Source organism: Rubinisphaera italica, from assembly GCF_007859715.1.
GTDB classification, from domain to species: Bacteria; Planctomycetota; Planctomycetia; order Planctomycetales; family Planctomycetaceae; genus Rubinisphaera; species Rubinisphaera italica.
This window is the reverse complement of the sequence record NZ_SJPG01000001.1, coordinates 980,414-1,095,756: the sequence shown is the minus strand read 5'-3', so window position 1 is coordinate 1,095,756 and position 115,343 is coordinate 980,414. Positions and strand designations below refer to the sequence as shown.

The following is a 115,343-nucleotide window of genomic DNA, read 5'->3' as shown; positions in this document are numbered from 1 at the left end:
TTTGCCCAGACGCAACTTCTCCAGGATTTTCATGCTGGAAAATTCATTCAACCAGACTGGAGTGGTGCGACTTGGCCACCGAGTTGCATCCATCGTCGATGGTGGGAGATGGTTTTCGGATATAGCGAGGAATTTTCTCCCGGGTTCTACTCGGATATCGATTTCTCGATGAAACTCTGGAACAGCGGCTGCCGACGCTTTCATGGAGTATCCAAGAGCCTGGTTTATCACTTTGGCGAGCAGAGTACGAAGCGTATCCGAGGGCTTAAAAATAAGAATGTGAAGCAGGCTCGAATCCGCTTTCTACAAAAGTGGGGTATCCTGCCTTCGACAGCTGTTCGTCATTACCTAAAATCTGGTCAACCTTTTCAGGAATGCCTGCCCGAACCAGAGTTGACAATCGATCACGCCCGCGCGCGACTGATCTCCTTCTATTATAGCAGTCATAAAATTTCACAGGATCTTCTGAAATATCTCGGTGTGAATGTCAATCAGGAATCCAATCAGTATCAGAATGAGACTGAATCTACTGCTAAAGCTTAACTCAATGAATATCGATGATAGAGGTCGACGGAATAAGACTCGCTCACTGAAGCAAAACATTTCCCCTCATTGAATATCATCAGGCGGCACTGATTTTGCAGCTTTTCCCATTCTCTGCAGAAATTCCAGGGAGCACGAGCTGTAATGTTTTCAGAATGGCATTAGACGAATAATCTCGTTCCACTGCCTTGAGGGCTTCCTGCTGAATCGCATACCACAAATCATCTTCCTGCTGTAATCTGAGGCAACAGTTTGCAAACTCCGCAGGGGTATCAGCCACCAGCAATTCTCGTTCGTGACTCCACCCCAGTTGTTTCGTCAGCACACTGGTAGCGATGACCGGCACACCGTGAGCGGCTGCCTCGATAATCTTCAGGGGAATTCCAGCGGCAAACTGTGTCGGAGCAACAAAAGCACGAGCAGAATGATAGACCTCACTCAAATCTTCCACCCGCCCCAAAACCTCACATCGATGAGAGCGACAGTATTCCTGGGTTTGATCGAGCATCATTCCCGCAATTGTCATCTGAGGAAATTGTCCGGACTGATTTTCAATCGCAGGGAGAATTTCTTCACAAAGCCAAACCAGAGATTTCGCATTCGGACTCCTCATATCGTGCACAGCACCAACAAACAACAGCCCTTTTCGATCTGCCACATCCGGGATAATTTTGACCGTAGAATGAGCATGACTCAGGACATGCACTTCTTTTCCCTGATCGCGAAATAACTTCGCCTCACCGGCACTGACGGCCAGGACCACATCGGCTTTTCCGACGATGTGCAGTTCCTCTCGCAACATTTTCCGCTTTTGTTCTTTTGAAACATCCACACCGGAAAGTCGCAGTCTCTCAATCTCCCGAATGGTGAAAATCGCTTCCGCGTCGTAAATAATTTTTGTCCCTGAGAGAATATCCGGCTTCTCTGCCAGAATTGCATTCAGTTTTTCCATGTTATGGGGCCGACTGATAATCAGCGACCCGTAATGTTGCTGCCGTTCATTTAGAAAATCGACCAGAGAAGGACAAGAGCCCCCCTGCACAATTTCAACATTGCGGGGTAAATCCCGATAAGCAGAATTCCAATCTTCCTGATTATTGGTCATCACAAACAATGTCACTTCGTAGCCAAGTTCGACCAGAGAATGCACCATCAGGTTGGAACGGGGAAACCCGGAACCTAGCTCTGAGTGTGGAATCTGATCCTCAATAAACAGAACCCGCCGATTTTTATCATTGGGAGTTCGGGCCTGCAGAATATTTTCAGGCGAATTTCCAAGCTGTTGCGACAGATAAGCACGATTTCTGGAGACAAATCGACTCCGGTGAGCTACCTGCAATTTGATAGCCGCATCAGAAGATTTGGAACTTGCAAACTCATAATGCAACACAACAATACGAGGGTCGTAAACCTGCCGTAATCCCGCCTGATTCATCCGGCTGGCCAGATCGACTTCTTCGTAATAGGCAGGAGAAAACCCCTCATCGAAACCATGGAAACGATCAAAATCTTTTCGTCGCATTAACCAGAATGCAGCCGAGCAGTAGTCGACAGTCCGCATAAACATGGCTTCATAGAATTCCACATGTTTTCCGCGGGAGTACCCCAGAGTTGAACCATCCGACCAGATCATCGAACCGGCTTCCTGAAGAGTTCCATTCGGCAGAATCAAACGTGCACCAACGCCTCCGATTCCGGGATCGGATTCCAGATCCTCAATTCCAGTTTCAATAGCTCGACTAGTCAACTGAGTGTCATTATTGAGCAAAAGGGTATACGTTCCCTGCGAGGCTTCGACTGCCCGATTCACTGCCTGAACATAGCCAACATTCTTTTCTCCACGGATAGTCACAACATTATCGAGACGATCGAGTAGAGAATTCGTCAGGTCTGTCGAACCATTGTCATAAATGACTACTTCAAAAGGAGTCTGAACATTCGCCAAAATTGATTGCAGACACTGAAACGTTAACTCGGCTCGATTGTAGAGTACGAGGATAATTGAAACGACAGGCTTATCTGGAGCGTCGAACACCAGCTTTGAAGAACTGGTCAGAAATGCATTTAGCTGCAATTGTGCCGCGTAATCGATGGCTTTTTGAGGGTTGAACTTGCCTGATAATGGCACAGTCCATACGACTTCTGGTGCATTATGAAGCTTCTTGTTCCTCATTTTTCTAAAGAAATGCTCGATCCGTTTTCCTGCTTTTTGCAACGGAGAACATTTATATAGAAAACGAAGCCGATTCCAATAACTCTTCAAGCCTGAAGATTTCCCCATCCGATCGATCCTTCAATCCTGCATAGGTTTTCAGTCGACCTGCCAAGACTCCCTGACTTGTTCGCGATCTCTGAAATCATTTCCCCGCAGGAATTTAACTGACCCTCGCGTAGCGCACAAGTTGACTATTGAAGAATCACTGAATTCACAACTTATTTGACAGCCTGGCGAAGATCCAATTCCAGATCCAGCCATTTCCCATTGATTTCCTGAAACTTCATGTCAGGCAAAAGCATGTTCGGATCAGGTTGATTCGAGTGCAAAATCCATCCTCCATCACTCTCAATCCAGTCGGTCTCCGGATTTGTCGTAATTTGACTGGTTGTCTCTGGCAGCAGTTCCCAGATTAACCTGCCCGTCTGCTGCTCATAGAGTCTCACCCCGTTCACCTTGAACGTCACAGGCTGATCACTGGGATCTATTCGAATTTGCCCGTCAACTAAAGGCTTGGGAAAACTGAAGCAAAGTGTTTGACGATCAAACTCTCTCCAATACCGCTGTGCGTGTTCTTCACTGTAGGATCCCGTTTTATTGGGCAAATAGATCACCCAATGTGTAGGATTGGCTTGATGCTGGATCGCTGCGGATCCTGCTGACAGGAAAAAGTTTCGCATCAGACGAGGATTCGCTTCCCGCAATGATTCGACTGCCCTTTCCTCTGAGAGCAGCTCCTGCATCTTCTGAAATCCCTCTCGACGAATTCCCGAGTTCATATGCTGAGCAGCGAGATTACAAATCAGATAACGTCGCCAATACGACGTATCCTGCGGCAACCAATCACAAAGTTCAGGAAAAATTCCCGTCGCTTCTTCCACAGCAGGTGTGGACAGAAAGTGCTGGTAAATACTGGAGATCTCCAGTGCATTTCGATTTCTGCTGGAAACCGAATCTGCACTCAAATTCCGCTGAGCAGGCAGCACGCGTGTTGCGGTCAGTTGCTCAGGCAGAATCCAGATTTCATATTTTAAACAAATCCGAATCCAGAGATCGAAATCGGACATCTGAATGAAACTGGGATCAAACCAGGCAGTCGAACTCTCAGTAAGTGCAGAACGTCGAATCATCGCACTCGAGAAACAAAGACAATTCCCATACTCAAAAAACCATCTGAGCCATTCATGACGTGTGCGATTCGTCTGCTCAAACAATCTTTGGATTGGATGAGATTGATGGGGTTCCCCGTTCTCATCAATGCACCGAGTATGTGTGAAAATCGCCCCTGCTTCGGAGTGACTTTCAAGATAATCGACCTGTTTCGACAATTTTCCAGGCAGGAAGGCATCGTCGGAATTCAAGAACGCAATGTACTGTCCTCGGGCCTGTTTCAAGGCATAATTTCGCGGATGATCCTGCCGATTGATTGAAAAATAATGGCAATGAATTCGCGGATCGGAATATTCTGACAGAACGTCTCGTGTTGAATCCGTCGAGGCATCATCGACAATGAATAATTCCCAGTCGGTCAATTCCTGAGCAAGGACACTGTCGATGGCCTCTGCAATATATTCCGCATGGTTATAGGAAGCCATGATGATAGAAACCATCGGGGTATCGCTCATTCGTTATCCTTGCGCTTCTGAAAACTCGATCGCCAGAAGTGCTGAAAGTGTGCTCCTCAATTCATTAGTAATGATATTCGTTTTCCCCAACCATTGAGAAAGCTGAGAAAGCGAGACCCAGCGATGAAAGGGACTCTCCGGCACATCTTCCGGATTGGCCCAGAGAATTGCATACTCACTGATACATTGATCAAATCGCCCACCTTCTTCAGAGTTTTCAAAGCTCAGCAAGGGTGTGGTCACACCAGGCAGGTTTTTTGCATAGCCTGATTCTTCAACCGATTGCGCTTCTACAGATTCTGCCTGAATCGTTGTCGTCAACTCAAATCCCTGTCGATTCCCAGCCTCCAAGCGGGCTTGCAACAACAGGTGCAAAGAACCGTTTATCATCCCAACCAATGTTGTCAGATTAGTCGGTTGACAAGAGGCAATAATTGGCTGATCCCACTCAGGTATCTCCCGCGTCAGACATTGCACCGCGATGTGACGCATAAAGAAGGCGTGACTATTCGAGGTTAAGTTGCCATCATCCCATTTCCAGGAATCTGTTAACTCAAGAATGGGAATGTGATGTCGATCCAGACTCCAATTCTGATTGAGGTTGTCCAGCCAATTCTGTAAGTCGTTCGACTCATGATAATTTCGAGTAGAATTTAGCGAATCCACAAGATTAAGTTGCCCCCGCTTCAATCCCATCTCGGTCAGGAATTTCGGATCCGATAGCAACCAGCAGGCCAGCACAGAGCGTGCATCTGTATTAATGAGATGGCTATGCCCCAAAAGCGAAAAAAGTCCAGTCAAAGAGACCCACCGGTGATCGGAACCAGCAGGTTGGAACGTCTCCGAATGTCTCACCACACGATTGCAATTCCGTTTGCAAAAAAATCGACTGTTTTGCTCGGACTGCAACTGATCATAGAACACCGTATCCGAATGCAATGCGTAATTCAGATAGGAGACCGGCTGGCCCTGATGGACCCGTTGATAATTACTGCATGTCGCCTGAATAGAGGGGGCGAATTGTACTCCATTCACATTTCCCGGCTCTGCTTTAGCTTGCAGCAAAATCTCCCAGGAATTGGATTGGTTCGACACGAGAAAACACAACATGCCAACTTCGGATTGATCAATCATTGGCTGCGAAACGTGGCGTTGCTTGGCTATGTCGTAGTAATTCAAACCGATCATACGGAAATAGCGATTCGAATCATGGGAAATAGCTCCGGAAGAATCCAACTGCCATTCCTGAGATTGGGACAATCGTATTCCCTGAACATTCAGCTGAGAGAGGACTGTTTCCTCTTCCCTCCAATTGAGAAGATCACAGAGAACCGAATTCATTTCAATTAAATTTTGAGATACTGAAGGAGGAGGATGCAAAGCGAACTTCATAGGGCATTCCTTTGCTCTAAGATGATAAAGCTGCCAAATTCAACATATTTGTGTAAATATAATGAATCTGATCCGAACGATCTATACAGGTTTCTGGTGAAGCATGGCTTCATAATTTCATAAAGGTAGACTGATTCCGTAGGACTTACCCTCAAGCCATTATTTTATTGCAGACGACCTTGTTCCAGGTAAAACAAATCAAGGATTATGAATTCTTAAGTCATAATTTTAATGGATTCCCTGAACATTTGAGAGAAACCAGTGAGCCATGGTTCTCTCATCGTGTCATACTATCAGGAAATTTTAGAGTGGAGTCAGTAACTTTTCTCTGATTTATTAACCGAAGATGACAGGAGAAAAACATGGATTCTCTGGGATGGCTATTACTAGGTCTGGTTGTGGGGGCAATCGTTTCCGTCCTCGTCACCAGGAAACTGGCTCAAAAAGAAGTGTCAACGGAAAACTCCGTGTCTCATCTATTGAGCAGCCACTTCCATCCTCTTCCTCTGAATAACATCACAATCACAGAACGGCAATTCCCGTTTCGAATGAGAGCCGACCTGCAACGGGAGATCGACCGCGTGTTTGGCGGTCAGATTCACATCCGTCATTTTTGCGGAGTTCGAAATGAATATTCTCATGAGTCAGTCACGCTTACGGGATGTATCTCTCAAAGTGAGCACAATCCAACCATTTCTACTCCTCCAGAATATGAAGAGCTGGATATTGGTGAAGACCAACCAGTTCGTGTCTTGAAAAATGGGTTGTGGCTACTCGAAAAAGAGGGCTTGAAATTTGTCGTTTTGCTGTCACCTGCTGGACATTATGGACAGATCACCGGAATTCAATATCAAGTCGGAACTCCTAATACTCCCGAAGGGACACAAATCGTACAGAGCTTTTTCAATCAATTGGAAGAGTCTGTGCTCAAAGCAGAATCCTACCGGGGAAAGATCCTTTCACTGGAAGAGTCCCGGCATTCTTATTCCGGACAATCCAAGGGGATCAAAGTGCATCAACTTCGACACGTTGAGCGAGATCAGGTGATTCTCCCTGAGGAGACGATTTCATTACTGGAACGCAATGTCATTCAGTTTGTGAAACAACGTGATCAACTTTCCCGTTTTCATCAGGCAACTCGCAAAGGATTACTCTTCTACGGGCCTCCGGGAACAGGAAAAACCCATACCATTCATTATCTCGCCCGAGCCCTTGAAGGTCATACGACACTACTCATCTCAGCCGAACAAGTGGGATTGTTAGGTGAATATATGACACTTGCCCGATTGTTACAGCCGAGCATCGTGATTATCGAAGATGTCGACCTGATCGCCCGGAATCGCAGCAACATGAACAGTGCTTGTGAAGAAGTCATGCTGAATAAACTTCTTAATGAAATGGATGGGCTGAATGAGGAAGCAGATATCCTGTTTATTCTGACGACGAATCGTCCGGAAACTCTTGAAGCGGCTCTGGCTTCACGACCTGGCCGAATTGACCAGGCGATCGAATTTCCACTTCCCGACGAAACTGGTCGTATGAAGCTTGTCCAACTCTATTCTCAAGGGCTTTCACTCTCGGAAGACAATATCAAAGAAATTACCAGCAGAACCGCTGAAGTTAGTGCTGCTTTCATCAAAGAGTTGCTCCGGCGTATCGTTCAATTTCATATTGAGGCGAATGGTATTGGTGAAATCACTCATTCCAACATCGACCAGGCACTCAATGAAATGTTGTTTCAGGGAGGGAATCTCAATCTGAAACTTCTGGGAGCAGCGAATAATCAAGCTTGATGCGATTGACCATCTGTTACAATCAGTTGATGACATTCTAGCCATGTTGGCGGTTCACATTTCTCAGCCAGCCTATGGATAACTCTATCTGGCACAACTTTGCTGCGGGATTTGTTTTGTCGAAGAATATGATCAAATTTTGGCTCTAGAAATACTATCTCGATTCTTGCATTGTAATCTGCAAAGAGATCAACCCAGCGGGTTCTCGTCAGTTTCATCGTGTTTGTCGCGTTAAAGGCAAAGGACGTTCCTGCGCGGAGTAACTCCCGGCAACGTTCTCTCGCGAGTTGTGCGACCTGTCCCTGGTTGTCAGTTGGATCCACATCTAGTTCATCACGAATATCATCGAGCGAAACCACGGGAAAATCGTGACGATGCCGGGACAGCCAGGTATCTTTGCCGCTGCCGGGAAGACCGACCATCAGTGTTACAGTGCATGAATAATCTTCATGCGGAACATAATGGAGATTGGGCTTCTGCTGCTGGGAAAATAAAAAGCGGGCATGGTCATTTGCGAAAGAAAACGGCTGGGTATAACAATTGGACTCCTGTGCCATCATCTTCCAGAAATACAGATTCTCTTCCGGTCGCGACATCGATTCAGTATCTCGACCTCGAGTGTCCGCCAATGCAAACAGGTACAGAAGCTTGTTATTAACCAGCCATGAAAGACGAACCACTTCATGAGCCGGCTCCTCTCGCTCCAGTAGAAATGCAGGACGTCCGTGGTAACGAACCAGCCGGGCGATCTCTTCACGTGTCGCCAGATCACACTCCAGTTCTCGAAGAACTTTTCGAGCCACGTGTTCTCCTTTCACTGCGTGTTTTGGTGAGCGAACACGACCTGTCTCCGAGTCAACTTCCGTTGTCAGAGGTTTGGCGACATCGTGAAATAATGCAGTAAAGATCAGAACGATTTGCTCATGATTTGAAAGTGAAGGCCACTCCTCAAGCTCGAATAGTTGATCCAGCACCATTTTTGTGTGCGTCCAGACATCACCTTCCGAATGCCACTCTGCATCCTGAGCGCATTCGGACATCGCCAAACACCACGATTGGGTTTCTGCCCAAGCGGTAATGTCCTCCAGGGATTTCATTTTGAGTTGTTCCCAGTTCATGACCAGATATCCACATTCTCGGCCAATAGATTCGGCACCATCTGCTCATGTTGCCAATGTGTGCTCTGCTTAATCTTTTCCACAAATTCAGGTCGCACAAATTTCGCTCGTCCTGTAACAGCCCCTTCGGCCTCTGTTCGCAGATAAAGCCCCTCCATAAGATTATCGTTCTGATTTGTTGCTGGGTTTTCGAATTGACTGTCAAAACGAGAGGGGCCAATCAAATCATCCAACTCATCACGTTTCAATGAACCGGTGTAAATGATTGGTACGGTCTCGATCCCAGTATCAGCGAGCATGGCGAGTCGTTGAGTCAAATCGAGAAATAATTGCTGCTGTTTGTCGTAGATATCGAATTCGAAGAAATAATGAGTCAAATTTTGATAGAGTATCGAATGTCTGGCATACACCCATTCTCCAAAAAGGATGAAACGATTCTCCAACTTCTGCTCAAGCATATTTCGTTTTACAGCTGCCCATTGTTTGAACAGATCGTATTGTGGATGCATCCCTTCAGTAATGAGATGGCCTCGACATTGCAGCACCATCTCACCAGATTCCAGAAAATGAATACCGACATTTGTGCCATCGATCTTTTCTTCTACGATCAAAGAATCATCCGCCAGAAAGCGTAGTGATTCCACTTCGTTCAAATGCTTATCGTCATCAGTCCCCTTCGAACCAAACAGATGAGGCGTACGGGGATACTTGGTGAAGTCACCGTGTGAGGTTCCCATTGCAATTTCTCCCTGTCAGACTCGTATTGTGGAACAACGTATCACATCTAAAACTAAATCAGGATTACACCCATAAATGCCGGATCCCCAAGCGGCATTGGCTTCAACAACAGACCAACCCTGTCCTTCGATTTGGCCAACATCAATAACAACGGCTCGTGGCGTAAAACTCATCGTGGCAGAAAGTGCTTTCTCAGCAAATTCGATAGCCTGATTGAATTCAAATTCTGTCGCTTCATAATTCGTGCCCTTAGCCAAGACACCATTTCTTAGATAAGGCGAAAGTGTCAACACATTGCCATCTAAACAAAAGCAACGAAACTCGGATCGCCACTGAACAGGTTCAATGACTAATACTGCTTGATCATTTTCATAATCTAATGGAAGATTCGCTCCAGTCTCATAGACTTGAGCCGTGAATGATTTGTCATTGGGAGGTTTGATAAAACGAGGTCGACTTAGTTTTCTTGCTTCCCCCAATGTCATTAATTGAATATCTCGATGGCGGAATTCATAAGGTAATTTTACCAGCCAGTCTTCCGGAAGATCGAGTAATCTGCGACCAACCATTTCGGCAATCGTTGGTGCATATAAAGACTCAACGTAAATAATCACTTCGTCATCATCAATTTCGGGCAGGCGAATTCCTCGTGCTCTGACAACAAACCAATCTCTGCTTATCGCAGCTCTCCAGAGAGCCTGATTGTCATCAGTATGTCGAGATCAGAGAATTAAAGTCGTCATAGCACATACCTTGAAAACCTGATGATTCACCAACAAACATACAAAAAAAGCCCATCCGATTACTTACAACCGGGTGGGCTTTCTTTTGTTATTCGAGATGTTCAATCCCTAAAAGTAGTGATCCCGGTTGACGCCGTCAAAAGCAACCTTTCTTCAGGCAGCACTTTTTGAAGCGTTGGCCGGAACCGCAGGGGCAGAGGTCGTTTCTGCCGAGCTTTTCTTCCAGAACTTTATGGCCGTGGACAATTCGCAGGCCCCATTTGACCTGCTTTTCGGAAGGAAATCCCCGACGGCGTTTGCTCATCGTCTCAAAAAAATGGCTGTTCGTTGTGGTGGTTCTCGTATGAGTGCTGCATGATACACCTCCTTAAAACAGAGTGGTGAAGTTGTTTCGATCCTGACACGGGAAGACGTTGAGGGTTCACTCATGATGGAGTCGACTGATAAGAATTTCCCCGGTAACTGTTCCAATGGAATATTAATACGGTATTATCAATGTAAGCTTCATGTCACCGTTTCATCGATAATATTTGGCTATGTGACCGAATAGATGAGTGGCATGCGAGGGAGAATTTCGCCTGCTATTCAATCAGAGAGGATTTTCGATGTCACTCAAACAGTTCACCACACTGCTAGCCATATTTGGGCTGATGAACTTCACGATTCCCACATCCCAGGCAGCTGAGGATGAATTACTGACAATCGGATCAAAGGCCCCTGCCATCAATGTTGAACATTGGGTCTCCGATAACGATGGAAAGTATGAACATGTCACCGACTTCAAAGAGGGGAATGTCTACATCGTTGAATTCTGGGCAACATGGTGCGGACCTTGTGTCGCGAGCATGCCCCATATCAGCGAACTGCAAAAGAAGTATGCCGACCAAGACGTTCAGGTAATCAGTATTAGTGATGAGCCTCTTGAAACGGTCAATTCTTTTCTGGCGAAAGCTGTCCGTGGAGATGATTCTGGAAAAACATATGGAGAACTAACTTCGACTTACTGCCTGACAACTGACCCCGATGGATCGGTCAATAAAGATTACATGCAGGCAGCCGGGCAGAATGGAATTCCGACTGCGTTTCTGGTGGGCAAAACGGGATTGATTGAGTGGATCGGACATCCCATGACGATGGACGAGCCGCTGACTCAGGTGGTCGCTGGGGACTGGGACCGAAGTGCTTTTGCTGAGCAGTTTGTCGCCAAGCAGAAGTTAGATGCCGGAATGCAGAATGTGATGGTCGCTTATCGCTCAGGCGATACTGAAAAAGCCATCAGCCTGCTTGAAGAACTGATGGAGATTGCTCTGGATGCTCAATCCAAAGCTCAGCTGGAAAGTATGAAGCTTCAAATGCTGATTCAAGCCGGGGGAGAAAAAGGAGCCAAGGCTCTGAAAGAAGTGGCAGACACTCAGGATTCTCCTGAGGTTAAAAATCGCCTCGCCTGGATGATCTATCAAATGTCAGAACAAGGACAGTCGGATGATGTCATGATCGCTGCAGCTGTGGAGATTACTCAAAAGGCTCTGGAAGCAGATCCCGAAAATGCAGAAATCATGGACACCCGAGCGCGCTTACTCCATAAACAGGGAAAGCTGGAAGAAGCTTTGAAAGTTCAACGCAAAGCCGCTGAAATAGGATCTGATGAACCGGAAGCCAAAAAGCAGATCGACAGCTTTCTGGAACAACTGGAGAAAGAAGCCAAAGAATAAACCACAATAATCAAACTGTCTCAATCATGAATTATTTTGATAATACGAGTGCCATTGGTTTCGCCAGTGACACTCGTTTTTGTTTTCCTGACTTGAAATCCAATGCTCGTCATTCAAATAGGAATCGCTGCCGAATGAACTATGGACTGGAAGTATGACAGCGGAGGGGTGGTCATGTTCGCGACTTTTGCTTCGTCGTCCCAGCGTCGAAGACGTACCGCTGCTTCACGATGAGGATTCTCGTCGAATGCCCGAACCTCTTCGGAACTCATCGCTCCTCCCTGAAGTTGCAGGCTCACTATCGATGGTTCACTTAAGCATGACTGGTAGTTCGGGTCGACTGCACAGAGATAACGCTTTGCTGCGACATGCAAGCGGATCGGTTCAGTCACCTCAACAGGAAAAATCGAATTCAAATAGTGATACCCCGAACCTTCGTGATGATCATCGAGACCCAGGTCTGGAGATTCCTCTGGGAGATCATGCAACAGATGACCGACATCGTGGAGCAAGGCCGCTGTGATAAGAGCGGCAGAGGCTCCCGCTGCCTCGGCGAGAGTCGCGGCCTGCAATGCATGCTCTTGCTGAGTCACCGCTTCGCCACCATATTGAGAATCCCCACGAGACTGAAACAACAAAAGAACATCGTCCACAGTTGGCATTTTTGAAATCCTTGATGACAGAACGTGATTATTGGACAGTTGGCAAACGATTGAAACAGAATACCAGAGTTCACAGGGTGTCACGCAACTTCTTCTATACAAAGAGAAGCCTGAGTTCATGATTAAATCAGGCAAGTTTGGTTCCGTTTCCGAGTGCCCGCTCCGGCACAGCGAGCACAACTGCCCCATTGTCATTATAAAATCCCGTGATCAGGCATTCCGATCGGACCGGGCCGATTTGCTTAGCCGGAAAATTGACTACGCCAACAATCTGGCGATTCATTAAATCGTCCTTGGAATACAGGTCCGTAATCTGTGCACTCGACTTTTTGATACCGATCTCTGCTCCGAAGTCGACTTCGATTTTATAAGCCGGTTTGCGCGCCTCGGGAAAATCTTCAACTGAAATTATCGTGCCAACACGCAGCTCGACACGTTCAAAATCGGACCACGAGATCGTCTCCATCTATTCACTCTTGTTTCCACTGTCTTTATTCAGGTCTTGCTCGACCATTTTCTTACGAAATATTAATTTTGCAGGCACGATTTCCGGATCTTTCCCAGCCACTTTCCACTGGAGTTTGAGCGAAGAATCTCCAGTCGATTCGAAGTAATCGATTCGGATTTTATGCAAACCCTTCTCCAGTCTCACCCAGTTACTTTCTTGCTGATAAGGATGATGACCGGGATTGTCTATCACGTTCTGGCCATCAATCCTTAATCGACTGCCATCGTCAGAACCGAGAATGAACTGAATCGCATCAGAATCTTGAACAGACAGATATCCTTCAATCCTCATGGCGAAATAATGTTCAAGTCCTGCAATTTCTTCTGGAGATTTCCAGTCCTCGAATAAGACTGTTCGAACCGGCTTCATTTTTTCCAACTCAGGCAGTACTTCAAATTGGCCCTCATAGATTTTGACTGTCCCCCCATGCTCCAATAATTCCTGGTCAATCTCAACAGGCTCAATGAGCGGATAAGAATCCAGTTTGAATTTCATGGAATGCATTGCCTTATCTCGCAAATAGGTCAATTCGATAATCTCTCCTGGGCTACGATACATCAGTGACAGCAGCCAATGGAGGGAATCATCTACAGGGAATTCATTCAAACTCGTGATCACATCCCCGGGCAGTAATCCCGCTTTACCGGCAGGACTTTCTGGAGCCACAGAAATCACATCGGCTGCTTCATGTGAATAATCGCATTCGATTCCGGTGTAGATATCGGAGCGTATTTCTGCAGCGATCATTGCTTTCAAATGACTTCGCAAAGTTTCAACGGGGACCGCGTAATTGATGTTTTCTTCGTCGAAATTCTTTCCAGAAACCACTCCAATTTGCTCGCCCAGGGCATTGAACAGCGGCCCTCCAGAATTTCCTCGATTAGAAGCCGCATCGAACTGGATGAATTTGTCCCGATACTCTCCGCCCAGTTGAGCCTGAGCCAATGCATTCGGCATGTTTGCGACGACTGATCTTGAACTGACGATGCCCGATGTAAAAACGATGCCACGGCCACCAGGATTCCCTCCCACAAGAATTGGCTCACCAGTCATGATATCCAGACTCTGCCCGATTGAGATGAACGGGGCATTTTCCTGTCGGGCATATTGAATGATCGACAGATCCTTTTCGGGCAATCGAGCCACAATTCGATAACGGCGGATTTGCTTGCCACCGACAAGGACGACCCCCGGACGATCTCTCACAACATGATCACAAGTCAACACATAGCCGTGCGGATGAATAATCGATCCACTTCCACTCGAACCTCCTTCCGACGATTGACTGAAAATCGCGACCACCGCTGGTTCAATTTGTTGAATCAATTTCACCGTTTCAGTGCGACGCGGAGAGTCCTCGGGAATTTCCGACCAGGCGACGACTGGAGTCAAGCCATGCGTAATGAGAAATAAAACGAATGTGAAAAGTTTCCGAACACACATGGAATTCCGCTTCCTCTATCGTTGAAAGTCTACTGACACCAATCCTTCAATCAGGATGTCCTCACTACTGAGTATGAGTATTGAGTTTCCAGGAGAGTCGACAGATCCACAACCCAATCAGGAATGAAAAGAGTCCTTCGATTGTCATCCACCAGAGTGGATAGCCAGCGTGCAGATCGATGGCTGCAATCACACATCCTTTAAGCATCGCGCAAATCCCCCAGAGATTGATCAAGGGAGCATATCGTTTCACATCAAAGGAAATATACAGCGTGACCAAACCACTCAAAGCATAGAACATTGCCAGAGAACGTGTGAGATAATTGATGCTCGCAGTCGCAGGCAACTCTCCGGGAAGGATTTGCCGATGCAACTGCTGCATCCATTCGACCGGCATCAGCATCGCCGGAGTTGCCAGCAACCCACCAAACCCGATAAGCCGCAGGATCAACTGAATACGCTTAGCAGCATGAGTCGATGACAGCGAAGAAGTCGAGTCTGACATAAGGATCACAGCGGCTCAATTAACTGGTATTCAGAGATCTCTCGACTGAAAGGGGAAACATGAATCACAAGCCGAAATGATAGGAATTCTAAACCGCAGGAAACAGGGTGAGCAGAGTTATAATTATCAAAAACCGTACAAGATACTTAAACAGAAACTGAAGGAAACAAAATTTCTTTTCAACCAAAAAGGTCAGGTTGTTTTTCAAATATTCACGGACAGATGCCTGCTGCGTATAATCACTTATGACCAACTCCCAGGCGCTGAGCTGTTTAGACTTTTGAAATGAGACAAATCACTCAACAAGTAAAACCACACTCACGATGAATCACATCGGCCATGTTCACCACATGTACACACCTTGATAAAACATCAAAAGGAGTAGGCGGAATCGGCTGTTTCGATGTTGACAATCAAGTTAATACTGATATGTTTGAACATGATGAATAAGTTGTGAAAAATTTTGCACGATGCAAACCCATGACAAAATTCATCTCCCCAAGCACAAACCTTGCCGATGCGCCCCACCGGAATTGAGTCGCGAATTCAATGAATTCACAACTTGAGCAAACACAAACCAACCTGCAGTTTCAACTGACTTCGTGGGAATATTAGGACGACCCTATGATCAAACGAACTTTCGCTGCCTTCATCGCTATCAGGTCAACTGCTGCGACATTCCTGATTTATGGCCTTACTGCTGGGCTCGGCCTCAGTCACGGCCTGGGACTCAGTCCTATAGAGGCGAACGAGCCTGCTGAGCAATCCCTCACCATTGCTGAACTCTCGATTGGCCCCGTCCTTGCAGATGATGCCGATGGGGCAGTTACCCTGCGTGGCCAGGATGATCGTAAGCAATTGTTCGCTTCAGGGTTGATGCGGGATCAGCGGCTAATTGATTACACCCGTGATGTCACGTGGAATGTTGAACCGCCCAATGTTGCTCGTGTCACCGCGAACGGTTTGATTGTTCCCAAAGAGAATGGTTCCGCAGTCATCACAATTAAAACGTCTCTGGGAGTTCAGGCAACTCGACCAGTCATCGTTACGGGAATGGATGACGTCCATCCCATCAATTTCAAAACTCAGGTTGTGCCCATCTTTTCAAAACTGGGATGCAATGGAGGAGGCTGTCATGGCAAAGCGAGTGGCCAGAATGGCTTCAAGCTTTCTCTCCTCGGGTTTTATCCAGAAGATGATTACGAATTTCTGGTTTATGAAAGTCGTGGCCGCAGATTATCCCCTGCTTCTCCTGCAGAAAGTCTGCTGCTCACCAAAGGGACCGGTCTTGTGCCTCATGGCGGTGGTAGTCCTCTCAAACCTGAAAGCGAAGAATACCGTTTAATCTATCGCTGGATTGAACAGGGTATGCCATACTGGAGTGAAAGCGATCCTGTTTTGACAGGCATCCAATGTCTTCCCGAACAGAGGATCATGGGGCAGGATGTCAATCAGCAGATCAGTGTGATTGCCACTTACAACGATGGACATACCGAAGATGTCACACGTATGGCATTGTATGAGCCGAATGTGGCGGAAATGGCCGAAGTGACTCCTGAAGGACTTGTGACAACCGCACAACTCAGTGGTGAAGTTGCCATTATGGCTCGTTATCAGGGACAGGTTTCTACATTCCGAGCAACAATTCCTTTGGGAGCCAGCACACAACCGATTCCAGAATCCGGCAACCTGATTGATCAGGCTGTTTTCGGGAAGTTACAGCAACTCGGTATCCCTGCTTCTGAACGCTCGGATGATGCGACTTTCTTTCGACGTGTCCACCTGGATGTCACAGGAAAATTACCCTCCGCAGAGGAATCACGTGCATTTCTAGCTGACACCAATGCAAACAAACGCAGCGAGTTAATCGATCGTTTACTCGACTCGACCGAATACGCTGACTTGTTCACAAATAAATGGAGTCTGCTGTTACGCAACCGCAAAGATCGCCCGGAAGACCTGCAGGGAGTCCATGCATTTTACCAGTGGATCTGGAATAACATTTACGAGAATAGACCTTACGATCAAATGGTACGTGACATTGTGACCGCGACCGGAAGTATGGACGAAAATCCCCCGGTCGCCTGGTATCGTGAAGTGACCGACTCCGAAGCCCTGGTCGAAGACAGCACCCAGCTATTTCTAGGTGTGCGAATCCAATGCGCCCGTTGTCATCACCATCCCTTTGAAAAATGGAGCCAGGACGATTACTACAGCATGGCTGCGTTCTATTCCCGCATCGGTAAAAAGACCCCCTCTGGCAATGAAAATGTAAAGGGGCGAGCAAAACGCATTTACCATAACATTGGCAACGCCACCGCCAAGAACCCTCGATCGGGATCCGATTTAAAGCCGTGTGGACTGGGTGGAGAACCAGCAGAGTTAACCCCCGATCAGGATCCTCGAACCGCACTGGCTGACTGGATGGCAGAACCGGACAATCCGTTTTTCTCTGCCACACTCGTGAATCGATATTGGAAACATTTCTTCGGTCGAGGAATTGTTGATCCTGAAGATGACATGCGGGCGACCAACCCTCCCGCCAATCCCGAATTGCTGGATGCTCTTTCCAAGAGTTTTGTGGAATCAGGCTTCGATCTCAAAGCGCTCGTGCGACTGATCTGCAATTCCAATACGTATCAACTCAGTGCGATGCCGAACGAGTATAACTTAAAAGACAAGCAGAACTTCTCCCGATATTACCCGAAGCGATTACCTGCCGAAGTGCTTTATGATGCCTTGCATCAAATCACAGGAGCGAAAAGCCGCATCAATGGTTTGCCTGCCGGATACGCAGCGTTGCAGATGCGGGATGTCAACAATGCGCCTTATTTCCTGAAGGTTTTCGGACAGCCTCAAGGAGAGACCGCCTGTGAATGCGAACGCTCTGCCGATGCCAGTTTGGCACAATCCCTGCACCTGTTAAACAGTCAGGATGTCCAAGGGAAAATTGCGGACGGAAAAGGCCGAGCCAGTCTACTGGCTGCTGACAAAGACCGCTCCCATGAAGAGAAAATCTCTGACCTTTACTTGTGGGCTTATTCCCGCCAACCAAAACCAGAAGAGTTGCAAGCCGCTGTCGGCTATGTTTCTCGTGAAGGTGTCGAAGTGAAAACTTCTTACGAAGATGTCATCTGGGCTCTGATCAACTCGAAAGAGTTCATGTTCAATCACTGATGAAAATCCGAATTGGTGGAGCAGCAGGTCAGGTTTCCCAGAAATGACTGATTACTCTGGAAAGTTGGATTAATTCAGTAGAACCAGACCTGCATACAAGTCGAAACGATGCACAAAACACAAACGGCCTGCCTTGAGAGTTCCCGCCATGTTTTTCATACCGAATCCCCTTGCCTGCTTTTGCCTGACCACACTGATCCTGTCAGGGTTCAATCAGGGCTCTGTTCTCGGCCAGTTACCGGTCACTCAACTGGGATCTGTATTCCCGCCCGGTGGAACAATTGGATCGGAATTTGAAGTCAATGTGCTTGATGGGACCGATCTGGATGAACTCTCCGGCCTCGTCTTCTCTTCCCCTGGAATCGAGCAGATCGATCACCCCGATCCGCATTCAAATCCCCGCAAATTTCGAGTAAAAATCGCTCCGAATGTCCCTGCAGGTTATCATTCCGTACGGGCAGAAGGACGTTTTGGCGTCAGCAATGCCCGTATGTTCCGTGTCGAACAGATACCCGTTCAAGCTCTTCAGGAAAGCGACTGGAAAAATCAGGAACCTGTCGCCATCGAATTAAACACTGCTTATTACAGTCGCTGTGAAGGTGGTGGAGATATCGATGAATTTCAAGTGGAGTTGCCGCAAAACCAACAGGTTCAACTTCGCGTGAACTGCCTCGATCTCGATTCTCGTATGAACCCGGCTGTGGAAGTTTATAGCCCCAATGGTCATCGCATTGCCTTCGCCCGCCGCGTAGGAGATCAGGATCCTTTACTGAATTTCACAGCGTCCCAGGCAGGTCCCTACAAAATTCGGATATATGATTTTCTGTTTCAAAATTCCAATGCCCATATCTATCGGCTTGAAGTCGCAGACTGGAAAATCCCCAGCCAAATTCAACCTCCAGTACTCTCAACTGAGACAGAGGCTAAGTTTCAGGGGATTCTTACTCAAGACAAGCCAGAGTCCGTCGAATTGCAAAACTTGACCATTGATTCCGGGCATCCGTTACTTTCAGGATTTATTAATCCACGCGAATTGATGGTCACCCGTCAGGTTTTAAGATTGTCACCACAGGACCAGCACAGCTTCCTGACTTCCCTGCCTGTTATCGACACAGCCATTCAGCTGGAAACGGAACCAAACAATGAGGTCGCACAATCTCAACTCGTACAGCTACCAGTCGATGTCACTGGTCAATTTGAGGATGCCAACGATGTCGATCGCTATGTCTTTGATATCAAAAAAGGCCAGGCAATCTGGTTGCAGGTTTTCGCAGAACGCGACGGCAAGATTCTCGATCCCTTTGTCCAGCTCGATCATGTATCTAAAGATGACAAGGGAAACGAAATCGTCAAATCAATCCCCGTACCGGATGATCTGACTGCAAATCTCATCCCCAATGTATTCGATACCCTCACAGACGACATCGACTTCACGACAGTCGCCCCGGAAGATGGACAATTTCGAGTCTCGATTCGCAATCGATATGCCGTCACTGGCAAAAGAAAACTTTCTCCCTATCGTCTGCACATATCCACTCCTCAACCAGAGTTTCAGGTTTATGCATTTACGCATCCTCATGTCGTGGGAACGACTACAATCGATACGCCGAGCGGTTGTATCATGCGACGTGGAGGAACGACCAGCTTACAGGTGATCGTCAATCGAATTCAGGGCTTTGATCAAGGTGTCATTGTTGAAGCCCCTCACCCACCACCGGGAGTCCAAATTCCCGCAATCCTGATACCGCCGGGCGAGCAAACTGGGGAGTTGATTTTGTACTCCTCTGAGGATGCCCCAGCAGGCTTTTCGGAATTGCAGCTCACTGCAAAACCTTTTGACCCCAGTCTCAAGGAGCAGCCAGATGCGGAATTAAAGTCTGTTCGTGTATTGCCAGTTTCGATTGCCTGGAAGGCAGCGGCCAACATGCCTGCGGTCTCCCGACAGGGGCACTCTCTGGTTGTTACCGTCCTCAATGAAACAGACTCCATTCAACCAGCGTTGACCCAAGCGCAATTATTCCAACATGTCTGTCAGTCCCAACTTTTCTGGCATCCCTTGCAGGTCAAACGACTGGCCGGATATGCAGATAAAGTGACTTTAAAAGCAGATGGACTGGACAAGAATGCCAAGATTACTGCGACAACTCCTGTAATCCCAAAAGAGGCTTCTGAAAGTTCAATCCACTTTCAGTTTGCCACCGATGCCAAGGTTGGCTGGCATACATGTTCAATTCACGGCGAAACTCAAGTCAATTATGTTCGCAATCCAGAATTAGTGGCTCGAACTCAAAAGCAGTATGATGATGCCAACACGACTTTGGAAGCTGACAAAAAAGTACAGACGACAATCGATCAACTGGTAAAAAAGCTCGATGCCGACTTGAAGGCAAATGCTGCAGAAAAAGCGAAACTGCAAGCTGAGATCAAAAAACAGGAAGAGACAACCGTTCGGCTGAAAAAAGAATTGACCGATTTAGAAACACAGCTGGCAGCCGCGACTGAAGAAGCCGCAAAAACACCGTTAATGGATTCCATCAAACAAAAGCAGGACGAAATTACTAAAAGCGAGAGTGACAAATCGAATCTGATGAAGCAGGTTCAGGAGCTGGACAAAACCGCTCAGAGCAATCAACAGGAGTTGACAACTCAACAAAAGAAACTGACGGACACACAAGCTCGCGTAAAAACAAATCAAACCAAACTTGATGCCCTCAAGAAAACTCTCGATAAAGTCAAAAGCGCTCAGAAACCCAAAGCACTCAAACAGGATGAACTTTTCGATCGTCTTGTCTTCCTGGTACACAAAGCTCCTCTTTCACTCGCAGTGAAATCTGGAAAAGATGTGGCTATTAAGCGGGGAGAAAGCCAGGAAATTGAAGTCGAAATCAAACGAGAAGGCGAGCAGAAATACCCTGTCGATTTAACCGCAACCATTCCTCCTGGAGTGAGCGGCATCAGTTGGGAAACGGTATCGCTATCTCCCGAAGAGAATACCGCGAAGCTCAAGTTGACTGCTTCCCCGGAAGCGACCGTAGGTTCCCATTCCCTTTCGACTGTCCGCGTTTCCACACAACAAGAGGGACAAACCCTGCATATCGACGCAACTGTGACAATTAAAGTCGAGTAATCGCCCATTTCAGAGTCCTACCGAATGCGCCTTCCCTACCAAAAATTTGGGCTGATGATCTCTCAAGCACGACAGCGGAGTGCATAACCGTTATCTCAGTCCCAAATCTAAGCCCTGAAAGGGCACTAATTGAATGAATTCATCCATGCAAAAAAAACTGCGACACTTCGGCCTTCTCGCTTTTTCAATCCTCGTGCTCATTGCCTCTCCGCTTAGAGTCACCTCTGCAGATGAGCAACCGATTGCTCCTGTTGCTGTGGACCTGGGACGGGAAGTTGATTTTGATCAGGATGTCGCTCCGATCCTCAAGAACAATTGCCTGGCATGCCATAACTCTAAAATTAAAGAAGGGTCATTGAATCTGGAATCTCACGTGGCGATGATGCAGGGAGGAGATAGCGGCACGTCGATTGTGCCTGGAAAGTCCGATGAAAGCTATCTATTCCAGGTGGTCAGTCGCCAGGAAGAGTCATTCATGCCGCCACTACCCAATAAAATGAATGCAAAGAAGCTCACTGGCGAAGAGGTCTGGAAGTTAAAACGCTGGATTGATCTGGGAGCTCCAGCTGGCAACGGGCTGACGAACAGCACGGTTGTGTGGTCGACGATGCCACAGAATCTGCAACCTGTGTACGCGCTCTCGCTCTTCCCCAATGAATCTCGCTTCGCCGTCGGACGAGGAAATCGCGTTCAGGTAATTTCTATCACAAACCCTCTGGATGTGTCGAACCTTATTGATCCAGAATTGCCTGCCGCTCATCGGGATTATGTGAATGCAATCGCGGTCCACCCCAATGGACGATTACTCGCCACTGCTGGATATCGTAATGTAAAAATCTGGCAAAAGGATGCCTTTCAGATTCTTGAAAATGCACATATCAACGAGCCAGTCGCAGCATTCAGTCATTCCCCTGCCGGGACAAAATTTGCAGTGATCGGGCAAACCGGACGATTGTTTCTCGGCAGCAATGAAGGCCACCAAATCTCTGAGACAAAAATCCCGGCAGCCAAAGCAGTGGCGGTCAACGATGCAGGCAATCTGCTTGCCATCGCGACCGAGACAGATGTTAAAATTCTAGACCCCACGAATTCAGAATCGATAGTCACGTTAACCGTCCCCTCACCCGTAACTCAGCTGGCATTTCATTTACAAACTCTTGTAACAACTCATGCTGATGGCCAACTGCGAACATGGTCCAAAGCAGAAGCTGATCCCACCTGGCAGGAAAGCGGGGCGGCATTCAAAAAGAGCGATGCAGCTGTGATCGAATTCAAACCTGTTGCAGAAAATAAATTTTCGGCGTTATCAGCAGACGGAAATGCGGTCATCTGGGATCTGACAAACCGCACCGCAGTGAGGGGATGGGCAGTTTCTGGGGATACGACAAAGCTGTGTTTCACAGAAGATTTGAAGACCGCTGCAACCGTCGATAAAAATGGAGTTGTACGGGTTTGGGATGCCAATGGTAAGCAGACTCAGGAATTCCTTCGACCAGCTTCGACTGAGAAGGCAGTGAAAGATCAGGAGCGGGCACTCGCGATTGCGAAAGCGCAATCTGCATACAGTCTGAATCTGGTGAAACTTGCCGAGACAGACCTGAAACAGCGGGAAGAAGCCGTTCAGAAAGCAGAGAAAGCAATTGAACCAGCCAAAGAAGAAATCACGAAAGTAACAGCTCCACGGGACGAAGCAGTCACAGCTCTTGAGGCTGCCAACAAGAAACTTGCGGAAAAACCTGAGGATGCTGAACTAAAAAAACAACAGGAGGCTGCTCAGAAGAAACGAGACGAAGCGGTTGCGAAATTCGACGAAAAAACGGAACTTCTGAAACGAGCAGAGACCACTCTACAGTTAGAAAAGGCGGCATTAGAGCGTTCTAAAACACAGAATGAGGCGAAAACCAAACAAAGCGAACTTGCAGCCGAACTGGTCAAGAAAATTGAAGGCGAACTCAAAGTCAGCCAGGAGGCCCGAGACAAATCGACACTCCTGGCTGTCAATATTGCCTTCGAGGACGCTCAGCTTTTACGCATTTTGACATCAACGGGTACCATTGAAACCTGGAATGTTTCCACAAAGCAACCTGTCGATGAATTCCAGGTCCCTGAATGGCAGAGCAGCCTCGGCTGGATACCAATCTCGGGTGATCGTTATTGTGAGATTCGTGCCGATGGCCGCATCGAAAAGGTGTCCTTATCGCCTCAATGGACATTGCAGAGACGTCTTGGCCCCGCCAATGGAGAGTTGGCCATTGAGAAGAGCGAATTTGTCGATCGCGTCACAGCACTCGACTTTTCACCAGAGGGTTCGTTACTCGCAACCGGAGGCGGAGATCCTTCCCGTGACGGGGAATTGAAAATCTGGAATTGGAAAGAAGGAACATTAGTCAGAACCATACCGAATGCCCATAGCGATAGCATTCTGACAATCAAATTTTCGGAAGATGGCCAGAAACTGGCGACTGGTTCAGCAGACAAGTTTGTCAAGGTTTTTGCTGTCGATACAGGAGAACCACTTGCTTCCTTTGAAGGACATACCGAACACGTGCTGAGCGTGGACTGGATGGCAGATGGATTGACAATTGCCAGTGCTTCTGCTGATAAGTCCGTCAAAATCTGGGACGTGCAGGATGGTTCTCAAAAGCGGACAATTACCGGTTTCGGAAAACAGGTCACCGGGTTGGAATACATCGGCGTGAGCGATAATCTGGCAACCTGCTGCGGAGATAAAATTGTCAGACTTTATCAGGCTGGCAATGGTCGAAATTATCGAAATCTTTCCGGGGCACAGAATTACCTGAATGCGTTCGATGTCACCGAGGATGAAAGCCTGGTGGTTGCAGGCGGCCATACAGGAGTTGTCCGGATCTGGGATGGCAAAAGCGGGAAATTATTGCAGACACTTGAGCCTAACTGAATTCCTATCGGCTGAAGCAATAGGTTCGAGCCGTGGGCTACGGACTGAAGTCCTGACACCCACATGCTCTGGTGATATTTTCCAAATGGGATGAACCTAAAGGTTTTGCCTGCAGGTAGATAAGCTCCTGATAAGTCATTACTTCGTACAAGCCAAAAGAAATGAGACGACCGAAGCAGTTATTGCTTCAATCGTCTCAAGTATTTCGGCATTTCACCAGTGTCTTGCTAACTGATCCAACTCAGTGTCCAGGCAGAAAAGCTCAGCAATCCGCTGACCACAAACATTGGCCAGTAATTGATTTGTCGGGCCTGAACTGGAGCGTGATCGGCAGCCTCACGGCGAAGCTTCTCATTTAGGACTTCCAGAAAGCTAATTTGAATTTCCGTACTGCTGAGGGATTGCATGAAGGATATCCTTAAGTGACGTATTCCAGAATAGATCGGAGAGAGACTGGCAGGTCCAGCGTTCAAGCAACCGTCTATCCGTTGTCATGAACTGCTAAATGCAGTTGATATATTAAGATCAGTTCTGTCGGCAAATAGCCGAGAGGTGCGCCGATCGTAATAGCGAATTGAGGGAGTTTCGTATCTGACCGCTGCTCAAATTCAACGATTTTTAATGAGTTGTCTGGTCAGTCGAAAGAAAACAATCAATATCTTTTCTATCGGCTTCCTCATTTTAAATTGGCTATTGCATTTTGATCAGAAGCTGGGAGATATCGCGATCCTCAGGCAGATAGGAATACTGCAATCATTATGCCTTCTATTCAGGTTAAAGGGATTCTCCCAAAATTTCCCGAGGTTTGCCTCATGAGCCCTGATTGCAGTACACTCTATCAGTGATGTTAGGTCTTTGTTCATAACGATTTCCCGACCACTGAAATCGATTCTTTCCCGTCAAATCCTGAAAATCGAAACCAATTCATGCAGATTTTCCAATTCACTCATCTCCAGTTCTGTATTTTACTGGGATGTGGAATCTCAATTCTGAGTGGATGCGAATCTCCGCAAACTCCTTCTGATGAAGATGTTACTTCAATGGAAACTCCTGTGGAGAACTCTTCGGCAAAACAGCCAATGCAGCCAGCCACAGATGATTTTGCTCCAGAGGAAGGCTATCGAATATTAACTCTGGCTGATTTCAACAAAGTTGCCGCCGAAGAAGAGACCTGGACTCAAAATGGGACCTCGCTAATCTCTACGGGAGTGCCTAAGGGGTATCTGCAAAGCCACAAAAACTTCAAGAATTTTTCGTTAATATTCGAGTTTCGCTTCCTGCCCAAACCGGGTTTAAGCGAAGAGAAATTGCCTCAAAGCAATACGGGCGTGCTGGTTTATATCGGCCCGGAGCAGAAAATCTGGCCAGAATCAGTGGAAATACAGGGGAAATTCAGCGAATTAGCCTCCATCAAATCCAACGGCGGAATCGCGAATGTCGTAATCGAAGATAATCCCAAGGCTCGAGAGCAAGTTCGTCATCCAGTGGGAGAATGGAACGAAATCGAGGTCATTTCACTTGATGGCACACTGACCTCTTTCTTGAATGGAACCAAAATCTGCAAAAGTGCTCCAGGCGAACGCAGTGAAGGAACTCTCGGCTTCCAGGCGGAAGGGTTTCCTCTGGAATTTCGACGAATTCGGATCGCTGTAAAATAAGCACTTCATATTTTACAAGTTGCCATAGTCGTAAGATGAGTGACCATACTATAATAGACCAAATTAACATATCGCACTCCACACACATACGAACACTAAATACCTCTCGCAATCGATTGACGGTTCTCCATGACTACCACCAGTGAAAGTCGCATAACCATTCTGGCACTATTTCTGATTGTCTTATGCCTCTCAGGCTTGGGATGTGGCTCTGGCTCAACAGCAGACAAAGATAGTGAACCCACCCCTGTAGGAACATCTACGGAACAGGTCGAGGATTTACCCCCCTGGGTTGGTCGGTGGATGCTGGTTATTACCGAACAGACAACAGACTTCCATCCATTCCTGGTCCAAATTGGCGAGTTCAATGGACAGCGGGCCCTACGTGAAGTCGATAAAGCTCCGGGGCCATCGTTTGAATCCTGGAAAATGACCCAAGTGGTCTTTCGCGAAGACGAAATCCTGCTCTCGATCAACATTCGAGAAGGCGTAACCATGAACTTTGTGGGCGAACTGCACGGTGAAGCAGTGCTCGGCGCATTTTTCATGGAGGGAGAACTTGATGTCACTCCTGCCCGACTCGTAAAAACTTCCGCCACGAGCATGAGCGAAATTCAAACCCCAGACAAAACCGAAGGCACCGATGCATTTGAGTCGGCAATCAAAGCGAAAGATAAAATAACTGCATTGCAGACATTTATCAAAGATCATCCCGATCTCCCACTCACAAGTTCGGCATACTACGAGCTGATCAACTCCGCAGTCGCTCAGAATTTACCACTCGAAAAAGTAGAAGAGTTCACGAAGAATTCTATCGATTCGTCAAAACGCTGGGGACCGAATTTGGTCCCGGAAACACTATTTCAAATAGCGACTCTCACAAAATCGTCTCCAGAATATCGATCGATCGCACGTTCTGCTCTCGACCAGATTAAGGAAATCGTTGGCGAGCCTCTTCCGGATAGCTATGCAGAACGGATGGACTTACTGGAAAGTCAGTATCTACTCTCATCAGACTCCGCAGAAGATCAGCAATCGGGCGGTGAAAAACTGCAGACCTTTCTTGTTGACCGACCTTTTGAAATCAATGGGTTAATCGCTCTTGCGACTCATTTTGAGAAAACCAACAAGAAAGAGGAAGCCCTCAAAATTTATAGTAAACTGGCAGTATTACCTGGCTTGAGTCGAATGGTTGGTGCAATTCCTAATCTCGATGGTGATGAGCCTCAAACGGCTTTACAAAAAGTTGAGTCACTTTCTGAAAAGAAGGGGGATGAACTAACTCGCTATTTGGATGAGGCCTATGAAAAAGAGGCGTTCTATTTTGTGGAACCACAAGACCAAAAGCCTACGTTGAAGGAAAATCGAAAAATTCCATTACTGGAATTATTCACCGGTTCGGCTTGTCCTCCATGCGTGGCAGGAGATCTGGCTTTGGGAGGTTTGGAAAAGGAATTCCCGAGTCCCGAAATCATTGCGGTTCGCTATCACCAGCATATCCCGCGACCGGATCCACTCACCAATTCTGACTCCGAAGCTCGATTCAGTTATTATGGTGATGGTGGTACACCTACACTCATCATCAATGGACGACCAGCCAGTTCCGTGGGTGGCTTTGTCTTTCATGCGGAAAATCATTATGAGGAACTGCTCCCCATAGTGGGCAGTCTGATCAATGAACCCTCTTCCGTCGTGATTAACCTGGATGCCACGGCCGAAGGAGACAAAATGAAAATTAAAGTTGAGGTGAGCGGTGTGGCCGAAAGCCGTACCGCCGTCCGACTCCGATTGTTAATTGTCGATCCACTGATTCATTTTGATGCTCCCAACGGAATTCGACTCCACGAAATGGTAGTTCGCGACATGCCAGCAGGAACTAATGGGATTGCCATTAAAGATGGCAAAGCAACTTTCGAGAAAACGGTTTCGATTTCTGAGTTGAAAGCGGAAATCATGGCAGATCTCAACACTTTTCAGAAAAACCGTGGCTACCAGTTTGAGGATGTTCCCAGCGACTTTACCAAACTCAAAGTCGTGGCTTTTGTTCAGGATGATGACTCTCGGCTCGTTTTGCAGTCGACGATTTCCCCTGATCTGGAATTTCAACTAGAATCTGCTCCAGAGTAATTCTGACTTATCTCATTTTCTAAAATATTGCAATTCCGGGTTCCCGGCTCGTTTTGTATCCTCCAGATGACAATTGAAATTTGCCCCTTGAAAACGATATCCGCAAATAGACATTGTCCCACTCATCTTCCATCGCACGAAGGGTCAGGGATGACTTCACCAGTTTCAGCTCGAAATTCTGCACGCTTCCTGCGTGGGTTGATTTCGACATTCACTTATCCGAGAGCATTGCTCGGAAACTACGGATTGCCAAAACTGGCTTTCGATACCCCGGAACGCCGAGAACGTGGACTTACGATTTTACTCCCCGGTATTGAAGGACAGAGTAGTCTTTCGCATTCCGTGGTCAATGGTTTAAGCGATGGCGGGGTGAAAGTCGCGATTGAGATTTTTGACTGGACATTCAACGTCAAGCCTGCAATGTTCAATCTCTGGATGCCGAATCGAAATGCGAGATTAGCCGCTTCGATCGCTGAAAAAATATGCGATTATCAGGATCTGTATCCAGGTCGAGATGTCACATTAGTCGGACATTCCGGTGGGGGAGCCATGATCCCAAAGATTCTGGAAGCCCTTCCCAACGGACGCGAAATCACACGTGCCGTGATGATCGCGCCGGCAATCAGTCCGAGATACGATTTATCTTTTGCTCTGCAGGCAATTTCGGATCGTATTTATCATGTCCGCTCCCCGCTGGATTTGTATTTCCTGGGTTTCGGCACGATGGCTGTCGGTACTTTGGATCGTAAGCACTGTCCTTCAGCTGGTAACCGAGGATTCAGACTTCCTGAAGTAACAGAGACAGAAAAGCATCAACTGTACAGCGACAAATTCCATCAGATTGACTACAGCATCAAAATGTTGAAAGACTGGCATTATGGTGGTCATTTGAGCTGTATGAATCGCGTGTTTGTCGAAAAACACATCGCCCCTTTACTCACTCAAGTTCCCCCTGCAGCCGTTGAAAAAGTTGTGCCAGAGAAGCGGATCCTGCATGAAGTTGCCACTGCTTAATAGGACGAATCAGGCAGACTCGATTTCATTCTTATTGAATTTCACTTCAATGAGCGTGGTCACACCCCGCTTCGATTTGGGATTATACCCCTTGCGAAACTGAAGCCGCCAGACCGCAGCGCCATCAAGTTCGCCGGCTGCGTCAGGTGATGCAGGGATATACGCTTCCATCGTTTCTCCTGGCTTGAGGACGGGGTCATCCTGCATACCTGCAAAGTTCCAGTCACCATATTCTTCGAGATCATACAGAAGAAATGTATTTTTCAGGTCGCCTTTACTGCCAGCTGGGCAGAGAAACTGGTTCGATCGCAACTGAGTTCGATTATTGGAATCGACAATACGTGTGAGCAGAATTTTTCGGTCGAGTGGAGAAAACGATTGATCTTTCGAGACATTTTCGAATTTCACCCACAACTTGAGAACTTGTGGGACCGATTCGCGTTTGCGAGCAGGGTCCCCTGTATAATGCTCAAAACGGAGAGTCCCTTTTTCCACACGCAGTGGTGTCACAATCAGATTGCCATACCGTCGGGATTCTCCAAGTTCGAGTTCGTGTCCCGGGGGTAATGTCGCCGCTTCAGGTACGAGCCGATAAGCAATTTGATCATCCTGCATAGGCGGTTTTAAATCGGGCAGGCTTTCCAGATCGTGCGGCTTTCCAGAGTAAGATTGCATGATGAGATAGGCACAAATCAACGTGACTGCACTTGCATAACTGACCAGAATCGTGAACTGAAGTTTGGGAACAGTCGTGGTTTGCTTCGATTTGCTCGTCTTTGGTTTTTTGACTTTCTGATTATCCGGCTTTGTAACCGGCTTCACTTCCACGACCTCATCCTGATCAACAGAGGCTGCGACTTCCTCTACTTTCGCTGGTGCGATGGTGGCCTCAGGAGTATCAGCGATGGTCTCCTCCAAATCCACTTTCGGTTCTTCCTGAGAAATAACTTCAGTCTCATCCAGGTCTGCAGGGGAACTCTCTTCTTTCTCATCCTCCAATTTGGCAACGTCTTCGGCGGCCTCAATCGTGTCCTCTGTAACTTGTGCCTCTTCCTCAACAGGTGCTTCAGCCGACTCCGCTGGTTTCTCATCAAAGAGCGACTCTCCAGTTGAGGAGTCAGAACCTAATGCAGAAGCAAAGCGAGTTCCGCTGTCTGAATCCTGATAGAGCTGAGGACCGTCCATCCAGCTCAAACTTGTTCCGCTGTCCGAACCCGATTTTTTCTCGGGAGGGGCTTCAGCGGCTTCCACTTCTTCGGAACTTTCATTTACGTCTTCGTCCACAACGTCTTCGTCCGAACTCGATTCCTGATTTTCATTGGACTCTTCGGATTCTTCGACCTCTTTTTTCTGCTCAATCGCGGAATCTGAAGCCTTATTGTCATGCAGGAAACTCAAATCAAAATCGTCATTGGGCATGGCGACTAAACTCCCGGTAACTATTCAAAATGGTATCGTCTGGATTGTTCGAGACAGGTTGATGGCACACTTTATTTTAAATGGCTGAAAAAAGACTGTTTGAAAGAAACTTCAGGTCTCATTTGCACATCAGGTGATCATTATCAGCTTACCCAACCGATGCAGAGATGTCGAATCGTTCTTGCCAATTGAGCGAAATTGACTGACCAAATTCATCGACTAAAGCATGCCCCTGATAGGACCAGTACCCCAACACGGGACAATTCGTCCAGCTCCGCAAGTCTTGCAGATTATGATTCAGAGATTCATCCCGACCAGTCACCAGAGACCTGGGTTGAGTCTCATTCAAGATGATGCCCGCTATTCTTAACCCACGACTCTGAGCCGCTTCGATCGTTAGGAGTGTATGATTGATCGTCCCCAAACCTGCCCGAGCGATAATCAGTATGGGAAACCCAAACTCTTGAGCCAGCGAAGCATTCGTATGCTGATCGGAAACAGGAGAAAGCAGCCCCCCTGCTCCTTCGACGAGCAGATAGTCCACATGAGATTGCCAGTCAGCCAGTCCATCGATCAGCTGCGACTCATTAACAACTCGACTTTCCAACGCTGCTGCTCGCGGCGGGGCGACCGCTGTATGAAATCGCTGAGGACAAATCCGATCACTCGGAAATTCTCTGCCAGTGGCCGAATGCAGTTCCTCTAGATCCGACCAAGTTTGTTGACCCGTTATTGAAAGCACTGAACCCGAGCAAACTGGTTTATATGCTCCAACCGAGCAATCTTCAGCACGTAAGCGACGGATCAATTCGCATGTTATGTAGGTTTTGCCAACATCGGTATCGGTTCCTGTGACAAACAAACCGCGCATGAGCTGTATTACCTGGCAAAAGCCTTTGGACCAGTCTTATCATCAGAGAATAAACTGAGACAATTAAATCTCACATTAAACTGGTTGACTCTTTGTATCAAACCATGCTTCAACTCGATTGATGATCGACCGTCTGCGGAGAAGGGTCCGATTCGTTGTGAGATTGTTCGGCAACAGGCTTTTTAGGGGGATGTCCATGAGGTGTGTACATGGCGACCAGCACAACACCGACAATTACTGCAACCATGCCCACCCAGAGGAGAGGATTGACATGGCTGGCATCTTTCAACTGAATGATCGAGACAATTGCAGTGATAGTAACCGCACCGCCAAACACAATCGGCATCACAAAGAGAGGCTTGCCTCCGCTCAGCATCGCCGAAGTTAAACTCAATGCCCCTAATGCTCCGAGCGTTCCAGCCAGAAAGCCCCAGATCATGGCTGGACTTTGCTCCCCACCAAAAACGTAAACATCCCCTTTAACTTTCATTCCCACTAAGCCACCCGCGCAGGCCCATACCAGATAAGCCACTCCGATAAATACATAAGGCTTAAAAGGGCTCCAGGCACCTGTTGTACTTCTGGCGTTCTGAATTGTCGGACCATACAAACCCCAGCACAAAGCAGTTCCCAAGGCAAACAAAATCGGTAGTAGCAGAAGCTTCATCGAATATCTTTCGTGGCATGAAAAAGGCGGGATTGACTGGCAGTTTATCGCACAAACCAGACATTATGATTTTACTGAATGAATCACGCTCCAGTATTATCTTTCTACAAGCGTAAAGTTCCTCAGGGATTTGTTCAAACCACTCAGAGGATGAACCTGAGAAAATGTCTGCGCAAACTGGAGAATGTTTGCTGCATTCCTCTCTACACCCTGTGACTTCGTTTTGAATCCGATAAAATAAAAAGGTGGAATTCCCTGTTCAAAACGATTGTCATTGAATCCAATTGGCACACAACTAATGCATGATTATTACCTGTCGACCGAAATTGACCATCAGATATTCACTCAGATTTCTGCCCTGGCCGCACAAACGGATCAAAAAAATCTCTGGCCGGTAGATCAGCTTGAGATTTTGAAACAGGCGGGAGTCTTCGCCTGGGATCTTCCCGAGGAATTTGGCGGAACAGCTTGTCAAACGACTCAGTATACAAAGCTGTATCTGGATCTCTCGGTCGCCTGCTTGTCGACCGCGTTTGTCTTATCACAACGAAACGCGGCTGTTCAGCGAATCGCTGCCTGTGAAAACGAGGAACTGAAACAAAAGTATTTACCGAGCCTGGCTGCAGGAAAAATCTGGGCAACCGTCGGGATTTCGCATCTATCGACATCTCGTCAGCATTTGAGTAAGCCTTCCGTCACTGCTGAGGCAACAGACTCTGGATATCTTATCGACGGTTTTGTTCCCTGGGTCACGGGAGTAAACCATACCGATCTCCTCGTCACTGGTGGCACCCTGCCCGATGGTCGTCAATTGTTGACAACGGCCTCTTGCCCTAACAAAAGCATTGCATTTGGGGAAATCGCGGACATGCTTTCTTTGACTTCGTCATCAACAGGAAATTTGAAACTTCAGGGATTACAGATTTCGGCAGATGACGTGATTGCCGGCCCCGTTGAACAGGTGATGAAATCGGGTGGTGGAGGCACCGGATCGCTCACAACCAGTGTCATCACGGCAGGTGTTGCTCGAAGAGCCGTATTGGGATTGGTAGAGGAGGCTGAAAAACGGATCGAACTAAAATCAGAAGCGGACCAGATGCAAGCCGAGTCTCAGCAACTGGTGAACGATCTGTTAATACTGGAAGAGAACCCAAGTTGCGATGATTCGAAATTGACGCCGCAGTCTTTAAGAACACGAGCGAACTCGCTGGTCCTGCGAGCTGCTCAGGCTTACTTAACGGCGACCAAAGGAAGCGGCTTCCTCAAAGGGCACCCAGCGGAACGAACCATTCGCGAAGCAATGTTTTTCCTGGTCTGGTCCTGCCCGGCTGCAGTGGCCCAATCCGCCATGAAAGAATTTGCCTGCTCACCGACTTTTCTTGTTGAGAGTTAATAATCAAGAGAATACAAGCACGAAGCCCAAGCGAGTGTGTCCGATCAATTAAATACACTCGCTTGGGCTTCGTGCTTGTATTATTGTTAACATCCTGAAAATGATCGGCCCCTACCTGTAAGGTCCAACCCAACCGCGCATTTGAACTTCGACGGCTTCGAGTGGTCTGACTGTCAACTTGATGGTTTCTTCATCCTGGATCAGTGTCATTAGATGAGCGTAATCTTCGGGGCGGAATAACGGCAAGCCGTTAACGCGGTCGATGCGGTACATCGAAGAGAGTCCTGCTCGTTCTGCGGCAGAGTCTTTTGTGACTGATTTAATCAGCACGAAACGCTTAAAATCCGCATCGACTTCGATGCCACATTGCTTTTTATCATCCAGTTCAAGTTCCACAATTTTTGACTTAGCATAATCCCGCTGGATATCGAGCGTCAGGCGATCGCCTGGTTGATAAGGTTCAAGGTCGACGGTGAAACTTTTGAAATTTCCGACGAGTTTTCCATCCAGACGAACGATCGTATCCTGAGTCTGCAAACCGGCATACTTCGCCGAAGTTCCTGGCTGAACCGTTTGGATTTTCCAATCGGTCTCTTCACTGTAAGACGTGCTGACTGGCCCTGAAATTCCCATCCGGGCAGAACTCCGATGCTCTACAGCAACCCCCGGCACACCAGCAGCTAAGTCTCTCAATCGCTCGATGGGAATGGGACAGTTGCCAATATGATAGATACCTCTTCGATTTCCCAGTTGCATTTCACTGGTCAGCAGAATTTTTGAAATGTGCTGGAGATCTTCTTCCTGGCCAGTAAAATCTGCGCCGAGATAGACTAACTCTGGTAAGTCTATCGCGAATTGAGTGTTTGAGATGCCCTCAATCGGTTTATTCGCTTTTTCAAAATCAATCACCGCATTCAAGCGAATCAGCCTGCGGGCACTGGCCCGTTCCATAAGAGTTGCGTAAGTCGTTTGGAATTCATCAAGCCGAGGCCCGAACAAATCGAAATCAGCCTGACGAAAGTCTTGAGTCACTTGCTGAACTTTCTTAATCTGTTCGTCGGCCTGAGTCTGAACCAATTTTAATGTGATCTGTTCCAGAACTTTCTCGGCACGCACTTTTCCTTCAATCGATGCCGTTGCTGCATATTTGGGTAATGCCTGTGCGGTTTCAATTCCCCCTTGTTCAAGCAGCTGTTGAGCCTCTGCTCGCGTGTGATAATCATCGGCATCAAGCTTAAGCAGGGCCTGCTGACGTAATTCGCTTGTTAATTCCGGAAGAGCAGGGGCCGGGGGAAGCTCGGCAGTAGCGATCGAACCGCAAAATAGAATTGCGAACAGGAAAGCCACTGGTAGATGGCAAGTTATTTTAACTCTCATGCAGAACCATTCTGACATTTTCGAAACCCTCAGGTAAAAGAGATCTGAATTAAACAGCTGTCGAAGGATCAGGACAAAACCTCTTCCACGACATGGGCTTCTTCCACACCAGTCAATTTAAAATCGAGCCCCTGAAATTTGTAGGTCAATTTGTGATGATCGATCCCGAACAGCCTGAGCATCGTGGCATGAAAATCTCGCACATGCACCGGATTCTCGACAGCATTGTAGCCGAATTCGTCGGTATTTCCGTAGGAAAATCCTGGTTTGATTCCTCCTCCAGCCATAAACATCGAAAATCCCTTGATGTGATGGTCTCGTCCTGACCCTTGAGCCATCGGAGTACGACCAAATTCTCCCGACCAGACAACGAGCGTCTCATCGAGTAAGCCTCGCTCTTTCAGATCGGCGATCAAACCAGCAGTGGCACGATCGACTTCGTCTGCAGTGATTTCCATTGAACGTTTGATGCCGCCGTGATGATCCCATGCCCGATGGTACAACTGCACAAACCGAACACCCTTTTCAATCAGCCTTCGAGCAAGCAGGCAGTTGGATGCATAGGTCCCATCACCTCCCTGGGTGCCGTATTGCTCGAATGTCTGTTTTGTTTCCCCAGTCAAATCCATCAACTCCGGCACGCTCGATTGCATCCGAAATGCCATTTCATATTGCTGGATTCGCGTCGCAATTTCGGGATCGTCGACCACGGAATCGAACTGGCGATTCAGTTGATTGATCGAACCGACAAGACTTTCCTGCTGAGACATTGTCACCCCTTCCGGACGATTCAAATACAAAACCGGAGCCCCGGAAGCATGAAACTGGACTCCCTGATATCGCGACGGTAAAAAGCCGCTATGCCATTGACGGGCGGCAATCGGCTGTGCCTGCCCTCCCTTTCCAACGGATGTTAACACGACATAGCCTGGAAGATTTTCGGTTTCCTGCCCCAGACCATACAGCAACCAGGCTCCCATACTGGGACGGCCCGCGTTTCCACTGCCAGTATTGAACAATGTGTGAGCAGGATCGTGATTGATTTGATCGGTATGCATCGAACGAATGATGCAAAGGTCATCGGCAACCGATCCAATCTGTGGAAACAACTCACTAATCGATTGACCGCTCGCTCCAAACTTTTTGAATTCAAACTGAGGAGCAAAACAGTTGAGTGCTCGACCCTGTAATTGAGCAATCTGCTGCCCCTTTGTCAGCGACTCCGGCATCGGTTCACCGTGCTTAGCACGCAAGGTCGGCTTGTCATCCAGTGTTTCCAGATGCGAAGGTCCTCCCGCCATACACAGGTGAATCATTCGTTTGACACGTTGCGGATAGTGCAAGGTTTTGAGATGGCCAGTCGTCAATTCCCCCGCTAAAGCCGAATTGTTTTCAGCCGCCATCAATGCATGCAATGCAATCCCGCCAATACCTGCCCCGGTATGTTTAATAAAACTCCGACGATTCTGCTTTAAAGCAGCTAATTGCTGAGCTTGATAATCAATCATGATTCTTCCATTCAACTCGGTTGGCGGGGGCTTCTCTTCGAGAGTCCCCGCCCCCGTTCTGTAATTGATTTTTGATTTAGTAATACTTGGTATTCTCAATATCTCGTAATTGTTTCCTGCAGATTTAACAGAATACGTGTCGCAGTCATCCAGGTCGCAATTTCGACTGGGGAAACTCCAGTTGGGACGGGAGCCAAACCGACTTTCACAACCTGAGCGGCGGCATCGGGATGTTGTTCATAATACATCTGTGCTTCGTGAAGTTGAGCCAGCAAGACGGATTGCTCCTCATCGGAAATTGAACGAGCCAGTGCCCGATTCCAGGCCCAGTCCAGTCGCTCGTTTTCTTCAGTGAGCTCTGTTTGCAATATCTTCTGAGCGAACACACGAGCCGCCTCGACATAGGTCGGATCGTTCAACAGAACCAGAGCCTGAATAGGCGTATTGGAACGTTCGCGACGAGCAGTACACTCCTCGCGAGCCGGGGCATCAAATGCAAGCAGGCTTGGATGCAGGAATGTCCGTTGCCAATGAGTATAAACTCCACGTCGATATTGAGCTTCTCCATTCGAGGCCTGATACTTTCGCTTTGGGAAATTCAACTGAGCCCAGTAACCGACTGGTTGATAAGGTTTGACACTCGGCCCGCCTACATCCAGGTCGAGTAACCCACTGATGGCAAGCGCATTATCTCGAATCATCTCGGCATCGAGCCTCCAGCGGGACTGACGTGCATACAACCGATTGAACGGATCCTGCTTTCGCAGCTCTGGAGTCGCCTGTGACTGCTGGCGATACGTTTGCGAGGTGACAATCAATTTGACGAGATGCTTCACATCCCATCCACTTTCAATAAATTCCTGTGCAAGCCAGTCCAACAATTCCGGATGTGAAGGGGACTGCCCCTGTGCTCCCAGATCGTCCACATTAGGAGATAGCCCCTGTCCAAAAAACAACATCCAGATCCGATTGACGAACGTGCGTGCGACCAGAGGGTTCTGGGGATCGACCAACCAGTTTGCCAGATCAAGTCGATTCAAGCGTTCCGACTTTTCCACAGCAGGAGCCAGAAAGACGGGAACGGAAGGAGATACGATCTCGCCTTTATCATTCATCCAGTCCCCCCGTGGCAACACACGCATTTCACGAGGATTTGTTGCTTTCGTCGCGAGTGTTGTCAGAATCGAAGCTTCCAGACGTGTCAGTTCTTTCCGCAATTGATTTACAGAATCACGTTCTGTTTTGAGCAGAGGAGATTGCTCGCGAAAATAAGCCATCAGTTTCTTTTGCGAATCGGCAGAGTTTCGCTCTTCACTTTTCAGGAGTGCAACAATTGAGGCTTCTGGAAACGAGAGTTTGTCATTCAGGTGATCAGATGACGTCACTGACAGCCGAAATTTCCCCAGCGTATGCGAAGTCCCGTGATTTTGTGAGATTTCGACGACAAGTTCCGATTCGCCTTCCGCTGTGAACTGGGCGGGATTCTCGATCACCAGGACAACATGATTGCGTTGCCCTGTTTGCGGAAGAATTGCCCACCCTTTTTGATTTGCGGCCAGATTCTCTGCCGGCAAACCCTGCTGAGAATGCGAGGCAAACGAACGGCTCCATTTCACAGACTTTCCATTGATGGTGGCGTTGATCGAATTCACCACAAAATTTCCATTGCCGGCTCGCCCGGGGCCTTTATTGGGGAGGGAATCATCGGGCAATATCTCCATTTGAAGAGCAGTGATTTTGGAAAGCGACTTCTCAAGCGGTAAAACGATCCGATAAACATCTTTGTCTGGAGATTTTCCTGACACCACAATTGTGCCTTCTTCGACAATATTCAAAGTTGCCCCACCTTGAGAGGTCGCAGATGCTGGTTTGAGAGTCTCCCAGATTTCTGCCTGTTCGAGCGCTTGAATCTGCCAGTTCTCAAAGGCCACTTGCAATTCGGGGGAATCTTTCAGATAAGCCTGCTCGGCTGCTGTAAGTTTGGATTTCAGATTCTCCTGCTGAACTTTCTGCTCTGTTGTCGGCACAGGCAACTGTTCGATATGCCTGGCACCTGAAACAATTCCCAGCTCTTTGATATCTGCAAAAAAGGCGGCAAAACTGTAAAAATCTTTGATGGAATAGGGATCGAATTTGTGATCGTGACATTCCGCACAGCCGACGGTAGTTCCTAACCAGACCGTTCCCAGCGTTCGCACACGATCGGCTGCGTACTTCGCAAGATATTCCTTTGGCTGAACACCCCCTTCGCCGGAAGCACGGTTGAGCCGGTTATAAGTGGATGCTACCTTCTGCTCCAAAGTAGGATTAGGCAATAAATCTCCAGCCAATTGTTCGATCGTAAATTGATCGAACGGCTTATTCTCATTGAAGGCCTGAATCACATAATCTCGATACGGCGAAACCGATCGTTCCTGATCGCCATGATATCCGAGCGAGTCTGCATATCGCACCAGATCGAGCCAGTACATCGCCATCCGCTCCCCGAAGTGTGGAGATGCCAGCAGTTTCTCGACCCATTTCTTATAATCTTCTGCGGTATGCGCTTTCTCAAAAGCATGCACATCAGCCGGGTCAGGTGGTAAACCTGTCAAATCGAAACTCATACGCTTCAGTAGGACTCGAGGTTCCGCCTGACTGGAAAACTGATATCCTTTTTCTTTCAGCCTTATGGCAATGAAGGCATCAATCGGATTCGCGCCCGACTTCTGCTCAGGAGGCGTGACTTCTGCCAGGGGCTGAAATGACCAGTGAGATTCAAAAGTGGCTCCTTCCCGAATCCACTGTCGCAATAACGCGATTTGCTCTGAACTTAATGGTTCACCATGTTCAGCGGGCGGCATGATCAAATCGTGATCTTCGCTGACGATGCGAGCGATCAACTCACTATTCTCCGGATGCTCAGGAGCAATCACCCGATATCCTCCGCGATCTCGGATCACATCCTCGCCAGCATCCAATCGGAGTTCCGCTTCCCGTTTGCTCGCATCCGGGCCATGGCAGGCATAGCAGTTGTCGGAAAGAATCGGCCTGATATCGCGATTGAACTGTAATGGACCGTCCGCCAGAACCTGCTGATGCACTGAAAAGCCCAGAATGACCAGAAGAGTTCTCGAAAGAAATGTCGACAAATCATTGTAGTGGAGATCCAGATCATTCATCGTAAAATTTTCATGGGTTTGAGTAATCGGTAAAAACTCACAGCACAGACATAATTGAATACTTTGATTATAAAAGAACTCAGGCTGAGTTCAAAGTCGGTGGAGTTGAACCTGAAATTGATTTGCCGATATGATTCCTTACTGAGTGATGTGACTAACAGTGATCTATCTACTTTGAATGAACGTGGAAGTTGTCGATGCACAAATATGTAATCATGGGAATGCCCGGCTGTGGTAAGGGAACGCAGTCTGAAATCATGTGCAAGCGTTTCAGCCTGGTCCATATCAGTGTGGGGGACATCCTTCGCTGGAATATCAAAAATCACACAAAACTGGCCGCCCGGATTAAGCGACTGATGAGCACTGGACGACTGATTCCCGATGAATTTGTTGAAAACATCATTCAGCAGCGATTGCAGGAGCACGACTGGAATTACGGATTCATGCTCGATGGTTTCCCCCGTAATGAAGCTCAGGCGGAATTCTTTCTCGAAAGTTACGATATCGATGCCGTCATTTATATCGATGTGCCAGCCCCATTGATTATCGAACGACTTAGTTCAAGACGTGTCTGTGGAAACTGCGGAGCGACTTATAATCTCGTTTCCGCTGCTCCAAAGGTTTCCGGAGTTTGCGATGCTTGTGGCAGCAAAGACTTAATCCGTCGCCCCGATGATAACCCCGATGCCATCCGCGAACGACTGCTTGACTACGAAGAAAAAACACTCCCTGCACTCAACCTGTTCCGCCGCAAAGAACTGGTGATTACCGTGCGTGGCGACCGTCCGATTAACGATGTTCAGGCTGATATTCAACGCGATTTGAATCTGGCCAAATATCGCATTAAGTCGTAATGAAAAAAATCCCCAACAGGAAGCGATCGATCCTGTCGGGAATTAATGATTGATGACCTCAACCCGTAAGGTCGAGGATTTCAAATTACAAGACAGTTGTTATTTTGAACTGCCTTCCATAATTGAGTATCTCAAAATCGCTGCCGCAGGTCGTGTCAGTTTTTCAGCTGGAACCGTAAATACGGAACCACCAGCTCGAAGGGTTTTGACTATCGCCAGATTCATCATCTTCTGCTCACCCCGATTAGGTACGCGATTGGCGTGTGAATCTTTAACAAGTAATGTTTCAACTTGCCCCTGATCCGCTGCCTGGACAATTGAGTCGAGATCATCAATCCCCTGCCCTTCTGGTCCGGCAGCCTGAAACCGTTCCAATGCAGAATTTCGTTTAGTAGCGAAAAACGGTTCGACGATTGGCCAGGATTTACTATGCAGCTGATCCGCATCAAGATGATCGGGGTTTCCGATTACTGCATCTTCTAACAGAGTGTTGTATTCACAGGCTTCTTTGAAAATCGGGAACAGGTAATCAACACCTGCGAAAACCAGCGGTCTTCGTTCATTGCCCAGATAGGAACTTAAGGCTCGATTGATGTGACGAAAATATTGCAGAATTTCGTCCTGCTTTTTGACATCGAGATCACTTCCGCCATGCCCATGGAACATAGCCGCAGTTCCATTTGCAGAGGTACTGTGCTGCTGCAGACTGCTGACATATTCATCAATGTTCAGAGCCGAGCGTAAATTTTCTGGTAAAGCCTCAGGGTGGAGTTCCACGATGCTGGTTTTCGTTCCCTGAAACAGACGCACCTGATTCTGACTGACCCCCAGCAGATAGTATTGTCCGTCGTCCTGCAGCAATTCGCAGAGAGGTCTCAGAGTAAAGAATTCTTCACAGGTACAAATGGATGGAACGGAGACAGGGATTCGCCATCGATGAATATTTACACCATCAAGAAAAACAGCCAGACCATCACTCTGATGCTGCCACCAGTCATCGTCCTTCTCCCAGGTATGCAATTCTTTAAGTTGCTTGTTGAATTTTTCTCCTGCAGAACCAGCGTCTTGAATTTTCCCTTCGACCTCACCCAGGATATTTTTGAATCGAATACGATTCTGCAAGACTTCCCGACCTGCGCGTTCTGTGGGAATATACAGACTGATTAAAGCATGGCCTTCTTGCTCAGCAAGGTCTATTAAATCATTTTTGGTAAAGTTATCCATTGCTTTCATCTCCTTAGATTCCTGAGATTTCAAGTTCTCGTCGCAGCATCACGTACGATTCTTCAAAATCTGGCATCAATTAGTGTTGAGCGAATCCATGAAACGGCTGATTGAAATTGATAATCACACAAACGGTTCAATAAATAGAAACGCATCCATGAAAAAAAATAAGCAATCACTGTACCATTTCCGTCGAATCCTGTGATACAGACCGAATCTGTGAATTGTCTGCCCCTGTCGGTTGCTAAGCCTGCAACCTGGTCAATCAGGCACCTGCTTATTCCAGAATACATTTCAGTTTACTTGGGAAATGGCGTGTAAAATTAGAAGGGTATTTGAATGGAAAGTTAAAAAACAGCTTGTCCAATTCTGAGTAGTTTCGATTCCGTTGACCGTTTATTCAGTGTTTCAATTTCGGAATCATTTGACCAATTCTCAGCGGATTGCCATGATTATTCATGCAGGCCAAGTCCAAACGATTTCACCAATTCCAACCTGCTCATTCGAGCCGTGTTGATTTAGAAGGTCCTCATGAAAATTCCATCTATAACCAAATGGCTCGTTGCGTTATCAATCGTGTTGAATGTCCTGTGTTTATCCGCTGCAAATGCCCAGTCGACTTCAGAAGAAAATTCACGCTTACAAAAATGGTTGGAACGTTTTCCGCAAGCTGATGCCGATCGGGATGGAATACTCACGCTGGAGGAAGCACGAGCGTTTCGGGATGAGTTGCAAAAAACTCGCACCGAAAAAGCAGTGGCAGCTCTCCCCCCCACTTATCGAAATGTGGCCTATGGTCCCAATGTGCGGAATCAGTTGGACTTGTGGCTGGCAGAAAGCGATGAACCGACGCCTTTAATTATTTACATCCATGGCGGTGGCTTTGTCGCAGGCAGCAAGGAAAAAATTTCTCCCGAAATTATTCGAGAGGCCCTCAAGCGTGGTTTTTCGGTTGCCTCGATCAACTATCGCTTCGTCACCCAGGCGATGTTTCCTGCTCCACAGCAAGATGGAGCCCGAGCTGTTCAGTTTTTGAAGCATAATGCAGAAAAGTTTAATCTTAATCCTAAGCAATTCGCAGTTTATGGAGGCTCAGCCGGAGCCGGGATTTCGATGTGGATCGGCTATCACGACGACCTGGCCAATTCCAGCAAGAAAGATCCGATTTTGAGAGAATCGTCTCGAGTGGTCGCCGTCGGATCTATCGGCGGACAATCGAGTTACGATCCCTTCGTGATCCGGGAATGGATTGGCGGACAGGCACATGCTCATCCATCAATAATTCTCTGCTATCGAGTGATCTCAATGGAACAACTCTCAAATCCAAAGCTGCAGCCACTCTTTGATGAAGTTTCCGCGATCAAACATGTGACCAGCGACGATCCTCCCACCTTCATGTTTTATGGCGAAGCGGACGAACCCTTGCCGCCAAACCCCAAACCGGGACAGGGCATTCATCACCCGATCTTCGGCCACAAGCTGAAGGAAAAGCTGGACGAATCTGGCATTAAGTCTGAATACCGACATGCCTCCACCGATGGTCGAGATATGGTCAAACCTATGCTCGATTTCTTTGAAGAGCAATTTCTGGCAGTAGAACAGTAAGACAATGGCTTGCCCCCTTACTTACTCGCAACATAATTCCTGGATGAGCTTGCAATTAAGATTCGTTCCTTTTTCGAGTTGGTCGATTGCGATCCATTCATCATCGGTGTGAGCCTGCACAATATCTCCGGGGCCGCAGATGAGCATGCGTTTCAGTTCTCCAAACATCGCGGCATCACTGGCATAGCTGACGGTTTTGGCATTGGCCTGTCCTGCAAATTTCAGCATTTGCTGAATGTGAGGAGCGTCAGCAGGAACAAAAAACGGACCAGCAGCATGATCGACCTCCAGGATTAAGCCATGCTCGTCCGCAGCTGCTCGAACTCGGTCCATCAGTTTTTCGATTGGCTGATCGGGCATCGGACGAAAACTGACCGTACATAAACTCCGTTCTGGAGCGATGTTTGAAGCATAGGTGAAATCGTTAATCCCAATATTCCAACTGATCAGGGGCGGAGTGAATGCCACGTGAGACCAGACCGGATCGGTCAAAGTCTCCTGATAGATTTCATACATGACGTTCAGGAAGGGAATCATCTTCACATTGGCATTGATCGCTTCCAGTGTGCTCGAATGCCCTGCTTTTCCGTGTGAGATCGCCCGAAAAACATAAATTCCTTTATGGGCATGCACAACGTTCAGGAGTGTTGGTTCACCAATGATGGTGAGTGGTTGCTGTTCGACCAGTTGACGAAAGATAGTGGAGTTTTTCGCGACATGTTCTGCTCCAACGAAGCCAAGCTCTTCATCTGCAGTCACAATCACCGATAGCGGAGCTTGCAGATCCTGTTCAACATATTTTTCCGTTGCTGCCAGAAAGCAGGCCAGAGATCCCTTCATATCACAACTGCCGCGGGCATATATCCGGTCGGCTGTCTGGCGAAATTCGAATGGCCCTGCTTCTGAATAACTCCAGGAATCGACCGGGACGACATCAGAATGTGCACAGTAAAGCAATCCTCCAGAACCACTTCCTCGTGTCGCGACTAAGGAGACCTTCTCGATACTATTGCCATCGAGATAAGTCTGCTCCTCAACCTGAAAGCCCTGATTCTGCAATAATTTCCCGATCACATCACTGACAGGACGATTGGAATCCACGCTGACTGATGGAATACTAACCATTTCCCTCAAAATACCTATTGCCCTACTCAACATCTCCCAGCCTACCTGTTCTATTTATACTCCAGTGATAAATTCGGCACAGACGGAATAATCGTCATGATTTTACATCCGAGCGGTAAATTTGCGCAAGTCAATCACCCCCTATAACCGATACCACTGATAAGACCGGACTATTTCCGGACGCTGCGCGCATTGCCGCGAATGGGGGCGTCCAGAACTTGTTCGATTATGACAAAGCAATCGTACTCACTCCAGTGTGGCGTCTGACAGATGAATGACACAATTAACTACAGCTGGTCGAAACGCGTGCTCGGGCATTCTCGCCTGTTGTTAATCGTGTGGCTCGGCTTGGCTTACTTGCCTCCCGCTCACGCTCAGCAACCACCTGGTGTGGTGCAGGCGATAGGCGAATATCCTGACGGATATGATCCAAGGGGAGGGGTTCAGCAGGTACAGCTTCCGCAACAAAGGCAGTATTACGAATATCTCCCGCCTAAGCGAGGTTGGGATGATTACAGGGAATCCTCGCTCGATCGTCTGCTCAAGCAGACGGCTCAGCAAACTTACGGAAAATTCGAATATTTAAACTGGGCCATTTCCGATCCCAGCCACAGTATCATTGGTGCTCCTGGAAAACGTTTAAATGAAGGGCTTGGATTCAGCGAGCCTGCATATATAGATGCTTTCCGAGCCTCTCAGCTTGTTGGCTTCGATGCACTTTACCCAATTCGAAATCCAAACCTTTATCCGGTGCCCGGAAACAAGGTCCTGATTCAAGTCTGGGAAACCAATGAATTTGAACTGAGTGAAGCCATTGGAGGAGATGACCTTCAAATGGGAACCATTGGCGTCAACGATTATAAAAACGATGTCGATGTCTTTCCCCGACTGACCAACGAACAGAAAATTAATTTCTTTACTGGCGTGGATGATGCGAATCTGCTGGTTCCCTCAACAGGAACTCCTACAGATCCAGCTCAGGTTGCCGTATTGACTGTCGGACAGTTGGCTAACAGCCAGGAACTTCAGCTCGATAATAACAATGGCTTCCGTGGAGTCGTTGGGGTCAATACAACATTCGGAGCCTTGGAAACAAGCTTCTTCTCACTTGATCGAGCCAAATCGGGTCTGGAATTCGTCCCACTGCCTAACTTTCTCCTGGGGACTCCCGGAGCGGTCGTCGCGGCTGGTTTGGCAGATCCGATGGTTATTCCCGTTTTAGTAAACGGTCAAATGGCTCCTGATGTTTTCGATTCTGCAGGGAACCTTGTCACCGACAGCAACAACTACTTCCTGATCTTCAATGACTCCTACAAATTAATGTATGAATCAGAAGCCTGGGGATTCTCTCCGAATGTCTTATGGACATTCCGCGAACGCCCCGATCGATACAAAATTTCCACAATGCTCGGTTTTCAGTATTTCGATTTCCGAGAACAGATGCGACAACAGGGTCGGTTTACTCAGACCCCAACCGATCCGTTTAATCCGTTTTATGTTTATGACAACGAATTGCAGGACAACAACGCAGGCACAGATGACAGCCTGACTTCAACAATCGATTCTGTCACAGAAAACCGTGTCATGGGGCCGACTGTTGGGATTCGAACTGAAGTGGGTGATGAACGGCTTTCATTCGGGCTGGACACCAAACTGATGCTCGGTGTGAATTCCTACGAAGCGGAAGTAGGTGTCGATGATCTTCTGTTTGTCGGCGATGACAATTTCACTTCCATAGGGACTACCGATTTTACTGCAGGTTTCGATATGGTGCTCGATGCCAAGATTAAACTCGTCGATCACGTCACGATGACCGTCGGTTACAACTTTATGTGGTTTTCTGCCATCACACGTCCGAAGGACAATATCAACTACAATGTGATTGCAACGCCAACAGGGACCGTGGTGACTGCGGGAACGGTTAATCCCGGCCCCGACTTTACTTACCAGAACGATGTGACAGTGATCAAAGAAACAACCACACTGAGCCTGAGCGGACTTTCCGTTGGTGTGTTAATCGACTGGTAAGGACTTCAATCCCGGCCAGTGATCATGCGGCTGATCGTTTTGAATTCGGGATGGTCAGCCGATTCACAACATTCGAGCAGAATCGACTCGACGGTTGTTAACGTCATGCCGGCATTCGACATTCGCGTGATTGCGACATCACAATCGAGTTGATTCCGACTTCCGATCGCATCCACTGGCAGAATGACTTCGTAGCCAAGCGATTGCAGGTCGTAAGCGGTCTGCAAAATGCAGACATGGGCTTCAATGCCGGTGAGTATCACCCGGAATCTGCCATCATTTCGCTCGCCCGCTGCGGGAAGTCCGAGCGATTCCACACTGCTGAACCGCTTTTTCGCTACCGTTGATTCGATGAAATCTGAAATCGATTCCACTGTCTCCCCCAGTCCCTGAGGGTATTGCTCTGTCGCAATGATGGGTATTCCCATTACCTGAGCACTTCGCAGTAGCAGACGGCATCGTGACAGCAATATTTCAGATTGTGGAATTGCACCCGTCAGTTTTTCCTGAAGATCGACTACGATCACCAGACATTGCGATGCATCAGCCAGTTGAGAATTGCGGAGATAAGGCATAGGTATGGTTGAGGGTTTATGGCTGAGAGTTGAGGGTTATTGATAGTGATACTGTAACAACGTGCTCGAACAATCAACAATCAACCTTCAACAATCAACAATCAACCTTCAACCTTCAACCTTCAACCTTCAACCTTCAAGTTCGATATAACGAAGGCACGCGTGGTCGTTTGGATTCGTTCGCATCCCAGGTATGATGATCGTCTTCCGAGGCCCAGGGAAGAGGCTGATCGTGAGGAATCTCTTCAGAAGGCCCTGAATGCAGGAAGAAGTTTTCTCCATCTTTGGTGGCAAAAAACCTCTGAAACCAGAGCATTTTCTGAACATGCTCGTTTGGTGAGAGCAGATGGATTTCGATACCACGATCGAAGCAATCGAGCAACATTCCAAAGAACCCACTGGGAACATACTTCACAGGATGCATTGCAAAGGAAATTGACTCTCGCTTTTCCATCTCCACTTGACGATTGACCGTCTCGCGAAGCAATGCCAGATCGGCACCATCCCAAATTTCAATTGGCCCCATGTCCAGGACAATTGTGTTTCCATCTTCGTGAAGACTGATCCGTTGTCGTTTTTTGCGTGGCATACCACTTTCCCATTCTGCAGCGTGTTTTGAACAAGTGTCAGACAAGACCAAAACGAAAATGCAACAGATGGGCCAAGTGGTGTCGCCTCAAGGCAACGCATGTAAAACACGCGACCTAAGTACATGAAATATAATGAGTTAAGAATCCTTTCTCATTTCTTAAGAATCTGAAAAGCTATTTAATGATGTTGTGTTCTGACAACATGAACACCCCCAATTGTGGAGCGTTAGCAACACAGACAACAGACATGATGCTTTGGCACAGCAGGGAAATTTGCTGAAAAGAACTTAATTATTGTTGCAACCAGTCAGGTATGAGTTCGTAATCGACAATGACGACACGATGGTCACTGGATTCACTGTCGACTGTATGACAGCGAACAGGTTTCATTCGCGGTGTCGTCCAAAGTTGATCGATTCGCACAACAGGGTATTTGCTCGGGAAAGAGCATCCCCAGCCCACCCCGGCTTCCTGAAAGGATTCTCTCATGAAAGCCGGCAATCTTTCAAAAATGTGATCGCCAGCGGTCGCATTGAAGTCCCCTCCGATGATCACATTGTCTGAAACATTGAAATCCGGGAGAGAATCCATGATCGCATTGAATTGCTCTTTCTGAGCGATTCGATGTTGTGTGTAGGACTGCCAGCAATCGCTCTGCCAAAGTTCATACCGAAAAGGTGGGGAATAAAGATGTACCGGAACTAACAGAATTGACTCTGCGCCATTCTGAGTGGGAATTGATGTTCTCGCAGCCATGCAATAGTTTTGATAATTATTATCCAGCGAAATCTGCGTCAAAGGATATCTGGACAGAATCGAGAGATCACTGCCTCTCAACGAAAATCCGGCATCTCCAAACAGATGGATTCGCGCCTCTTCGAGTTCGATGGTCTTGAGAGTTTCCTGAATCAGCACAATGTCCGGATCGTACTTTTTCAGTGCCAGCAGTGACGAGGGGAGATGATGACAATTGTGGGAAATAATTCGCAGAGACTGATCGCCAGATAGCCGAACGGTTGGTGGAGCATTATGTATAATTTCCCGGAGGAATGCTGTCGGGGTATCGGAAGCAATATAAGTCACCAACAGCAATGGGAATGTAACGAGCAGATATCGACGCCCGGAAAACAAGCCGATCATCAGCACAATAAGTACAGGTGGAGCCGTCCATACCCAGACAGGAAAGACAGTCAATGCCAGCCATGCATCGGGACGCAATCCGTACGGGATGCTCACTGCAATGGAATAACTGATTGAAAGAATCATTGCAGTCCAGAAAAACCACCTGACGGGTTTCCGGACAAGTTCCTTCAATTGAGGGTCAGCAGATTCTTCCATGAACTCTAGCTCTGAGAAATAGAATGCAAGCACGAAGACTACCAAATCAGGAATTGTATGTGTAGATCGAATTCGAGTTTGCCAAATTGAGCTCCGAAAAATGTTCACAAGAAGCAATAATGACCTTAAACTGCGTTCCTAATGAAAACCGGATAAAATCCTAAAGCATTGAAGCCCTTTGGGATTCGGAAGTACCTCAATTGGGTGGCACGCCCCAGAACGAAGTGATGGGCGTGGAAATCGCGCCCACCACGCCCTTCGCGATGCTCAGGGTCGTGCCACCGCCTATGAGCAGCTCAATTTCTTAGACGTTCCATCCAATTCGATGCTTGTTGATCGCAAATTTAACTGAGCGTTTCCTGTATTGCAGCAATTGTCACTTCGCAAAGCTCATCGATGCTATCTTCGGGCATCGCAATCGCGGGCATCAGTACGATGACATCGCCGAGCGGGCGGATGATGACGCCGCGTTTTCGTGCCGCCAGGATTACCTGATGTCCTATTCTCCTGTGAGAATCGAATGGAGTACGAGAATCGCGATCCTGAACAAGTTCGATACCCGCCATAATTCCCTTCTGCCGGATTTCCCCCACATGGGGATGATCATTAAGAACCTGCAGACGTTCGTGAAGGCGGGTCGAGATTTTCTGCGTATTGTTCAGAACCGAATTGGCCTGGATCAATTTGAGATTAGCCAGCGAAACTGCCGAGGCCAGAGCATTTCCCGTATAGGTATGACCATGATAGAACGTCTTTCCTTCGCGAGGATTGCCAAGAAACGAATTGTAGATTTCTGAGGTTGTCAAAGTGGCAGCCAGTGGCAAATATCCACCGGTAATCCCCTTCGCCAGACATAAAATATCCGGCTCGACCTGTTCCTGTTCACAGGCAAACATTGTCCCGGTCTTACCGAAACCGACCGCGACTTCATCTGCGATGAGCGGGATCTCATATTTCGCAGTCACTTCACGGACGTGTTTCAGGTAGCCGGGTTCATGAACTAGAATTCCTGCTGCTCCCTGAACGAGCGGCTCAATAATAAATGCAGCGATTCTCTCGTGATTCTCTGCGATTGACGATTCAACCGCCGTGAAACAATGTTCGATCCAACTTGATCGATCAAGTCCTTCTGGAAGCCGAAAAGTCACTGGACAGGGAACGGTCAGTGTATCGAACAGCATGTTGGCGAATGGCTTATGAAAGGCCTCTACTCGACCGACGGAAACCGAGCCGAAGGTATCGCCGTGATACGCTTCGTCCATCCGCACAAAGAGCGTTTTTCCCTGAGTTGCCCCCGACTTTTGCACGTGATACTGAACTGCCATCTTCAAAGCCGCTTCGACTGCAGTCGCACCCGCATCGGAAAAGAAAACGTGTTCCAGTTTCCCAGGTGCCATGTTTGTCAATTCATGGGCCAGTTCAATCGCGGTCGGCGTAGAACCTCCTAATAAGGTCGTATGCGCGATCTTCTTTAATTGATCCGAAATCGCCGCATCCAGTTCCGGCACACAATGTCCATGCACATTGCACCACAGAGAAGAAATGCCATCGAGGTAACGACGTCCTTCAATATCGAACAGATCGAATCCCCGACCAGACTCAATAATCGGAGCGTTTTCTTCCACCCAGGCGGACATCGCAGTGAAAGGATGCCAGAGATGTCGATTATCCCAGTCTCGTAATGTTGAACTCATTTTGTGCCTCGCTCACAACCACAACGAGCAATCAGCCAGACGGCTTTCATTGATTCAGACAGATTAATTTTTGATGTTCCAACTTCACGATCCACAAACACAATCGGCACTTCAGTAAAGGTGGCTCCCTCCTGAGCACAACGATAGAGCAGTTCTTCCTGAACAGAATAGCCCTGAGAGCGGAACTTGGAAAAATCGATTTTCAGCAACAGAGCACATCGGTATGCCCGATAGCTTCCGCTGCAATCGCGAGTTTTGAGTCCGAGCCAAAATCGTGACCAGGCATTGATCGCACTGCTCATAAACTTCCGCTTCAAAGGCCAGCCCTGAACACCTCCCGATTCGACATATCGGGAACCGATGGCTACGTCAGCCTGCTGATCATCGAGAGCGGTCAGCAGATCGATAAAGTATTTGGGATCATGACTGAAATCGGCATCGAGATTGATGAGAATGTCGTAACCTCGTTCAAGTGCCTGCTGAAACGCATGAATGGTGGCAGTTCCCAATCCGCGTTCGTTGTAGCGATGCAAGACATGAATCGCGGGATCAGCCTGGGCTCGCTCATCGGCCAGATCCCCCGTGCCATCCGGAGAATTGTCATCAACAACCATAATGTCAGCTTGCGGCAACGTTTCACGGATCGTTGTCAGCAATCGACCGAGATTATCGCGTTCGTTGTAAGTACAGATCGTGACCACAATCCGCTCGGAAGCAGATTTCGGAGGACTTGAGGAAAGTTCTTTAGACAACAATTACACCTCGGAAGGAAGGAATCTTTTAGGTAAAAAGCGGAGAGCCGAGAACGGAAAGCGAATTCTTACTCTCACCTCTCCCCCTAATCTCTCTTCTTTTAAAGCGAATCTTTTGGTTTTAAGACGGCTGAAACAAGGCACTTCGGAATGTTTTCCGGGAAATCGGCTGGAAAACACGCGATTCGATTGCGGTCAGGAGGTGTGATGGCTCAGAATCGGCTATGGAACCACAAGAATTACAATCAAAACGCTGGATTGTCGGCCTGCTTTCGCTGTCATTTTTGACAGCATTTGTCGTCCTCTGGCTGATGGATGACTCAAAACAAGCCATATTGGGGGCAATGATTCGCGTCGGCACGATGCTGGGAGCATTCTGGCTCGCCATCCCGGTCATGGTGCGTCATCCCAAAATTCTGAAACGACTTCCCTGGCTCCTACTCCTCGCCATGGTCATGCTGATTGCCTTTATTAAACAATTTGTACTAATAATACCCTTGTTTATTGCATTAGCTCTGCTGACAATGTTCGCAGGACGCAAGCCGCCTCAATAAATTTTATGACTGTATTTTAAAAAAATACCTATAAAATAGATATTATGTCTGAATATTCTCGCCCCTGCAGTTTCGATTCTGATGATGAAGGTAAACGACAAAGCACAACATCCCGTCTCTACGAAGAAATGATTCAGTTGATTGAATCGGGAGAGTGGGAAGTTGGTGGTTCGATTCCGAGTGAACGAACCCTGATGCAGCAGTTTCAGGTCAGTCGAATCGCAGTTCGCGAAGCTCTTTCGATGCTCCGAGCGCTGGGAGTTCTCGATATTTCTCATGGTCGCAGTACAACCGTGCGAAAAATGAGTAGCGAAACACTTTCGAAACTGTTTCCACTGATGCTTTCGATGGAAGGGGAACAGTCGCTGTCGCATGTATTCGAAGTTCGTTGTGGTCTCGAACTGCAAACCGCTCGACTTGCGGCTCAAAAGCGGACAGCTGATAATCTGAATCGCCTGACCGATCTGGCGCAAAAGTTTGACTCGTTCGACACAGATACTCCCGAGTCGATTGAATCCGATCATCAATTCCACGTGCAAATCGCCAAAGCAACAGGCAATCCCTTATTCTGGGTCCTGCTCAATGTGCTGGGCTCGTATGTGAAGTTTGCTCAGCGGGAAAGTGGTAAACACGATCCCGAACAACACCGCCGCGCCTCCCAGGCACACTATGAAATTCTGCAGGCGATCACAGACCGAGACCCCGCACGCGCCCAAGCCTGCATGGAACGACATCTGCGAGATGCCCACCACGTTTCGAATCTATAAAAATCTACCAGCACGAAGCGCAAGCGAGTGTATTTACGTACTCAGGACTCACTCGCTTGCGCTTCGTGCTTGTATTTGCAAGTTAAAATCCCAACTCAAAGCTTCTCAAAATATCGCAGGAAATCCCGCTCCATTTCTTCGAGATCGCAATCAAAAGACGCTTCAAAATCGTTGATCCGTTCCAATGCCGAGTATCGCCGCATGGGTTCGCGGGAAGCTATTTTCTGCAGATATTTTGTATACTGCACGCCTCGTGTTTCCATCAGAAAGAAGGTCAATGCCCAGGCTTCGCTGTAGGCATCCAAAACATTTCTGCTGAAATTTCCTTCATTGGCAACCAAATCAACCAGACTTCCCGGCTCACGTCGGCTTTTCACATAGTTTCCGAACCAGAGATATCGTTCACGATTGACGCGCCGCATCGCTGGGCTAGTTTGCGAAGCTCCACGCATATCAGGATGCTCAAAGACGGTCGCCAAACCTTCAACGATCCATCTGGGAGTCTGCCCGGTACGAGAATGCAATCCGACATTATAAGCGACCTGATGAGTCGCTTCGTGGATCATCGTGTTCTGTAAACTCGTCGACTCACCAGCTTTGGCAGCGATTAAATCCGTAACTCCACTAACTGGCAGTTTTTTTGTGACGACCTGTCCATCATCAAACAGGGCGACTCGATTGGTTCGCCTATCATAATATCCAGTTAAACCTTCTGTTTGAGTCAGGCCATCCTGAGCCGCGTACTTGACGAACTGCAGATGTTCTGGAAAGACGATTGCCACCATTGGAAACTCGGGGTTGTCAATTTCGATACCACGCACAGAAAAATATTGTCGAAATTCACGATATAACGAATCGAAAACTTCTAAATATTGCCCTGCCCGCCCCTCAGCCGAGGCTACCAAATAACGGGAAGTCCCTTTGATTTCGAAATCGTTGCCAAACTCTCTGCGCAAATCCGTTCGCAGTTCGGCTGCCGAGAAAGGCCGAAAGACCTGATTCGTTAATCGGAATCCAGTCACACTCGCAATAGAAATCTGCTCCAGACCTCCATTTCGCTCGATGACCCAGCAAGCCTTTTCATCATGAGCCAGTTTTTTACCGAAAACCGTTTTCTGAGCCGTTTTAATTTCTAAAAGAGGCTCTGCAGCTTCGACAAATGAAATACTGAATACGCTTGAGACCAGCAGTAATTTCCAGATAAAGAGTTGCATCTCACCATCCCCAGCCCGATCTCCCCTAGATGTGCTATAGGAAAATCTAGCTTGGTATTGGTCGTGAGCTTGGTAAATCAGGTTCATTTCAGAAGAAATTTCGATAATTTCGGCTTCATGTTTCCTAAAAACAACAAGAAAACAAGCACTTTTCACACAGGACTCATCTTGTCGGGTTCCGTTCACTGCGCGTAGAATGATATTGCCCCCTCCAGAATCATTCTTTTTCCAGCCTTTCTATGAGGTGAGTCGTGTCTATACAGAACCACAATCAACATTTTTTTTCCCGACTTATTTTGGGATTCCTGCTGATCTCCGGCATAAATTTCTGTATGAATCAAGTCTGCGCCCAGCCAACTGAATCTGTGGTTGACCGACTGCATACAGACGTAAAATTTGAATTGCTGCTTTCGCGTGAACGAGCAAACGGACTGGCTGGTCAGCAATGGGCGGAAGTTTTTCGGCAATTCGAAGTGCCATTGCGAGTTCGTCAGCCACTTTACAACGATAAAGCTGGCGTCGAGCAGGATATTTTTGGAACGACTCGCCGGGTCGTTGTAACAGGACTGCTCGATCGCAACGGGGAAATCGTCTTTCCGGATCGCAAATTTCGCCTGAGCGACGTTGGGGAACTGTCCGACTGGATTGAAGAACTCCAGACTTACGGTGCCCAGGGAGCCCCCGAAGGGCAACCACTTTGGGGATTGAGTAAAGCTGAGTTCGATCTGCTCCATGCGGCTATGCGAACGGTTGTCGAGAACAAAACTTCCGATCTCGATCTGGCAGCAGCTATCGTCTCTCTGGAATTACCATCCAACTATCCTATCGACTTTACCCCCAAGGCTAAAAAAACTCTGGGGCCAGTTGATCAAATTCCTCCTGTGAAGAATGACTTGGCTGGTCTGGCAAAAGGAACTGCTTTCGCTTTATTGCTTCGGGAATATGGACTCTCTTTTACGCCACGACGTTTGCCGGATGAGTCAATTATATTGAGTATTGAAGACGTAGAGGAAGTCGAGAAAGCATGGCCTATTGGCTGGGATCCCGATTCCCTTGGCCTCACCCGATTGACTCTTGCCAAAAAACTGTTTGTGGCCGTGCCTGTTGAAGTCGATCAAATGTCGATGACCCAAATGCTGCAGGAACTTGAAAAGCAGACGGAAATCCCCGTCTTTGTCGATGGGATGGCTCTTAAATCGATGAACCTCGATTTCGATAAAATGACCGTCACCTATCCCCGCAAACGAACCTCATGGAGCCTGTGTTTAAGGACATTGGTTTCAAAAATTCAGTTGACTCAGGAATTACGGGTCGACGAAAATGATCAAGCATTTTTGTGGATCACTCGTTTCCAGCCCAAATCCAAACCAAATCCATAAAAAAACAGCCTGTTTTAGCAGGGTTTGAAGAACTTATGCGAACCGACATTCTCCGGGGTTGTCAGATTTGACAGCGGTCAATAAAATACCTCACACACTCAGACAGTTCCCTGAGAATTGTCTTTCAGCCCGGTGGTGTAACGGTAGCACAACGGATTTTGATTCCGTCAGTTTGGGTTCAAATCCCGGCCGGGCTACTTAAAAAGCTCCTGATTGCCAGGAGCTTTTTTGCGTTGAATGCCTTCATTATTATAAGCACGAAGCGCAAGCGAGTGAGTCGAGACAATGGAATATAAAAGAACCAATAATTTCAGCTGTAGGTCAGGCACTGCCTGACATGATTAATTGTCGGCTTCAAACTTCGTCAGTCACAGCCTGACCCACAGATTTCTTGCGAAGCTCATTCGTCCAGAGATGCCAGATGGTCAAACCGCTGACGCAGGCGATCACTCCAAAGCCGATCAGCCAGCCAACGGAAACTCCTTCCCGCATTAAATCGCCAGCGTCTCCTGCGCGATCCATCCAGCCGATTCCCAGATAAGCACCATTTGCGATGCAGCAAAATCCGGCAAAGAAGGCAACGACGTTCATTAAAAGTGGTTGTCTGAAATATTTTTTCACGACCAGCCACATAGTGATCGGAATCAGCGAGCCCCAGATCGGCCCGCCCCACACCACGAACGCGGCATAAGGATTCGGATTGATGTGCGTGCAGGAAATTCCCCAAAGTGGAATCGATACCGAGTTGACAATTCCGCCAGAAGCTAAAGCATGGACGACATGCCCAAGTTCGTGAACCGCTTCCATGCCATACCAACTGAGGATCAGAATAATCATTCCGAACCCCAGTTTGGTTGGCTTTAATTTCGACTGTGAGTCTTCAACGGATATCGGCATCGGGAAGTTCTGTTTTAATTCCCTCGTCCATGGGAAGCGTTTCCCAGGATGTGCCGCCGGTTTTGGCGATCAGATCATCGAGTTGCTTTTTCAGTTTGCTGATCAATTCTTTGTGTTCCGGCTTATCGATCAAGTTGTGCATTTCGCCGGGATCATTTTCCAGATCGTACAATTCGGCCATATGCTTATCGGCAGAACCGTCGCCGTGAGGATATCGCATATACTTCCAGCGATCAGTTCGAATCCCACGGACATTCGGTGTGTAGGGAAACTGTTTTTCATAGTTGTATTCGTAGAACCAGGCATCCCGCCAGTCTTTTGTGTTTCCTTTGAGAAGCGGAACCCAGGAAGAACCGTGTATGTTCTGCATTGGTTTGGCGCCACACAATTCGACAAGACTCGGAGCCAGATCGATATTGAGAACCTGCTGAGGAATGACAGAACCAGGCTTGGCGACTTTGGGATAACGGACAATCATTGGCACGCGAATACTCGGTTCGTGCATCGCCCGTTTGTCAGACATTCCATGTTCACCCAGGAACATGCCGTTATCACCCGCGAAAACAATCACCGTATTATCGAGTACACCACGTTGCTTGAGCAATTCGTACATCCGACCGACAGAATCGTCGACGGATTTGATCGAAGCGGTGTATGACAGACTGAATTTTTCAAAGTCGAGTACGGCTTCGGCAGAACGATCTGGAAATTTTTCCCGGAACCCATACAGCGGTCCATAAATGCCGTGCCAGGTATCGAGCCGTTGTTCAATCCACTTGGGTTTCCCTTCCAGATGAAAAGCTGAGTGGGGGTAGTTGACTTCGATATCATCAAATATGTGCTCGTATTTTTCTTCCGGAGTAAATGGTGTATGCGGGGCCTTGTGGCCAAGAATCAGCATGTACGGTTTGTCTTTTGGCTGCTGCTTCATCCAGTCAACAGCCATATCGGTCACGACGGTCGTGTAATAGCCGGGGACGACTTTTCGGTCGCCATTCACATTGAATTCGGTGTCGTAATACTGCCCCTGCCCTTTGTGAGTGACCCAATAATCGAAGCCGGGACGTTTGGAATCATCAGCTTCTCCCATGTGCCACTTACCAATGTAAGCGGTTTCATATCCAGCGTCCTGCAGTCGCTTCGGAAAACTGTCGAGATCGCGAGGATAATCAGTGAAATTATTTACAACGCCATGCGAACTGGCATACAAACCTGACAGAAACGAAGCCCGGCTCGGTGAACAGAGAGAAGTCGTGACAAACATATTCGAGAACTGAACGCCTTCTTCGGCCAGTTGATCGATATGCGGCGTCTTCAAATAAGGATGCCCGGCACACCCGAGTTGATCCCAGCGTTGATCGTCCGTCAGTATAAAAATCACGTTCGGACGAGCCGCGTTAGCGATCTTCGAGAATCCAGTGATTGAGAAAACCATCGCAATCGCGACCAACAACAATAACTTCCTGCGCATATCCCACCCTTTCGGAGTCAATCTAATAATTATTTCACTCAAGGATAAAGAGTGGCCAATATGAATTCCAGTAATGCCAGTAGGTTATTACGGAAACGTCACTTGTTCGCAGAAAACCGATCTATCCCAAAATCATTCCCTTCATATAATTCCTGAAGAGGCTCTCTCATCCGGTTTTATTCCAGGAGTTGCACGATGTCTCCCAAATCAACAAATAAGCCTAAGTCTGCCAGTCGTCAGAAGACGAGTCCGACAGCGAAAACGAATACCTCAAAATCTTCCAAGAAAGAAGAGGCGATCCTTTCGATTGGGGCTTACCTCATTGAGAAATTGCAGGAGTATGGTATCCGGGATGTTTTTGGGATTCCGGGGGATTTTGTTCTTCAGTTCTATGCTCAGTTAGAAGAAAGTCCGATTCGCGTCATTGGCACGACTCGCGAAGACTGTGCCGGATATGCAGCCGATGCTTATGCCCGGGTGAATGGAATGGGAGCCGTTTGTGTCACTTATTGCGTGGGCGGTTTGAGCCTGTGCAATTCGATAGCTGGGGCTTATTCTGAGAAGTCGCCGGTCGTTGTAATTAGCGGGGCTCCCGGAATGGAAGAACGCCGTAACGATCCTCTCTTGCATCATCGGGTTCGGGATTTTAACACACAGCGGGAAGTCTTTGAGAAAATCACAGTGGCGCATGCGGCTCTTGAAGATCCGTTGACCGCTTTCCGGGAAATCGATCGCTGCTTTGCAGCCGCGGCTCGATACAAACGTCCGGTCTATCTGGAACTGCCACGAGATCGCGTCAACGCAAAACCACTCACGCCGCATCACCCTCAATCAGAAGAATACTTCAGCGATCCGCAAGCGCTGGCAGCATCGATTGAGGAAGCGGCTGAACGCTTGTCTCTAGCGAAGAAGCCAGTCGTGATTGCGGGTGTGGAAGTGCATCGCTTCGGACTGCGGGAGACTCTACTCAAGTTGATCGAGAAACATTCAATTCCCGTTTCGGCGACGTTATTGGGAAAATCAGTCATCAGCGAGCGGCACCCACTCTATCTTGGTATTTACGAAGGAGCCATGGGACGCGAAGCGGTGACGAAGTATGTCGAGGAAAGTGATTGCGTACTGCTGGCCGGGACATTTATGACCGATATCAATCTCGGCATCTACACTGCACATCTCGATCCTCAGAAATGCATCTATGCCACCAGCGAACAGTTAAGAATTGGCTATCATCACTTTCATGATGTGCGTCTGGACGATTTTCTGGAACATCTGGCCGATGAGAAAATGAAAATCGTCAAACGCCCGATGCCTAAACCGCCAGCCAAACCAGCCGCTTTCAAAGCGGTAGAAGATCAACCCGTCACAACAAAGCGACTGTTTCAGCGGATCAACGAATTGCTGGTTGATAATATGGTTGTTGTTGCTGATGTGGGGGATTCGTTGTTTGGTGCCTCCGATCTGATTATCCATCAGCACACGGAATTCCTCAGCCCGGCCTATTACACTTCGATGGGCTTTGCCATTCCAGCAGCCCTGGGCGTACAGGTCGCCAATGAAAAATTACGACCAATCGTCCTGGTCGGCGATGGTGCATTTCAGATGACCTGCCTGGAACTCTCGACCATCTTGCGGCATCATTTCAATCCGATTGTCGTCGTTCTGAATAACAAGGGTTATACGACCGAACGCTTCCTGCACGAAGGACCATTCAACGATATTCTCGACTGGAAATATCATCGCATGCCCGACCTGCTCGGCGGGGGATGGGGCTTCGAAGTGAATACAGAATCCGAACTTGATCAAGCCCTGAAAGCATCGCTGAACAATGAGGACAAATTCAGTTTACTTAACGTGCATCTGCAACCGCACGATATCAGTTCAGCTCTGACTCGTTTGGCAGAAAAGATGAGCAAGACAATCTAAAGAAATGCATGCAGGCGAAAGCGAACTTGCTTATCTCTTTCACATCACTGCACAAAGCACAGGCAAACTACCTATCTACACACGAACATGTAGATTCAAGGATAATGTGAAAATGGCTGAATTTCTTGTTAATTTTCGTGTGTAATTTTGCGCATGTGCATCAAATCCTTTTTATGTGATAGTGTGCCCCCCTTTCTTTTTGTGCTTTTTCGTCAATTTATATTGAGAAAAAAACATACTGCCTGTTGAGAAATGAAAGGTACATTGCAAGGTGCCTTTGCGTCCATGTGCATGACCAGTCAATGGCATAGTAGTTGCGTAGTAAATTTGATTGTTCAATTGATTCTAATACTTATTCTTCAACGACAAAGGCCAAACAAATGAGCGCTTATTTTCAACACAAGGCATTACGCAAAGGATTCACGCTGATTGAATTACTCGTCGTGATCGCGATCATCGCCATACTTGTAGCATTGCTTTTGCCTGCTGTTCAACAGGCTCGCGAAGCCGCCCGACGATCGAGTTGCAAAAACAATCTGAAGCAGATTGGTCTGGCAATTCATAATTACCACGATGTTCATCTGACTTTCCCTCCCGGAGGCTTCGCACCAGATGCGGCTACTAATCGAGGCGCCTCCTGGCTGACACGCATTCTGCCTCAGGTGGAACAAGGCGCAGCTTACGACCAAATCACGTTCAATGGCACAGACTGGACGATGCAGAGTAACCGAACAAATCGTAACTGGAACATTACAAACACTCTGCGCGTAAAAACCTTCAACTGTCCTTCCAGCCCACTTCCAGAAACTCGAACACAAAATACGAATGCATCAACTCAGGCTCTTGGAGCACCGGCAACAATCACTTATCAATTAGTGAATTACGTCGGAATTGCGGGCTCTTACGACAGTGGTAGTGATCTGGTCAGTTTGCCATCACCAACCGCTTGGACCGGTTATTACCGTTCCAATTACAACGGAGTTATCGTGTCCGTCGATACGCTGAACAACCGGCCTGTCCGATTGAAAGACGTCACCGATGGAACGACTAACACATTTGTGGTCGGAGAACAGTCGGAATATCGGGTTCGCCCTGATGGAGTGAAAGAGGATAAACGAGCCTGTAATCACGATGGGGGTTCGTGGTCCGGCGGAGCCGGTGGTTCAGCCGACTGGTGGTTGAATATGACAGTGACCCGAATGCCAATCAACTTTAAAGGAGCAGACAACGGTCAGCAACAAGCATACTATCGTCACACACTACTGACTTCCCCCCACAAGGGTGGTGCCCAGTTTGCAATGGCTGACGGTTCGGTTCAGTTTGTCTCTGACAATGTCAATTATGGTATTTTGACCCGTCTGTGCGATAAGGGTGATGGTCAGCCCCTTGGTGAATTCTAAATTCAACATTCACTCAAGAGTGACTACTGAAAATGCAGACAGCAATCACTACTGTCTGCATTTTCTACTCACATCCACTTCAGCTCTTAATGATTACACCAGGGAAATAGCCAGATGCGCCAATTTCAATATTTAATGTTACTCAGTCTTATGACCATCACTGGTTGCTCTAAGGGGAGTTCCGATGCTCCTACGCTTACTACTGTCAGTGGAGTTGTCGTTTCAAAAGGACAACCCCTTTCGGGAGTTATCCTTGAATTCCGTCCGGAAAAAGAGGGGGCTCCCTCTTATGGCACAACGAATGAAAATGGTGAGTTTGAGCTCAACTACAGTGATGGGAGAGAGGGAGCGGTTCCTGGCAAGCACACTGTTAAAATGACAGAATCGTTTGCTCCGGCTGAGGCAGACGGCGGAGATGGACCACCACCCAAACGTCCTCCCGGTCCCCCTAAAGAGAAAACAATGAAAATTGATGTCAAGGCAGATGCATCTCCAATCGAACTTTCATTTGATTGATCAGATACCAGACTACTCAATATATGTCTTGTAAGAGAGCTGACCATCCCAACCAAGTTTTCGGTGAAGCGTTTCGTAATAGGAGTGATCGGGAAAGCGGATCAGTTGGCAATTCACGCTGGCCTGACGAAAGATAATTGAATCTCCCTGCTGGAATGGTCGATGAATATGACCATCAATCACCGCCAGTACATTTTCCTCTTCTTGAGGAAGTGACAATTGATAGGTGCAATCAGCTCGATCGACAATCGGTCGAATCGTCAGCGTGTGTGGGCAAATGGGAGTTATCACAAATGCTCGCATTGTCTGCTTCAGGATAGGACCGCCAGCTGAAAGGCTATGCGCAGTCGAGCCAATCGGTGTTGCGATAATCAAGCCATCTCCGCTGTAGGTCGTGACAGCTTCTCCATTAATAGCCAGCTCGACATCGAACATGTGTGGCGATTTCCCAACACGAACCGCAAGCTCATTCAATCCCAGATGATGTTCTTCAGAGCCATCCGCACGTTGAATAGTTGCCTCAAACATCAGCATTTCTGCAATGGCATATTTTCGATTTGCGACCAGATCGAGATTCCGTTGCAGATCTTCCAGCGTTAAGTCGGCCAGAAATCCGAGTCGACCGAGGTTGATTGGCAGAATCGGAATCTGATGATTCCCGAACTGACGGCAGGCTCGTAGGATCGAACCATCGCCACCAAGTACGATGGCCAGCTCAGCATCAAGTTGTGCATGGTCGACATCTTCGGTCATCGCCACGCCCACAATTTCGATTTCCGGCCGCGAAGCCAGACATGGCTGCAACCTTTCCCAAGCCTGACGCACATGCTCATGCGGACTGCGGGCCAGAACGATCGTTCGGATTGTTGTGGTGGTATTCATTCAAAAAGTCTACCAGAAAATAGACTCATACGGGAACCAAAACCTACCGTTGAATTGAGAGACACCTAGAACTGATAAACTTTGATTGTCCAGTTCCCTGTTCCTTCCACTTGAATGCGATACTCGCCACCGTCTTCATAGTTAATTCCGCCCTGATAGCGAATCGGCTTGCCTGGCATTTCCATGAGGATGTCTTTGAGGCCATCGTCTCGAAACCAGGTGATGCGTTTGATGCGGCCATCGTGCTCCCAGCGAAATTCCCAGAGAGCACCAACCGTAAACGGGCCGGTCATACCATCATCTTTGCCGGAAAACTCGGCAACCAGTTCACGATTGGCCTGAGGAGGGACATAAAATAAATAGGAGCAGAGAACCGTCAATGCAACAACAAAAATAAACATCCCCAGGCAAATCAGCGCGAAACCGCTGGCGGTTTTCACGCGGGCCTCTTTCATGACGGGATGATCTTGGGACATGGAAGGATGGTTGAATGTTGAGGATTGAAGGTTGAGGGTCAGGTTGACTCAGTTATTATAACCCTGCTGAGGCTAGTGGCGAGTCGCATGTTTTATAAATATTAATTCTCCTGGCTCTCCTGATTATGTCACTGAGCATCGCAACGGTTTGCCATCAATTCCAAGAGCCAGATTATCAATGGCGATCTCTGCCATTGCATTGCGGGTTGAAGTTGTCGCGCTGCCGATGTGCGGGGCGATCAGGCAATTGGAAAGTTGCAGGATTTCATCGTTTAAGCTGGGGGGTTCTGGATCGGTCACATCTAAACCCGCTGCTCCGATTTGTCCGGTTTTTAAAGCCTGCACGAGATCAGGTTGCACATGGATTCCCCCACGAGCGGTATTGATGAAAATTGCGTCATTCTTCATCCGCTCGAAAGCTGCGGCGTTAAACATCCCTTTCGTTTCTTCGTTCATATCACAATGAACGGAGACAAAATCGGAACGTTCGAGCAACTCTTCGAATTCCACACGTTCCGCAGATAGTTTCTGCTCAGCCTCAGGCTTCGGGGAGCGGCTCGAATAGAGCACTTTCATACCCCAACCGCCATAACAACGCTTGGCGAACGTTTCGCCGATGCGACCGAGTCCGACAATGCCAACGGTTTTCCCTTCGAGATCCCAGCCGATGTGCCCCAAAGGCTCCCAGGATTTCCACTTGCCGTTGTGAATATACTGATCACCTTCTATCAATCGTCGAGCCGCAGCAATCAATAAGGCGAAGGCCATGTCTGCGGTCGCATTCGTTAACACACCAGGAGTATTTCCCACGGCTATGCCACGCTTTTTCGCGGCTTCGACATCAATATTATTGTAGCCGACGGCATACTGACTGATGACTTTAAGCTGATCTCCAGCGGCTTCAATAAATTCCTCATCGACTTTTTCGGACAGCATGGTCAAAACACCATGGCAGCCACGGATTTTTTCGAGTAGCACGTCTCGGGAAGGGGGAGTGGCATCTTCCCAGATCTCGACATCAAACTCATTCTGCAGTCGATCAATTCCAGCTTGGACGATTTTCCGTGTGACAAAGACTTTTGGTTGTGACATAACACTCTCAATTCAGGTGATAAACTTTTATTTTGAAATCGGAGTGTATCGCCTGAGGTCCGTCTCAACCAGAGGTAGGTTGGGCTAGCGAAGCGCAACCCAGCAAATACCGTGAAAAGATTGAGTCGAATGGAATGAAAATGAGTTGGGTTACGCATTCCGCTAAACCAACCTACATGCTCAACTAAAGAATAGTAATTGATCAGAAATGTTCAGTGAACCTTTGCAAGTCAATAAAAAAAGCCGGTAAAAACCGGCTTTGAGTATTTTAATGTCGTATCAATTATCGACTGGCAGTTTTGGGAATGTTCTTCAGGCTCAGGTGTCCGTAAAGTGTTTCCCCATTTCGCAAAATGAAGAACTTCAGGGGGCTGAAGGTTTCCAGTTGAGGATGATCGAGGACATAAGAGATATTCTCTTCATTGACAGTTTCCCAGACGTGCAGGCCGACGAGGATATCGCCACGTTTGATTCCATTGCTGGCTGCAGGTGATCCAGGGCGAACATTCGTCACCTGCATACCACCACGATATCGGGGAGAAACTCGATTCTTACTGGTTTCAGCCAGTTCGACCAGTTTCAACCCAAGAACATCCCAGGCACCTGCCTGACTGTAAACGACGGGTTCCGTTTGATTTTGAGGTGTTTCGACTCCGTGTAAGAACTGACCTTTCTGAAGACGTTCGAGAGTCAGTGAAAGTTGTTGTTCGGTTTCGTCACGAACGACAATCACGGGAACAGAATCGGTTGATTGTACACCCAGCAGAGAACGTTCCAGGTCGACACCATCGTTAATTCCAACAGTTCCCATTCGCACAATCACATCACCAGGTTTCAGCCCCGCTTTGTCTGCGGGACTGCCCGATTTGACACGATCGACAATCAACTCATGACCGCCGCCGTTGTGAACACAGCGAGTCGTCAAGCCGTGATACATTTTATCGAGCACTTCAACGCTCATCAGTTTGGCGATCAGTTCGCGAGCATCATCAATGGGAATTGCAAAACCAATTCTTTGAGCACCGGCTCGAATTGCGACATTGATGCCGATGACTTCTCCATCGAGATTCAACAATGGGCCACCACTGTTTCCCGGATTGATGCTGGCATCGGTTTGAATCAGATTTTTATATTGCTGTTCTTCGTTGACTTCAACATCTCGTGAAAGAGAACTGATGATTCCAGAGGTCACCGTGTGCACATAACCGAAAGCGTTTCCGACAGCGATAACAGTTTCGCCGAGCATCAGGTCGGAAGAGGTTCCTATTTCCATAACATCGAGTTTAGGATTGCCATCGACTTTGATAATTGCCAGATCATGTTCACGATCAAAAGTGACCACATGAGCGGAATAGCGACTCCCATCGTAGAGAGAAACTTCCAGAGAATCGACGCCGGCAATCACGTGATTATTGGTCACCAGATAGCCACGTTCATCAATCACGATGCCCGTACCCATTCCGTTAATTTTACCACGATTGGTGGTTCCAAAGACGGAATTCGATTCCTCAGCCGATTTCTCAGTGTGGATATTGACCACGGCTGTCTGGGCTCGCTTGACTGCGCGAACCAAAGGGGTTTCGCGAATCGAAGCGGCATCCAGTGTGGCGGATGACAGAAATTGACAGAGGCAACCTGCTGTCAACATGATGGCGAGGAATTTGTTCTTCATGCGTCATTTCTGTCTCAGATGCTTTTCGCCGAATTATTTGAGACGATCTCTTTGCCAAGCGAAGGGCCAATCGCAATGCCATAATTTTTTCATCACCGTCTTCAGACGGTCAGAAAATTCCCTCAGGCAATTACAATTAGAGACAAGTGCACCCAGTCCGATCCTTCAGTGGGCAAATACACTTAACGTCACAACCTGATAGCCAGAATCGGCATCTGCGATTGTGCTGCTTGAACAACCGGGTTTCATGACGCAAAGTTTACCCAGTCGCTTCCTGTGTAAAATTGGTTAAGTTGTGCAGGCACTCCCTGAAAATAATCTCATGTCACATCGTTTTGAGTGAAGTTCTTAGTGAAAACAGACGGGACTGCGAAAACTCCTGAAAATACAGAACTGCCTCCCTATCGTCCAATTCCACGAGCCACAACGGCCACATGAACCACTGCACAACCTGCAGCCAATAAGAGCCTGGCACATGCATGTGCGGTTGCACCCGTGGTGAGTATGTCATCCACCAGCAATATGTTTTTCGCTCGCAGTTTACTTGAGGCAGATGCCCGATACGCGTCGCGAATATTCTTACGACGAAGAGACGGCCTTAGAGACGATTGATGCTTCGTGCGAATGCGCTGCACGAGACCTCTCCGAAAGTACGGTACGTTGAGTCGTTTTGAGAGACATTTCGCCAGTGTTTCATTGGGATGGATTCTTCGAACCAGGCGATTGGTCCAGTGCATGGGTACTGTGACGAGGCAGTCAACCTGTAGCTGACTGAGCATGTCTCTTCGTGATTGCCAAAGGCGTTCACCAACTAACCAGGTTACATCCTGATGCTCAGGTCGCTTACTGAGCTGGCAAAATTGCTTTAATTCCGATTCATAAGTTCCGTAGGCAATCACAGAGGCAAATGAAAACGAATCGGATTTGCAATAATTACAACCTTTAGAAGTATCGACATACGCTCCGACTTCTGCTCCGCATCTGCTGCAGGAATGTTCGATCGCGTCTGGGAAGTTTTCCAGACAAGTCAAACAACAAAGAACTATTTCGTTGAATTCCGTATCTGATGCCAACGAAGTTCCACACAGACAGCATTGAGCCGGAAAAATAAACTCACATAGAGCGGATGAGGATCGGCGAGCGGTCTGTAATAATTTCGACATGAGTGATCCCGTGTCACGATCCGATTACCCCTTGAGGACATTATGCAATGTCACATCGGCCGGAAGTTCTGTACGAAAATAATCCTCTTCAGTTAACAGGTTAACATTCAAACTATTCAGGGTGCTGAACATATCGAGTTCGTCCACTAATTCCTGTAAATCAGCCGATTGAGGAATCGCCAGCCGCATGACCATCGAAAAGGTGTTAACGGATTCGGGGCGGGCAGAAAGTGACTCAATTGTGATCAACATCTGTGCCAGCATACCACTGACAACTCGTACGACCCCTGGTGCATCCTGACCATTCACAGTTAAATAATATGTGGAATCTGTGGAAATGATGTCGGCTTCGTCTTCGTGAAGTTCCCGGATCAGCACCGCCATTTTGTAATTCCGTCCGACCTGGAGCAGATGTTCTTGAATAACTTGAATCGATCGATGGTCAGGGAACTTGGCAGCGATTGTCATGGTGAAAAGGCCATGCACAATTGACTGTGAGGCATGATGCATGTCACCTCCCAGTTCTCCCAGTGCAGTCGTAATCGCTGTTAATACACCTGAATGATTCTGTGAGGTGATTGTAATAAAATAGCTGACACCCATGAGAGTCTCCATAACTTCGGCCTATTGATACAGACACCGAATTGGCAAATTCTGTACCGAATCCTTTATAATTCCACTCTTCTGAGCAAATACGAACTTGTCGCGGACGTATTTATTTTCATTGCGAAACGGATCATCAATTAAGAAATCCAACAGGATCCATTCACAAAAGAGCAGCGATTCACCTGTAACTTCTCACCTGAGAACGAATGAATTCCCGTTTTCGTCATCAGTATTCCGACTTTTCGTGAATTAAGAATTTGATACCACGTTAACAACTCATCGAAGACCGTCAATATCTTTCTTTCCGGGACATGTGGTCATACACCTTCCCATTAACGAGAACACTTCCTCGCATCGTTCAAATTAATGCGAATCCAGGTGTAATAATCTGACTCTCTGGCGATTTCTTCAGAGTATGAGCCTGTTAGGAAATACACTTAACCTGTTATAACTTCTTGAGTTAGATAGGGAACCATCCCTATTGAATTGAATTTTCAAGAAAATCCTTTTGATTCCCAGATTTTCCATGGAAAGTTAGTCATCGTGTTAACACGTTATGTTTCGCTGGCAATATTATTGTTATTACTCACCGCACTGGGATTTACTTTTATACGCATAATCATCCCGTTCCTTTTGCCATTATTTCTGGCAGCAGTTGTCGCATTAATTGCCAACCCGGTTTATAAATATTTCTTAACGCGGACAAAAAATCGCCCGAGAGTTGCCGCAGGGTTATCCACTGCAGCATTGGTGGCGGCTATTGTGATTCCAATATTCATCGGTGTGACCATCGGTGCCTTGCAGATGTTTGATGTCGCTGAGCGAATTTTAAGCGATGATTCTGTTAAAAAAGCGATCGCTGCCGTGAAAGAAGGAGAAATCTACGAAACGATTGCAATTCAGCTGGAAAATTTTTTTCCAATCACTACCAGTGATGGTCAACAATTGACTGAAGAGGAAATTGCTCAGCTTCGCACAAAAATGCTGCAGGAACGTGCAGAAGAATTGCGTCTGAGTACGCAAAATGCCATCAAGCGAGTTGCCATCACAACGATCAGTCCTGGGACCGCATTTACAACCGTCGATATCATTGGCAAATTTGGCTGGACACTGATGAGCCTGCTCACGTTTATAATTGCACTCTACTATTTCTTCTTTGAAGGCCCCGTCCTGATTGAACATGCCATCGAACTGATTCCGGTGAATGCCTTGCATCAGAAAACCTTATTCGAAGAATTCGGAAAGGCCATCCGAGCCGTTGTCACGGCGACATTGCTTGCAGCAGTCGCTCAAGGGTTGGCAACATCGGTTGCTCTCTGGTTTCTTGGGTTCAATCACTTCTTCCTGTTCACCATCGTAGGCACTTTTGCAGCAATCATCCCTCTGGCAGGAACCTGGCTGGTCTGGGTTCCCTGTGCCATTTATCTGGCTTATGACGGAGACTGGGGCTGGGCGCTACTCTTAGCCATTTACGGCTTCGCCTTTGTTGGAATGCTCGATAATTTTATTCGAGCCTACGTGCTGCATTCCGATGCGAAATTGCATCCGCTGCTAGCTTTTGTCAGTGTACTTGGCGGGTTACAAGTGATGGGGTTGTGGGGAGTCTTTATCGCTCCTGTCATCGCCTGCTGTCTCTATGCGATCATTCGAATTTTCAATGAAGAATTGACCGAATTGACCAGGCACCAGAAAGAAAACAATAAATCAAACGTGAAAATCCCAGCCGTTAGTAAACAGACTCCCTCTTAATCGATGGCTCAATCATCATTCATAATGCGGAAAATCAGGAGAAAGAACATGACTATCGGTCAAATGCTGTTGCCGGAATTTGATCAGGAAATGGCGAGCACTCGCAAAATTCTCGAACTCGTTCCCGATGACAAACTCGACTGGAAAATTCACGAAAAGTCGAACACCATCGGCTGGCTGGCACATCATCTTTCTGATATCCCTGGCTGGACGATGGCTACGATTCATCAAGACGAATGGGACGAAGGTAAAGCCGAGAAACCCGAGATCACTCATTCCCGGGAAGCCTATTTGAAAACATTCGACAAGAATGTAGCCGAGGCTCGTGAAGCACTGGAAAATGTGGATGACCAGACCATGATGAAAAACTGGCGATTTCTCTACAATGGCCAGGAAATTTTCACTCTGCCGAAGTTAGCCGTGATACGAACTTGGGTCATCAATCATATTATTCACCACCGTGGCATCATGACGGTTTACTATCGAGTCAACAACATCCCGGTTCCGGGAATGTACGGCCCATCCGCAGATGATAATATGATGTAAAAAAAGCCGGTTGGACGTAATGTCCTTCCGGCTTTTCAAGACAGATGTTTGTCTCGATTAATTTAGCGGCAACCGCCACCGCGACATGAACGGCAGCTGTTACAGCTACGGCATGAGCGACAGCTGCGACAAGATCGGCATGAGCTGCAGCAGCGTCCCTGAGGAGCTTGCTTGGCAGATCGCAATTTGCTGACTTCTTTAACCAATTTCATTCCCGTTGTGCTTGTAAGAGTGTTCATCGTCCTGCTCGCTTTCGTATTGAAAAGTTTTTTTGTTTTGACATTCAGTTATGTCTCATACTCTTACAGCGAAAGCCGAACGATTGAGGGGACACCGAATCTGGAAAGCCGAAGACGGAAAGCGGAAAGCCACATTTTATACCTGAGTGGCTGGGGCCGGAGTGCTGCGGGCACCCAGTTGATTGATTACTCAGAATCCTAAACCTATTCCATTCAATTCCGCAGTTTTGACCGTGCCATCTGTAATATTAAACATCCCCGGAAATTTAGGAGCCCATTCCGCATTTGGGGCCGGGCAGTATTGTCGGCCGTTTCCTTCAATGGCGGCTATCCCCGGAATTCTTGCCGCTAAAGTCGCTGAGTGTAGAAAGCTGTAGCCGGGGCAGGTCAAATCCTGCACACACAAAAACATCCCCTTCTTTTGAGCGGCAGCGGCTAGCAACAAGGTTTCGGTTTGACCTTTGCAGGCTTTGAAGGCGACGCCAGTGTAGCCAAGTTCTTCAGCTGCATAAAGCGATTCCAGACTCACAAGCGATTCATCGATCACAACGGGCTTGATCGCAGCAGCCCGGTGCATTTTGTTTTCCGGATGTTTGTGCAAATCCCGGTGTGTCGGCTGCTCGATATATTGTGCTCGATCAAAAGCTTCTGGGGCTTTCGCTCGCACTCCATCCAGAAAATTAAGAACGTAATCGACGTCTTTACACTTCTCGTTGAAATCGAGTGAGTAGAACCATTCTGTACAACCTCGCTTTTTCTGTGCTTCCGTCGCGATCGCATCAATCGCAACGACGCGATCGATATCCCATTGCAGATCGTCTCCATTCAGCTTGATTTTCAAGTGCGTTAAACCATCAGCCAGAATCCACTCGGATAACGTTTCCGGGAGTCCATCATCGATTCGTTTGGGAATATCTGTATCAGTCAGAGGATCGACGGCTCCCACGAGATGGTAAAGTGGCATCGTCGCTTTCGGTTCCCGACTCGTGTATTGATCGAGATATTCGCCCTCGAACCCTTTGCCAAGATAGTGCGACAAATCGTGATTCATGTACTCTGAAGAGAGGACATTGTAAGAACTCTTCTCATGCAGACGCCCATACGCATCATGTACAGCTGCATCGAGCGGGCTGTTGGCAACGAGTTGAGCCAGTACGGGAATTGGCTCCTGCAGAGAGAATTCTTCCATCACGTGAGCGGCGATCGCGTCGTAGTCCTCGATGAGGACTTCCATCAAATCGAGTGGATGTCCCCATTCTTCGAGATTGGTCGCAACTGCACACGTATCCTCAGCCAGTTTTTTCATAGCCGTTTGTGCTTCGGGCGGCTCGACATGAGAAGATGGCCAGGCCCACACATTACCGACCGGCATACTGCCATGCCCAGTCGCTCGCTTTCCGTCACGACCTTCCAGTTCGACAGTCACGTTGATCAAGTCTGTTTGAGTGACAGTTCTTCCGCCAAATTTTAGAGGGGCGCGAAAGGGCACCGGCTGAAAGGTGACTTCGGCTTTTAAGATTCGTGCGTCGTTGGGGTTGGACATTATTAAAGTCTTTCAGGATAGTTGTCAATTTCGTTGTGCAGTACTGTTTTGGTAGGGGAGACATCTAAGATAAGTCGAGCAAGGTGCGTCTAGACGCACCCTACAGGTTAATACCATTGTGCTCGTAGTATCGTTCGGTCTTCGAATACAAACAAGCCGACCGGTTCGATTGGGTGCGAGTCCACTCGGGTGACTGCAACATCCGAAGTCGCTGCCCATTTTAATTCACCGTCTTCATCGAGCCGGTAGACATGCTTTTCGATGGTCGATGCAAAAGCCTGCTTACCAGTATACGAGACAGAGATTTTATTGACGGTCCCTTCGAGAATCAGCGAGGCTTCGGAATCACCACTGCCATCATAAACTTGAATACCCTGGTTGGAAGCGGCTACGCAAATTCTGGCTGTCTTCTGAATCAATGCCAGATCACCGACATTGGACCAGAGGGTTTTCTCCCAGATTTTTTTTCCGCTGAGTGCATACGCCCCCATCAGGCCATGACTGGCAGCGGCAATGACGACAGGTTCTTCTACCATGAAATGGATGTAGGAGAGCGGACGCATAGTTTCGAAGGTCGCGGCTTTTTTGCCGAGATCGTCAATGACAATCGCTCCCCCTTCTGAGGAGGCGACGAATGTGAAGATGCCATACGGATCGATCGCAATTCCTGAGCAAGTGAAGGGGATCTCGATTGTCCAGATGACTTTGAGTTTCGCATCGAGCCGCACGAGCGTGCTGTTCCCAAGTAGTGCAGAGCCGAATTCGCCGGTGTCGCTCCACGAGAGTTGACGGGCGGGTTCCTGAAGGCGTGTCAGTAGTTTGACATTCAGGAGGGGATCCAAGCGGTAAAGCGTGCCGATTTCATCGGCGACGACGTAATCTTCGGCTTCCCGCATGCTGTCGAAGCCCGTAATGCCGGCTTCGGCCCGGAAGGAAAAAAGTAAATCAGGGGGCTGTCCGGCCCCCTGATTCATCCACGTCGGCGTTTCAATTTTCATAGTGCTCAGAGATCAGCGGCTCGAATGTTTTAAGGATTGCGAGTCAGCTGGGTCTCCTGCAACATTTCGATCGCTTTGAGGACGTCAGCATCTGTTGCCAACGATTTCTCAGTCACTCGAAGATATTCCTGACTCTCACGCGGAACCACAACGTCCGGCTCGATGCCAATCTTACTGTGATTGTGACCGTTTGGCGAGTAGAACTTCGCAGTCGTCAATCGCAAACCACAATTCTGACTGACTGGGAAGATACTCTGCACCGACCATTTTCCATAAGACTTTCGTCCCACAATCATGCCTCGGTTATGATCCCGAATCGCTCCGGCTACAATTTCACTCGCAGAAGCACTGTTTTCGTCAATCAGTAATACGATTGGCAGTTTCCAGGTGCTGGCTGAGTGAGCCGAGTATTTCCAGTTCTGATCCGAAGTCCGCCCCTTGGTCGAGACGAGAACGCCGTGATCAATCAGACGATCGAGGACTTCGACAGCGGCAGTGAGTAATCCACCAGGATTTCCGCGAACATCCCAGATCAGTGAAGTCATTCCCTGACGATTCAACTGATTGAGAGCTGCATCGAACTCTTCAGCTGTTGTTCGTTGGAAACCTGACAGTCGCAGATATCCAATTCCGTTTTGTTGATCAATAATCTTCGCAATCGGTACACTCTTCACTTTGACGGCTCGTCGTGTAAAAGATCCTTCACGACGTTGACCATCTTCTGTAATCCAGTTCAGATGAACTCGGCTGCCACTTTTACCGGTGATCAGTCCAGCTGATTCATCAGTTGGTTTGTCGAGAACATCAATTCCATCGATATGAGTGATATAGTCGCCCCCCGCCAAGCCGCCAGCTTCTGCCGGGCTTTCTGGAAGAATTTCGATGAGGTGAATTCCCTTGCCGGCTTCGGATTTCATTTCGATTCCGAGGCCAACGAATTCGCCTTCAATATTATTATACAGGTCAGCCAGTTTAGTTGGAGTGAGGTAGCTGCTGTAATCATCGAGGGCATTGCAGCCACCGAAGACGTATTCGAGAATCACAGAGACCTTCGAGATACCGAGATCGCGTTCAAGACGATTCGCGACATCAAGTACAATTTTGCGACCGGCATCGGGTCCAGACACAGGTTTGTTCCAGTACTCTTCGAATAACATCCGTCGAGCCTGTTTCAACCCGGGCTGATCGGTATTGAAGATCTGATGATTGTCAAGAAACGCTTCGTTGTTTAGTGCGAGATAAACACTCTCGGTGCCGTGAGCAATGAAGAAAGTCGACGAAAGTGATTCGACATAGTGACTGTGGATTTTATACAGCACTTCATCGAGCAGTTCGGTGGCTTCCCGTTCTGACAATTTGAGCAATGATTTGTCGTAGCTGGCATCTGCATAACGACGATCAATCTGCATATGGAATTTGGCGCGACGAAGACCGTATTGCAGCTCTTCATTTTCTGGCCAGACTTCCAACGCATCGCGGTAATGCACGATGGCATCAGACCATTTGCGAGATCGTTCGAATTCTGCTCCGCTGACAACTGCCTGGCGAACCTCATCGCTGACAGTCTCGGAACCGGGTGCACCGGTCACGACTAAGACTTGAGACAAAACGAGCGCCGTACCAAGTACGCCACTACACAATAAACAAGATTTCCTGAACCAGGACATGCAGCATTTCCCCCTGTAAGTAGCTGCAAGTCGCCGCTTGTGATTCCTCCTGAGGTTTTCGCCAACAATGGCAACAACAATAAACGAATTGAAAAGGGACACACGATTGAAGCATCGCTTCGAATCGATTTTCCATTCCAGTTTCAAATCGTTGCGAGAATTCCATTCTCAATTAGCCCACAAGCGTGGGCGACGATGATTGTAATTTTGCAGCGCTGCTGTTGACTCCAAACAACATCACTGTTGACCTAAGCATACGTCACGATAATGGAACGGTCAATTTTTTCCAGAGGGATTTCAGCCGAATAACCCCTATCGCGGCAATGTATTTCTGATTCGTTATCGAATAGAGCGAATATCATTAAAGAATCGGGTTCTGATTCATGCGGAATATAGGGAAGCCTGCAAAACTTTTCCGGCAAAGCTAACCGGCTCGCCTGGGATAAATGACAACGGGGTAGCGAATACAATTAACCAATAAAGAGACTATTATCTGTCTTCCAAAGCCAGAAGGACATTATGTCCAACCGGCTGCTTGCGTTTAAATGCCATTAATGAAGACAAACAGGAGTTCACAACCAGCCGTACTTAGTGAATGTACATCTGTTTTCCTGGCAGTGATTACAAAACTGCTAAATTCGACTCAATCTGCCTGATCGTTAAAGTCGATTTAATTCGTAGAGAGTCCGTTTTGCACGGAACGAACTGGTTCCGACCTATTTACGTTCAAGGCAGTTGATCAATGCCCAATCCGCTAAAAATCTCATTCCTGTCAGGCATGTTCCTGTTACCACTGGCGATGGGTTGTGCGACCACAAATTCTCATTCATTCGTGTCGTCCTCGCGCTCGACCGAAATTACAGCGACTCCATCCATGAAACAAATGCTGCTTAAGGCAGAAGGCCTTGAGAAGCAAGGGGAAAAAGACCGCGCTCGGCTCGCCTACGAAGACCTGAAAAAAGCATATCCTTATTCAGAAGATGCTAAACTTGCGGATCAACGAATTTTGGCACTCACATCCAAACCAGCCTTGATGACTGCGGATGTAAATTTACCAGAACAAAAAAGATCGGTCGAACTCGCAACTGCAATGACTCCTGCACGAATTGTTGGGGAAGACGCTTCTGCACCCTTCACACTGACAGCAAAAACACCTGTTGCTCAAAAGAGTCCTGAAACTGAAAATAAATTCCCAGTCGCGGACATTATCCCAGTCTCCGCTGAAGTGATTGCGACGACTGAAAATTCTGAGACTGCCCCAGAGTTTCTGTTCAATACGGAGACTGAAGCGAAAACAGCATCTCCCAAGATCGTGACCTGGCGGGAATCGAAGCCGGAATTCGATTGGTCTTCCTCGGGTTGGAAATCGACATCTCAGAAAAAGACACAATAAGTCAGTAGGTTGGGTTAGCAGAACGCGTAGTAACCCAACCTACATCTGTCTCGTCTTTAGCTATTTTCCCAGCGGCTCTTCATGAAGGCGAGGCCTTCTTTGGCCAGATGTTCTTCGCTGGGATACATGCGACGCCAGATGCGAGTCGCGGCTGCCAGTTCCGGCAAAGCCAGGCCGAAGGCTTCGATGACGAACCAGCCGTCGTAATTGACCTTCTTCAAAGCCGCGAATGATTCGTCCCAGTTCACGCCCCCTTCTCCGGGAGTGGAACGATCATTCTCGGAAATGTGCACATGGACCATTTGGTCCTGACAGGCTTCGACAGCACCAGTGATTGATTTTTCTTCGATGTTTGCATGGAAGGTGTCGTACATCATTTTGAGATTCGGATGATTGACTTCACGTGTGAAGCGCGAGCAATCTTCTGCACAGTTCAGGAAGTAACATTCAAATCGGTTCAGGTACTCGCAGACCAGAGTCACGTCAGCCTGTTTCGCATGATCTGCTGCTTGAGTTAGAATTTCCTGAGCCCATTTCCATTCGTCTTCCGTTCGTCCAGAACCGGTAAATTCTCCCAGAGCAGAGTGAATCGGCCCGCAAAGTTTTTCTGCACCAGCAGCCTGACAGGCATCAATCGCCCGTTTGAGTCTTTCCAGTCCAGCCTGACGAATCGCAGCATCGGGTGAGATCGGATTTTCTTCGGGCGTGCAAACTGTAACCGCCGTCGCTCCCAGTCCTGTTGATTTCAGCTTCTCACCAATTTTCTGGTTCATGCCCAGATCGAAATCGAACATCGGCAGTTCAACGCCATCGTAGCCCCAGCTCTTGATATCATCGAGCAGAGAGAAATGGTCTTCGGTCACTCCGGCAGTCCACAGGAGTAGATTCATGCCATATTTCATGGTGTCGTCCTCAGCGTTAGATTGAATAATTGCGTGGAATCAAATGAGAATCCCCTGAGACCAACTTCACAAAGAAGATGCAATCTAAGTCAGACAGACTCACCAGGAGAATTGGTATCGAGTGTACCGAGGACGTGCACTGGCAGCATTTCGCGATGTCGTTGTTCAACGATGCGATAGGACCGAGCGAGCACATTCTCGAAATCGTCAGATAACATAGGAAGTTTGACGCGTCTCATCACTTGATTCAAGCGAAACAGAAGTTTCTTTTCATTGAGATAGTCATACAGAAACCCCTCCTGGACAAATCGCGGCAGCAAAGCGGAGAGACGATCGGTCGGGCGCGTGGCAATTTTGCAGACCGTTTCCTGAACAAAATCGTAATCCAGTTCCGCCAGCGATTCGTAATAGCGATCCAGAAGTTGAGGACGCTGCTCGATCAGTACGCGATCGAGCAGCATTTCGGTCACGATATGTCCTAAAAAGCCTGCCCGAAAATTATCATCCGGCCCCAGGGCTTCCCGAAACATTTTTCCCAATTGCATACTGATTTCAAGAAACGCCCGCTGATTATGAAACCAGTCATCGTCCATCAGGTGCTGCCGGGCTCCGCTGATAAACGAAGTTTCTTCCGTGGTCGCAATGGCAATTGGGGATGCGCGATTTTGATCTTCGTTATAACGATCGATCAACCGTGCCCGAATACGGACGGGACGATCTGCCACGCTGAGCCAATCTGGAGTTGCGGTCCCTGCAACAAAATAAGGATTATCGAGAAACGCAATTCCGTGAGCGAAAAAATTCAAAACGTATCATCCTGAGGATTTAAAATTGTAAGGTTCATCCAGGCTCATCGTGCTGACTCAACTCACTCAAGCACTTTGAGGCATTCAATCGCAGCCAATCGAATATTTTGGTTGGGATCGGATTTAGCGAGTTTATTGATTCTTGAACGATACTGATTAGTCTGCTTCGGTTGAGTGGACAATGCTTCCAGTGAGGCTGCTCGAGATGCCGGAGTTGCGTTTTCGTTCTCAGCGGTTTCAATCAGATAGTCCAGCAGGCTACTGTCGCCTTCAGATAATCGCGCCAGGGAATGAGCCGCTGCGATTTGAACATCTTCGTTCGGTGCAGATTGCAAAGCTTCAATCCACAGATCCGTTCCCGGATCAGACTGAAACAAAGAGACCGCCCAGACAGCAGCCAAGAGTATAATCGAGGCACACAGAGCGATCCAAAAAACCTTCAGTGATTGTTCGAAGATCCGGTAAGTCGACTTCAATTCTTTACTGGCTTCAAAATTATCCAGCTTCGCTGCGACTTTCGTTCCTGACCCAGATGATAACTTAGTATCGACGAGTTGGGGGGAAATTCGAATTCGTGAAAGCTCCTCTGCCACTTCCATGGCAGAGCCGGGACGATGTTGAATATCTTTTTCCAGAAGCTGAAGCACCAATCGCTCCAGAGAAGCCGGACATTCCCGATTGACTTTTGAAATCGGCTGAACCGGCTCGGTCAAATGGGCATGAAGAATCTGACCAGGACTCTCGCCAGTAAATGGTGGCTGTCCTGTGAGCATTTCATAAAAGACACAGCCAAGGGAATATAAGTCACTTGCTTGAGTCAGCGGAGGTTTTCCACGAATCTGCTCGGGAGACATATACTGGACAGTGCCCATGGTCCGCCCATCAGCCGTTAATTTGGCTTCTGACATCACGCTAACCAGACCGAAATCACTCAGCTTAATCTGTCCGGCTTTAGTGATCAGAAAATTATTTGGCTTGATATCCCGATGAACTATTTTCTGGTTGTGGGCATATGCCAGAGCTGCACACATCTGCTGGCCATAATCGGTAATTTTCTGCCAGTCGAGATAGCCAGCTTTCTGAATTTTGTCCCAGAGAGTTCCGCCTTCGACAAGTTCCATTGCGTAAAAGCGTTGTTTATCCTCGCAGACACCTCCGAAAGCGCGGACAATATTCGGATGGCGCAATTTTTTGAGGACTTGAATTTCACGTTCAAATCGAGCCAGAAGAGTCGGATTTGTAATTTCTTCGGGAATCAGTTTGACTGCAAACATGCGGTCGTCTTTGACGTACCTTGCCCGATAGACAACACCCATTCCGCCTTCACCGATTTTTTCAATCAGTTCAAACGGCCAGACCCATAAACTGGATTTAGACATGATTTTCGTGACAGTCTGCTGAGTTCTCTGTATACGTTCGCGTTCACCCAATATATTTTTGCACTTGAAACCATCAAGAACAAGTCGTGATTTTGATCCTAATGGCCGATTGCAGCAAATTCACGAACGATTTCCCGCGCAGACCGTAACCCATCCACTGCTGCGGTAATGATTCCCCCGGCGTAGCCGGCTCCCTCTCCGACAGGATACAGGCCTTGAAATCCTTGAGTTTGCCGCGATTTTAAGTCACGATCGATACGCACTGGTGCACTCCCCCGCATTTCTGGTCCAACCAGAGTCGCGTTCTTCAAAAAATCACCCCGCCATTTCTGATCCATCAGTGGTAAACCGATCTCAATCGCCTTCGATACTGCATCCGGCAACACCGCATGTAAATCCGCCAGCACAACGCCGCGTTCATAAGAAGAGGGAAGTGATGTTGAAGACGAACCAGGATTCAGAAAACTTTCAGCCGATTGAATCGGACATAGGTAATCGGCTCGCCCCAATTCATAAGCGATTCGTTCAAACTTACGCTGCAATTCCATCCCTGCCAGCGGATGAGGACTGCCAAATTCATGAGGTTCGAGTGTCACCATCAATCCGCTGTTCGCATACGGCGTATCGTGGCGGGAACGACTCATCCCATTCGTGCAGAACATGCCCGGTTCAGAGACGGATGGGATGACAAATCCCCCTGCACACATACAGAAGGAATACAGATCCCTCTGCCCTTTTGCCACGATCGTGTAGTCCGCTGCTCCCAAAATCTGTTCGTATTCGGAATGACCATATTTGTGGGCATTAATCTGCTCCTGAGATTGTTCGATTCTCAGCCCCAACTGGAACGGCTTCTGAATCATCGGCACACCAAGTTCATGCAGCATCTCGTAAGTATCACGTGCACTATGCCCGATGCCAAGAATGACATGATGCGTCGCGATTTCTCCGGAAGAAGTTTGCAGCCCGACGATTTGCCCATCACGAACAATCAAACCCTCGACGCAACAATCAAACAGATACTCTCCCCCCGCAGCTTCAATCTTGCGGCGAAAATTCCGACAGATCATCGGTAATTTATTGCTCCCCAAATGGGGTCGCTGTTCGTAGAGAATTGAATCCCGCCCCCCGCAATCGACAAAGGATTCCAGAACCCAGTCGACATCAGCCCCCGTCATTCTGCAGGTCAACTTACCATCACTGAAACAGCCTGCTCCTCCTTCTCCGAAGAGATAATTATTCTGCTCCTGAAATTTTCCACCACGATCAAAATCCCGAATGGCAGGCACACGTTCTTTGACAGGCTGTCCACGTTCGACAACCAACGGACGATAGCCACGTTTCGCCAGATAATAAGCCGCCAGCAGGCCAGCCGGTCCCGAACCGACAACAACTGGACGATTCTCCAGTGACTGATTCCCGGGTGGAGGATCATCGAAATCCTTCGGCTCAAAAGCTGCAACCCCCGGCAGCTGAATCAGTTTTTCGGGAACCTGATCACTCTTGAGTTCAACGGCAACCGAATACACAAACTGCAGGCTGTAACGATTCCGTGCATCCAGACTTTTCCGAAGAATCCGCCAGGGTCCCAAATCCGAATCCGGAATATTCAAGCGAGCGCAAATCTGCTCTGGCAGAGCCTCTTCGCCTTCCAGAACCGGCAATTCCACATTTGTCAGACGTAATTTCATAACCGGCGATAATACTCATCAAAACCTGAAAGAAAAGCCTGCAGTGAATTCTCAGGAAAGTTTCCCCGGGAAGTATTGAAGAACTGAGAATTGTAATAGACTCAGCCAAATGTTCAGTAAACACCAGTAAACGTGCGGTTGAGAAAGTCGGAGATACGGGTGACGAGCGAAGCGGATGTGACTTCGATTCTGACGGGGGCAATCTGAAAATAATTCAGTGGAAAATCAGGAGTCTGATCGAGTGAGACAACAGCAAATAGTTCCGATTGAGAATTGACTCCCGGTTCCGATTTTCGAAATTGACTCAACGTAGCATATTCAGGAAAGTCAGATACCGAGTCCCGGCTTCTCTGAGCTGACGTGGCAATTTGTGTAATTCGACCGGTTAAATAATGGCCACATAATTCAGGAACATACACTGCAACTTGCCGGCCCGTCTGGATTTCTCTGGCCCAATACTCTGGAATACTGACCAGTATTTCGGAGTTCTCGGTAGCGGCAATCATTGCCAGAGGTTGACCGACTGTAACTGCCAGTCCCAGATTTCGGGAATCAAGTGGATTATCAAATTGATACGGTTGCTGCATAGGATTTACTGAAGCCCTCAAACAAATCCCTTCGAGTTGAGATGCAATTGAAAATTCGTCCTGTTTCGAGAGTGCCTGATTGATTTGCTCCTGCGTGGCGAGTTGCAATTCCTGCGTCAGCGAGAGTGCAGCCGACGCATCAGAGACTTGCGTCTGCATCCGTCGTATCGCCTGTTCACGAGAGTCCAGCTTCTTTTGACTGGTCTCCAGGACTGCAATTCGCTGATCAAGATCTCGCTGCGACATTTTCAGTACAACATCTCCAGAGTGGACCAATTGTTTTTCAGCAATCGTACGGATCAATATTCCTGTTTCGGGAGCAATAATGATTTGGCTTTGAACTGGACGGACACAGCCAGTTGATGAAATCCAGCGAGGAAAGGGATACCAGAGAAGAAACAGAAACATCAACGCCAGAGATCCCCCGGCCAGTAATTTACGTCCCAAACTTCCACGACGCAGTTTACGCTCTCGCTGAGCCTGATTTTGCAATGTCATTACTCCCGATAAAACAGTGGCAGGAACAACCATAACGGCCAAGATCAAACTGAGCGATTGCAATCCCCAAGGTTTCAACGCCAGGTAAACGCCCATCAATATCAATCCAATCACAAGCCATAAGTAGAGACTGGCCGCAAAGCCGTAGCTGGCTAAAGTCGCTGAAAATCGTTGGGGACGTTGTAAAATGTCCGGTCCGAACAGAAATCGCCACAACACTCTGCGCGACTGCTGCATCGCTTCTGCTCGTAAATTCGCAATTCCAGTTAGATCACTCAGTAAGAAATAACCGTCATATCTCATGAGTGGATTGCCATTGAGCAGCAGCGAATTGACAGATCCAGCGATGGCAACCAGTAAGCAGAGAGAATGAAACAAACCTGGTTGACTAATCGACCAGAGGAGAAAAGCAGCCGAGGCGAACCACAGATCAACTAATATTCCGGCCGCACTGACGGCTATTCGCTGAGAGCGGCGGGGGAAGGTCCAGGCATCGGTCACATTACAATACAGGCAAGGAATAAATGCCAGAAACATGACTCCCATTTCGGTGCACGAACCACCAAATCGCCGACAACTGTAGGCATGACCCAACTCATGGAAAACTTTAGTCAGACTCAGTATTCCAATCGCCAATAGCCAATGCCTGGGCTCGAAGAGTAAAGGAAGTTCGCTCAGCTCCATTCCAATTTTACCGAAGGATTGCATCGCAATTAGAAAGGCCCAGCATATAAGTAGCGATGAGGCCAATAAAAATGTCCACGAGAAAAAAGGACGAACCCAGAATTCTGTCGCCTCAAGAAATTTCTGAGGGTTCCAGCCTCGAAAGCGAATCACAAGAGGATTCGAGCGAGCAAGAACGCCAAAGACATTTGATTGCGGAGACTCAGGAGCAGGCTGATCGGTCAACACCAGATTCTGCCGAATCCAACTTCCCAGAATTTCCAGAAGCTCTCCGCGAGAAAGCATTCGCCCGGAAAATTTCCTGCGAAATTGAGTGATTATCTCTGTGAGAGTCGATTCGGTCTGGAGAGATTCCAGCAGAAAATGTTCTTCGGCTCCAAAGCGGTAGCACGCGCCCGAAAGGGGATCCCGCACCACCCAGGATGGCACAGGCTCACCTTCGAGCCGAAAGATTTCAAGATCACTACGTACCTGATAAGACATCGATGAATAAAGTTTAAGGTTAATCGGTTATCAGGAATTCCGAACACCTGAATTGCAGCCTCAGGATTCGAGTCGAAATTGAATGGGCTGATTCGACCACTCAATGGGAGAATCGCTCTCACATCCTAACATGATTGCGGCCAGATTCGATTGCGTCAATTGTCGATAGCCCAGATAGCTCGTCGTCAATCGGGGATTGACTTCCAATAAAACCATTGGTTCATCTCGATCATGGCAGAAAAGGAAGTCAAAGCCTATCCAACCATTCAAGCCGGGGTGCTGTCTGACAACCTTTTCCGAAATATCGAATGCTGATTTTTCAACTTCACACGCGAAGGAAATCGTCCCGCCCAGATATCTCAAACCATTGAACTCCTGCCGGCCAAGAGGTGTCCAGGTGATTGACTGATTGGCAGGATTCCTGATGCACGAGAGTGAAAGCGGAATTCCCTCGTAATACGGTTGAATGAGAAATGGACCATATTCCGATTGAAGGTTCTCATTACGGAACTGACTGAAATCTTCATCACTCAATAGCAGTGCAGTTGCCATCGCACCCGCTCCCCACTGAGGTTTTATGATCAATGGATAATGAAAACCCATGGCATGTTCATGCTTCAGTGAGATCTCATGAAGATCAATCCTCAGCGTGCGTGGAGTAGGAATGTCTTCAGGAACTGCCCAGTTTGCAAATTCCAGTTTATTCGAAGTCCGTTCAATAAAATGTGGATCCGATAAACAATGGCGACAATTGTTGTCGACCAACCATTGCACACGATCCAGCAGAATCTTGTTGAACTCGGGTGCGATCACGAGAGTAAGATCGCAAAGTTTTGCCAGTTTCTGAAACTGCAGCCACTCATCATCTTCAGAGAAAACTTCTGTACAGTGCACTTCCGAAATATTCAATTTCAATCGATGATCAATCGTCGTATACACTTTGAATTTTGATGAGTTGACCGCATCAGCACAAACGGCCCGCAACATACCCAGACCTTCCCGGGCCAGTGATTCCGGAAGTGAAATCCCTGTGAGTGCTCCACTACAGATAAATTCAGAAATCAAAATGCTTTGCATATCAGCTTCGATGTTCTACCCAAAAAACAACGCCGCCATCGCTTTGAGGGGGAGCGATGGCGGCGTATTTGACCTTAAACTCAGCGGGTCTGTCGATGTTGTTGGTACTGAATGCAGGGGAGAATTCAAATACCACAAAGATTATCGGTCACTCTGTATTCAATGGAGCAGGATTTTCTCCAGAAGAACGAATGCAATAATTTGCAGGAATTTAGTGATCATACGAAATATGTCTACCGACCCCAGAACACAAAAAACCGGCAGATTACCAAATGTAATCTACCGGCTTTTAATTTTCATCATCAACTTGAAACTGGTGATTCAAGCTTCAAGTCATCTGTTGATCTTAGCGACGCTTTGGACCTTCGTTGACAGGAACATCGCAAGCGATGTCGCACTGATCATCGTCACAGTCGTCGATAGTGTCCTGGAAAGCAGAACCGCGTGTATAAGCCTTCAGACCACGACCGAAGCTTTTTTCAGCAGAGAATCCGCTGTACCAGTATGACTGGTTAGCAGAACCGATGGCATCGCCAACGTCGTTCAATTCAGCGACAACAGCGTGTTGGATTGAGCTCAAGCCGACAATCAGTCCGATGACCAGAATGGTCGCGATCAGTACGAGTTCAGCGGATACAATGAAACCGCTTTCGTCATTCAACAATGCGCGTAGCATAATTAGAGTTCCTTAGATTTTTTAAACATTTTTTAAATTTGTGTATGAGACCGAACGGTCTCGCCCAGTGAGCCTGGAATTTGCTGATTTTTTTGTATTCCTGATCAGAGAATAAAAAACTCAGACTTTTTGCGATTTCTACTTTGGCCAGCAAAAACCACACACTTCTGCAGTGGGATCCCATTAGTTGGACATGTTGAAAAAAATCAACATGCAAAACATCCGTTGCAGATTAACAACAACCCGACTCATATCAATAGGAATAATTCTAAAACTCTGCAGAATTGGGAAAATAGACATTGTCGGTAATATGTGTTCATGGGAACATGGAGCCTTTGCGGCATTTGCTATTTAAAAAAGCCTCTGAAAATTGTTTTGACAGAATCCAAATCTCTGAGCAAAATGCATTTTCCCTTCGTGTTGCTCGAATGAATCGTATCTATTCTGATCATGTTCAAGGTGAGGAGACCTATTATGAAGCCAGCGGAAGTCCCCTTTAATCACCTCTCGCTTCAACAACTCAGCGAGCTGGAATATATCCTGCTGGGAGATTTGCGAGATGTACTCGATGAGGAATCGAACGAGCAGAATCGCAAATGGCTTTCCGCAATCGTTGAAGCCTTACTGCGTACGATTCCGAGAGAATTTGACTTACGTTGCAACGGTGGCTACATGCAGGAAGTTCTGCTTGTTCGACCAGAAGCCGATTCCGAAGTACAGAATTTGAGAAACGAACAACGCTCTCTCTGCGATCAGTTGCAGGAAATCAGCGATCGCCTGAGCACATCCCGCTCATTCCAGAAACATGCCCTGGCACTCAAACAGGAGCTGGCCGACTGGAGTGAACATCTTCGAAGTCACAACATCAATGAGGAACGACTCGTTCAGGATGTTTACCTGCTCGACATCGGCGGGGGAGATTGATCTCGCTTAATGCCCTTCAACGTTTTGCTGTCCCTGCTGTTTTTCCACAATGGTCTGCTTGAATAGCATTTTCGAGATGAACAGGTTCAGTCCACGGGGCATGATTCGCGGCAGGAACGTCATCAACTGATAATTCCAACCGGGCACACAAAGCCGTTGTTGTTTGCGGATCGCCAGAATTGCTTTTCGCACAACGTATTCGGGAGTCAGGCCGGGAAAACGATTCAGCCAGCCTTTTGCTCCGGCCGAATCGAAAAAATCCGTACGGGTAGTCGCCGGGCATAATGTGATAACCTGCACCTTCGACGATCCGATTTCCGCAGATAACGCTTCGCTCAAACTCAAGACAAACGCTTTAGTAGCTGCATAAACGCCCATGTAAGTCACTGGTTGAAAGCCCACCACGGACGAGACATTCAGAATGGTTCCGCTATTCCGTTCCAGCATTTCCGTGAGAAACGCATAGGAAATTTGCGTGACTGCTCGCACATTCACATCGACCATCTTCAACAGATGCTCCTGATCGGCCATTTCAGGATTTGTCACACTCCCGAAACCAGCATTATTGATGACCAGATCGACCTGAAGATTTTCGGAATGGATCTTTTCGAGCAGTTGATCAATTTCGTCAGCCTGACTTAAGTCGGCTGGAATAACCCGTGTTTGAATGTTGTGTTTTGTTTGAAGCTCTGCAGCCAGTTCATTCAGTAACTCGACCCGGCGAGCAGTCATCACCAGATGAGTGCCACAGGCAGCCAGTTGACGGGCAAACTCTGCTCCGATTCCACTCGAAGCCCCCGTCACCAATGCCCAGCGATTATTCAATTCAAACGCCATGATCTGCGAGCAACAATTACTGTTGCTTCCCTTTCGTCAATTCCATGAAGGCTGTTTCGAGATTGACTTCTTCTTCACGAAACAATGTTAATCGATAGCCCGCTTCAAATAACGCCATCGGCAGGTTGGAATAATCCATTGTGCCTGGATGCAATTTGGCCAGAATCATATCTCCCTGCATCGAGACATGACCAACTTCATCGCACTGCTCAAGCAACTGAGCAGCCTTTTCTGCATTTTCCGTGACGCGAATGTGCAATACAATCGCCTGCCGAGCCTTTTTCATCACTTCACCGACGTAACCGTCGATAATCAACTCACCTTTCTCAATCATACCAACTCGCGTACAAACATCTGCCAGTTCCGGCAAAATATGACTGGAAACGATCACCGTTTTATTCATCGCTCCGAGACGTCGCAGCAGGTTCCGGATTTCAATACGAGCACGCGGATCCAGACCACTGGCCGGTTCATCAAGCAGTAGAACCTGAGGATCGTGCAACATCACTCGCGCCAGTCCGATTCGCTGTGTCTGACCTCTGGAGAGCTGACTGACCATCGCATCCCGTTTGAAGGACATGTCGACCAGTTCGAGTTTTTCCTCACAAATTTTGCGTCGGCTCGGCCCATTGATGCGATAAGTAGCTGCGAAAAACTCAAGGTATTCGAGAACCGTCATATCGTCATACACGCCGAAGAAGTCCGGCATGAATCCGACAAGGCGACGAATTTCTTCGGTATGCGTATAAATCGACTGACCACACACATACGCTTCGCCGTAGTCGGGATTGAGCAGAGTGGCGATCATACGCATTGTGGTCGTTTTCCCGGAACCATTCGGTCCGATGAACCCGAATACATCACCCTCAACCAATTTCAGGCTGATCTCATTCACGGCGATCAAATCGCCGTATTTCTTCGTCAATTTGATCGTTTCAATCACAGCGGTCTATCCAGTCAGAACTCTTTCGAGTTCCTAATTTACTAAGATGCTTATTTATCGTATTGCGGTAATCGTTGAATCTCGCTTCGATTGCGATCGACCGGCATAATCAGTCGCACAAATGTGACTGTTTTATTTGCAGAAACTGTTTCATCCTTGACGACTGGTGCTGGTTCTTCCGTTTCAACACGGCCAATCAAGACTGCCTGATCGAGTGCGAGTAAGGGAGACAAATCCCAGTTGCTGAATTCAATATTCGTTAATTTCGTATAATCTTTGCCACCGACCAAATCGTGAAAGGTCATGATGGTCAAAATGTAATCCAGGTCAGGCGAAAAAAGATCGTAATCGACTCGCCTGATCATCAGCTTCTCACCAACGCCTGTTTTTCGTTTGACCAGTGACTGTGTTGTGCCGGTTAATTGAGCAGAAAGTTCCCGTTGACGAATCGATCGACTTGGAAACTCCAATACTTCACCCGGTGCCAGCGATGCTTGCTCATGATCCTCATCGACAAAATAAATCAACTTGTCATAGGCCAGAAACCAGTCCGTTAATTCTCCAGACAAAGCGTGCTCAATGGTCCCTTTGACCTGCATACTGGAATTGCTACTCAATTGACTGGTGACTGCAAACGATGTCTCCAGTTCATCATGATCAGGATCAATCAGAGACATCCCGGCAGCTTCCAGAAGGAGCGTCGATTGCTCGTGAGCAGGAGCACGAAGTACCTTTCCGAGCTGCGGTTGGATTTGATAGGAGGTCTGATCAAGATGAGCACTCGCATTGCGGTAATAGCCCCGATAAGTCGCTTCTGGAACCGAGGATGTCGTTGTCAGTTCCACATGATCAGGCATGGGAAAAGGCAACTCGGATTTCACAGAAATGTCATATCGTCCGGTTTCAGGAATGAGCATTTTTGTGAACTGACGGTGCCTTTCAGAACGAGTAGTCTCTGCATAATCGACGACGAGCGCCTGATTATATCGGATTGCCCCCGGCTTCTCTTCCGCTGCAGAAGCCGCATTGACCGCCTGACGATCTGTCGATCGCAAGCCCCAGATGACCGAAATAACCACCAGAGTCGGAAATGTGCACCAGGTCAGCCACGGCTTTTTCAGAATATGACGCACCAGAAAATAATCAATCGGCCCGACAATAAATGCGGTTGCCAGCAGCAAGCTCAGAGGGATCCAGACATTCGGGGCGAGTAATCCAAAATCCGATAACCCGGCATCCCATTGCGTTTTGAAATCGCTTAAACCGGTTTGAGTCAGCAAATTTGATGACGAATCATTACGCGATTCATTCAGCCCCGGCAGATCTGCCAGGATTCGATACAGTTGCGGCAGAGCTTCCCAGTTCTGAAATGTATCTTCATTGAGACTCAAGGCACAAAATGTCAGTTCCCCCATTCCCCAGGGCGACTTAATGACCAGAGGTCCTGTCAAACCACCAACCAGAGTTGTTCCATTAACGGAGACAATGCGAGGGATTGTCAACGGATTACGTGTCCGGAGCCTGCTCGCTTCTCCCACAAAACTTTCCACACGACTCAAGTCCCGCACCTGAGCGGTCCGCTCAAAGTTGATCGGAAGATTCGACGCCAGAGAACTCTCCAGAAATTTCTCGGCTTCCTGATCCGGAAAAATAACCAGTTTGCCTCCCACTTGAACCCAGGAAATGATCTGCGAAATCGACTCCATCGATTCGTTCGAGTGACCAAAAAGCACAACATCAATACCAGCCATCGCCAGTGGATTCTGCGGCAACTCTTCAATTGATGATAACGTCGTAATTTGCAGCTCTTTGACAAACTCAGCAGTCGCCTCGATTCCCTCAACTCGACCAATCGTCACCAGCCAGGGCTGATGCTGTGTCAGTTCGGTCACCGTTCCGGCAGGCTGTATTTGATCAAAGATCAGTTTTTCAGAGGTGGAAGCAGTCGCTTCGAAAATCAGAATCCGAAAATCACTTTGGATGCGATTCACAATCACATCGACGTGACCAACATAGTCTCCGACTGCAGAGGCCGATGTGACTGGACTGGAATACCCCGCATAGTTTCCATCAGCATCAAGCACGCGAATTTCCGTGCGATAATTGCGATTCGCTTCGAGCTTTGCCTGAACCGTTGCTTGAGTCCAGCAGCCAATTTTGTAGGTATTCTGCAACCCGATATCGATTTGAACGCCAGCCTGTTCTGCAGCATAGGCGATTGGAGTGAACGATGAACAGATTGCCAGAAAAATACCCAGTACCAACTTGCCAGCCTTCATGCGGTACAACAATGAATGCGGGGCATGCAGCCTGGTTTTGCCCAATTTTAAATTCATCGCAGAGTCATTACTTTCCGCAGGTCGCTTTTTCAAAGTTGTCTTGTCGAATTTCGTTTACCAGCTATACGTCAAAATCCAGTAATGCTTGAATGGAAAAATCAGATTTCTCAAGAGAATTTCACAATACAAGCACGAAGCGCAAGCGAGTGTGTGAAATCAGCATTCATTAATATACTTGCTTGCGCTTCGTGCTTGTAAATTCTCAATTAATTCACTCACACCAATTTTCGAACCGACTGGGCAATCCCCTGAGGATCGAGTCCCTGATAGCCCATCTGCTGCCACAAACCGCCGGAACCTTCTTTATTTGTGCCGATGTTGTTGTATTTGCCCTGGAAACCGTATTTGAGAAGTTCCGATCCAAATCGGCAGCCAAGTCCGGTGTTCACATTGAATCCTTCGGCGACCAGCACGAATTTCGCGGAGGCGAGTTTCTTCATCATTTCCGGATCAAACACGTTCAAAGTTGGTTTATTGATCAGACCAACATCCAAGCCATCCGCTTTGAGGGTGATAACCGCATCGAGAGCACGGTATACCGTTTCTCCGAAGCTGACAATATATCCAGCAGAACCTTCCCGGATCACTTCGTCTCTCCCAGGAGTGAACGTGTAGTTCTCGCCATAAATCGCATGGCCGTTATCGTCGAGCAGATCGGGAACAGCTGAGCGAGTCGAGAAGAGGAATCGCAAACCGGGATCGTGATAAATCTTGTTCAGGCAGGCTTTGAACTGATGCTGGTCGGCTGGGAAATACAGACGTGTATTATCGTGACCATCATCGGGCAAGCCGTTGTGAGCAAAGAAACTGTTGATTCCGAAGTGACAGGTGTTATCGGCCATATCGTCACAACCTGAGTGCGAGAAATGAGCCAACACGTTCGACTTGTTCAGTCGAGCCATCGTGATTTCAGAAACAATCATCTCCAGAAATGCAGAGAATGTCGCGTAAATCCCCTGCTTGCCTTTTTCGTATCCGAATCCAGCCGCGGCTGAGTAGTTACCACGCTCCATAATTCCGCCACGCACGAACACTTCGGGATGCTCTTTACGGATGGAATCCAGACCACAGGACCCTTCGAGATCGCAGTCAAACACGCGAACACTGGCGATACGATCTTTTTCGGACATGCCGTCGAGAATTTCGTTCATGAATTTCCCGAACAAACTGCGATTTTTACCAGCCCCGCGTGAACCCTGATAATCAGGTCCGCCGGGAAGTTTCTCGACATTTTCCAGATATTTGGCCGCTTCCGGCCGTCCCTGCTTGTTCAAATGCTCAATCGCCAGAGAGGTCTTAATGACATCATGACCATGATTCGAACCTTCGAGACCTTCGATGCCGGGACACATTTTACGCTTGTTAATCAGTGCCATCGGCCCATTGGAATTGAAGGCACCGCACATGCGAGCGTACAACTCATCCAGATTTTCGCCTTGCCCAGTATTGGTCGGGATGCCGTGCCCTTCGAGAGTGCGTCCGACATCAAATCCCGGAAGATAATCGGAAGGGAACCCGGCAATGGTCACATCATTGTCATCGATGATCAGTTTCAGATCGATTTTCTGAGCCACGGCCAGTCGTGCAGCCTCGGCATCATTGCCTTCCATCTGGGAACCATCCGACCCAAACATGAAGACTTTTTTATCTGGATTCGCCAGAGCAACACCGTTAACGTACGGCCACATGTGTCCCAAACGTCCTGAGGAAAATTTCACACCAGGAGTAAAATCGCGTTCTGGATGACCTGGCAGATGCTCGTTGTATTCGCGATAGTGCAGCAGTTTTTCGACAGGAAGATTTCCTTCGATAACCGCCATCAGATATTGAGTCGCAACACGGTGACCCGCTTCGTCAAAGAAGATCGGCAGCACATTGTCCTTACCAGATTCCTGAGAGTGAAGCATGAAGCTGTAGGCAATCATCACTTCTGGAACGGTATCGTAAGGGCCACCTGTGTGACCACCCAGGCCTTTGGCATCGGCAATAGCGGTGAAAAATACGATCACATCCCGACAAAATTTGATATTCGCTTCCAGAGTTTTCTTTTGATCTGCAGTCAGTTCGGTCGCGCCAGGATCGAGCGGAAGGGGTTGAAATTCGCTGAAATCAATTGGAAAACTCTCTGCAGAACTCATGGTGGAACCTTTTCGAGGTGGAATCACTGTAATCTTAAATTCAAATCGTATAAGAACTGAGTTCAACTCAATTCACCAGCCTGAGACATATTAGTGGTCTGTCCGTGAGCGCGGTTCGGATACTGGAGATTGCATCCGGCAGGACTTTTACCACAAATGCCTGTAATTCTCAGCCCAAGTTATACAGACATAAACCGACGAACGCAAAGCGATGGGAGACCAGTTACTGGCAATTATGAAGATCGAAAATGGCTCCTCTAAGAAAAAATGCCCAATCGTGGAAATCCACGGTCGGGCATTAACTGATTATAGTGAAATGGTTTATGGTCAGACAGCCGCCTGATTAAACACTAGACTGCTTCCAATCGAGATCTTTCATCGTGCCTGTGCTGGAGAAAAATTCACCAACTGGCATTCCCAGTTGCTGCAGAATACTGACGTAAAGATTCGGCAACGGATAATTTTTCTTCTGATCGAATGCGAGATGCTGTCCGTGCTTGAAGTCTCCCCCAGCCAGAAGAACCGGCATGTTTTTGTTACTGTGATTCGAAGAGTTCCCCAGGTTACTCGTCAGGAAGACGGTGGTCTGATCAAGTAGCGGACGTCCCTGTTCTTCAATTCCGTTCAATTCACCCAGGAATTGTCCCCAGGCGGAAATAATTCCTTTCTCAACAATCGCCAGCTGATCGAGTTTCTCTTCGTCGAGACCGTGATGGCTTAAGCCGTGATAGCCTTCCGTCACGCCCGGCAATGGCACCACGCCCCCCGAACCTCCCAAATGGTAAGTAACAAAGCGAGTCGAATCGGTTTGAAACGCGAGACGAATCATATCGTTCATCAAACGTTGACGACCGATGAAATCGTTTCGGTCACCGATATCTTTAGGAATCGGCATGTCGACATGCGGTTTCGGACGATTCGCCCAGGCTTCCGATTCAGCCAGACGATTTTCGAGGTCACGCACACTGGTCAGGTAGGAATCGAGCCTTTGCTTGTCGCCTGACCCAAGTTTTCTGCTCAATCGCTTAGTATCTTCTGCGACCAGATCCATAATGCTCTGGCCTTGAATCGCCCGCTCGGCCTGTTGCTTGCGGTCGGTTGCGGAGTCGTTAATAAAGAGTTGGCGGAACAGTTTAGAGGGGGAATCCTCAGCTGGAATCATTGCACCACTTTCCGTATAGGAAGGGCTGTCACTTCCGCTACTACTGAGAACCAATGAGGGATATCGCGTTTCTGCACCCAGATACTTAGCCATGTACTGGTCGAGTGAGATCGTATTTCGAGCTTTCCCCGAAGCCCCGGCTGGATTGGCTGTCAGAATACTGGCTTCTGCCCGGTGTCCACCGCCGACTTCTGGATGCGAAGTTCCTGAGATAACTGTGAACCGATCCTTCAGACCAGCCACTTCCTGCAGATAAGGACTCAATTCATAATCGCTGCCTGCCTGCTGAGGATTCAGATTATCGCCGATGAGGCCGAGGCCAAGTGTCATCGCGACGAATCGTTTGGGTTGCTTCGGAGCAGGAGTGCTCGCGCAGGCCCGTTCCATCGCTGTCAGCCAGGGCAAAGCCATCGAAACGCCTGCCCCACGAAGGATGGTTCGGCGATTTATTGAACGTCCCAAATTGAAAAATATGGATTGGCTCATCGAGACACTTCTCTTTCGTATTTCAATTTTTTGATATTAATGTTTTTTCGCTGACCAGCCGAGCCAGTTATGACTCGGGTTTTCTCATGGTCGATGCAAAATTTTCGAATGTAATATCGAAGATTCCCCAAACCCACTCGTGCCATGACTGGCACGGCTCGACTACTCTTATTTCCTACTTCGTCAAAAACAGCGGGCTCGTTACAACTTCTTCGAGAATTGTACGGAAACCATAGTTCTGATTCGCTGAAGCCGAGACGATTTCTTCGATTTCATCGCGATCCGCGAAATCGACCGAAGCTCCTGTACCACAAGTGATCATCTTTGCGGCAACATTGGCAGCCAGCTTTTCGGGCTGGGCAATTACGAGTCGTTTAAAATCTTCGAGTGTTTCGAATTTCCGTCCATCGACAAACTCAGCACTGGTATCAATCAACTTCGTGGAATCCGTTTTCTTTTTGGGTTTGCCGTAATTGTCCCGCCATTGCCCAGCCGGGTCGAAGTTTTCGAGAGCGAATCCGGGAGGATCAATTTTCACGTGACAACTCGCACAGGAAGGATCTGATTTATGCTTTTCCAGCATTTCCCGGATCGTGGTCGCTCCACGAACATCCGGTTCAATGGCGGGAACCCCTGCAGGGACAGGGGGAATCGGTTGCCCCAGAATGCGTTCGGAAATCCAGACACCCCGAACAACGGGTGAGGTCGTCGTTCCATTGGCGGTAATCTTCAAGATAGCCCCCTGAGTAATCAAACCGCCGCGATTACTTTTCGGATCGAGTTTGACGGGGACGAGTTCATCACTCAATTTCTGGTCGATGTCGTAATATCGAGCCAAACGACTGTTCAGATAAGTCGTATCGGAATCAATCAATTCTGTGACCGGCAAGTTTTTCGATATGAGATTCTGCAAGAATGCCAGGGTTTCTTCGACCATCGATTGCTGAACAACAACATCGAACTTTGGAAACATCCGGCGGTCCGGTTCGGTAAAGTCGATCAATCGCATGTCGAGCCATTCGTCTGCAAAATCACGAACAAAATCCTGACCGCGAGGATCATTGAGCATCCGATTGACCTGCTGCTTCAACTGATTTTTATTCGAGAGTTTCTTTTGAGCAGCCAGTTTCAGCAGTTGATCATCAGGCATCGTATTCCAGAGGAAATAACTGAGCCTGCTGGCAATTTCATAGTCATCCAGTTGCCCCGGTTCTTCCTGCAGATAGACAAATCTTGGGGAACAGAGAATCGCTCGATAGCCAAAACGTAATGCATCCAGCAGATTGCCATCTTTCTTATAAGCGTCCATTGCAATATTGAAATACGGATCCAGCACACCTGGTTCGAGTGGGCGACGGAATGCTCGCGTCGCGAACGCTTCCATCAATTCCTGTAAATCGTCAGCAGGAGTTTTCGACTCGAGGACGATTCGCTTTTCAGTATTATCCCAGCTTTTACTAAGTTTGCCGATGACAAACTGACGGCATTCGGCTGGTGAATAGTGCTTATGGAATTTTTCCATAACGATCGATTCCAGAGCAATCCCCGGCACATCCTGAGGATCCCCTTCCCCAGTTCCTACCTGACCTCCTGCAAAGCGACCTTTTTTGAGTGTATTATCACCAGGACGAATTTCGATCATCTCTCCACGGTTCAACCAAGCCTCAAACGTCCATTCCCGCATTTCCGGCGTCGCTTCAAAAGCACCTACCCATTTCTGGATGGGAGAACTGGAGACATGCTTTCCTGTTCGTACGGTACACCACACACCGGAATCTTCAGGCTGCTTGAGCGATTTCCCGCGAATGATAAATCGATACCAGCCATCTTCTTTAGCCGTTGTTGCAGGCAAACGTCCATAAAAGACAAGACCAGACGACCAGGTGACGGCCAAGCCATCCAGCATTTCCGGTTCACGTGTGCGCGACTTGGGATGCGTTCGCGAAATGGTGTTCGCATCGAGTGTTTTCGTCCAGGAATCGTCCTCATACAGGCCCTTCTGAAAAGCTTCATCCAGAGCCAGGTCGACAACTTTCAGATGTTTTTCGAGCTGGAAATGGGACATCGTTTGTCCATCTGCAACCGAAGTAAAACCATCGACCATTTGTTCTTCAGGGAAATAGACCTTGAGTGGAATATCGACTCCCAGTAAATCGTGCAGTGAACGCTCCAGTTGCAGATTGTTAAGTCTGCGCCCCCGAACTCGTCCTAACTCCGCAAATTGCTGAGTTCTCTGAGTCGACAGCCAATTAGCGGTTTCGAGTAAGAATTGCTGACGTTCATTATCCGTCAATTCCGAGACATCCGCTGGCGGCATTTCGTGGGCAGCAACGCGATCATAGATCTGAACCCAGCGGTCGTACTCCGCCTTTTCAGAAAGGTTCCCCTGCAACTTCGAGGCATCAAAACCTCCTTCGGCAAAATCAGGACTGTGACAATCGGCACAATGTCGGCTGATAAAATTGGCTTTGGGTGAAAATTCGCTGGCGAATGCAGAAACATTCAAAATCCCGGAACTCCACACGCCGAGCGTCAAAAAACAAATGCTTGTGGCATCTGCTTTAAAACTTGCAATCAATGTGCGGAAAGTCACTTCAAGCATAGATGTTATTACCTTATGGAATCTGATGCACAGGAGAGCTCATAAAACAGGAGAGCTTATTAAAAAGTGATCAAGCCAGTTGATCACTTCAGCTTCTATGTGGGCAAATCAGGAGAGAAAATTTCGGGAGGGCTTCAATACTCACCCCCCCATTTCAAAATTTCAAAAAGGGCATAAGTACTAACTTAATTGTATCATGAAATCTGACTTCTTCAAGAACAAAACACCAGCATGAGACTGTATTTTAAGGGGAGATCACCTTTTTAAGCATTAACGGCTGGCACCGGGAAGCCAGTTCATGAACCGAAATCGGTTTCTCCAAATAGCAAACCGCCCCCAGATCAATTAAATCGCGGGCGTGATCCCGTTGTGCCTGATTGATCAGACAGAGAAAATTCGCTTGTTGCTTCATCTTGCTGGCAATTTTCAGGGCAGTGACACTCGTATCGGGCAAACTTTCGAGATCGATGATTAACAGCTGACAGTTATTCAGAATCATTTCCTCTGTTTCAGAATTAATGGAATCCCGAAACAGTACCCGGACATTTTGCCCTGCCCATTCACGGCGCAGCCCGGACGTCACCCATGGAGTTGCTTCCAGAACGATTACCTGAGGTGTTGCCTGCATTATTGATTATGTTTCAATGATCAGTGATAAGAACTGCAGCATTGACCTGGAAATACTTTATTCTTTTAGGTTCGATTATCTCAGGCTAGATCTGTATCCTATAATACTACGCATTATAATTGACGACTCTTTGAAAACGCAGCAGATCTATGGAACCTCCGCTTCTCGAATCGCAGAGAGCCTCGCTCGACGAGAAAACATTCGGTACAGATGATGACGCACGACTGGTCAAACGCCAAAGTGTCGAACTGTTCTCGACGGAAAATCCTCTTAAACTGGCTGGTGGTCAGGAAATTGGTCCGATTCGAGTCGCCTACGAAATGTACGGTACTCTTTCTCCTGCAAAAGATAACGCATTTTTCATTTGCCATGCTCTAACAGGCGATGCCCATGCTGCTGGTCGGTACAACCTCGAAGATCGCAAACCGGGTTGGTGGGATGAGTTTATCGGGCCGGGACGTGGCATCGATACCGATCGATTCTGCGTCATTTGTGCAAATGTCCTTGGTGGATGCCAGGGAACAACGGGTCCGAGTTGTATCGATCCCAAAACTGGTGAGCCCTATGGACTCAATTTTCCTTTTATCACCATTGCCGATATCGTCCACGTTCATAAAGAACTTGTTTCCTATCTCGGGATCAAAAAACTGGCCGGTGCGATTGGAGGAAGTCTGGGCGGGATGCAGGTCCTGGAATGGATCGCCCAGGATCCCGATGCGATTGAAAATGCAATTGTATTAGCTTCTGCAGCAAACCTTTCTGCTCAGGGGATTGCCTTCAATGCCGTAGGACGTCGAGCTATCTATGCAGACCCTCAATTCCACAACGGCGGCTATTACGATCGAGCAGAAGAAGTCTCAGTCCAAAGTGATCACCCCCCAAACGCCCCTCAATCCACAGTATCGAAAACTGGAAAGGGGCCACGTTTCGGCCTGGCATTGGCTCGAATGATTGCTCATATCACGTATCTGTCGGAATCATCGATTGAAAAGAAGTTTGGGCGACGACTGCAAAACAGTGAACAGCTGGCCTTCGACCTGATGCGGGAAACCGAATTTCAGATTGAAAGTTATCTGCATTATCAGGGGGAGCAATTCGTCGAACGTTTCGATGCCAACAGCTATCTGTACCTGACAAAAGCGATGGATTATTTCGACCTGGCGGAATCCTATCACGGCCTCAATAACGCTTTGGGGAATACTTCGGCAAGAACGCTCGTCGCGTCATATACAACCGATTGGCTATTTCCGACAGCTCAGAGCCGCGAAATCGTTTCTGCTTTGATTTTAGCAGGAAAACACGCCAGTTTCTGTGAACTGGAAAGCCCATATGGACATGACGCGTTCCTTGTCGAGGTTCAACAATTGACAGAACTCGTACGTGCCTTCTTGAATTCATGACCAATCACAAAATTCAGGCAAGCCGAGTCAGTCATTTCTAGCTGTTCGGAACTAAGAAAAAGTCCTTGCCATTTGAAATTCCCAGACCTACTCTGTTCAAATCGTGTTTCGGTCGATACCCTTGCCGATTCACGCGCAGTCAGGACAAAGTGAGTTGAACATATGTAATCAAATTCAGCAGCCCTGATGCAGGCGGGTTTGAATCAACAGGAACCGAATTGACAATCGCAATCAGAAACAAACAGCACACATAGCAAATTGTGCAGGATCTTCAGGAATTGCATAGGCCCGCATGGCCGCAATTTCAACTGATTGTCGTCAGTCTCATTCGGTCTCCATTCCGAAGTTTTTGGAGGTGATGGTGTCGTTAGCCGACATGATGGAGTCTCAATTCCGGGCAGATGTCCGGTTTCGAGGGGCAGCATATTTACAATCGAGTCGCGTCAGTATTTCTCACATCACAGCAGACGATGTGTATGCAGTTGTGCGCGACGGGGCAGAACATCAAATTCATCTTCATCGCACGGAAGAGGCGTTGGAGATGTCGTGCAGTTCGGTAGCCGGCACTAAACGGCCGCCGACAACGAAATACGTCTGGGCGACGATTCTGCTCATTGATGAGCAGGGTTACATGACGGGCACTCCTAAGCCAGGCCATATTCCGCCTTTCATTGCCGAAACAACTTCCTCAATTGATGACGACTGGGATTTCGAAGAGGGGGATGATGATCCGTATTTCCCACCGATCAACATCTCAAAGAAAAGCTCAAAATCAGCCCAGAGTGCGACTCAGGTTGAACCGCGCAAACTGAACGAATGGCAGCAGAAACTGCGTGCCCTGCGCGATCGACTTCGCATTCGTGATGTCACAATTGAAACGAAACCATCTTCCTACGAAATCACCTATCAAATTGATGTGGCAGACAGTTGGAAGTCCGGACATTTAATGTTGCAGATTGTCGAATGTCAACGACGTTCGACAGGCGGCTGGGGAAAAATCAAACCTCTCAAACTCAAAGCAGGGGGACTTGAAAACCTGCCGGAAGCAGATGACCGCGCCATCCTCGCACATTTGCTCGGCGGGATCCAGGATCGATCGGGCACACAGACAATTGCCGGTAGCACGCTCAACCAGCACTTGCCGCACCGCTTTCATATGACTCATTCCCTCACATCGGCTTTGCTGCCGCGGATGTGTTCGACGGGGCGTTTACGCCTGCTTTTCGACGATGGAAAAATGTCGGATCCCATCACCTTCAGCGAAGAAGTCGAACCATGGGACTTGAGTTTGACAATGGAACCTTCCGCCGGTGGAAGCGAAGCCAAACAGGCTCAGTGGCAAATCAAACCGATTTTGATACGCGAGGAAGAGACACTCTCAATCGATGATGTTGAATTGATTGTCGAAGGGGGCTGGGTCGTTCGAGATCGGTCGATTGAACCGCTCGAAGATTTTGAAGTTTACGAATGGATCCGTTCCTATCGCAATCATGAACTCCCCTCCTTCCCGGAAATCGAAGGCAAAGATGTCATTCAGGAACTAATGACTCTTCCCAGTGTGCCCCGACTGGAATTGACCGACAAATGGGAAATCGAACAGAAGCATATTGTTCCCACACCCAGGTTGAAGCTCTTCACACCTTCGCTCAAAGGGAAAATGCCTCGCGATCGCATACAGGCCGATCTCGAATTTGTTTACGACGAAATTCTCGTGCGTGGCTCCACACACAGTTGGGCCATTCCGCTGCCGGAAGAGCAGTCGTGCATCGTTCGCGATGCAAAACAGGAACAGGCTTTCTGGACCGAACTGCAAAGTCTGGGCATTCAACGCATTGATGATCGTGGCGGCAAGAAACACGATGTCATGGTTCCTCTTCGCGAGTTGACGACCATTCTGCGTTCACTGTTTGAGTCGGGCTGGGAAATCCTTTCGGATGACAAACCCTTCCGACAACCGGGCGAAGTCGCGTTTCGGGTGGAATCGGGAATTGACTGGTTCGATGTGACTGGCGAAGTCGACTACGGCACTGCCCGGGTTTCTGTGCCGGTTCTCCTCTCGGCTCTAGCCCGCGGAGACCGTACCGTCACTTTGTCTGATGGAAGTATTGGATTCGTTCCGGAAGAATGGAAAGAGCGATTTGGCGTGCTGCTGAGCATGGCCGATACCGAAGAAGACACGCTGCGATTTTCCAACTCCCAGGCGGCTCTGGTCGACGCGTTGCTCTCCACTCAAGACAATGTCGATTACGACGAAAAGTTTTCCGAATGGCGGGAAAAGCTGGCGAACTTCAATGGAGTTCAGCAGGTTAAAGAGACTAAAGAGTTCAAGGGCGAACTTCGCGATTACCAGCGTGAAGGTCTCGGTTGGCTGAAGTTCCTCGAAGAATTCCAGTTCGGCGGTTGCTTGGCCGATGACATGGGTCTGGGTAAAACCGTTCAGATTCTCGCCTTCCTTGCCCAGCGATATCACAGCAAGGAAATTCACGATCCAACTTTAATCGTCGTGCCGAAATCGTTGCTATTCAACTGGCAGCGGGAAATTGTCAAGTTCACACCACAGCTCAAAGCTCTCGAATACTCGGGAACTTCACGCTCGGCTTTGCGATCCAAGTTTGGCAAACACGATATCATCCTGATGACTTACGCCACTTTGCGGCGGGACATCATGTCTCTAAAAGAAACTCAATTTGACTGCATCGTGCTCGATGAAGCTCAGGCGATTAAGAACCCGGGTTCACAAATTGCCAAAGCGACACGATTGCTCAATGGACGTCAACGACTCGCCTTGAGCGGTACTCCGATCGAAAACCATCTTGGCGATATGTGGTCAATTTTCGAGTTCCTGAATCCTGGATTACTCGGCCGCAGTTCTGTCTTTAAATCACTCAGTAGTGAGACCGATACTTCCAAGTTGACCGAAGCAGTGGCGGGCGGCTTGAAGCCGTTTGTATTGCGTCGAACTAAGGAAAAAGTTGCAGCTGACTTGCCGGATCGTGTAGAAGAAACACTTTACTGTGAGCTTTCCAACAGCGAGCAGAAACTCTACGACGAACTGCGGGATCATTACCGACAATCAATCTTTTCGATGGTTGATGAACAGGGGATGGGCAAAACGAAAATGCACGTTCTCGAAGCGCTGTTGCGACTTCGCCAGGCCGCCTGCCACCCTGCACTGCTCGATCGTGGTAAGATTGATGAGTCGTCAACGAAAATTGATGTCCTGGTCGATCACCTGAAAGAATTGATTTCCGAAGGTCATAAAACACTGGTCTTCTCTCAATTCACTTCACTGCTGGCGATCGTTAAAAATCATCTCGATAAAAACGATATCCCTTACGCTTACCTCGACGGAAGTACTAAAAATCGAGATGAAGTCGTGACCAAATTCCAGGATGACCCGAAGACACCCGTCTTCCTCATCAGTTTGAAAGCGGGAGGCTTGGGTTTGAACCTGACAGCAGCTGGTTACGTCTTCCTGCTCGATCCGTGGTGGAATCCAGCCGTCGAAGCTCAGGCGATTGACCGGGCTCACCGAGTGGGGCAAACCAAAAATGTGTTTGCCTATCGTCTAATCGCCCGGGGAACAATCGAGGAAAAAATTGCTGAATTGCAGCAGAACAAACGAAAACTGGCCGATGCGATCCTCTCAGAAAACAGCAGCCTGCTGAAGTCTCTGACCGCAGCCGACCTGCAAATGTTGTTCTCATAATGAACTGTATGTCAGGCACTGCCTGACGAGATCCCCGGGTGGCTGGGGTCGAACGAAGTGAGCCCCCAGAGTTTTAAAAGACCCTGAGGACTGTGCGTGATGAGATTGGACGCCGAAAATTCTTCCCGTCAGGCAGTGCCTGACCTGCGGTTCTGTATAAGGTTCAGAAATGTCAGGAGTTGAAGGTCTAATTCTCGGCGAGGATGACCAATCTCGCTGCTGGTGGTGCGGGAGCGATCCTGAGTACATACGGTATCACGATGAAGAATGGGGCCGTCCTGTTGCTGAGGATCGATTGCTGTTCGAAAAGATTTGCCTGGAAGGCTTTCAGGCTGGACTAAGCTGGTTGACAATACTTCGCAAGCGAAATGCGTTTCGCAAAGGGTTCGCGAAATTTCAGATCAAAAAAGTCGCCAAATTTGATCAAGCCGATGTTGAACGCCTCGTCGCCGATGCCGGGATTGTCCGGCATCGTGGCAAAATCGAGTCGACAATCAATAACGCCAACCGGGCATTGGAACTGATTGACGAATTCGGCTCTCTTGCCCAATACTTTTGGCAATATGAACCAGACCAATCGAAGGTAATTCGCACAAAAGATGACATCGTCCCTCAAATCGACGAGTCTCAAGCGATGAGTAAAGACCTCAAAAAACGAGGCTGGTCATTTGTAGGTCCAACCACTTGCTACGCGTTCATGCAATCAATGGGCATGGTGAATGATCATCTCGAAGATTGTGAAAGCTGGGCAACCATCGAGGAAATGCGTAAGTCATTCAAACGACCGTAATTTCAGACAATATATTGGCATCTAAAACAATAGCCACTTCCAAGGTGAAGTGGCTATATGATTTCTTGGCGACAATATTTACGACTAAAGATTACTCTTGAACCTCGGTCAAAGTCGCTCCTCCAGAAATACGAGAATGACGTTTCTTTGGGCCGCTGTCATAAGCGAATGGAGTCAGGTCGTAATCGAAATTGTAGAGCAGAGCCGTATTCTTGTCGGCACTTAAACGTCGTTCGGGTGTAAAGTCTGCGGTATAAACAGCCCCCTTCGAGACCCGGACTTCATCGATCCAACCCTGGAAGTATGACACTGGATTTCCTTTTCCATCAGTATCGGCCCCAATGTAGAAAGGCAAGCCATTGGTTCGTCGTGTCCACTTCGGATCAACCTCTGTTCGACCAACTTCTTTTCCATCCAGATACATGGTCACCGATTGACCATCGAATACAGTAGCGATGTGGTGCCACTCCCCCGTTGCGATAGTGACATCCGGTCTGACCGAACGATACTCTCCACCCAGGTGGACTGTTGCATTAGGATGTCCATTGGACATGAAGATAGAAAATTCACTGTTTTCCGTTTTCGCCAGAAATCCGACACGCGAGCTGAATGCCTCAGCATTAAACCAGGCTTCTACGGTAAATGGCCCCTGCCCCAGATTCAAATCTTTGGAAGCAACGGCAATCGTGTCATCAATTCCATCCAGTCTCAAGGCTCGATTAACGAGGTTGCCTTCCGGTGGAGCAAATTCATATTCGACGGTAACAGGGACGGTCAATGTTGGAATCGTGTAGCGAGTCGTTTCCGCCAGATAATCCTGATCAAGGATCAAATTCACTCCACGAAACGCCTCATCAATTTCACTTCCTGCATAACGGAATTGGAATTCAATTGATTTCGATTCTCCGGGCAGCAGACGATCGTGTGTGTGATCCGGCGTCATGATCCAGCGGTTATCTTCACTTTCAGGAACGAGAGTAAATTCCACAGGACGATTAGTCGGATTATTGAGGGTCGCTTTGATTTTCGAGGGTTCAGGTCCGGTTTTAGTGTAAGAAATTCTTCCCTCGATCTTCGGAAGTTCTTTCGTCAGCGTCACGGTTTCGGCCTGCAATTCTCCGGTTAACTCACGCACATCCATCGCTTCCCCAACGGGAAACGCAGCCATGGCAACCTGTCGCGGGCGAACAGTAATCACATGATACTGATGCAGATAACCAGCCTCCGGGACCGTCCCCTGCTGACTTCCACCAACAGTCGCGAGCGTCACATAATCAATTCCATCCTGTGGGTCGTAACGCATCCGGTGAATGTGACCGGCAAAGACAGCCGTCACGTTACCAGTATCCAACAAAGTGGGGTGCACACGAGAAGTCCAGTCATCGCCATAATTTTCTCCCAACCAACGGGGATGATGCAGGAACAGAAACTGATGATCGCAATCTTTTCCCCGCTCAAGTGCATCCGATAAGAACTTGTACTGAGCATCACTGACTGTTTGAGCAGAAGGTTTTCCGAAAGTTTTCTCGCCAGTGACTGGATCCCCTTCATCTGAAAAGAGCACGATAAAGTTGCAGTTCTTATGCTCGAACGAATACCAAAGCGGACCGAAATGCATTTCGTAATGATCATCGTGCTGATTGAATGGCATACTCTTATCGCTGAGCGGGCGCCAGTAGACATCGTGATTGCCTGCAACGGGAAACCAGGGACATAGCAGGTGATCCATGATGCCCTTAAACTCTCGCATCTGCTCCATCCATAGTTCGGTCTGATTATAACCGTTAATCAAATCGCCAACTGTCATCACCAGATCCGGTTCGAGCAGATTGACATCCCGCACGGCATCGGCCAGAACATTCACACCTTCGGTAGGGCCCCCGGTGCGATCTCCAAAGACTGCAAAGGTGAATGCTTCTTTTTCTTCCGGAAGCGGCAGTGTGATTCGACTTGAGCGTGTCGTGTAAAATCGATCCTGATGTGGAGCAACAGTGGGATGTTTCTCATTATGCTGATGCAAATGACGCGAATGAATCAGATTTTTTGATTCCGGCTCATCAGCACAAGAATGCTCCACTGAAGTGGAAGTACTATAGGAGAAAATTGAAAGTACGAAAAGTAGATAAATTTTGGGGCGTGGTGATTTCATAGTCTTTCAGGTGGGTCCTTCTGAGGGTACTGAAAAATTGTGGATTCAACTTTGATTTAATACCTTACCGTTTATTAAATCAGCAAGGAGTGATATTCACTAAATGGGAGTTTAAATCACATATATTATTTTTTGATTAATCCTCTTTGAATTTGGATCTAATGCATATGTCTGCCAGTTCGCGAGTTTTTCTCAGTGCATGTTCCGGGAAAACTTAGTGATCGCTTCCCTCCACTGCTGTTGAACAGCTGCAGGACACACTTGAATACCTCTTTCAGCGTATTGCCGAGGGAGCAAATCTTCCAGCGAATGAAGTGGTAGACATCAGTAATCAGCCAGAAAAACGCGACAAAAATCGCTGCCACGATTTTCAGAAATAGCATCATTGGCAGAATCCTCAGTGGCTGACACGATCATCATAAAGAGTTATGTATCAGTGTAGCCCGTGGAATCCTGAAAAAACAATCGACTTAAGATGAAAACGTTTAGCCTGCTTTCACCAGAAATTTTTCCAGTTGTTGATGCCGATAGAATAAGCCGTCTTCCATGTGCTCGATGATTCGATTTTCCGTGAGCATAATTCCAACAATGCCGCCGGGCGGTTCAAATTCGATGTGATCGATGATTCGCGTTTCGTTATCCGATACAGACACGAAATCGTGCGTATGAATCCATTTCGGTAATGGCCCTTTGACAAGTTCTTCAATGAACTGGAGTGGACTGGCAAATTGTGTGATCCGATGCGTGATTTTCTGGACCATGCCGAATGTTTGCACTGCGAATTGAAACTCGACACCTGCCGAAAAACGATCGGGGGCATCCAGAAACCTTAAGCCGGCCTCGGGTGGACTGATCCTGGATAGATTTTCCGGTTGCACCAGAAAGTCAAAAACCTGATCGATAGGAGCAGAAAGAACAGTTTCATGAGAAAAATTGGGCATCGTCGATCAAGTACTTCCAGAAAACCAGCAATTGAGAGAAATTAATCAGGGCATTAAAACAGACGGTTATATCCATTCAAAGCAGCCACTCGATAAGCTTCCGCCATGGTTGGATAATTGAACGTCGTATTCATGAAATACTTCAACGAATTGGCCGTTCCCTGTTGAGACATGATCGCCTGACCAATGTGAATAATTTCTGTTGCATTGAATCCAAAACAATGAATTCCCAAAATTTCCAGAGTGTCTCGATGAAATAGAAGCTTCAGCATTCCAACCGTTTGCCCGGTTATCTGAGCACGGGCAATGCTCTTGAACATTGAATGTCCAACTTCGTATGGAATACAGGCTTCCGTTAAGTCGCGTTCTGTTTGGCCGAGCGAACTGATTTCCGGACTCGTATAAATCCCGGAAGGGATGTCGCGAATCATGGCTTTATCTGCATGACCATCAATCATATGACTAGCAGCATATCGTCCCTGGACATAAGCTGCGGAAGCCAAAGAAGGTGGTCCAATCACGTCGCCTACGGCATAAATATGCGGAAGCTTCGTCTGGAAATCCTCGTTCACTTCAATTTGTCCGCGTTTATTGGGCGTCAGATCAATCGTCTCCAGGCCCATTTCATTTGTGTTTCCCTGACGACCTGCGGCCCAGAGCAAACAATCGGTTTTTAACATTTTCCCCGATTGCAAATGCAAAATCGCTCCATCTTCTCGAGTCTCAACACGTTCGAACACTTCACGATGTCGAATCAACACACCGCGTTCACGCAGATGATAACTGAGGGCATCGATAATTTCGTCGTCAAGAAATTCAAGAAGCTTATCGCGACTGTTGACCAGATTGACTTTACATCCCAGGTTCCGGAACATGGACGCATATTCACATCCAATCACACCTGCACCGTAAATGGTGACGGACGTTGGAGTGTGATTCATTTTCAGGATCGTGTCACTGTCGTAGACGCGAGGATCATTGAAATCGACTCCCGGAGGCTGGAAGGGGCGAGATCCCGTCGCGATCACGAATGAGGCTGCAGTGACTAACTGACAACCACCATGCTCTTCGCACACTTCAATCGTATTTGCATCGACAAAACGAGCATGACCGAACAGGAGCGTGACTCGATTCCGGTTGTAAAAACCCTGCCGCATATCGACCTGTTTGGCGATAACCGCTTCGGCACTGCGACGCATTTCCGGAAATCCGAGTTTGAGCGTCATCCCCAAATCTTTCGTGAAGCTGCTGGAATTAAATTCCGTCATGCGAAAAATCGAATGTCGCAATGCTTTACTGGGAATCGTTCCCCAATGTGTGCAACCTCCACCAATCTGTTTGTATTTCTCGACAACGCAAACATTTTTGCCTTCCTTCACCGCCTGCATGGCGGCCCCTTCTCCTCCGGGGCCTGTGCCGATAACAACGACATCATAATCGTACATGGAGTGCATCCTCTGAATTTATCACCGTCGTTTCCGACGTTCCGCAATGGTCTGGTTCATAATCATCCCTGCCTGAGTCGAGAACTTGGTCGTCTCGGCAGAATAGTTCGGCGCAGTGTCAGCTTAAGGGAAGAGCCGGGAATTCGACAAGAGACAAAGAGGGTTCTTGGAGATCCGAGAGTGGATTCTCTTAAATCAGTGATTCTTCATGCTTTTAACGCTGATAGATCGGCAGGTAGCGGTATTCAATTGCTAAAGCCAGAACTGACAAACTCGTCGAATAGACCTGCCCTACCCGACGTTCAGAAGCATTTTCAGAGGACCAGCTGCCGTCGGCATCCTGCTTTTCCAGCAACAAACTGAATAAATCTCTCCGAGTCTGCTCCCAGTATTTGCCTCCAATTTTGAACATCCCAACGGAACAGTAATAGACTCCATAAAAAAAGTAAGAATCGCGATAGTCCAGGGGGTCCTTTATAATATACTCTGCTCCACCGACTGCTTCGGGACTCTCGTGGACTCCACAGACTTCCATGCACAAAATTCCTGTGCCAGTACGAGTTGCAGTTGGTCCGCCGCCGGGCTGATAGCCAAATCCCTTTTGATCACGCGTGGCACACATTTTGACATACTCGACTGCCAGATCGATCGACTCAGCAGGAACATCACACCCAATATCCTTGGCAGCTCGTAATGCCAGCAATTGCCATCCCGTCACACTCAAATCGCTATCTCGGCTCGATGGTTGATAACGCCATCCCCCACGCTGCCGTTCACTCTTGGGAACCGCCTGAGCCTCCAGGATGAGTCGGATGGCACGCTCAAGAGCCCGACGTGCACGAGCCGCGTCTTCAACCCCCAACATCCCAACGACCTCAGCCAGCATCAAAGTACTGATACCGTGGCTGTACATCGGGCCATGGCTCGTTTTATGAATCAGCATGCCGTTGGCTTCCTGATGATCGAGCACCCAGCGGATTCCTTTGTCGATCTGATCGCCATACGGACCTTCTCCGGGAACATGCCCACCCGCCAGGAATGCCATCACCGCCAATGATGTCGAGGCCGTCGATTCCCCAATATTATCAATCTGCCAGGCCCCATTGGGGAGTTGTCGTTTTGAAAGATACTCCAGCGCATTTTCGATGGCGACATCGACATCCTTATCGCTCCATTCATCTGCCTGCACTAAGCATATCGGGCAAACGAAAATCGAACTGATTAATACCGTGGTTACGGCAACCGTTTTCAAAAACTGCATGGGTTACTTCTCCGACTTCTCTGGCGCTGAAAGTGATTTGAAGTAACTTTGAATCAACGGTGCATATTCCTGATCGATTGTCCGACGGCGAGCATCAGTCAAATCGGCCTCGAGTTCTCCCTGCTTCTTTCCCCAGTCTCGCATCAATGCAGAACGCATGACCGTTCCATCAGGTTGTTCATTCCCGGACATCAACGTCTGATTTCCCTGATTGGAATCGGCATCTTCCGAAGGATTCGAAGGGGAACCTTCTGCCTGAGCTTGCTGTTGAGACATGTTATTCGAATTCTGTTGCGGTGGTTGCAGATTCTGATGAGCCTGATTCAAATCCTGAGCCGCCTGAGCTAACTGTTGTGCCAACTGCTGCAAGGCGGATTGCTCACTGGATGGAGTTGGCTGACCGGATTGTGGACTTTGCTGACTGTTCGCCTGCGATTGTGAGGGATCCCCTTCGCTGGCAGGAGTATTTGGTGAGCCCTCCGAGTTCGCCTGCTGCTGTTGAGATTGTTCCTGCATCGCATTCTGAAGTGACTCTTTTGCCTGTTGCAACATTCTTGAAGCGTCAGCAGCTTCATCCCCTACATTTTCCGGAACCATAGTATCTCGTTTTGTATTGGCTAATTCAGAGGATTGTTTTGCCAGTTGCTGTAACTGCTGAGCCGCCTTCTGGGATGCCTGTCCAGATGATTGCAAATTCCCATCCTGACTTTCCTGTAAGGACTGCTGCATATTTTCAGTGGCTTCCTGAGAGTCCTTTTGCAGATTAGCCAGCTGTTCAGAATTTCGTCGCTCATCAATCGGTTTTGCCTGACTTTCTTCGGCCAGACGCTTGAACGCTTCTGCCAATGCCTGCGTTTGCACCTGAATCTCGGCTTGTGTCATTTCCCGTGCCTGTTTTGAGGCCTGAGGATTTTGTGACAGAGCTTCCAATTGCTCGGTAACCTCCTGTTGCTGTTCGGCCAATTGCTCAGCTGCATGTTGAGCCGGTTCCGACTCCAAGCCCTCTTCAGAAGCTTGTGACAAATTCTCACTTGCCTGCGAAGCCTCGGACGTCCCCTGCTGCAATTGACCATTCTTCAATTGCTCACTCGCTTTCTGAGCAGCATTCGCGGCATTCCGCAATTTTTCATTGGCTGATTTCTGATCAGGATTCATCGCTTCAGCTTGCTGTGCTAATTGCTCAGCTTGCTCGGCTATCCTTTGTTGAGTCGTCTGCAGGGCTTGCAGAGAATCGCTGAGTTCATGAGCAGAAGGAGTTTGCTCCGGTGTTGTCTCCGCTGGAGCGGGACTTTCCTCAGAGGTCTGAGGTTCTGCGTTGGGAGTCTGAGCCATTTCCTGTGATGTGGCTGATTTCGCTTGAGCAATTTTCCGATCGAGCTCTGCCAGTTTATCCTGCAGATCCTGTGCTAATTGCTTCGAGTCCGGAGCAGGTGATTTCGGATTGTCTTTCTGCGGTGTATTCTCGGATACCATCTGTCGTTCGATTTGATCAATCGCCTGTTCCAGATTATCAGCAGCCTGTTTTTGAGCCTGAGTCGCCTCTTCCGGTTTGGACTCCTTCAACGCTTCAGTCGCCTCTTTCTGAGCCTGCTGGGCGTGCATACGAGGCAGCGCAGCCGGGCTGCCGGTGAGACGTTTTGTTTGATCGGCTATCGACCGCTGCTCGTTCGCCAGGTTGCGAAGTTTGTTATTCAGGTCCTTTTCTTTTTCCGGAGCACTATTATCGGCAATCGTTTGATTCGTCTTCTCATTCAACTTCTGTTGAGCCTCTGCCAGACGCTCCAGTTCTTCCTTCACTTTCTCTGGAGAAATCTGATCTTTCGGAAAGCGGAGCTCTTTCAGTTCTGGTGAAAGATTGGCTTCGTTCCAGGCCTGCGGTTTCGATTTGCTGGCTGCATTTTCTGCAGTCGCAGTATCATTTTGCTCTGCTGGCTTTTCACCATTTGAATTTTCCTGAGGAGTTGACTGATTATCATCGGCACTCTTTTCAGGATTTGCGGAACTCTCAGCTGGTTTTTCCGTTGCTTCAGCCGGTTGATCCTGAGCCTTTTGATCTTTCGCTTTCTGAGCCGCGCCTTTGATCGCCTGATTCAACTCGGCAAGTTGTTCGGCAAATTTTTGCTGTGTTTCTGCGGCTTTTTTCAGATCATTCTTTTTCAACTCTTCATTAGCCTGCATCCCGGTTTTAACCGCTTCTGCCAGTTTATCTTCTTCACCGACAGAGTCTGCTCCGAGAGCATTTCTGATTTGTTCGAGTTGACGTTTGGCTAATTCCGGACCGGCATTCGGATCGGGTTCGCCTTCCTGATTCGCTTTATCTGCCGTCTCTTTAGCCAGTTGTTCGGCCTGGTCCTGGAGAGGTTTCAACCGCTGATCAGTCATTACAGCGCGTTTTTCAGGCTCTTTGATATTCCGTGCCAGATTTTCGAGATTGCTCGCCGCATCCCGCAGGCGATCATCAGCTCGATCAGTTCTGGCGAGCAGTTCTTCAGACGATTCATCCATCTTCAAAATGGCATTGCGTTTATGAGGATGCAAATTCGGTGGAACATCGACCGCATCAGCCGCTTCCATTAAGCCTGCTAATTGCTCGGCCAGCTTTTGCTTTTCATTGTTGATTTTCTCGATCGCCTCGTCATTCGCTTGCTTCCGCTCGGTCAAATCGGCCTGCTGTTGTTCGGCCTCATCATCCAGGGGTTTATTCCTATACTTATTATCGAGATTCTTCTGTTCCTGTTTCAGATGCCGATCCTGTTCGTCGAATCCTTTTTCCTTTTCATTATGGTCATACATTTTTTGAGCAAGTTCGCGGCTGCGCTTTGCAATTTCGTTGGCTGCTTGCTGAGCATCGTCAGGCAGAGGTTGAGCCTGTTCCGATTGCTCCTGGAATCGTTCCAGTGCTGCTTTAGCTTTTTCGAGAAGCTCGGACGCCTTACCCAGATTTGTTGACTCCTGTTCGTGGACTGCTTCTTTTGTTTTCGAGGGATCGAATAACGGTGCCGCTGTTTTCTGAGCCTCCTCAGCAGACTTGCTGGCCAATTCCTCCGCCAGTTCCGCAGTCTCTTTCAATTCTGCAGTGAGCGGCTGCTGCATTTCTGACTGGACCTGCTGATCCGCTTGTGTCGCCTCAGATAATGCCGTCTGTTGTTTGGCGAGATCTTCAGCCACTTTCGCGGCTTCGGCAATTTCCGAAAGCAGAGAATTCTTAGCCGCCTGTTTGAGCTCGGGACGACGATTCATCAACTGTTCCAGATCCTGCGTCAATGCCGCCCACTCGTTGTTCAATTTTTCCAGAGGTTGCTGTTCCAGAGACTCCGGCTGCTCTGTCTGCTCCTGCTCGGTATTCTCTGCAGAGGAGGATTCATTATCTTTCTGCTCAGTTTCATTCAACTGCCCGGCTTGTTCCGCGAGTTGCTTTGCGCGTCGAGCCAACTGTTGAAGCTCAGTCAATTCTTCTTCAATCCGCTCGGCATCACGAAGTTGATTCAACAATCGATCCAGTGACCGCTCCGCTTCGCGGATCTGTTCTTCATGCTTACGGATCAGTTCAATCGAATCGTTTTCATGCTTCGGTGCAAACTCTTCGAGCGTTTTTGCGGTCTCTTCAATCAATTCCTGAGCCGGCTTCACCTGCATTTGTGAAAGGGCAGTTGTGATGGGACGCGTCTCCAGTTTGCGTGCCAGATCTTCCAGCTGCAGTGAGAGTGAGAGTTTTGTCTGCATCCATTCGGGACGCTTTTCTTCGATTTTCTTATCGGCTTCTGGACGAGGTTTCGGATCGAGTTCGTGACGTTCTTTCTCGATTTCCTTGCGATGAGCGGCGATCTCATTCTTCACGATATCGGCATGACGACGCACATTGGCGTAAAAGTCTTCGACTTCCTGACCGGCTATCGTTTTGACATCATTATCGATCATCAGCACCCGCCGCGATGTCCAGGTTTCATTGGGTCCAGGAACAGGGCGACCATCTCGGGCGACTGCTCGATAACCGATAATATCTCCAGCTTTCAACTCGAGTCGAGACAAATCGATTTGATATTGTTCACTCAACTGTCGAACTTCAGAGCCTGTCTGTTCCGATTTCCAGTCGATCAAAACTGCGTTGTTCTTGGCTGCAGAAAGATGTTCAACGAGCACATGCACGTCCATCAGCCCAAAGTCGTCATCGGCCTGCAGTTCAATGGGAATGACATCGTTCATTTTCACTTTGACGGGATCGTTCGTGCCACCCATGTCAATTCTTGGGGCACGATCGGGGACAATTTGAATCAACCGATGAGGTTCGTCGATATTCTTCAAACCATTTGAGCTGGAAACGGCAAACTGGAATTGATCGGATTGAGTAGCCAGCGTGCGAATCGTCGCCTTGAGCCCGTCATCCGATAAAACCGCAGGCTCGCGTAAGGTCGCCAGAGTGGGTGACGTCGATTCATTGGGATCAATCAAATTTTCTGCAGGACCGGCATCCGTAAGCCGCTGAGTCTGCCAGACCCAGTCGGCCTGGGCAACAGGATGTTCGAAGGTCAGTTCTGCTGTCAACTGACTCCCTTCAATCACACGAATCGTGCCGATGGCTCCTTCGATAACCGACTGAGGCACATTTGTGTAAGCTGGAGGATCGATGACTAATCGCACATCCACAATCCGCGGGCGATCGGCCACTTCAATTGTATAAGTTCGAGAACGGGCACTGGTGCTCGATAGATTGTAGGTGATGTTCGCCATCAACTGAGGAATCTTGCCGACATAGGCATTTCGGCCGACATCATACGACATTTCCCGCGACTGCGATTCACCCCGCTCGTTGGTCCAGGTAAGACGAATTTGTCGGGGAAGTGTTCCTTCGTGATATCGCCACTGCGGTTCCGCAACAATCAAGGCATCGTTGCCGCGAGGAACTGTGCGATCTCCGTTTTCGACAATAAACGTCAAATTGGTGGCCGAGTCGAGATTCACCCACGGCGTAAGCAATCTCTGCCATAACAAGGAATAGCCCTGAGCATTCAACAGGAATGGAAAAGCGGCAACGATGGTAAACAGCGTCGCTCCAACCAGAGCAATCGCCATCGAACGCAGGGAAAGACACTCCCACAGGTCGATTTTTGTTAATCGCGTATTCGTTTCCTGTCGCAAACGATCCCGCATGAAGGCCGATTCGAGCAGACCATGATACGGATTCATTGAAAGTTCAACGGTCGAACTGACACGTTCCTGCAACTCAGGAAAGGAGCTGTCAATCATATACGCCAGTTCCGGCCAGCGTCGTTTTCGAGCCAGCGGAACAATTAGCCATTGATAAACCAGCCAGAGTACCGTCAGCCCGAGCAGGCAGAGGAATCCGAAACGGATACTCCCCGGCAATGGGAACAGGTAATCCGTCGTGAGGAACAACGAAGCCAGCACCAGACCGACAAACATCAGCCCGCCGAAACCTTTGGCAAAGCTGACCCAGCGGAGACGACGATCCAACTGAGCCAGTTCGTTCCGCAATTCTACGGGCAAACCAGCAGTTGATGTCGCAGAGTGAGGATAAGTCTGACTCATCAGGAGATCCATTTCCGGCCTGAAAGGCTTTGTAACAACGACTTACTGTTTAATATCGTGCCACGGCTCTATGAGCCGTGTTGAACGACGGTGTGTAATTTTTGAATCGTGTCAAATCTTTAAATAAACTATTTGGATAGCCCCGAAAGATTCTTTCGGGGCGGCGCAGCCTGTGAGAAAATTCAATCTTCAAACTGAAGGCCTCTTGTGGACTTCGTCCACCCAGATAGCGGAGCTATCTGGGCTACCCATCTCATCTTCCCTTCTCCCTGGGGAGCGGTCATCTCTCCTTCTCCTTGGGGAGCGGTCATCTTTCCTTCTCCTTGGGGAGAAGGGGCCGACGGCCGGATGAGGGGATCCCTTCGACGCTCTTATTTCAATCAACATCAAATTCCCTCACCCTAACCCTCTCCCAGAGGGAGAGAGGACTTTGTAGACTCAAACGTATTTTAAGGCAAACCGTACCATTTTCTAACCAGCCACTCGGCTGTCAGTATTCCCATGATCATCACAAACATTAACCAATGATTCCAGAGGGGAAAGTCCGTTTTTTCTTCCAGCGTGAGAGAATCTGGATTCAGTCTTGCCAGAAGTTCATCCATTTGATGCGGCAAAAACACGGCTCCGTTCGTCGCAGCTGCAAATTGTTCGAGTAGCGAACGGTCAGCAGAAAGCTGATTTGTCTCGCTGTTTTGTCGAGGATTCACGAAATACTTCGCTTCAATGGGGACTGGTCCCAGTGGAATATCCGCTGCTGTCAGTCGCAAACGATACTCCCCGACGGGCAATTCCGGAATCTGAGCTTCATGCAGCATCGGTTCAGTTTCGAGTCCGACCAATGGAAAACGCATGATGGGGACCAGCTGATTTTCGTCACTCGGATAGACTTCAATTTCCGCTCGAATTTCACCGGAGGTATTCTGCAATAGTTTTCTCGACCAGCGAGCCCGGACTGTCGTCTGCTCCCCTTCCTCAACTTCCGTGGAGTCGATAGCGAGCCGGACATCATCGGAACCGGCAGAGGATCGCATCTCGGCTGCCCAGCGCGACATCTGACCCCAGAAACGATAATGATCTTTATCCCCGCGACGGGATCGCCATCGCCAGGTACTGTCGATGCCCAGCCATAACACACGACCCAATCCATAATTCTGCACGACAATCGCCCCGGCTGGTCGCGAAGTCGTTGAGGAAATTGTTCCTCCGACGGGCGTAGCCAGCACAACGGCTCCCGGTTTGGGATCGCCAACCAGTCCGTGAAAGTGTCCCGGCAAATTCGCCCAGGCTTTCAGATTCTGTGCGTTATCGGTATCCAGCTTCATCACAGGATGCTGCTCACCCTGCGGCGTCAATTTCAGATGAAAACCGCGAAGATTCGGACTCGGTGCCGTTTCATTGCGATTCGATTCAATATGTCGAAAATGCTCAATCGGCATCATCTTGGCGAGAATCGGATTTTGCATCACGGCTGAGAAATGACGCTTGCCTGCTGAGACAACCAGCGTACCACCTCGTTCACCGACAAACCGCTCCAGTTTCTCCCAGGTTCCCTGATCGACCGAACGGGGATCGGCATCGCCCCAGATGACCATATCCATCTCATCAAAGGGACCGGCTGATGTTTTTGCGTTCGGGAGTGAACTGTCAAAAAAGGAGTGTGGTAGCAATCCGAGATAAGGCTGCTCAAACAGAACCGCATTCAGATTGACGCGATCATCTCGCTCGAAAGCGGCATCCAGAAAACGAAATTCCCAGCGGGCTTCGCCATCGACCAGCAAAATGCGTGTGGTATCATCAATCACATTGATTGCGAATTCCTGCTGATTATTGTCCTGCTTGGTCTCCTCCAAAGCACTCCCCTGATCCGCATTCAGTTCGGCAGAGGGGCTCACATCGACAATAAACCGCTGACGC

83 protein-coding genes and 1 tRNA gene (2 of these 84 running past the window's edge) are annotated in these 115,343 nt (G+C 48.2%); 27 read left to right on the top strand and 57 right to left on the bottom strand.

The annotated features are described in order from the left end of the window. Positions 1-543 carry the 3' portion of a glycosyltransferase family 2 protein gene (locus Pan54_RS04195; RefSeq protein WP_207310033.1) on the top strand. It extends 456 nt beyond the left edge of the window, so 543 of the gene's 999 nt are visible here — the last part of the coding sequence; the start codon falls outside the window, past its left edge; its stop codon occupies positions 541-543. 79 nt (positions 544-622) lie between these two features. Here Pan54_RS04195 and Pan54_RS04190 read toward each other — a convergent pair whose 3' ends face one another. The 3 genes from Pan54_RS04190 to Pan54_RS04180 all read right to left on the bottom strand — a co-directional run bounded on the left by Pan54_RS04190 (position 623) and on the right by Pan54_RS04180 (position 5,724). After that, positions 623-2,824, bottom strand: a complete 2,202-nt coding sequence (locus Pan54_RS04190; RefSeq protein WP_146502315.1) for a glycosyltransferase — start codon at positions 2,822-2,824, stop codon at positions 623-625. A 152-nt stretch (positions 2,825-2,976) separates the two neighbouring features. Continuing rightward, positions 2,977-4,383: a glycosyltransferase family 2 protein gene (locus tag Pan54_RS04185; RefSeq protein WP_146502314.1), complete on the bottom strand. Its 1,407-nt coding sequence runs from the start codon at positions 4,381-4,383 to the stop codon at positions 2,977-2,979. Positions 4,384-4,386: 3 nt separating this feature from the next. Next, positions 4,387-5,724, bottom strand: coding sequence for an NDP-hexose 2,3-dehydratase family protein (locus Pan54_RS04180; protein WP_242631441.1), 1,338 nt, complete (start codon positions 5,722-5,724; stop codon positions 4,387-4,389). A gap of 413 nt (positions 5,725-6,137) precedes the next feature. On the opposite strand from Pan54_RS04180, the gene Pan54_RS04175 reads away from it, so the two are divergent. Next, on the top strand, positions 6,138-7,568 hold the full coding sequence (locus Pan54_RS04175) for an AAA family ATPase (RefSeq protein WP_146502312.1): 1,431 nt from the start codon (positions 6,138-6,140) through the stop codon (positions 7,566-7,568). On the opposite strand, the gene Pan54_RS04170 is transcribed toward Pan54_RS04175, so the two are convergent. From Pan54_RS04170 to Pan54_RS04155, 4 genes are all read right to left on the bottom strand, one after another. After that, on the bottom strand, positions 7,559-8,686 hold the full coding sequence (locus tag Pan54_RS04170; protein WP_146502311.1) for an AAA family ATPase: 1,128 nt from the start codon (positions 8,684-8,686) through the stop codon (positions 7,559-7,561). The two genes, Pan54_RS04175 and Pan54_RS04170, sit on opposite strands and share 10 nt — an antisense overlap. Then, complete coding sequence (locus tag Pan54_RS04165) at positions 8,683-9,423, bottom strand: RNA ligase family protein (RefSeq protein ID WP_146502310.1); 741 nt, start codon at positions 9,421-9,423, stop codon at positions 8,683-8,685. Before Pan54_RS04165 ends, Pan54_RS04170 begins: the two co-directional genes overlap by 4 nt. Before the next feature lie 15 nt (positions 9,424-9,438). Next, positions 9,439-10,038, bottom strand: a complete 600-nt coding sequence (locus Pan54_RS04160; RefSeq protein ID WP_146502309.1) for an ATP-grasp domain-containing protein — start codon at positions 10,036-10,038, stop codon at positions 9,439-9,441. Between the two features lie 265 nt (positions 10,039-10,303). Continuing rightward, positions 10,304-10,471, bottom strand: a complete 168-nt coding sequence (locus Pan54_RS04155) for an SEC-C metal-binding domain-containing protein (protein WP_146502308.1) — start codon at positions 10,469-10,471, stop codon at positions 10,304-10,306. A 301-nt stretch (positions 10,472-10,772) separates the two neighbouring features. Here Pan54_RS04155 and Pan54_RS04150 point away from each other — a divergent pair, with 301 nt between their 5' ends. Then, positions 10,773-11,879, top strand: a complete 1,107-nt coding sequence (locus Pan54_RS04150) for a TlpA disulfide reductase family protein (protein WP_146502307.1) — start codon at positions 10,773-10,775, stop codon at positions 11,877-11,879. 113 nt (positions 11,880-11,992) lie between these two features. On the opposite strand, the gene Pan54_RS04145 is transcribed toward Pan54_RS04150, so the two are convergent. The 4 genes from Pan54_RS04145 to Pan54_RS04130 all read right to left on the bottom strand — a co-directional run bounded on the left by Pan54_RS04145 (position 11,993) and on the right by Pan54_RS04130 (position 14,997). Beyond that, complete coding sequence (locus Pan54_RS04145; protein WP_146502306.1) at positions 11,993-12,541, bottom strand: phosphonate degradation HD-domain oxygenase; 549 nt, start codon at positions 12,539-12,541, stop codon at positions 11,993-11,995. A gap of 127 nt (positions 12,542-12,668) precedes the next feature. After that, complete coding sequence (locus Pan54_RS04140) at positions 12,669-13,007, bottom strand: tRNA-binding protein (RefSeq protein ID WP_146502305.1); 339 nt, start codon at positions 13,005-13,007, stop codon at positions 12,669-12,671. Continuing rightward, a complete protein-coding gene (locus tag Pan54_RS04135; protein ID WP_146502304.1) occupies positions 13,008-14,492 on the bottom strand; it encodes a trypsin-like peptidase domain-containing protein in 1,485 nt (494 codons plus the stop codon). It lies immediately after the preceding gene. A gap of 64 nt (positions 14,493-14,556) precedes the next feature. Continuing rightward, positions 14,557-14,997, bottom strand: a complete 441-nt coding sequence (locus tag Pan54_RS04130; RefSeq protein ID WP_146502303.1) for a hypothetical protein — start codon at positions 14,995-14,997, stop codon at positions 14,557-14,559. A 624-nt stretch (positions 14,998-15,621) separates the two neighbouring features. Between Pan54_RS04130 and Pan54_RS04125 the strand changes: the two genes are divergently transcribed. The 3 genes from Pan54_RS04125 to Pan54_RS04115 all read left to right on the top strand — a co-directional run bounded on the left by Pan54_RS04125 (position 15,622) and on the right by Pan54_RS04115 (position 24,218). Beyond that, positions 15,622-18,174, top strand: a complete 2,553-nt coding sequence (locus tag Pan54_RS04125; protein ID WP_146502302.1) for a DUF1549 and DUF1553 domain-containing protein — start codon at positions 15,622-15,624, stop codon at positions 18,172-18,174. Positions 18,175-18,322: 148 nt separating this feature from the next. Continuing rightward, entirely contained in the window at positions 18,323-21,301 is a 2,979-nt protein-coding gene (locus Pan54_RS04120) for a COG1470 family protein (protein WP_146502301.1), read from the top strand. A gap of 145 nt (positions 21,302-21,446) precedes the next feature. Further along, a complete protein-coding gene (locus tag Pan54_RS04115) occupies positions 21,447-24,218 on the top strand; it encodes a c-type cytochrome domain-containing protein (protein WP_165441572.1) in 2,772 nt (923 codons plus the stop codon). A 227-nt stretch (positions 24,219-24,445) separates the two neighbouring features. Here Pan54_RS04115 and Pan54_RS04110 read toward each other — a convergent pair whose 3' ends face one another. After that, complete coding sequence (locus Pan54_RS04110; protein ID WP_146502299.1) at positions 24,446-24,625, bottom strand: hypothetical protein; 180 nt, start codon at positions 24,623-24,625, stop codon at positions 24,446-24,448. A gap of 519 nt (positions 24,626-25,144) precedes the next feature. Between Pan54_RS04110 and Pan54_RS04105 the strand changes: the two genes are divergently transcribed. From Pan54_RS04105 to Pan54_RS04095, 3 genes are all read left to right on the top strand, one after another. After that, on the top strand, positions 25,145-25,876 hold the full coding sequence (locus Pan54_RS04105) for a 3-keto-disaccharide hydrolase (protein WP_146502298.1): 732 nt from the start codon (positions 25,145-25,147) through the stop codon (positions 25,874-25,876). A gap of 129 nt (positions 25,877-26,005) precedes the next feature. Beyond that, entirely contained in the window at positions 26,006-28,003 is a 1,998-nt protein-coding gene (locus tag Pan54_RS04100) for a hypothetical protein (protein WP_146502297.1), read from the top strand. A 150-nt stretch (positions 28,004-28,153) separates the two neighbouring features. After that, on the top strand, positions 28,154-29,017 hold the full coding sequence (locus tag Pan54_RS04095; RefSeq protein WP_146502296.1) for a hypothetical protein: 864 nt from the start codon (positions 28,154-28,156) through the stop codon (positions 29,015-29,017). A 9-nt stretch (positions 29,018-29,026) separates the two neighbouring features. Here Pan54_RS04095 and Pan54_RS04090 read toward each other — a convergent pair whose 3' ends face one another. The 3 genes from Pan54_RS04090 to Pan54_RS04080 form a co-directional block, all read right to left on the bottom strand. Then, a complete protein-coding gene (locus tag Pan54_RS04090) occupies positions 29,027-30,436 on the bottom strand; it encodes a hypothetical protein (protein WP_146502295.1) in 1,410 nt (469 codons plus the stop codon). 148 nt (positions 30,437-30,584) lie between these two features. Then, the gene (bioD, locus tag Pan54_RS04085) at positions 30,585-31,307 is read right to left on the bottom strand and encodes a dethiobiotin synthase (RefSeq protein ID WP_146502294.1); all 723 of its coding nucleotides are present in this window, start codon (positions 31,305-31,307) and stop codon (positions 30,585-30,587) included. A gap of 109 nt (positions 31,308-31,416) precedes the next feature. After that, positions 31,417-31,974 (bottom strand): hypothetical protein, encoded by a 558-nt coding sequence (locus Pan54_RS04080; RefSeq protein WP_146502293.1) that lies wholly within the window; start codon positions 31,972-31,974, stop codon positions 31,417-31,419. Between the two features lie 298 nt (positions 31,975-32,272). Between Pan54_RS04080 and Pan54_RS04075 the strand changes: the two genes are divergently transcribed. Next, complete coding sequence (locus tag Pan54_RS04075; protein WP_146502292.1) at positions 32,273-33,367, top strand: acyl-CoA dehydrogenase family protein; 1,095 nt, start codon at positions 32,273-32,275, stop codon at positions 33,365-33,367. A gap of 111 nt (positions 33,368-33,478) precedes the next feature. Here the strand turns inward: Pan54_RS04075 and Pan54_RS04070 are convergent, their stop codons facing one another. From Pan54_RS04070 to Pan54_RS04060, 3 genes are all read right to left on the bottom strand, one after another. Next, positions 33,479-34,744, bottom strand: coding sequence for a PDZ domain-containing protein (locus Pan54_RS04070; protein ID WP_165441571.1), 1,266 nt, complete (start codon positions 34,742-34,744; stop codon positions 33,479-33,481). Between the two features lie 68 nt (positions 34,745-34,812). Continuing rightward, a complete protein-coding gene (locus Pan54_RS04065) occupies positions 34,813-36,252 on the bottom strand; it encodes a DUF1501 domain-containing protein (RefSeq protein WP_146502290.1) in 1,440 nt (479 codons plus the stop codon). 95 nt (positions 36,253-36,347) lie between these two features. Beyond that, entirely contained in the window at positions 36,348-39,413 is a 3,066-nt protein-coding gene (locus Pan54_RS04060; protein ID WP_146502289.1) for a PSD1 and planctomycete cytochrome C domain-containing protein, read from the bottom strand. Positions 39,414-39,610: 197 nt separating this feature from the next. Between Pan54_RS04060 and Pan54_RS04055 the strand changes: the two genes are divergently transcribed. Then, positions 39,611-40,267 carry an adenylate kinase family protein gene (locus Pan54_RS04055; protein ID WP_146502288.1) on the top strand — a complete coding sequence of 219 codons (657 nt, stop codon included), beginning with the start codon at positions 39,611-39,613 and terminating at the stop codon, positions 40,265-40,267. A gap of 99 nt (positions 40,268-40,366) precedes the next feature. Here Pan54_RS04055 and Pan54_RS04050 read toward each other — a convergent pair whose 3' ends face one another. After that, the gene (locus Pan54_RS04050; RefSeq protein WP_146502287.1) at positions 40,367-41,491 is read right to left on the bottom strand and encodes a baeRF7 domain-containing protein; all 1,125 of its coding nucleotides are present in this window, start codon (positions 41,489-41,491) and stop codon (positions 40,367-40,369) included. A 531-nt stretch (positions 41,492-42,022) separates the two neighbouring features. On the opposite strand from Pan54_RS04050, the gene Pan54_RS04045 reads away from it, so the two are divergent. Then, a complete protein-coding gene (locus Pan54_RS04045; protein WP_146502286.1) occupies positions 42,023-43,096 on the top strand; it encodes an alpha/beta hydrolase in 1,074 nt (357 codons plus the stop codon). 21 nt (positions 43,097-43,117) lie between these two features. Here Pan54_RS04045 and Pan54_RS04040 read toward each other — a convergent pair whose 3' ends face one another. Next, a complete protein-coding gene (locus Pan54_RS04040) occupies positions 43,118-44,221 on the bottom strand; it encodes a M20/M25/M40 family metallo-hydrolase (protein WP_146502285.1) in 1,104 nt (367 codons plus the stop codon). A 270-nt stretch (positions 44,222-44,491) separates the two neighbouring features. Here Pan54_RS04040 and Pan54_RS04035 point away from each other — a divergent pair, with 270 nt between their 5' ends. Next, entirely contained in the window at positions 44,492-46,249 is a 1,758-nt protein-coding gene (locus Pan54_RS04035) for a BBP7 family outer membrane beta-barrel protein (protein WP_146502284.1), read from the top strand. Positions 46,250-46,254: 5 nt separating this feature from the next. Here the strand turns inward: Pan54_RS04035 and Pan54_RS04030 are convergent, their stop codons facing one another. The 5 genes from Pan54_RS04030 to Pan54_RS04010 form a co-directional block, all read right to left on the bottom strand. Beyond that, positions 46,255-46,824 (bottom strand): isochorismatase family protein, encoded by a 570-nt coding sequence (locus Pan54_RS04030; protein ID WP_146502283.1) that lies wholly within the window; start codon positions 46,822-46,824, stop codon positions 46,255-46,257. 136 nt (positions 46,825-46,960) lie between these two features. Beyond that, complete coding sequence (locus Pan54_RS04025; protein WP_146502282.1) at positions 46,961-47,413, bottom strand: hypothetical protein; 453 nt, start codon at positions 47,411-47,413, stop codon at positions 46,961-46,963. Between the two features lie 292 nt (positions 47,414-47,705). Further along, entirely contained in the window at positions 47,706-48,680 is a 975-nt protein-coding gene (locus Pan54_RS04020) for an endonuclease/exonuclease/phosphatase family protein (RefSeq protein WP_165441570.1), read from the bottom strand. A 416-nt stretch (positions 48,681-49,096) separates the two neighbouring features. Further along, positions 49,097-50,446, bottom strand: a complete 1,350-nt coding sequence (gene bioA / locus Pan54_RS04015; protein ID WP_146502280.1) for an adenosylmethionine--8-amino-7-oxononanoate transaminase — start codon at positions 50,444-50,446, stop codon at positions 49,097-49,099. Beyond that, positions 50,443-51,198 carry a polyprenol monophosphomannose synthase gene (locus Pan54_RS04010; RefSeq protein WP_146502279.1) on the bottom strand — a complete coding sequence of 252 codons (756 nt, stop codon included), beginning with the start codon at positions 51,196-51,198 and terminating at the stop codon, positions 50,443-50,445. The genes bioA and Pan54_RS04010 overlap by 4 nt, the downstream gene beginning before the upstream one ends. A 224-nt stretch (positions 51,199-51,422) precedes the next feature. On the opposite strand from Pan54_RS04010, the gene Pan54_RS04005 reads away from it, so the two are divergent. Together Pan54_RS04005 and Pan54_RS04000 are read left to right on the top strand one after the other, a co-directional pair. Beyond that, positions 51,423-51,752 (top strand): hypothetical protein, encoded by a 330-nt coding sequence (locus Pan54_RS04005; protein ID WP_146502278.1) that lies wholly within the window; start codon positions 51,423-51,425, stop codon positions 51,750-51,752. A gap of 44 nt (positions 51,753-51,796) precedes the next feature. Further along, complete coding sequence (locus Pan54_RS04000; RefSeq protein ID WP_146502277.1) at positions 51,797-52,519, top strand: FadR/GntR family transcriptional regulator; 723 nt, start codon at positions 51,797-51,799, stop codon at positions 52,517-52,519. A 95-nt stretch (positions 52,520-52,614) separates the two neighbouring features. On the opposite strand, the gene Pan54_RS03995 is transcribed toward Pan54_RS04000, so the two are convergent. Then, positions 52,615-53,733, bottom strand: a complete 1,119-nt coding sequence (locus Pan54_RS03995; RefSeq protein ID WP_165441569.1) for a DUF1570 domain-containing protein — start codon at positions 53,731-53,733, stop codon at positions 52,615-52,617. A gap of 332 nt (positions 53,734-54,065) precedes the next feature. Here Pan54_RS03995 and Pan54_RS03990 point away from each other — a divergent pair, with 332 nt between their 5' ends. Next, positions 54,066-55,112, top strand: a complete 1,047-nt coding sequence (locus Pan54_RS03990) for a hypothetical protein (RefSeq protein WP_146502275.1) — start codon at positions 54,066-54,068, stop codon at positions 55,110-55,112. Between the two features lie 126 nt (positions 55,113-55,238). Then, positions 55,239-55,309 (top strand) — tRNA-Gln (locus Pan54_RS03985). A 157-nt stretch (positions 55,310-55,466) separates the two neighbouring features. Here Pan54_RS03985 and Pan54_RS03980 read toward each other — a convergent pair. Further along, positions 55,467-56,009, bottom strand: coding sequence for a hypothetical protein (locus Pan54_RS03980; RefSeq protein WP_146502274.1), 543 nt, complete (start codon positions 56,007-56,009; stop codon positions 55,467-55,469). Continuing rightward, positions 55,993-57,462: a sulfatase family protein gene (locus tag Pan54_RS03975; RefSeq protein WP_242631212.1), complete on the bottom strand. Its 1,470-nt coding sequence runs from the start codon at positions 57,460-57,462 to the stop codon at positions 55,993-55,995. The genes Pan54_RS03980 and Pan54_RS03975 overlap by 17 nt, the downstream gene beginning before the upstream one ends. Positions 57,463-57,675: 213 nt before the next feature. On the opposite strand from Pan54_RS03975, the gene Pan54_RS03970 reads away from it, so the two are divergent. From Pan54_RS03970 to Pan54_RS03960, 3 genes are all read left to right on the top strand, one after another. Beyond that, a complete protein-coding gene (locus tag Pan54_RS03970) occupies positions 57,676-59,403 on the top strand; it encodes an alpha-keto acid decarboxylase family protein (RefSeq protein ID WP_146502273.1) in 1,728 nt (575 codons plus the stop codon). Between the two features lie 380 nt (positions 59,404-59,783). Further along, a complete protein-coding gene (locus tag Pan54_RS03965; RefSeq protein ID WP_146502272.1) occupies positions 59,784-60,803 on the top strand; it encodes a DUF1559 domain-containing protein in 1,020 nt (339 codons plus the stop codon). Between the two features lie 114 nt (positions 60,804-60,917). Then, positions 60,918-61,319 carry a carboxypeptidase-like regulatory domain-containing protein gene (locus tag Pan54_RS03960; protein ID WP_146502271.1) on the top strand — a complete coding sequence of 134 codons (402 nt, stop codon included), beginning with the start codon at positions 60,918-60,920 and terminating at the stop codon, positions 61,317-61,319. A 12-nt stretch (positions 61,320-61,331) separates the two neighbouring features. Here the strand turns inward: Pan54_RS03960 and Pan54_RS03955 are convergent, their stop codons facing one another. The 6 genes from Pan54_RS03955 to Pan54_RS03930 all read right to left on the bottom strand — a co-directional run bounded on the left by Pan54_RS03955 (position 61,332) and on the right by Pan54_RS03930 (position 67,207). Then, positions 61,332-62,201, bottom strand: coding sequence for an NAD(+)/NADH kinase (locus Pan54_RS03955; RefSeq protein ID WP_146502270.1), 870 nt, complete (start codon positions 62,199-62,201; stop codon positions 61,332-61,334). 65 nt (positions 62,202-62,266) lie between these two features. After that, positions 62,267-62,677, bottom strand: coding sequence for a hypothetical protein (locus tag Pan54_RS03950; protein WP_146502269.1), 411 nt, complete (start codon positions 62,675-62,677; stop codon positions 62,267-62,269). Positions 62,678-62,800: 123 nt separating this feature from the next. Continuing rightward, positions 62,801-63,769, bottom strand: a complete 969-nt coding sequence (locus Pan54_RS03945) for a 2-hydroxyacid dehydrogenase (RefSeq protein WP_146502268.1) — start codon at positions 63,767-63,769, stop codon at positions 62,801-62,803. Positions 63,770-64,052: 283 nt separating this feature from the next. Next, positions 64,053-65,441 (bottom strand): trypsin-like peptidase domain-containing protein, encoded by a 1,389-nt coding sequence (locus tag Pan54_RS03940; protein ID WP_146502267.1) that lies wholly within the window; start codon positions 65,439-65,441, stop codon positions 64,053-64,055. Between the two features lie 401 nt (positions 65,442-65,842). Then, positions 65,843-66,604, bottom strand: a complete 762-nt coding sequence (locus Pan54_RS03935) for a ComF family protein (protein ID WP_146502266.1) — start codon at positions 66,602-66,604, stop codon at positions 65,843-65,845. Between the two features lie 24 nt (positions 66,605-66,628). After that, positions 66,629-67,207 (bottom strand): ACT domain-containing protein, encoded by a 579-nt coding sequence (locus tag Pan54_RS03930; RefSeq protein WP_146502265.1) that lies wholly within the window; start codon positions 67,205-67,207, stop codon positions 66,629-66,631. A gap of 546 nt (positions 67,208-67,753) precedes the next feature. Here Pan54_RS03930 and Pan54_RS03925 point away from each other — a divergent pair. Next, positions 67,754-68,959, top strand: coding sequence for an AI-2E family transporter (locus tag Pan54_RS03925; protein ID WP_165441568.1), 1,206 nt, complete (start codon positions 67,754-67,756; stop codon positions 68,957-68,959). Between the two features lie 48 nt (positions 68,960-69,007). Beyond that, the gene (locus Pan54_RS03920; RefSeq protein ID WP_146502263.1) at positions 69,008-69,505 is read left to right on the top strand and encodes a DinB family protein; all 498 of its coding nucleotides are present in this window, start codon (positions 69,008-69,010) and stop codon (positions 69,503-69,505) included. Positions 69,506-69,934: 429 nt separating this feature from the next. Here the strand turns inward: Pan54_RS03920 and Pan54_RS03915 are convergent, their stop codons facing one another. The 3 genes from Pan54_RS03915 to Pan54_RS03905 form a co-directional block, all read right to left on the bottom strand. Further along, positions 69,935-71,287, bottom strand: a complete 1,353-nt coding sequence (locus Pan54_RS03915) for an enolase C-terminal domain-like protein (protein ID WP_146502262.1) — start codon at positions 71,285-71,287, stop codon at positions 69,935-69,937. A gap of 107 nt (positions 71,288-71,394) precedes the next feature. Beyond that, positions 71,395-72,285: a hypothetical protein gene (locus tag Pan54_RS03910; protein ID WP_146502261.1), complete on the bottom strand. Its 891-nt coding sequence runs from the start codon at positions 72,283-72,285 to the stop codon at positions 71,395-71,397. Between the two features lie 29 nt (positions 72,286-72,314). Further along, on the bottom strand, positions 72,315-73,892 hold the full coding sequence (locus Pan54_RS03905) for a S41 family peptidase (RefSeq protein WP_242631211.1): 1,578 nt from the start codon (positions 73,890-73,892) through the stop codon (positions 72,315-72,317). 802 nt (positions 73,893-74,694) lie between these two features. Here Pan54_RS03905 and Pan54_RS03900 point away from each other — a divergent pair. After that, the gene (locus tag Pan54_RS03900) at positions 74,695-75,345 is read left to right on the top strand and encodes a tetratricopeptide repeat protein (RefSeq protein ID WP_146502259.1); all 651 of its coding nucleotides are present in this window, start codon (positions 74,695-74,697) and stop codon (positions 75,343-75,345) included. A 56-nt stretch (positions 75,346-75,401) separates the two neighbouring features. Here the strand turns inward: Pan54_RS03900 and Pan54_RS03895 are convergent, their stop codons facing one another. The 7 genes from Pan54_RS03895 to Pan54_RS03865 all read right to left on the bottom strand — a co-directional run bounded on the left by Pan54_RS03895 (position 75,402) and on the right by Pan54_RS03865 (position 84,128). Next, on the bottom strand, positions 75,402-76,247 hold the full coding sequence (locus tag Pan54_RS03895) for a sugar phosphate isomerase/epimerase family protein (protein ID WP_146502258.1): 846 nt from the start codon (positions 76,245-76,247) through the stop codon (positions 75,402-75,404). 89 nt (positions 76,248-76,336) lie between these two features. Then, positions 76,337-77,053 (bottom strand): hypothetical protein, encoded by a 717-nt coding sequence (locus tag Pan54_RS03890; RefSeq protein ID WP_146502257.1) that lies wholly within the window; start codon positions 77,051-77,053, stop codon positions 76,337-76,339. Positions 77,054-77,115: 62 nt separating this feature from the next. Then, on the bottom strand, positions 77,116-78,432 hold the full coding sequence (locus tag Pan54_RS03885) for a serine/threonine protein kinase (protein WP_146502256.1): 1,317 nt from the start codon (positions 78,430-78,432) through the stop codon (positions 77,116-77,118). Positions 78,433-78,530: 98 nt separating this feature from the next. Further along, a complete protein-coding gene (locus Pan54_RS03880) occupies positions 78,531-80,123 on the bottom strand; it encodes an NAD(P)/FAD-dependent oxidoreductase (protein WP_146502255.1) in 1,593 nt (530 codons plus the stop codon). Between the two features lie 113 nt (positions 80,124-80,236). Beyond that, on the bottom strand, positions 80,237-82,375 hold the full coding sequence (locus tag Pan54_RS03875) for a site-2 protease family protein (RefSeq protein WP_146502254.1): 2,139 nt from the start codon (positions 82,373-82,375) through the stop codon (positions 80,237-80,239). 60 nt (positions 82,376-82,435) lie between these two features. Then, entirely contained in the window at positions 82,436-83,452 is a 1,017-nt protein-coding gene (locus tag Pan54_RS03870) for an ATP-grasp domain-containing protein (RefSeq protein ID WP_146502253.1), read from the bottom strand. Between the two features lie 346 nt (positions 83,453-83,798). Next, positions 83,799-84,128, bottom strand: coding sequence for a hypothetical protein (locus Pan54_RS03865; RefSeq protein WP_146502252.1), 330 nt, complete (start codon positions 84,126-84,128; stop codon positions 83,799-83,801). Between the two features lie 474 nt (positions 84,129-84,602). On the opposite strand from Pan54_RS03865, the gene Pan54_RS03860 reads away from it, so the two are divergent. Further along, positions 84,603-85,052, top strand: a complete 450-nt coding sequence (locus Pan54_RS03860) for a hypothetical protein (RefSeq protein WP_146502251.1) — start codon at positions 84,603-84,605, stop codon at positions 85,050-85,052. Positions 85,053-85,058: 6 nt separating this feature from the next. Here the strand turns inward: Pan54_RS03860 and Pan54_RS03855 are convergent, their stop codons facing one another. The 7 genes from Pan54_RS03855 to Pan54_RS03825 all read right to left on the bottom strand — a co-directional run bounded on the left by Pan54_RS03855 (position 85,059) and on the right by Pan54_RS03825 (position 96,187). Continuing rightward, positions 85,059-85,877 (bottom strand): SDR family NAD(P)-dependent oxidoreductase, encoded by an 819-nt coding sequence (locus Pan54_RS03855; RefSeq protein ID WP_165441567.1) that lies wholly within the window; start codon positions 85,875-85,877, stop codon positions 85,059-85,061. Positions 85,878-85,905: 28 nt separating this feature from the next. After that, complete coding sequence (locus Pan54_RS03850; RefSeq protein ID WP_146502249.1) at positions 85,906-86,832, bottom strand: ABC transporter ATP-binding protein; 927 nt, start codon at positions 86,830-86,832, stop codon at positions 85,906-85,908. A gap of 50 nt (positions 86,833-86,882) precedes the next feature. Further along, positions 86,883-89,168, bottom strand: coding sequence for a hypothetical protein (locus Pan54_RS03845; protein WP_146502248.1), 2,286 nt, complete (start codon positions 89,166-89,168; stop codon positions 86,883-86,885). A gap of 218 nt (positions 89,169-89,386) precedes the next feature. Continuing rightward, positions 89,387-91,309 (bottom strand): transketolase C-terminal domain-containing protein, encoded by a 1,923-nt coding sequence (locus Pan54_RS03840; protein ID WP_146502247.1) that lies wholly within the window; start codon positions 91,307-91,309, stop codon positions 89,387-89,389. 343 nt (positions 91,310-91,652) lie between these two features. Next, positions 91,653-92,957 carry a DUF1552 domain-containing protein gene (locus Pan54_RS03835; RefSeq protein WP_146502246.1) on the bottom strand — a complete coding sequence of 435 codons (1,305 nt, stop codon included), beginning with the start codon at positions 92,955-92,957 and terminating at the stop codon, positions 91,653-91,655. A 175-nt stretch (positions 92,958-93,132) separates the two neighbouring features. Next, positions 93,133-95,559: a DUF1592 domain-containing protein gene (locus Pan54_RS03830; RefSeq protein WP_146502245.1), complete on the bottom strand. Its 2,427-nt coding sequence runs from the start codon at positions 95,557-95,559 to the stop codon at positions 93,133-93,135. Between the two features lie 244 nt (positions 95,560-95,803). Then, a complete protein-coding gene (locus tag Pan54_RS03825; RefSeq protein ID WP_146502244.1) occupies positions 95,804-96,187 on the bottom strand; it encodes a hypothetical protein in 384 nt (127 codons plus the stop codon). A gap of 149 nt (positions 96,188-96,336) precedes the next feature. On the opposite strand from Pan54_RS03825, the gene Pan54_RS03820 reads away from it, so the two are divergent. From Pan54_RS03820 to Pan54_RS03810, 3 genes are all read left to right on the top strand, one after another. Continuing rightward, positions 96,337-97,587, top strand: coding sequence for a homoserine O-acetyltransferase family protein (locus Pan54_RS03820; protein WP_146502243.1), 1,251 nt, complete (start codon positions 96,337-96,339; stop codon positions 97,585-97,587). A gap of 292 nt (positions 97,588-97,879) precedes the next feature. Then, on the top strand, positions 97,880-101,296 hold the full coding sequence (locus tag Pan54_RS03815; RefSeq protein ID WP_242631210.1) for a DEAD/DEAH box helicase: 3,417 nt from the start codon (positions 97,880-97,882) through the stop codon (positions 101,294-101,296). A gap of 169 nt (positions 101,297-101,465) precedes the next feature. After that, positions 101,466-102,086, top strand: coding sequence for a DNA-3-methyladenine glycosylase I (locus Pan54_RS03810; RefSeq protein WP_146502242.1), 621 nt, complete (start codon positions 101,466-101,468; stop codon positions 102,084-102,086). A gap of 91 nt (positions 102,087-102,177) precedes the next feature. Here the strand turns inward: Pan54_RS03810 and Pan54_RS03805 are convergent, their stop codons facing one another. From Pan54_RS03805 to Pan54_RS03780, 6 genes are all read right to left on the bottom strand, one after another. After that, positions 102,178-104,235 carry a LamG-like jellyroll fold domain-containing protein gene (locus Pan54_RS03805; protein ID WP_146502241.1) on the bottom strand — a complete coding sequence of 686 codons (2,058 nt, stop codon included), beginning with the start codon at positions 104,233-104,235 and terminating at the stop codon, positions 102,178-102,180. Positions 104,236-104,720: 485 nt separating this feature from the next. Beyond that, positions 104,721-105,176, bottom strand: coding sequence for an SRPBCC family protein (locus Pan54_RS03800; RefSeq protein WP_146502240.1), 456 nt, complete (start codon positions 105,174-105,176; stop codon positions 104,721-104,723). A gap of 53 nt (positions 105,177-105,229) precedes the next feature. Next, complete coding sequence (sthA, locus tag Pan54_RS03795; protein ID WP_146502239.1) at positions 105,230-106,621, bottom strand: Si-specific NAD(P)(+) transhydrogenase; 1,392 nt, start codon at positions 106,619-106,621, stop codon at positions 105,230-105,232. 214 nt (positions 106,622-106,835) lie between these two features. Continuing rightward, complete coding sequence (locus Pan54_RS03790; RefSeq protein ID WP_146502238.1) at positions 106,836-107,882, bottom strand: prenyltransferase/squalene oxidase repeat-containing protein; 1,047 nt, start codon at positions 107,880-107,882, stop codon at positions 106,836-106,838. 3 nt (positions 107,883-107,885) lie between these two features. Further along, the gene (locus tag Pan54_RS03785; RefSeq protein ID WP_146502237.1) at positions 107,886-113,429 is read right to left on the bottom strand and encodes a DUF4175 family protein; all 5,544 of its coding nucleotides are present in this window, start codon (positions 113,427-113,429) and stop codon (positions 107,886-107,888) included. A gap of 449 nt (positions 113,430-113,878) precedes the next feature. Further along, on the bottom strand, positions 113,879-115,343 hold the 3' portion of the coding sequence (locus Pan54_RS03780) for a hypothetical protein (protein ID WP_146502236.1). The gene runs 1,037 nt beyond the window's last position; only the last 1,465 of its 2,502 coding nucleotides appear in the window; its start codon lies off the right edge, out of view; it ends in the stop codon at positions 113,879-113,881.

What these genes read in the sequence shown, in the direction of transcription:
- Pan54_RS03800 (WP_146502240.1), bottom strand. Translation starts at nt 105,176, where the DNA reads ATGCCCAATTTTTCTCATGAAACTGTTCTTTCTGCTCCTATCGATCAG.
- Pan54_RS03810 (WP_146502242.1), top strand. Translation starts at nt 101,466, where the DNA reads ATGTCAGGAGTTGAAGGTCTAATTCTCGGCGAGGATGACCAATCTCGC.
- bioD (WP_146502294.1), bottom strand. Translation starts at nt 31,307, where the DNA reads ATGCGCGGTTTGTTTGTCACAGGAACCGATACCGATGTTGGCAAAACC.
- Pan54_RS04150 (WP_146502307.1), top strand. Translation starts at nt 10,773, where the DNA reads ATGTCACTCAAACAGTTCACCACACTGCTAGCCATATTTGGGCTGATG.
- Pan54_RS04090 (WP_146502295.1), bottom strand. Translation starts at nt 30,436, where the DNA reads ATGCCCAATGACGATTTTGATTTGAGTTTCCTGCATGACAATAAGGCT.
- Pan54_RS04120 (WP_146502301.1), top strand. Translation starts at nt 18,323, where the DNA reads ATGTTTTTCATACCGAATCCCCTTGCCTGCTTTTGCCTGACCACACTG.
- Pan54_RS03970 (WP_146502273.1), top strand. Translation starts at nt 57,676, where the DNA reads ATGTCTCCCAAATCAACAAATAAGCCTAAGTCTGCCAGTCGTCAGAAG.
- Pan54_RS03990 (WP_146502275.1), top strand. Translation starts at nt 54,066, where the DNA reads ATGAATCAAGTCTGCGCCCAGCCAACTGAATCTGTGGTTGACCGACTG.
- Pan54_RS03870 (WP_146502253.1), bottom strand. Translation starts at nt 83,452, where the DNA reads ATGCAAAGCATTTTGATTTCTGAATTTATCTGTAGTGGAGCACTCACA.
- Pan54_RS03895 (WP_146502258.1), bottom strand. Translation starts at nt 76,247, where the DNA reads ATGAAATATGGCATGAATCTACTCCTGTGGACTGCCGGAGTGACCGAA.
- Pan54_RS04030 (WP_146502283.1), bottom strand. Translation starts at nt 46,824, where the DNA reads ATGCCTTATCTCCGCAATTCTCAACTGGCTGATGCATCGCAATGTCTG.
- Pan54_RS04185 (WP_146502314.1), bottom strand. Translation starts at nt 4,383, where the DNA reads ATGAGCGATACCCCGATGGTTTCTATCATCATGGCTTCCTATAACCAT.
- Pan54_RS03945 (WP_146502268.1), bottom strand. Translation starts at nt 63,769, where the DNA reads ATGTCACAACCAAAAGTCTTTGTCACACGGAAAATCGTCCAAGCTGGA.
- Pan54_RS03910 (WP_146502261.1), bottom strand. Translation starts at nt 72,285, where the DNA reads ATGAAAATTGAAACGCCGACGTGGATGAATCAGGGGGCCGGACAGCCC.
- Pan54_RS04170 (WP_146502311.1), bottom strand. Translation starts at nt 8,686, where the DNA reads ATGAACTGGGAACAACTCAAAATGAAATCCCTGGAGGACATTACCGCT.
- Pan54_RS04080 (WP_146502293.1), bottom strand. Translation starts at nt 31,974, where the DNA reads ATGAAGCTTCTGCTACTACCGATTTTGTTTGCCTTGGGAACTGCTTTG.
- Pan54_RS04070 (WP_165441571.1), bottom strand. Translation starts at nt 34,744, where the DNA reads ATGAGAGTTAAAATAACTTGCCATCTACCAGTGGCTTTCCTGTTCGCA.
- Pan54_RS03935 (WP_146502266.1), bottom strand. Translation starts at nt 66,604, where the DNA reads ATGTCGAAATTATTACAGACCGCTCGCCGATCCTCATCCGCTCTATGT.
- Pan54_RS03790 (WP_146502238.1), bottom strand. Translation starts at nt 107,882, where the DNA reads ATGCAGTTTTTGAAAACGGTTGCCGTAACCACGGTATTAATCAGTTCG.
- Pan54_RS03960 (WP_146502271.1), top strand. Translation starts at nt 60,918, where the DNA reads ATGCGCCAATTTCAATATTTAATGTTACTCAGTCTTATGACCATCACT.
- Pan54_RS03965 (WP_146502272.1), top strand. Translation starts at nt 59,784, where the DNA reads ATGAGCGCTTATTTTCAACACAAGGCATTACGCAAAGGATTCACGCTG.
- Pan54_RS04005 (WP_146502278.1), top strand. Translation starts at nt 51,423, where the DNA reads ATGGAACCACAAGAATTACAATCAAAACGCTGGATTGTCGGCCTGCTT.
- Pan54_RS04025 (WP_146502282.1), bottom strand. Translation starts at nt 47,413, where the DNA reads ATGCCACGCAAAAAACGACAACGGATCAGTCTTCACGAAGATGGAAAC.
- Pan54_RS03840 (WP_146502247.1), bottom strand. Translation starts at nt 91,309, where the DNA reads ATGAGTTCTGCAGAGAGTTTTCCAATTGATTTCAGCGAATTTCAACCC.
- Pan54_RS03980 (WP_146502274.1), bottom strand. Translation starts at nt 56,009, where the DNA reads ATGCCGATATCCGTTGAAGACTCACAGTCGAAATTAAAGCCAACCAAA.
- Pan54_RS03805 (WP_146502241.1), bottom strand. Translation starts at nt 104,235, where the DNA reads ATGAAATCACCACGCCCCAAAATTTATCTACTTTTCGTACTTTCAATT.
- Pan54_RS03835 (WP_146502246.1), bottom strand. Translation starts at nt 92,957, where the DNA reads ATGAGCCAATCCATATTTTTCAATTTGGGACGTTCAATAAATCGCCGA.
- Pan54_RS03955 (WP_146502270.1), bottom strand. Translation starts at nt 62,201, where the DNA reads ATGAATACCACCACAACAATCCGAACGATCGTTCTGGCCCGCAGTCCG.
- Pan54_RS03815 (WP_242631210.1), top strand. Translation starts at nt 97,880, where the DNA reads ATGGCCGCAATTTCAACTGATTGTCGTCAGTCTCATTCGGTCTCCATT.
- bioA (WP_146502280.1), bottom strand. Translation starts at nt 50,446, where the DNA reads ATGAGTTCAACATTACGAGACTGGGATAATCGACATCTCTGGCATCCT.
- Pan54_RS04135 (WP_146502304.1), bottom strand. Translation starts at nt 14,492, where the DNA reads ATGTGTGTTCGGAAACTTTTCACATTCGTTTTATTTCTCATTACGCAT.
- Pan54_RS04155 (WP_146502308.1), bottom strand. Translation starts at nt 10,471, where the DNA reads ATGAGCAAACGCCGTCGGGGATTTCCTTCCGAAAAGCAGGTCAAATGG.
- Pan54_RS04075 (WP_146502292.1), top strand. Translation starts at nt 32,273, where the DNA reads ATGCATGATTATTACCTGTCGACCGAAATTGACCATCAGATATTCACT.
- Pan54_RS03875 (WP_146502254.1), bottom strand. Translation starts at nt 82,375, where the DNA reads ATGTCTTATCAGGTACGTAGTGATCTTGAAATCTTTCGGCTCGAAGGT.
- Pan54_RS04145 (WP_146502306.1), bottom strand. Translation starts at nt 12,541, where the DNA reads ATGCCAACTGTGGACGATGTTCTTTTGTTGTTTCAGTCTCGTGGGGAT.
- Pan54_RS04110 (WP_146502299.1), bottom strand. Translation starts at nt 24,625, where the DNA reads ATGCAATCCCTCAGCAGTACGGAAATTCAAATTAGCTTTCTGGAAGTC.
- Pan54_RS03830 (WP_146502245.1), bottom strand. Translation starts at nt 95,559, where the DNA reads ATGCTTGAAGTGACTTTCCGCACATTGATTGCAAGTTTTAAAGCAGAT.
- Pan54_RS04105 (WP_146502298.1), top strand. Translation starts at nt 25,145, where the DNA reads ATGCAGATTTTCCAATTCACTCATCTCCAGTTCTGTATTTTACTGGGA.
- Pan54_RS03820 (WP_146502243.1), top strand. Translation starts at nt 96,337, where the DNA reads ATGGAACCTCCGCTTCTCGAATCGCAGAGAGCCTCGCTCGACGAGAAA.
- Pan54_RS04000 (WP_146502277.1), top strand. Translation starts at nt 51,797, where the DNA reads ATGTCTGAATATTCTCGCCCCTGCAGTTTCGATTCTGATGATGAAGGT.
- Pan54_RS04175 (WP_146502312.1), top strand. Translation starts at nt 6,138, where the DNA reads ATGGATTCTCTGGGATGGCTATTACTAGGTCTGGTTGTGGGGGCAATC.
- Pan54_RS04165 (WP_146502310.1), bottom strand. Translation starts at nt 9,423, where the DNA reads ATGGGAACCTCACACGGTGACTTCACCAAGTATCCCCGTACGCCTCAT.
- Pan54_RS03995 (WP_165441569.1), bottom strand. Translation starts at nt 53,733, where the DNA reads ATGCAACTCTTTATCTGGAAATTACTGCTGGTCTCAAGCGTATTCAGT.
- Pan54_RS04045 (WP_146502286.1), top strand. Translation starts at nt 42,023, where the DNA reads ATGAAAATTCCATCTATAACCAAATGGCTCGTTGCGTTATCAATCGTG.
- Pan54_RS04060 (WP_146502289.1), bottom strand. Translation starts at nt 39,413, where the DNA reads ATGAATGATCTGGATCTCCACTACAATGATTTGTCGACATTTCTTTCG.
- Pan54_RS04055 (WP_146502288.1), top strand. Translation starts at nt 39,611, where the DNA reads ATGCACAAATATGTAATCATGGGAATGCCCGGCTGTGGTAAGGGAACG.
- Pan54_RS03900 (WP_146502259.1), top strand. Translation starts at nt 74,695, where the DNA reads ATGCCCAATCCGCTAAAAATCTCATTCCTGTCAGGCATGTTCCTGTTA.
- Pan54_RS04050 (WP_146502287.1), bottom strand. Translation starts at nt 41,491, where the DNA reads ATGGATAACTTTACCAAAAATGATTTAATAGACCTTGCTGAGCAAGAA.
- Pan54_RS04035 (WP_146502284.1), top strand. Translation starts at nt 44,492, where the DNA reads ATGAATGACACAATTAACTACAGCTGGTCGAAACGCGTGCTCGGGCAT.
- Pan54_RS04190 (WP_146502315.1), bottom strand. Translation starts at nt 2,824, where the DNA reads ATGGGGAAATCTTCAGGCTTGAAGAGTTATTGGAATCGGCTTCGTTTT.
- Pan54_RS04020 (WP_165441570.1), bottom strand. Translation starts at nt 48,680, where the DNA reads ATGATTCTTTCAATCAGTTATTCCATTGCAGTGAGCATCCCGTACGGA.
- Pan54_RS04065 (WP_146502290.1), bottom strand. Translation starts at nt 36,252, where the DNA reads ATGATTGATTATCAAGCTCAGCAATTAGCTGCTTTAAAGCAGAATCGT.
- Pan54_RS03885 (WP_146502256.1), bottom strand. Translation starts at nt 78,432, where the DNA reads ATGTCTAAATCCAGTTTATGGGTCTGGCCGTTTGAACTGATTGAAAAA.
- Pan54_RS03880 (WP_146502255.1), bottom strand. Translation starts at nt 80,123, where the DNA reads ATGAAATTACGTCTGACAAATGTGGAATTGCCGGTTCTGGAAGGCGAA.
- Pan54_RS03920 (WP_146502263.1), top strand. Translation starts at nt 69,008, where the DNA reads ATGACTATCGGTCAAATGCTGTTGCCGGAATTTGATCAGGAAATGGCG.
- Pan54_RS04095 (WP_146502296.1), top strand. Translation starts at nt 28,154, where the DNA reads ATGACTTCACCAGTTTCAGCTCGAAATTCTGCACGCTTCCTGCGTGGG.
- Pan54_RS03865 (WP_146502252.1), bottom strand. Translation starts at nt 84,128, where the DNA reads ATGCTACGCGCATTGTTGAATGACGAAAGCGGTTTCATTGTATCCGCT.
- Pan54_RS03825 (WP_146502244.1), bottom strand. Translation starts at nt 96,187, where the DNA reads ATGCAGGCAACACCTCAGGTAATCGTTCTGGAAGCAACTCCATGGGTG.
- Pan54_RS03915 (WP_146502262.1), bottom strand. Translation starts at nt 71,287, where the DNA reads ATGTCCAACCCCAACGACGCACGAATCTTAAAAGCCGAAGTCACCTTT.
- Pan54_RS04100 (WP_146502297.1), top strand. Translation starts at nt 26,006, where the DNA reads ATGACTACCACCAGTGAAAGTCGCATAACCATTCTGGCACTATTTCTG.
- Pan54_RS04040 (WP_146502285.1), bottom strand. Translation starts at nt 44,221, where the DNA reads ATGGTTAGTATTCCATCAGTCAGCGTGGATTCCAATCGTCCTGTCAGT.
- Pan54_RS04130 (WP_146502303.1), bottom strand. Translation starts at nt 14,997, where the DNA reads ATGTCAGACTCGACTTCTTCGCTGTCATCGACTCATGCTGCTAAGCGT.
- Pan54_RS04115 (WP_165441572.1), top strand. Translation starts at nt 21,447, where the DNA reads ATGCAAAAAAAACTGCGACACTTCGGCCTTCTCGCTTTTTCAATCCTC.
- Pan54_RS04125 (WP_146502302.1), top strand. Translation starts at nt 15,622, where the DNA reads ATGATCAAACGAACTTTCGCTGCCTTCATCGCTATCAGGTCAACTGCT.
- Pan54_RS03785 (WP_146502237.1), bottom strand. Translation starts at nt 113,429, where the DNA reads ATGAGTCAGACTTATCCTCACTCTGCGACATCAACTGCTGGTTTGCCC.
- Pan54_RS03860 (WP_146502251.1), top strand. Translation starts at nt 84,603, where the DNA reads ATGAAGCCAGCGGAAGTCCCCTTTAATCACCTCTCGCTTCAACAACTC.
- Pan54_RS03950 (WP_146502269.1), bottom strand. Translation starts at nt 62,677, where the DNA reads ATGTCCCAAGATCATCCCGTCATGAAAGAGGCCCGCGTGAAAACCGCC.
- Pan54_RS03930 (WP_146502265.1), bottom strand. Translation starts at nt 67,207, where the DNA reads ATGGGTGTCAGCTATTTTATTACAATCACCTCACAGAATCATTCAGGT.
- Pan54_RS04180 (WP_242631441.1), bottom strand. Translation starts at nt 5,724, where the DNA reads ATGAATTCGGTTCTCTGTGATCTTCTCAATTGGAGGGAAGAGGAAACA.
- Pan54_RS03845 (WP_146502248.1), bottom strand. Translation starts at nt 89,168, where the DNA reads ATGAATTTAAAATTGGGCAAAACCAGGCTGCATGCCCCGCATTCATTG.
- Pan54_RS03940 (WP_146502267.1), bottom strand. Translation starts at nt 65,441, where the DNA reads ATGAAGAACAAATTCCTCGCCATCATGTTGACAGCAGGTTGCCTCTGT.
- sthA (WP_146502239.1), bottom strand. Translation starts at nt 106,621, where the DNA reads ATGTACGATTATGATGTCGTTGTTATCGGCACAGGCCCCGGAGGAGAA.
- Pan54_RS04140 (WP_146502305.1), bottom strand. Translation starts at nt 13,007, where the DNA reads ATGGAGACGATCTCGTGGTCCGATTTTGAACGTGTCGAGCTGCGTGTT.